General features: G+C 49.3%; 84 protein-coding genes and 1 pseudogene (2 of these 85 only partly in view). 24 read left to right on the top strand and 61 right to left on the bottom strand.

Annotated elements, in window-relative coordinates; translation table 11 throughout:
- On the bottom strand, positions 1 to 633 hold the 5' portion of the coding sequence (gene bioB, locus DX130_RS11350) for a biotin synthase BioB (protein WP_116045241.1). It extends 402 nt beyond the left edge of the window; only the first 633 of its 1035 coding nucleotides appear in the window; the start codon lies at positions 631 to 633; the stop codon falls past the left edge of the window.
- 230 nt (positions 634 to 863) lie between these two features.
- On the opposite strand from bioB, the gene DX130_RS11355 reads away from it, so the two are divergent.
- The 4 genes from DX130_RS11355 to DX130_RS11370 all read left to right on the top strand — a co-directional run bounded on the left by DX130_RS11355 (position 864) and on the right by DX130_RS11370 (position 9698).
- The gene (locus tag DX130_RS11355) at positions 864 to 1832 is read left to right on the top strand and encodes an iron-hydroxamate ABC transporter substrate-binding protein (protein ID WP_116045242.1); all 969 of its coding nucleotides are present in this window, start codon (positions 864 to 866) and stop codon (positions 1830 to 1832) included.
- A 24-nt stretch (positions 1833 to 1856) separates the two neighbouring features.
- Entirely contained in the window at positions 1857 to 2861 is a 1005-nt protein-coding gene (locus tag DX130_RS11360) for a FecCD family ABC transporter permease (RefSeq protein ID WP_116045245.1), read from the top strand.
- Positions 2858 to 3868 (top strand): FecCD family ABC transporter permease, encoded by a 1011-nt coding sequence (locus tag DX130_RS11365; RefSeq protein WP_116045248.1) that lies wholly within the window; start codon positions 2858 to 2860, stop codon positions 3866 to 3868. The genes DX130_RS11360 and DX130_RS11365 overlap by 4 nt, the downstream gene beginning before the upstream one ends.
- Positions 3869 to 4118: 250 nt before the next feature.
- The gene (locus DX130_RS11370; protein ID WP_165861229.1) at positions 4119 to 9698 is read left to right on the top strand and encodes a family 10 glycosylhydrolase; all 5580 of its coding nucleotides are present in this window, start codon (positions 4119 to 4121) and stop codon (positions 9696 to 9698) included.
- A gap of 57 nt (positions 9699 to 9755) precedes the next feature.
- On the opposite strand, the gene DX130_RS11375 is transcribed toward DX130_RS11370, so the two are convergent.
- Genes DX130_RS11375 through DX130_RS11385 form a run of 3 tightly spaced genes read right to left on the bottom strand, consistent with a single transcriptional unit; the run spans position 9756 to position 13481 of the window.
- Positions 9756 to 10910 carry a Ger(x)C family spore germination protein gene (locus DX130_RS11375; protein WP_116045252.1) on the bottom strand — a complete coding sequence of 385 codons (1155 nt, stop codon included), beginning with the start codon at positions 10908 to 10910 and terminating at the stop codon, positions 9756 to 9758.
- A gap of 1 nt (position 10911) precedes the next feature.
- Positions 10912 to 12399, bottom strand: a complete 1488-nt coding sequence (locus DX130_RS11380) for a spore germination protein (protein ID WP_116045254.1) — start codon at positions 12397 to 12399, stop codon at positions 10912 to 10914.
- A complete protein-coding gene (locus tag DX130_RS11385) occupies positions 12396 to 13481 on the bottom strand; it encodes a GerAB/ArcD/ProY family transporter (RefSeq protein WP_116045255.1) in 1086 nt (361 codons plus the stop codon). Before DX130_RS11385 ends, DX130_RS11380 begins: the two co-directional genes overlap by 4 nt.
- 342 nt (positions 13482 to 13823) lie before the next feature.
- On the opposite strand from DX130_RS11385, the gene DX130_RS11390 reads away from it, so the two are divergent.
- Positions 13824 to 15137, top strand: coding sequence for a lytic polysaccharide monooxygenase (locus DX130_RS11390; RefSeq protein WP_116045915.1), 1314 nt, complete (start codon positions 13824 to 13826; stop codon positions 15135 to 15137).
- A 108-nt stretch (positions 15138 to 15245) separates the two neighbouring features.
- Here DX130_RS11390 and DX130_RS11395 read toward each other — a convergent pair whose 3' ends face one another.
- Complete coding sequence (locus tag DX130_RS11395) at positions 15246 to 16307, bottom strand: alpha/beta fold hydrolase (RefSeq protein ID WP_116045257.1); 1062 nt, start codon at positions 16305 to 16307, stop codon at positions 15246 to 15248.
- Positions 16308 to 16555: 248 nt separating this feature from the next.
- On the opposite strand from DX130_RS11395, the gene shc reads away from it, so the two are divergent.
- Positions 16556 to 18445 (top strand): squalene--hopene cyclase, encoded by a 1890-nt coding sequence (shc, locus tag DX130_RS11400; protein ID WP_116045258.1) that lies wholly within the window; start codon positions 16556 to 16558, stop codon positions 18443 to 18445.
- A 2-nt stretch (positions 18446 to 18447) separates the two neighbouring features.
- Here the strand turns inward: shc and DX130_RS11405 are convergent, their stop codons facing one another.
- Positions 18448 to 18843, bottom strand: coding sequence for a MerR family transcriptional regulator (locus DX130_RS11405; protein ID WP_116045260.1), 396 nt, complete (start codon positions 18841 to 18843; stop codon positions 18448 to 18450).
- A 171-nt stretch (positions 18844 to 19014) separates the two neighbouring features.
- On the opposite strand from DX130_RS11405, the gene DX130_RS11410 reads away from it, so the two are divergent.
- Entirely contained in the window at positions 19015 to 19935 is a 921-nt protein-coding gene (locus tag DX130_RS11410) for an aldo/keto reductase (protein WP_116045262.1), read from the top strand.
- A gap of 217 nt (positions 19936 to 20152) precedes the next feature.
- On the opposite strand, the gene DX130_RS11415 is transcribed toward DX130_RS11410, so the two are convergent.
- The 6 genes from DX130_RS11415 to DX130_RS11440 all read right to left on the bottom strand — a co-directional run bounded on the left by DX130_RS11415 (position 20153) and on the right by DX130_RS11440 (position 27985).
- Positions 20153 to 21835 (bottom strand): AraC family transcriptional regulator, encoded by a 1683-nt coding sequence (locus DX130_RS11415; protein WP_116045263.1) that lies wholly within the window; start codon positions 21833 to 21835, stop codon positions 20153 to 20155.
- Positions 21836 to 21933: 98 nt separating this feature from the next.
- Positions 21934 to 22896: an ABC transporter substrate-binding protein gene (locus tag DX130_RS11420; RefSeq protein ID WP_116045265.1), complete on the bottom strand. Its 963-nt coding sequence runs from the start codon at positions 22894 to 22896 to the stop codon at positions 21934 to 21936.
- Positions 22897 to 23107: 211 nt separating this feature from the next.
- A complete protein-coding gene (locus DX130_RS11425) occupies positions 23108 to 24511 on the bottom strand; it encodes an ABC transporter substrate-binding protein (protein WP_116045266.1) in 1404 nt (467 codons plus the stop codon).
- Between the two features lie 172 nt (positions 24512 to 24683).
- Positions 24684 to 25514, bottom strand: coding sequence for a carbohydrate ABC transporter permease (locus tag DX130_RS11430; RefSeq protein ID WP_116045268.1), 831 nt, complete (start codon positions 25512 to 25514; stop codon positions 24684 to 24686).
- Positions 25511 to 26461 (bottom strand): carbohydrate ABC transporter permease, encoded by a 951-nt coding sequence (locus DX130_RS11435; protein WP_116045917.1) that lies wholly within the window; start codon positions 26459 to 26461, stop codon positions 25511 to 25513. The genes DX130_RS11430 and DX130_RS11435 overlap by 4 nt, the downstream gene beginning before the upstream one ends.
- A 384-nt stretch (positions 26462 to 26845) precedes the next feature.
- On the bottom strand, positions 26846 to 27985 hold the full coding sequence (locus DX130_RS11440) for a DUF4825 domain-containing protein (protein WP_116045270.1): 1140 nt from the start codon (positions 27983 to 27985) through the stop codon (positions 26846 to 26848).
- A 127-nt stretch (positions 27986 to 28112) separates the two neighbouring features.
- Between DX130_RS11440 and DX130_RS11445 the strand changes: the two genes are divergently transcribed.
- Positions 28113 to 28643, top strand: a complete 531-nt coding sequence (locus tag DX130_RS11445) for a hypothetical protein (RefSeq protein WP_116045272.1) — start codon at positions 28113 to 28115, stop codon at positions 28641 to 28643.
- Positions 28644 to 28732: 89 nt separating this feature from the next.
- On the opposite strand, the gene DX130_RS11450 is transcribed toward DX130_RS11445, so the two are convergent.
- Entirely contained in the window at positions 28733 to 29803 is a 1071-nt protein-coding gene (locus tag DX130_RS11450; protein ID WP_116045274.1) for an AraC family transcriptional regulator, read from the bottom strand.
- Between the two features lie 123 nt (positions 29804 to 29926).
- Here DX130_RS11450 and DX130_RS11455 point away from each other — a divergent pair, with 123 nt between their 5' ends.
- Positions 29927 to 30508, top strand: a complete 582-nt coding sequence (locus tag DX130_RS11455; RefSeq protein WP_116045276.1) for an NAD(P)H-dependent oxidoreductase — start codon at positions 29927 to 29929, stop codon at positions 30506 to 30508.
- Positions 30509 to 30585: 77 nt separating this feature from the next.
- Here the strand turns inward: DX130_RS11455 and DX130_RS11460 are convergent, their stop codons facing one another.
- From DX130_RS11460 to DX130_RS11470, 4 genes are all read right to left on the bottom strand, one after another.
- The gene (locus DX130_RS11460) at positions 30586 to 31158 is read right to left on the bottom strand and encodes a DUF1697 domain-containing protein (protein ID WP_116045277.1); all 573 of its coding nucleotides are present in this window, start codon (positions 31156 to 31158) and stop codon (positions 30586 to 30588) included.
- A gap of 55 nt (positions 31159 to 31213) precedes the next feature.
- A complete protein-coding gene (gene abc-f, locus DX130_RS11465; protein ID WP_116045279.1) occupies positions 31214 to 33175 on the bottom strand; it encodes a ribosomal protection-like ABC-F family protein in 1962 nt (653 codons plus the stop codon).
- Between the two features lie 104 nt (positions 33176 to 33279).
- Entirely contained in the window at positions 33280 to 33423 is a 144-nt protein-coding gene (locus tag DX130_RS26445) for a hypothetical protein (RefSeq protein WP_165861230.1), read from the bottom strand.
- A gap of 73 nt (positions 33424 to 33496) precedes the next feature.
- Positions 33497 to 34837, bottom strand: a complete 1341-nt coding sequence (locus DX130_RS11470) for an aminotransferase-like domain-containing protein (RefSeq protein ID WP_116045281.1) — start codon at positions 34835 to 34837, stop codon at positions 33497 to 33499.
- A gap of 167 nt (positions 34838 to 35004) precedes the next feature.
- On the opposite strand from DX130_RS11470, the gene DX130_RS11475 reads away from it, so the two are divergent.
- From DX130_RS11475 to DX130_RS11485, 3 genes are all read left to right on the top strand, one after another.
- Positions 35005 to 35958: a DMT family transporter gene (locus tag DX130_RS11475; RefSeq protein ID WP_116045282.1), complete on the top strand. Its 954-nt coding sequence runs from the start codon at positions 35005 to 35007 to the stop codon at positions 35956 to 35958.
- Between the two features lie 160 nt (positions 35959 to 36118).
- A complete protein-coding gene (locus DX130_RS11480) occupies positions 36119 to 36331 on the top strand; it encodes a helix-hairpin-helix domain-containing protein (protein WP_206098793.1) in 213 nt (70 codons plus the stop codon).
- 27 nt (positions 36332 to 36358) lie between these two features.
- Positions 36359 to 37003: a ThuA domain-containing protein gene (locus DX130_RS11485; protein WP_116045286.1), complete on the top strand. Its 645-nt coding sequence runs from the start codon at positions 36359 to 36361 to the stop codon at positions 37001 to 37003.
- Between the two features lie 101 nt (positions 37004 to 37104).
- On the opposite strand, the gene DX130_RS11490 is transcribed toward DX130_RS11485, so the two are convergent.
- The 6 genes from DX130_RS11490 to DX130_RS11515 all read right to left on the bottom strand — a co-directional run bounded on the left by DX130_RS11490 (position 37105) and on the right by DX130_RS11515 (position 42393).
- Positions 37105 to 37716, bottom strand: a complete 612-nt coding sequence (locus DX130_RS11490; RefSeq protein ID WP_116045289.1) for a TetR/AcrR family transcriptional regulator — start codon at positions 37714 to 37716, stop codon at positions 37105 to 37107.
- Positions 37717 to 39066, bottom strand: coding sequence for an MATE family efflux transporter (locus tag DX130_RS11495; RefSeq protein WP_116045290.1), 1350 nt, complete (start codon positions 39064 to 39066; stop codon positions 37717 to 37719).
- A 266-nt stretch (positions 39067 to 39332) separates the two neighbouring features.
- Positions 39333 to 39686: a VOC family protein gene (locus tag DX130_RS11500; protein WP_116045292.1), complete on the bottom strand. Its 354-nt coding sequence runs from the start codon at positions 39684 to 39686 to the stop codon at positions 39333 to 39335.
- A gap of 19 nt (positions 39687 to 39705) precedes the next feature.
- Complete coding sequence (locus DX130_RS11505) at positions 39706 to 40107, bottom strand: hypothetical protein (RefSeq protein WP_116045294.1); 402 nt, start codon at positions 40105 to 40107, stop codon at positions 39706 to 39708.
- Positions 40108 to 40431: 324 nt separating this feature from the next.
- Positions 40432 to 40710: a hypothetical protein gene (locus DX130_RS11510; RefSeq protein ID WP_116045296.1), complete on the bottom strand. Its 279-nt coding sequence runs from the start codon at positions 40708 to 40710 to the stop codon at positions 40432 to 40434.
- A gap of 399 nt (positions 40711 to 41109) precedes the next feature.
- A complete protein-coding gene (locus DX130_RS11515; protein ID WP_116045298.1) occupies positions 41110 to 42393 on the bottom strand; it encodes an adenylosuccinate synthase in 1284 nt (427 codons plus the stop codon).
- Between the two features lie 111 nt (positions 42394 to 42504).
- Between DX130_RS11515 and DX130_RS11520 the strand changes: the two genes are divergently transcribed.
- Positions 42505 to 43383, top strand: a complete 879-nt coding sequence (locus DX130_RS11520) for a LysR family transcriptional regulator (RefSeq protein ID WP_116045300.1) — start codon at positions 42505 to 42507, stop codon at positions 43381 to 43383.
- Between the two features lie 20 nt (positions 43384 to 43403).
- Here the strand turns inward: DX130_RS11520 and DX130_RS11525 are convergent, their stop codons facing one another.
- On the bottom strand, positions 43404 to 44858 hold the full coding sequence (locus tag DX130_RS11525) for an aminotransferase-like domain-containing protein (protein ID WP_116045302.1): 1455 nt from the start codon (positions 44856 to 44858) through the stop codon (positions 43404 to 43406).
- Between the two features lie 127 nt (positions 44859 to 44985).
- Between DX130_RS11525 and DX130_RS11530 the strand changes: the two genes are divergently transcribed.
- A complete protein-coding gene (locus DX130_RS11530; RefSeq protein WP_116045304.1) occupies positions 44986 to 45621 on the top strand; it encodes a LysE/ArgO family amino acid transporter in 636 nt (211 codons plus the stop codon).
- Here DX130_RS11530 and DX130_RS11535 read toward each other — a convergent pair.
- Together DX130_RS11535 and DX130_RS11540 are read right to left on the bottom strand one after the other, a co-directional pair.
- Positions 45618 to 46571, bottom strand: coding sequence for an SDR family NAD(P)-dependent oxidoreductase (locus DX130_RS11535; RefSeq protein WP_116045306.1), 954 nt, complete (start codon positions 46569 to 46571; stop codon positions 45618 to 45620). The two genes, DX130_RS11530 and DX130_RS11535, sit on opposite strands and share 4 nt — an antisense overlap.
- Before the next feature lie 76 nt (positions 46572 to 46647).
- The gene (locus DX130_RS11540; RefSeq protein WP_338068632.1) at positions 46648 to 46851 is read right to left on the bottom strand and encodes a P-loop NTPase family protein; all 204 of its coding nucleotides are present in this window, start codon (positions 46849 to 46851) and stop codon (positions 46648 to 46650) included.
- A gap of 189 nt (positions 46852 to 47040) precedes the next feature.
- Here DX130_RS11540 and DX130_RS11545 point away from each other — a divergent pair, with 189 nt between their 5' ends.
- Entirely contained in the window at positions 47041 to 47307 is a 267-nt protein-coding gene (locus DX130_RS11545; protein ID WP_116045307.1) for a hypothetical protein, read from the top strand.
- Positions 47308 to 47372: 65 nt separating this feature from the next.
- Here DX130_RS11545 and DX130_RS11550 read toward each other — a convergent pair whose 3' ends face one another.
- The 5 genes from DX130_RS11550 to DX130_RS11570 all read right to left on the bottom strand — a co-directional run bounded on the left by DX130_RS11550 (position 47373) and on the right by DX130_RS11570 (position 53363).
- Positions 47373 to 48695 (bottom strand): MATE family efflux transporter, encoded by a 1323-nt coding sequence (locus tag DX130_RS11550; RefSeq protein ID WP_420818519.1) that lies wholly within the window; start codon positions 48693 to 48695, stop codon positions 47373 to 47375.
- A 275-nt stretch (positions 48696 to 48970) separates the two neighbouring features.
- Positions 48971 to 52060, bottom strand: a complete 3090-nt coding sequence (locus DX130_RS11555) for a peptidase domain-containing ABC transporter (RefSeq protein WP_116045311.1) — start codon at positions 52058 to 52060, stop codon at positions 48971 to 48973.
- Positions 52061 to 52075: 15 nt separating this feature from the next.
- Positions 52076 to 52858: a foldase protein PrsA gene (locus DX130_RS11560; protein WP_116045313.1), complete on the bottom strand. Its 783-nt coding sequence runs from the start codon at positions 52856 to 52858 to the stop codon at positions 52076 to 52078.
- A 95-nt stretch (positions 52859 to 52953) separates the two neighbouring features.
- The gene (locus DX130_RS11565) at positions 52954 to 53148 is read right to left on the bottom strand and encodes a hypothetical protein (protein WP_116045315.1); all 195 of its coding nucleotides are present in this window, start codon (positions 53146 to 53148) and stop codon (positions 52954 to 52956) included.
- 14 nt (positions 53149 to 53162) lie between these two features.
- Positions 53163 to 53363 (bottom strand): hypothetical protein, encoded by a 201-nt coding sequence (locus DX130_RS11570; protein ID WP_116045317.1) that lies wholly within the window; start codon positions 53361 to 53363, stop codon positions 53163 to 53165.
- 153 nt (positions 53364 to 53516) lie between these two features.
- Here DX130_RS11570 and DX130_RS11575 point away from each other — a divergent pair, with 153 nt between their 5' ends.
- Positions 53517 to 54062, top strand: a complete 546-nt coding sequence (locus DX130_RS11575; RefSeq protein ID WP_116045319.1) for a GNAT family N-acetyltransferase — start codon at positions 53517 to 53519, stop codon at positions 54060 to 54062.
- 32 nt (positions 54063 to 54094) lie between these two features.
- Here DX130_RS11575 and DX130_RS11580 read toward each other — a convergent pair whose 3' ends face one another.
- The 13 genes from DX130_RS11580 to DX130_RS11640 form a co-directional block, all read right to left on the bottom strand.
- Positions 54095 to 55633, bottom strand: a complete 1539-nt coding sequence (locus tag DX130_RS11580) for an AMP-binding protein (RefSeq protein ID WP_240644405.1) — start codon at positions 55631 to 55633, stop codon at positions 54095 to 54097.
- Positions 55620 to 56483, bottom strand: coding sequence for an SDR family NAD(P)-dependent oxidoreductase (locus tag DX130_RS11585; protein WP_116045321.1), 864 nt, complete (start codon positions 56481 to 56483; stop codon positions 55620 to 55622). The genes DX130_RS11580 and DX130_RS11585 overlap by 14 nt, the downstream gene beginning before the upstream one ends.
- Before the next feature lie 254 nt (positions 56484 to 56737).
- On the bottom strand, positions 56738 to 58165 hold the full coding sequence (locus DX130_RS11590) for a glycosyltransferase family 2 protein (protein ID WP_165861231.1): 1428 nt from the start codon (positions 58163 to 58165) through the stop codon (positions 56738 to 56740).
- Between the two features lie 67 nt (positions 58166 to 58232).
- Positions 58233 to 59360, bottom strand: coding sequence for a hypothetical protein (locus tag DX130_RS11595; RefSeq protein WP_116045324.1), 1128 nt, complete (start codon positions 59358 to 59360; stop codon positions 58233 to 58235).
- A gap of 19 nt (positions 59361 to 59379) precedes the next feature.
- A complete protein-coding gene (locus DX130_RS11600) occupies positions 59380 to 60522 on the bottom strand; it encodes a radical SAM/SPASM domain-containing protein (protein ID WP_116045326.1) in 1143 nt (380 codons plus the stop codon).
- A gap of 24 nt (positions 60523 to 60546) precedes the next feature.
- Positions 60547 to 60810, bottom strand: coding sequence for an acyl carrier protein (locus DX130_RS11605; protein WP_116045327.1), 264 nt, complete (start codon positions 60808 to 60810; stop codon positions 60547 to 60549).
- An 11-nt stretch (positions 60811 to 60821) separates the two neighbouring features.
- Positions 60822 to 64241 (bottom strand): beta-ketoacyl synthase N-terminal-like domain-containing protein, encoded by a 3420-nt coding sequence (locus DX130_RS11610; protein ID WP_165861232.1) that lies wholly within the window; start codon positions 64239 to 64241, stop codon positions 60822 to 60824.
- Entirely contained in the window at positions 64234 to 68139 is a 3906-nt protein-coding gene (locus tag DX130_RS11615; protein ID WP_116045331.1) for a type I polyketide synthase, read from the bottom strand. Before DX130_RS11615 ends, DX130_RS11610 begins: the two co-directional genes overlap by 8 nt.
- Before the next feature lie 37 nt (positions 68140 to 68176).
- Positions 68177 to 69451: an ACP S-malonyltransferase gene (fabD, locus tag DX130_RS11620; protein ID WP_116045332.1), complete on the bottom strand. Its 1275-nt coding sequence runs from the start codon at positions 69449 to 69451 to the stop codon at positions 68177 to 68179.
- Between the two features lie 15 nt (positions 69452 to 69466).
- Positions 69467 to 73201 (bottom strand): non-ribosomal peptide synthetase, encoded by a 3735-nt coding sequence (locus DX130_RS11625; RefSeq protein ID WP_116045334.1) that lies wholly within the window; start codon positions 73199 to 73201, stop codon positions 69467 to 69469.
- 39 nt (positions 73202 to 73240) lie between these two features.
- Positions 73241 to 76339, bottom strand: a complete 3099-nt coding sequence (locus tag DX130_RS11630) for a cyclic peptide export ABC transporter (RefSeq protein WP_116045336.1) — start codon at positions 76337 to 76339, stop codon at positions 73241 to 73243.
- Positions 76326 to 77576: a macrolide family glycosyltransferase gene (locus DX130_RS11635; RefSeq protein WP_116045338.1), complete on the bottom strand. Its 1251-nt coding sequence runs from the start codon at positions 77574 to 77576 to the stop codon at positions 76326 to 76328. The genes DX130_RS11630 and DX130_RS11635 overlap by 14 nt, the downstream gene beginning before the upstream one ends.
- A gap of 27 nt (positions 77577 to 77603) precedes the next feature.
- Complete coding sequence (locus DX130_RS11640; RefSeq protein WP_165861233.1) at positions 77604 to 82115, bottom strand: non-ribosomal peptide synthetase; 4512 nt, start codon at positions 82113 to 82115, stop codon at positions 77604 to 77606.
- 916 nt (positions 82116 to 83031) lie between these two features.
- Here DX130_RS11640 and DX130_RS11645 point away from each other — a divergent pair.
- Entirely contained in the window at positions 83032 to 83541 is a 510-nt protein-coding gene (locus DX130_RS11645; protein ID WP_116045341.1) for a metallophosphoesterase family protein, read from the top strand.
- Positions 83542 to 83625: 84 nt separating this feature from the next.
- Here DX130_RS11645 and DX130_RS11650 read toward each other — a convergent pair whose 3' ends face one another.
- Entirely contained in the window at positions 83626 to 84030 is a 405-nt protein-coding gene (locus DX130_RS11650) for a VOC family protein (protein ID WP_116045343.1), read from the bottom strand.
- Positions 84031 to 84271: 241 nt separating this feature from the next.
- Between DX130_RS11650 and DX130_RS11655 the strand changes: the two genes are divergently transcribed.
- Both DX130_RS11655 and DX130_RS11660 read left to right on the top strand, forming a co-directional pair.
- Positions 84272 to 85192: an ABC transporter ATP-binding protein gene (locus DX130_RS11655; RefSeq protein ID WP_116045345.1), complete on the top strand. Its 921-nt coding sequence runs from the start codon at positions 84272 to 84274 to the stop codon at positions 85190 to 85192.
- The gene (locus DX130_RS11660) at positions 85185 to 86141 is read left to right on the top strand and encodes an ABC transporter permease (RefSeq protein WP_116045346.1); all 957 of its coding nucleotides are present in this window, start codon (positions 85185 to 85187) and stop codon (positions 86139 to 86141) included. Before DX130_RS11655 ends, DX130_RS11660 begins: the two co-directional genes overlap by 8 nt.
- A 101-nt stretch (positions 86142 to 86242) precedes the next feature.
- On the opposite strand, the gene DX130_RS11665 is transcribed toward DX130_RS11660, so the two are convergent.
- Genes DX130_RS11665 through DX130_RS11700 form a run of 8 tightly spaced genes read right to left on the bottom strand, consistent with a single transcriptional unit; the run spans position 86243 to position 100707 of the window.
- On the bottom strand, positions 86243 to 86962 hold the full coding sequence (locus tag DX130_RS11665) for an SDR family NAD(P)-dependent oxidoreductase (protein ID WP_116045348.1): 720 nt from the start codon (positions 86960 to 86962) through the stop codon (positions 86243 to 86245).
- A gap of 20 nt (positions 86963 to 86982) precedes the next feature.
- On the bottom strand, positions 86983 to 89865 hold the full coding sequence (locus DX130_RS11670; protein ID WP_116045349.1) for a GAP1-N2 domain-containing protein: 2883 nt from the start codon (positions 89863 to 89865) through the stop codon (positions 86983 to 86985).
- The gene (locus tag DX130_RS11675) at positions 89865 to 91124 is read right to left on the bottom strand and encodes a TRAFAC clade GTPase domain-containing protein (protein ID WP_116045350.1); all 1260 of its coding nucleotides are present in this window, start codon (positions 91122 to 91124) and stop codon (positions 89865 to 89867) included. The genes DX130_RS11670 and DX130_RS11675 overlap by 1 nt, the downstream gene beginning before the upstream one ends.
- A gap of 38 nt (positions 91125 to 91162) precedes the next feature.
- Positions 91163 to 91804: a beta-mannanase gene (locus DX130_RS11680; RefSeq protein ID WP_116045352.1), complete on the bottom strand. Its 642-nt coding sequence runs from the start codon at positions 91802 to 91804 to the stop codon at positions 91163 to 91165.
- Positions 91805 to 91826: 22 nt separating this feature from the next.
- Positions 91827 to 93086, bottom strand: coding sequence for a vWA domain-containing protein (locus tag DX130_RS11685; protein WP_116045354.1), 1260 nt, complete (start codon positions 93084 to 93086; stop codon positions 91827 to 91829).
- A gap of 49 nt (positions 93087 to 93135) precedes the next feature.
- Positions 93136 to 95499 carry a transcription initiation factor TFIID gene (locus tag DX130_RS11690; protein ID WP_240644406.1) on the bottom strand — a complete coding sequence of 788 codons (2364 nt, stop codon included), beginning with the start codon at positions 95497 to 95499 and terminating at the stop codon, positions 93136 to 93138.
- Between the two features lie 11 nt (positions 95500 to 95510).
- Entirely contained in the window at positions 95511 to 98900 is a 3390-nt protein-coding gene (locus tag DX130_RS11695) for a tubulin-like doman-containing protein (RefSeq protein ID WP_116045359.1), read from the bottom strand.
- Between the two features lie 19 nt (positions 98901 to 98919).
- Positions 98920 to 100707 carry a vWA domain-containing protein gene (locus tag DX130_RS11700; RefSeq protein WP_116045361.1) on the bottom strand — a complete coding sequence of 596 codons (1788 nt, stop codon included), beginning with the start codon at positions 100705 to 100707 and terminating at the stop codon, positions 98920 to 98922.
- Positions 100708 to 100863: 156 nt separating this feature from the next.
- Between DX130_RS11700 and DX130_RS26450 the strand changes: the two genes are divergently transcribed.
- The 3 genes from DX130_RS26450 to DX130_RS11710 all read left to right on the top strand — a co-directional run bounded on the left by DX130_RS26450 (position 100864) and on the right by DX130_RS11710 (position 102428).
- Positions 100864 to 101016 (top strand): hypothetical protein, encoded by a 153-nt coding sequence (locus tag DX130_RS26450; protein ID WP_165861234.1) that lies wholly within the window; start codon positions 100864 to 100866, stop codon positions 101014 to 101016.
- Between the two features lie 113 nt (positions 101017 to 101129).
- Positions 101130 to 101942, top strand: coding sequence for a hypothetical protein (locus tag DX130_RS11705; RefSeq protein ID WP_133297916.1), 813 nt, complete (start codon positions 101130 to 101132; stop codon positions 101940 to 101942).
- Positions 101943 to 102320: 378 nt separating this feature from the next.
- Positions 102321 to 102428 carry a DUF1963 domain-containing protein gene (locus DX130_RS11710; RefSeq protein ID WP_276310885.1) on the top strand — a complete coding sequence of 36 codons (108 nt, stop codon included), beginning with the start codon at positions 102321 to 102323 and terminating at the stop codon, positions 102426 to 102428.
- Between the two features lie 603 nt (positions 102429 to 103031).
- Here DX130_RS11710 and DX130_RS11715 read toward each other — a convergent pair.
- The 5 genes from DX130_RS11715 to DX130_RS11735 form a co-directional block, all read right to left on the bottom strand.
- A complete protein-coding gene (locus tag DX130_RS11715) occupies positions 103032 to 105041 on the bottom strand; it encodes an ABC transporter permease (protein WP_116045366.1) in 2010 nt (669 codons plus the stop codon).
- Entirely contained in the window at positions 105022 to 106257 is a 1236-nt protein-coding gene (locus tag DX130_RS11720) for an ABC transporter permease (protein ID WP_116045368.1), read from the bottom strand. The genes DX130_RS11715 and DX130_RS11720 overlap by 20 nt, the downstream gene beginning before the upstream one ends.
- Before the next feature lie 11 nt (positions 106258 to 106268).
- Positions 106269 to 107114 (bottom strand): ABC transporter ATP-binding protein, encoded by an 846-nt coding sequence (locus tag DX130_RS11725; RefSeq protein ID WP_240644482.1) that lies wholly within the window; start codon positions 107112 to 107114, stop codon positions 106269 to 106271.
- Positions 107115 to 107167: 53 nt separating this feature from the next.
- Positions 107168 to 108229 (bottom strand): beta-glucanase/beta-glucan synthetase, encoded by a 1062-nt coding sequence (locus DX130_RS11730; RefSeq protein WP_116045372.1) that lies wholly within the window; start codon positions 108227 to 108229, stop codon positions 107168 to 107170.
- 126 nt (positions 108230 to 108355) lie between these two features.
- Positions 108356 to 108769 (bottom strand): hypothetical protein, encoded by a 414-nt coding sequence (locus DX130_RS11735; RefSeq protein WP_240644408.1) that lies wholly within the window; start codon positions 108767 to 108769, stop codon positions 108356 to 108358.
- A 314-nt stretch (positions 108770 to 109083) separates the two neighbouring features.
- On the opposite strand from DX130_RS11735, the gene DX130_RS11740 reads away from it, so the two are divergent.
- Both DX130_RS11740 and DX130_RS11745 read left to right on the top strand, forming a co-directional pair.
- Positions 109084 to 110202, top strand: a complete 1119-nt coding sequence (locus tag DX130_RS11740) for an LCP family protein (protein WP_116045373.1) — start codon at positions 109084 to 109086, stop codon at positions 110200 to 110202.
- 41 nt (positions 110203 to 110243) lie between these two features.
- Complete coding sequence (locus DX130_RS11745; protein WP_165861235.1) at positions 110244 to 110876, top strand: winged helix-turn-helix domain-containing protein; 633 nt, start codon at positions 110244 to 110246, stop codon at positions 110874 to 110876.
- 224 nt (positions 110877 to 111100) lie between these two features.
- On the opposite strand, the pseudogene DX130_RS27430 reads toward DX130_RS11745, so the two are convergent.
- The 3 genes and pseudogenes from DX130_RS27430 to DX130_RS11765 all read right to left on the bottom strand — a co-directional run.
- Positions 111101 to 112012: pseudogene (locus DX130_RS27430) on the bottom strand (transposase); the annotation flags it as partial.
- Between the two features lie 215 nt (positions 112013 to 112227).
- Positions 112228 to 114288 (bottom strand): S8 family serine peptidase, encoded by a 2061-nt coding sequence (locus tag DX130_RS26690; RefSeq protein WP_206098794.1) that lies wholly within the window; start codon positions 114286 to 114288, stop codon positions 112228 to 112230.
- Between the two features lie 295 nt (positions 114289 to 114583).
- Positions 114584 to 115343 carry the 3' portion of a hypothetical protein gene (locus DX130_RS11765; protein WP_133297918.1) on the bottom strand. It continues 104 nt past the right edge of the window, so 760 of the gene's 864 nt are visible here — the last part of the coding sequence; its start codon lies beyond the right edge, outside the window — the gene reads right to left on this strand; it ends in the stop codon at positions 114584 to 114586.

Genomic DNA, 115343 nt, shown 5'->3' on the forward strand with positions numbered 1-115343 from the left:
CCCCAATCCGATAATAACGCCCGAGCATGGAGACATGCCGCTTGCCTTGGCATGATGGATCGTGTTCATTCGATCCTCATAAGTATGTGTCGTTGTAATGGATGCATAATGACCGCTGCTTGTATTCAAATTATGGTTGTAGCGATGAACACCGGCTTCGGCAAGACGTTGTGCCTGATGATCCTTCAGCAGGCCTAGGCAGGCGCATATTTTGAGCGGCATCGTCGATCTAATCTCTTCCACCGCTTCGATTACCCCTTTAAGCTCCCTCTCCGTCGGTCCCCGTCCCGCTGCCACGATGCAATAAGTGCCCGCTTGTCGGGCCAGTGCTTCCCTTGCGCCCGCGACCAAAGTCGTCTTGTCCAGCATGACATACTTGTCAATCGATGCAGCCGAGACAATCGATTGCGAGCAATAGCCGCAATCCTCGGGACATAATCCGCTTTTCGCATTAATGATCATATTCAACTTCACTTTTTTTCCATAATAATGCTTTCTCACCTTAAAGGCAGCCTGCATGAGCGGCAGCAGCTCATCATCATCCGCGCGCAGTACCATCAGAGCTTCCTCTGTCGTCAAACAGCCTCCTGTAATAGCCTTGTCGGCCAACTCATCCCATTTCATGTTCAGCATAAACTCCCATCCATCCTCCTGAAACTGTCCATCATTTGTTTTATTGTTAACTTTATTTATTATTTATTGGTTAACAATAGATTTCATTGTATCAAACTCTAGTCTTATTTTCTATACCGTGGGATGAGCAGCATATACAAAATTTTTCATTGACAATCGTTCTCAATACTATTAAACTGTGCAGAGTGATGTTGAGAATCATTATCGATTGGAAAAGGGAGAGAATCATCATGAAAAAAACATTAATGCCCCTCGCTATCATTATGATGCTGCTTGTCAGCGCTTGCGGCGGGAACAATAACACACCAGGCACAGCAGGAAACGCCAGTTCACAGCCATCCCCGTCCCCTACTGTTGATGCAAACGAGAATACAGGCAATGACACGGGTACGATCCGCTATCAATCCGAGAACGGTGAAGTGGAAGTTCCGGCGAACCCGCAGCGCGTTATCGTTCTATCCTCCTTTGCCGGGAACGTGTTAGCGCTTGGTGTCAACCTGGTAGGCGTTGACTCTTGGACAAAGCTCAACCCGCGTTATGACGAATTCCTTAAAGATGTTGCGGAAGTATCTGACGAAAGCTTGGAGAAAATTATCGAGCTGGAGCCGGATCTCATTATTGGCCTATCTACTATTAAAAACGTCGACAAACTGAAAGAAATTGCACCCACCGTTACTTACACCTACGACAAAGTAGATTACTTGACCCAGCACATAGAGATCGGTAAACTTCTGAACAAAGAAAAAGAAGCACAAGCATGGGTTGACGACTTCAAAGCCCGTTCAAGCCAGGCAGGTGTTGACATTAAAGCGAAAATCGGCGAAAATGCTACCGTGTCCGTCGTTGAAATCTACGACAAGCAATTGTATGTATTCGGCGATAACTGGGGTCGTGGAACAGAAATTTTGTATCAGGAAATGAAACTGACCATGCCGGAGAAAGTAAAGGAAGTCGCGTTGAAGGATGGTTATTATGCGATTTCCACCGAAGTATTGCCTGATTACATGGGAGACTACGTCATTCTGAGCAAATTCGCAGGCGCGGACAGCTCGTTCCAGACAACAGAATCATACAAGAATATTCCTGCCGTTAAAAACAATCAAGTATTCGAAGTGGACGGCAATCGATTCTTTTTCAACGACCCGCTGACGCTTGAAGACCAACTAGCCTTCTTCAAACAAAAGTTTCTCGGCGAATAAACCACACATAGAGAGATCGTGACCATGACAAAAAAAACAACGATTCCAATGGCTTACAAATGGGTTGCCGGCATTGTTCTCCTTGCCGGCATGTTTGTTCTATCCATCACATTAGGCGCAGCCAATATTAGTATTCAAGATGTATGGAGTGCGATAACCTTTACCAACACAAATGCGAAAATTCTTGTCATTCAGGAAATCCGGCTGCCGAGAGAAATCGGCGCGGCGCTTGTAGGCGCCGCATTTGGCGTAGCGGGCGCCGTCATGCAAGGCGTAACACGCAATCCGCTCGCCGATCCCGGTCTGCTCGGTCTAACAGCAGGGGCAACAGCCGCGCTCGCTATCTCGCTCGCCTTTTTCCCGCAATTGAACTATGTCGGCATGATGATCGCTTGCTTCATCGGAGCAGCGCTTGGTTCGATCCTCGTCATCATTCTGAGCGCTTCCGGCAGAGGCAAGCTCTCTCCTCTGCGGGTTGTACTTGCCGGTGCAGCGATTTCGATCTTTCTCTCCGCCATTACGGAAGCTGTCGCGCTAAGCTTCAAGCTTTCCAAAAACGTGTCCATGTGGACATCCGGCGGCTTGATCGGCACAAACTGGAAGCAGCTTGCGCTTATTAGCCCCGTCATTGGCGTCGGTATCCTGATCGCTATAATTCTGTCCAAGCAGCTGACGATTCTGAGCTTAAGCGAGGAAGTGGCTGTCGGCTTGGGCCAGAAGCTGACGCAAATTAGGGCGCTCATGTTTTTCGCCGTCATTTTGCTTACCGGCGCCTCTGTCGCACTGGTCGGCAACCTGGCATTTGTTGGACTCATGATTCCGCATATTGTACGTCGTGTTGTTGGTACGGACTACCGCTATATCGTGCCGATGTCCGCCATCTTCGGCGCTTCGTTCATGATGCTGGCCGATACGATCGGACGGTTGATCAACGCACCGTACGAGACATCTATCGTTGCCATCGTGGCTGTGCTCGGACTGCCCTTCTTCTTGTACGTCGTCCATAAAGGAGGGAAATCGATATTATGATCCAGCAAGCTGTTCTTCGAAAAACGCTGATCATTCTTGCGATCACGTTAGCGCTTATTCTAATTACAGGATTTATCGGACTAGGACTCGGTTATTCCTCGGTTTCCTATGACCGAATTATCCCTACCTTGCTTGGCGAAGGCTCATTCAAGGAAAAATTTGTCCTATTCGATATTAGACTTCCGCGAATTTTAATTACAGTGCTTGCAGGTATGGCGCTCGCACTGTCCGGCTCCATCCTGCAATCCATTACTCGAAACGATCTGGCCGATCCGGGCATCATCGGCATCAACTCCGGTGCTGGAGTAGCCGTTGCCATGTTCTTCCTGTTCGTCCCTATCGATCCCGGCACTTTTGTCTATATGCTGCCGGTTGCGGCATTCGTTGGAGCGTTGCTGACCTCAACGCTGATCTACCTGTTCTCCTACCGCAAATCGGAAGGATTAAATCCGGTTCGGCTCATTCTCGTCGGCGTCGGATTCTCCACAGCGCTGTCGGGCTTGATGATCGTGCTCATCTCTTCCGCAGAACGGGAGAAGGTCGACTTCATCGCCAAGTGGCTTGCGGGCAATATATGGGGGACCGACTGGCCGTTCATCATAGCCCTTCTTCCTTGGCTGATCATTCTCATTCCCTTCACGCTGTACAAGGCGTACCGGCTTAACCTGCTTGGTCTCAGCGAGCCGGTATCCATCGGCGTTGGGCTTGAGGTGCAGAAAGAACGCATTGTACTGCTGCTGGCTGCCGTAGCGCTTGCCGCTTCCGCTGTCTCCGTGACAGGCGGCATCGCATTCGTCGGACTCATGGCTCCGCATATCTCCAAGGCGCTAGTCGGGCCGCGCAACCAGTTGTTCATCCCCATCTCTATTCTAATGGGCGGTCTGCTGTTGCTGGTAGCTGACACAGTCGGCAGAAACCTGACCGATCCTGACGGTATTCCAGCCGGTGTCGTCGTATCGCTCATCGGCGTGCCGTACTTCGCTTATTTGCTGCTCAAAAAGAAATAAGACATGAAACCTTCGAAGCCACTAAACTAGTGAAGCTTTGAAGGTTTTTTCATGTTCTCGACATGTCGTCACTCATCGCCCGGTTCACTTCTCCCCTATCTGTCTTCTCGCAAAAGCTTCAAGCTTTCTTCCCACTTTTCAGAAATTTTATACTAAAATTAAAATATATTTTGAAATTTTATTTCGAAAGATGTATTCTATTCCTAGAAAGGGGGCCGCGGTTCATCCTGGTTTTTGTTTGGATAAAGCAATGAGTCTGTCCATTTATGAAAGTGCCTTCATGAAACAGCTTGGTATTATCCACTATGAGAAAGGAAGTGTTGGCTTGAACCTTTATAGGAAATCCAATCGCAACGTAGCCACTCTGATTGTCATGATGATGCTCTGGGGGAGCCTGTTCTCCGGCCTGGCTTATGCTGCCGAGGAACAACTGTCGTCCGAACCGGACATCGCATCCGATACTGTGCCAAATGAATCAGAAAAAGAAGCTTTCGAGGAGACCATGGCTTTTCCGCTCGCGGCATTAGCAGCCGATCATATCGTCCTTGAAGATTTTGAAGATGTATCCGATATGTTCGTAACGGAAGCACGAACGGTACCGCGGTCGACCAAGCTTGAGCTAAGCCCCAGACCAGGACCTGTTATGTACGGTCAAAGCTCGGGGAAATTTGAATACGATTTCACAGGGACGGACGGAACGTCTGCGGCCTACGTAAACTTCACCGGCAATCGAAAAATCGAAGGAAATCCAACCCGGATTGGCATGTGGGTATATGGAGACGCGGGCAAGCACTGGCTTCGTGCCCTTTTTGACAAGGGAAATGGTACAACTGCCACTGCTGATTTCACAACTAGCGGAGGTTTCAATTGGAATGGCTGGCAATATGTAACCGCGCCAGTGCCGCAATGGGAAGCGGGCACCATAGCGCTGCGCCAAATCTATATCGTAGAAACAAGCAACCTGAACAAAAATAAAGGAACCGTCTACTTCGATCAATTATCTGCCATTTATCCGAGCGGCAACCCCGCCTTTATCGAGCTTTCTGGACTTATCGATATGAAACCTGGCGATAGCCTGCAAGGGAGCGTGCTAGCGACAGCCGCGGGAAATAAAACAAGAACGGACGTTACAGGCGCCTCAACATTCAGCAGCAGCTCCCCTGAAGTGGCGACTGTCACTGCGGGCGGCCTCGTCGAGGCACTCTCCCTCGGAACAACGACGATCACAGCAATCAGCGGATCGAATAAAGCTACATATGAGCTGACCGTAACCGATAGCGGCGCGGCGCTGGCAAGCCTTGCGCTTGAAGGTCGAACAGCTCTGCACTCGGGCGATACTGAACAGCTTAAGACATTCGCCTTCTACGACGGCGGGACAGAGCCTATCCGCATAACTGAACATGTGGTCTACACAAGCAGCGATACAGACATTGCCGATGTGTCGAGCGCTGGACTGATCACAGCCAAAAATGAAGGCGCTCTCACGATTAGCGCTGAGCTTGACGGAGTAATGGCAACGATCGATATCGTCATTACAAAAGCTATGCCTGTGTTGCAAAACATTCGCATGGCAGGACTTATTCCTTTGAGCGAAGGCGACAAGATTGATGCGAGCGTGCTGGCTGCCTACTCTCTCTTGACTGAGGAAGTGGACGTAACGGAACACGCCGTGTTTACCAGCAGCGATGCTACTGTTGCCGATGTGAACGCAGACGGCCAGGTAACGGCCAAAAAGGTCGGTACGACCCGAATTCGCGCCGCATTCGAGGGTAAGGTAGCCGAGCACTTGCTTATTGTCCACTCTGCTCAGCAATTGCAAAAGCATGAGATGCGTGCAGCCTGGATTGCATCGGTCGAGAATATCGACTGGCCTACTAAAGGCGTAACAACAGAGGCTCAGCAGAAGAGTGACTTTACTGCCCTGCTGGATGAGCTTGCGGCAACAGGCATCAATGCCGTCATCGTACAGATCAAGCCGACAGCGGACGCCTTCTATCCGTCCAAGTACGCGCCTTGGTCCGAATGGCTGACCGGCCAGCAAGGCAAGGATCCCGGTTACGATCCGCTAGCCTTTATGCTGGAGGAAGCGCATAAGCGGAATATGGAGTTCCATGCGTGGTTCAACCCGTATCGGATCAGCATGCACAATGACCTGAGCAAGCTGGTAGACAGTCATCCTGCCAAGCAAAATCCGGATTGGGTCGTATCGTACGGCGGCAAGCTGTACTTCAATCCGGGTGTACCTGCAGCGAAGCAATTCGTAATCGACAGCGTTATGGAGGTTGTCGATGAGTACGATATTGATGCCGTTCATTTCGACGACTACTTCTATCCTTACCCTGTAACGGGAGTTGACTTCCCTGACGCAGACCAATATGCGGCCTACGGCAAGGATTTCGCAGACAAAGCCGCTTGGCGGAGAAACAATGTCGACACCTTAATCGAAGGGCTCGCAACAGCGATCAAAGAAAGTAAGCCATATGTGAAATTCGGCATCAGCCCGTTTGGGATTTGGCGCAATGTGTCCTCCGACAAGGACGGTTCTGATACGAACGGACTGCAAAGCTATGACGCTCTTCATGCCGATACGAAGGGCTGGGTAGATAAAGGCTGGCTCGACTATATTGCTCCTCAAGATTACTGGCACTTCGGCAACGGACCGGCCGCCTATGAGAAAGTAGTAGAATGGTGGCGCGGCGTCACAGCAACTGCCAACACTCATCTGTATATCGGCCATGCCATGTACCGCGTACCGACTTGGGACGATCCCAATGAAATGATCAACCAAATCAAATTCAACCGCAGTTTTGCAGACGATGTTCATGGCAGCATGTTCTTCAGCGCAAAGGATGTCATTGCCAATCATCTGGGCATGCAGGATGCCATGATGAACGACTTGTACCGTAATCCTGCACTTGTGCCAACCATGCCTTGGCTAGAAGATACTGCTCCGAATGCGCCGACGCTGCATGCCGCGCAATCGGTCAAGAGAGGTCAAGCCGAGCTGCGCTTCGCGCACGCAACAGGGGATCAGGATACGACCTATTATGCTATCTACAGACAAGAGGGGTCTGCCACACCGAACATTCAAGATCCCTCGCAACTGATTGGAACGGTTCGCATGCAAGCGGGATCCGCTGAGCAAGTTTATATCGACAACCATATGGATGAGTTTAAAACCTATACCTATGCCGTCACCGCGCTTGACCGCCTGCACAACGAAAGCAAGTCCAGCAATGCGGCGACACTGGCCTATTCGCCAGGCAACACGCTGTTCGAGAAATTAATGGCCAAAGATGCCAGCAAAGGGACAATCGAGTTGGAACGCTCTGGTGTGCTGAAGCTAGCAGCCAATGTCGTGATTGAACAAAAGCTTTCTGCGCGTACAGTTACGCGCTTGCTCAGCGAAGTATTGATTGGCGCCGAAAATGTCGCGTTCACCCTGAATGACAAGGGCGAAATCAGCAACATTACGTTAAACGGCGAGACACCTAGAGATACGATGCGCGTAGGCATACGCAACAGCATCGCCGATATTACAGATATCACGCAATTGAACCATAACCGTATTGAAATGCTGGCAACAACACCATTCTCTATTGGGGACAAAATCGGGGAAACCAGCGTAAAAGCTGAAGCAAACTCCCCTCTTATTTTCACAATCGCAGACGGTAAGACCATCATCGAGCAGAAGGATAAAGTACTGTTGTCCACAGACAACCGCGTCTATATTCTGCCTCCGGCTGATGGCTCCCTGATCGAGATCACATCTTTGACAAGAGCACAGGGGAAGCCAAAATATCGCGGTGTGCTGGAAGTGTTCCAATCGCCTGAAGGCGATAAACTAAGAATCGTGAATGAATTGAACATGGAGCAATATCTGTACCAGGTCGTCCCAAGCGAAATGCCGGCTTCGTTCGGATTGGAAGCGCTTAAAGCTCAATCCATAGCCGCCAGAACCTATGCGCTGACTGACTATATGGTGAGCCGTTTTGCAGATCATGGCTTCCATATCGACGACAGCACACTGAGCCAGGTATTCAACAACAGCGCCGAAAATGATTTGACGCGCCAAGCGGTTGACGCTACAAAGGGACTGATCATGCTGAGCGACGGCATGTTGGTTGACGCCAGATTCTACTCGACATCAGGCGGATATGGCGCCTCGAAGCATGAGGTATGGGCGGATACGGGCACGAACAAATTCCCAGGCACCGCTATCCCTTACCTGACAGCCAAGAGCTATACGTTCCAACCGGGCACCGATGATATCTTGAACATCGATACGTCCGACGAAGCGGCAATCCATGCTTTCTACAAAGACTTATCACTGAAGGGCTTCGATTCCGACTCGCTATTCTTCCGGTGGAAGGTGTCCCTAAGCGCTGAGGAGCTGGCTAATACCGTTAACAAGAACATTAAGCTTCGTTATGCGGCCGATCCACTTTCCATATTAACGAAGTCAGCAAATGGCTCTTATGCAAGCTTGCCCATTCCTGATGCCGGCATTGGCGAATGGCTGGGCATGTCCGTAGCGCAGCGCGGTGCGGGCGGCAACGTAACGGAGCTGATTATTGAGGGTACAACAGGCACTTATAAAATCATGAAGGAATACAACATTCGCTTCACCATCAGACCGACCAAAGCAGATACAGGCAGCACTAGCGATATATTGGCATACCGAGCCAAAGGCGGCTCAACAGGGTATGACGATAGCGCAACGGTCAAAAATGCCAGCATTTTGTATTCCGCATTTTTCACCTTTGATATCGATTCCGGAGACAACGGAGCCGTCGAATCTGTCACCTTCTATGGCGGCGGCAATGGACATGGCGTTGGCATGAGCCAATACGGTGCGCAAATGCTGGGCAAGGACGGCCAGACGTATTCGCAAATATTGAATACGTATTATGCCAACATGATCATTACTTCCCTGAATGCGCCCATTATCTCGAGCCTGGAAGCGGTCCATCCCGCTAGACTAAGCATAGGCTCCACGGCCAAGCTGACCGTCAGCGGCTTCTTCAGCAATGGGGACAAATCCGTACTGACAGCCGGCATCGACTACCAAAGCAGCGACAGCTCCATCGTGTCGATAGATGCAAACGGCAATCTGAAGGCGATGAAGGCTGGCGAGGCAACCCTAACCATTACAGTAGGCTCATTGTCGACCGCAACGAAAGTTCAGGCATACCGCAGCTCCGTTGATCCAGGTAATCCTGGCGATCCAGGACAACCAGGCGAAGGAGACGGAGGCGGTACGGATCCGAACCCAGAGCCAGGCATCAACCTTAGCGATATCGGCAGCCATTGGGCAAAAGCTTCCATCGAGGAAGCGGTGAAACGCGGTATCGTCATGGGCTACGAGGATGGCACTTTCCGTCCGCAAGCGCAAGTAACGAGAGCTCAATTCGTTACGCTCCTGATGCGTGCTTTTGAAGGCGAAAGCGCAGCTGCCCCAGCAGTATCCTTTAAAGACGAAGGCAGCATTCCAGACTGGGCCAAAGCTTCCGTGAAAAAAGCCGTTGCGTTAGGCCTCCTTACAGGCTACGCTGATGGCACGTTCCGACCGGACAAAGCCATCTCCCGCTCGGAGATGACTGCTCTTATCGTCCGAATCGCAGGACTTGAGCCGATTGAAGACGCGACATTGTCGTTCGCTGACAGCGACAACGTTGCAGATTGGGCGCGCGGCTACATCGCTGCCGCAGTAGAAGCCGGCCTCATGCAGGGCAAAGGCAACAACCGCTTTGCTCCGAATGATAGGACTACTCGTGCAGAAGCAGTCGTTCTGTTGCTCGCATGGCTGAACCAAAACGATAACGAGTAGCAAAACAACGACCCGCCCCGCTTGCGGGCCGGGTCGTTTCTTATCCTCTGATGACAGCTATTCTTTCCTCCGGTTCTTCACTGCACTCGCATGCTTAATGGAAATATCGACAGCAATTCCCCCGATAGCCTCCCCATTTAGCAATCTTGATTCCCAGTTATCAACCGCAGCCCATTCGCTGTGATGATGACGGAAAAGCCTGTATTCCATATTCATAATATCGAGCTTCCGCTTCACACTAACGTCGTACAGCTGCTCGATTTCAGCCCGGATGGCATTCTCCGTTGCTTGGGTCAATTCTGAATCGTCAGACAGCGTATTGTCCACCCGATTGACCACATACCCTTTTGCGCGAATCCTAATATTGAACTTCGGATAGGCCCCGTCATGTACGCGGGTCAGCTTGGATTTGGGATCGTTCACAATGACCTGCACGGATGGCTTCTCAGGACTCGGTACAGACACTCCTGCACGAATGGTCTCCCTTTGAAACCAGCGGAGTCCCATAAGCTCTTGAATAGGCACATATCCCTTCAACTGTCCGTCCTTGTAGAACACGGCCCCGTCGATCGTTAACATGTTTTTCTTCTTTCCGCTTTGGGACCAATGCCGATTATCCAGTGTCAAGGTTGGAATGCATGCCGTATACCCAGGCTCTCTGATCTCCCTGACAAACCGGTGGAGCTTGATGGATTCAATAGTCGAAGTCTGGGCATAGATGCCTTCCGGCACGTGGAGAATCGTATTAAGCGGTGACTGATCGTAGAATCCTTTGGTCTGCAAAATCGCTTTTACCGATCCCCTTGTACTGTAAACCCATGGTGTATATCGAAATTCGGAATACCGGGTAATGCTGTCATATACGGCCTCCACCCCATGCTTTAACAACGACTCGCTGAATATCAGTGCTGTCGTATGCCCCCAATAGACCCTCTCTTGAGCGCTTTGGTACATTTGAAATACCGCTTCTTCAAAGTTTCGTCCAACCCCTTCGCCGATCCAGATTTTTGCCGCTTCCCTTTTTCCTTCCGAGGTTTTCGCTTCTGAATGCATATCGATGAATTGGATATAACAATAGATCTTTCCATCCTTATAATCGACGCCAATAGCCGTTACATAATTCAAATGCTCGATATTTTTCACATCCGTATTGCAGCCAGAAGCAAGAATCAGCACCGTAAACAGAAGACCAATCATCCATAGCCGCCGCATGTTACTCTTCTTCCTTCCTAATATCCTTAATCATATCGGAAGAGAAGTCGCGCCTTTTGAACGGATTAATCGTAAGCGCAAACAGCCACTCTCGAAATCGCAGCGTTGCAATCGGCTCCATGAATGGAAGTCCGAACGAATCCAGCCTGCAGAAGTATATGAGGATCGCAAAGATGGACAAGAAAAACCCATAGATACCCAAATACGCCGATGCAAACAAAATACCGGCCCTGAACAGGCTTACGCTCCCGGAAAGGGACTGATTCACCAGCGAGTAGGTGGCAACGGACGATATGGCAATAACGACAAGCAAGGTTGGTGAGGAAAGTCCTGCCCGAATTAAGGAGTCTCCAATAATCAGACCGCCAACAATGCCTATTGTCTGCCCCACCGCCTTCGGCAGCCGAACTCCCGCTTCCCTCAGTAACTCGAAGAGAAACAACAGCAGGAAGGTTTCCAGAAACATCGGCAGCGGCACGCCTTCCCGGGACGTAACGACCGTGGACACAAGGGAGAACGGCATCTGGTCCACATTGACAGAGGCTATGGCAATCCAGAAGCCCGGCAGGCATATGCTGAGGGCAATGCCGATAATGCGCAGAAACCGTTGTACGACAACGTTGTAGAACGGGAAGTGGACATCCTCCGGCGTTTTTAGCAGCTCGAAAAAATTGGCTGGTCCGATCAGCACCATTGGCGAACCATCCACAATAATAGCTACTCGCCCTCTCAATAACGCTTCTATTACAAAGTCGGGACGCCCAATATAATCGATGAGCGGTACAAGGGAAAATGTGCGATCCGACAGCCATTGCTCCAATTGACCGCTGCTGACGACGCTCTCCGACTTGAAGGTCTTAAGCCGCTTGCGCGCTTCCGCCACTACATTCTGATTGGCTCGATGATCCAGGTAAATCAAGGCTACACGCGTCTTGCTCAGACTGCCGACAATAAATTCTTCCGTGAATAGCAATGGGGTATGCATCCGCTTGCGGACTAGCGATATATTGGTGTACAGTTCTTCCGTGAACGCATCCTTCGGCCCTTTGATCGAAATTTCCGTATTGGATTCCTGCAATTGGCGATGTGGGACATTAGCCAGATGGACAAGCCAGAAGAAGCTCTCTCCCTCCTTGTAGATCGCCAGACTTCCCGTGAACAATCCCTCCGCCATCCTCGTCATGGATTGCTCCTTGCTCATCAGCGGCAATTCTTGCATATCGATAGGGCTCCCTGTATCTTCCTTCGAACCCTGTCTTACGTATTGACATACATGAGAGAAATATTGATTCAGTTGCTGCTTGTCAATCATGCCATCGCAATAAAACGCAATGATGCGATTTCCTTCCCCGTTGCCGGGAACATCAGGAAACTGAATATCCATATAGCAGGCGAATGCCTTCTCGAGCCCGTCCGCATTCAGAGTGCCTTGCTGCAAAGCGGTGTCGTATTCCGTGAACAGCTCCTTCTCCGCCCGTTCGCCGATCATGATTGCCGCCCCGCTTTCTTGCGGGAGATATACGTTAGCAGGAACAATATAATAGTAATCGTCATTCCCCATATCATGGAATAATCATAAAAATAATCATGAATCATTTGCTGCATCCAGATATCGCTAACTTGCAGCAGTGCGGGCAATGACATGAGTACGGTGCCAATCAGAAGAATGATCTGACGGGGCTTTGGCTTGCGAATAACGACTACTTCCGAAAGCACATAAATGCATACTCCTGCCCGGATGAGACTTCCTGCGAGCAGTTGGAAGGCTGCCAGAAAATCGACATGCGAGATGTACTCTCCCAGCGTTACAAGTCTCCATTGTTCAAAGGCCGGAAACCGCAAATTACTCGCCTCAAGCGGCCCAAAAGCTGTAATCGAACCGAGGGTGGGGCCCAGAATCAAACCAAGCAAAATCGTGAGCAAAATGAAAATTGTCAAGTAGTTCACCGGTTTATTCATTCTGTGCTGAAGCAGCAGCAGAATCATCAGGTCGATGCTTCCTCCGACGACAATCGCCCCGCCTCCCATCTGGGCAGACAAGCCCTCTGCCATAAAGGGCCTTAGTATGCCGTAATCCTTGCTGTCCATTGTCATCCAGGAAACCCCCATCCCTAGCAGCCACACGATAGGCAAGAGTGTGGCGGATAGATAAACCAGCGTCCTTAATCCCGTTCTGGCAGCGCTGAACACAATGAACATAAAGCATGCGATGACCACGATGCTTGGTGTGCTGGGAAGGAAATAGATGCTGACGTTTTTGGTCGTGTCGTAAATAATCATCATGCCCGCAATAAGGAAGTAGATCAGCATGCTTCCCCCGATTAATATATACCCGAGCTTGCCGCTCTTTTCTTTCAGCCAATCTGTGAATGAATCTCTCTTCATCGACTTCAAGATGCGATACAGCATTGCGCTCCATAGGAGAAGGACCCCATAGCCTATCGCTATACTGACCCACGCATCGCGTCCCGCCGTCTGAAGCAAATGCGGAATAATGAGGACATGGTTGGAGATGCCGACTGTCAATATCATTAAAAAAACGATTTGTGTTCTGGAGAAGGAAACATCCATCGTACACACCCCCTAAGCTGTCATGAGTCGCACTTGGTATATTTTCCTAATCGCGTTCGCTCTATGCATAAACCTATTAATTGTCATTTCATACATATTAAATTATTTTAGACAAATAAAATGGATTTCTGTGTGAATATTTGGTTTTCATGCACATATGTGACGGTAAGTTGCACATTGGGTTCAAGCTTTTGACTTATTTATTCAAATCGCCCTCATATTCTTTAAAATTCCTCAATAGAATGATTCAGACGAAAGGAGGCCCTAACAAAAAGAAAGAAGCCCACCCATCTAAAGGAGGTAGTTCTATTGGTCAAAACCTTAAGATTGTCCAGCTTCACCATGAAAGGCCTGATTTTGGCTGGCGGCATCATGCTGGCAGCCGTATTAAGCTTTCTGCTGTTCTCACAGCAAGTATCCGCTCACGGGTATATCGATGGTCCCGCAAGCCGTGGATATCTTTGCAAAACCGGGCAAAACTCGGATTGCGGAGCAATTGTGTACGAGCCGCAAAGCTTGGAAGCGCCCAAAGGCTTCCCGGCAGCAGGGCCTGCGGATGGCAAAATAGCAAGTGCAGGCGGAGCATTCCCTAAGCTTGATGAGCAGTCTTCCACGCGCTGGTCGAAAGTGAATATGAGCTCCGGCTCTGTCACCTTCCACTGGACACTGACTGCCGCCCACTCCACTAGCAGCTGGAAATATTATATTACGAAGACAAACTGGAACCCGAATGCCGCATTGTCCCGTGCTCAGTTCGATCTGACTCCGTTCTGCTCTGTACCGTACAGCGGACAACCGCCTTACTCCTATTCCAATACGTGCAACGTACCAGCTCGCACAGGCTACCATGTTATTCTCGCCGTATGGGAAATCGCCGATACGGGCAATGCCTTCTACAATGTCATCGACGCTAACTTCGGCAATACGCCAGGAGACACGCAAGCTCCAACCGCTCCTGGAAGTCTGGCTTCACCGTCAAAAACTGCAACAAGCGTGTCCCTCTCCTGGAGCGCATCCACCGATAATGTAGGTGTAACCGGCTACCGCATCTATCGCGGTTCCACGCTTGTCGACACCGTATCGGGTTCGACCCTTAGCTACAATGCAACCGGCTTGTCGGCGAATACCGCCTATACCTTCACCGTCAAAGCCTTTGATGCGGCGGGCAATGAATCGGGCGCCAGCAATGCGATTACCGTAACGACCAACACGAATACAGGTCCTGATACGCAGGCGCCAACAGCACCGTCCGGTCTTCATGTCATGGGCAGCTCCACCTCCACTACAGTTCCTCTCATGTGGAGCGCTTCATCGGATAATGTAGGCGTAACGGGCTATCAAGTATTCCGCGGCTCGACGCTGGTGACGACGGTACCCGGATCTACCTTGGCCTACACGGTAACAGGTCTGAGCGCCAATACGTCCTATACCTTTACCATTAAAGCCATTGATGCGGCCGGCAACGTATCAGCTGCCAGCAATGCTGTAACCGTGACGACACCAACCGCTCCAACCACTTATCCGGCATGGAGCGCAACAACCGTCTACTGGGGCGGCGACAAAGTTACGCATAATGGCATTAACTACGAAGCTAGATGGTGGACGTTAGGCCAGACGCCAAACACAGCTACGGATGTCTGGAAGGTCATTCCTTAGCTCAAGAGACTTAACTCCACCCTTCAAGCCATTCAATGAAAGCCCTTACGGGCAAACCAAACAAAGACCAGCAGGGTGCCATTCACCCCTGCTGGTCTTTATCAGCACTTATAAGCTTTCTATACGATCCGACTCTATAAAAGTATCCGTCATCCACTTGGCAAACCGTTCTTCTTCCTCAAATTGAGGGTAATGGGCGGAATTCTCGTATAGAATGAATTCTTTCTTGGGGGCAGCAAGCAGCTCGAAGTAAGCCTGAGCCGAATCTACTGAAGTCATATAATCATGTTCGCCCATGACAAAGTAACAAGGGATGGCAAGCTCCTGCACCAGTTCTGGCAGAGGATGTGCCGACTCCTCCGCCAGCAAGCCGTTCTGTGTTCGGGCAATTCCTCTCACATAACGAAGCATATCAAGCCCGTTATATTCCGGGTTCAGCAGGAACCCTTCATAATAGTCCCCATTGTCGTCAATCAGTCTGGCCGCTCCTCCGTACTTTCGGATCAGACTGCGCGGCGTCATTTGCTCTCCGCTCTCAACAAATGGCCGCAATTGCTCCAGCTTACTAATATCTGCTCCAGCATTAGCAGCCTTCGCCCTTTCAAGCACATAGGCGAAGCTGTCCTGTTCGCTGGCATGGTTGTCTCCGACCTGACCGATCCCAATGTAGGCAGAGAAGGACTCTGGCGATTGCGCAGCCGCCTTCATCCCAATGTAAGTACCGAAGGAATGGCCCGCCAGTATAACTCTCTCTTGCCCAAGCCGTGCCTTTACTTGCTCCGTCAATTCCAGCAAGTCGCTCACCAGGAGATCACTCGTCAGTTCCGAGTAATCCTCAAAAAACCGATAAGACTTACCGCTTCCACGCTGGTCGTAATGGACAATAGTGAAATGCTTCTCCAATAAGTCTTGATACTTTCGAACATAAGGAATCTCCGAGCTGCCAGGCCCTCCATGCACGAACAACAGAATCGGATTGTCCCGATTCTCTCCTCGGATCATCACCGTGTGCTCAGCCTCATTAACGGTCAGACTCTCCAATACGGAAATACTGTTAACGCCTTTTAATGAAGGCGTCCAAGTGGGATGGAACAGGATCGCCGCAACAATAGTGAGAGCAATCACCGTCCATACCCAGCGTTTCTTTACTTTTATGCTCTTCCCTATCATCCTCAAGTGCTCTCCCCGTCAAGGTATAAGTGATCATAAATGCTATACATTCCACGTTATACCAATAGTCACAGAGCGTCAATGCAACTATGCCGCACTGCCATTACGACTTCGCTCCGCTGCCCGGGCTGGCTGAGATCCGCTGAATCTTACGGCTTGATCCGAATGGAGTCAGATAGAGCATTCGATTGCTACATTTCCGCCTTCCGCCGCTCATAGAATGATAAAAACAGCAGGAGGTACGGACATTGAGCAATCTTCGCCATAGGGTCGATCATAGCATCGGCCAGCTTGTTGATTGGTTGATCGAAGAGCAGAAGGAGGATGGCTCTTGGCGGTTCTGCTTTGAGAACGGCATCATCATCGATGCATACGTACTTATTCTCTTTCGGCTGCTTGAGCATGAGGATGAGCCATTCATGCGAGCGCTCCATGACCGGATTGCCGCATGTCAGCAATCCGACGGCGGCTGGCGCTTATACCGCGACGAAGAGGAAGGCAGTCTTTCCGCTTCGGTAGAAGCTTATTATGCAATGCTTCTTTCCGGTTACAGCCATGCGGATGACGAGCATATGCAGCGGGCGAAAGCCTATATTCTATCTCGCGGCGGCATAGGCATGGTCAAAAGCACGCTCACGAAGACGATACTCGCAGCGACAGGCCAGCGCGATTGGCCGCTCTCTATTTCTTCTATTCCGATGGAAGTGCTCCTTGTGCCAAGCGAGCTTCCGCTCAGTCTCTTCTCCTTCTCGGGCTACGCTCGGGTCCATCTCGTGCCCATGCTCGTTATGGGCTCACGCAAGTTCTCGCTTCGCACCGCTCGCACGCCTGACCTGTCGCCGCTCTATGCCCATCGGGATGCGCTTGATGATGCCTGCTTGCCCTCCCATATCGCGATGCGGACACAAATTGGGATAGGCATAGACCGATTAATCGGATCGCCTCGCTCCTTGCGCGATGCCGCTACCGACAAGGCGGAGGCCTTCATGCTGGAGCGAATAGAGGATGACGGCACGCTGTATAGCTACGCGACCAGCACCGTCTTTATGATCTTCGCCCTGCTGGCTCTAGGATACGGCAAGGAGCATCCGGTTGTACGAAGGGCATGTCAAGGGTTGTCCGATATGCGCTTTAATACCGGAGGCTACACGACAATTCAAAATTCCCCATCTGAAATATGGGACACCGCATTGCTGACCTATGCGCTGCAGGAAGCCGGCGTATCTTCTCATGAAGCTGTCATTCGGAAGGCGGGCGCCTATCTACTGTCCAAGCAGCATACGCGCAGGGGAGATTGGAGCAAGCATAATCCCAATACGCCTCCCGGCGGCTGGGGCTTCTCGGAGACCAACACGATGAATCCCGATGTAGACGACACGACGGCCTCACTTCGGGCCATCCGTCAGCTGGCCTCTGACGATCCCGTGTACGCTGAAGCTTGGAATCGTGGCTTGCAATGGGTCACTTCTATGCAGAACAGAGATGGAGGCTGGCCGGCTTTCGAGAAGGAGACCAACAATCAGATGCTGACGTGGCTTGCCATTGAAGGGGCCAAGTCAGCAGCGATCGATCCCTCCGAGGCCGATTTGACCGGACGCACGCTGGAGTATTTGGGGCATTTTGCACCTCAGCAAACAAATGAAAAATATATGAAACGAGGCATAGAGTGGCTGATCCGCAATCAGCAGAAAAACGGGTCCTGGTACGGACGATGGGGAGTATGTTATCTGTACGGCACATGGGCTGCGCTTACCGGGCTGGTCGCAGCCGGGCTGCCCGCGAGTCACCATTCCATAAAAAATGGAGCCGAATGGCTCCTGCGCATGCAACAATCCGATGGCGGCTGGGGTGAATCGTGCCGCAGCGACTCCAAGTCGCATTATGTTTCTATCGGCGCCAGCACGCCATCCCAGACCGCTTGGGCGCTGGATGCGCTGATCGCCATATCGCCGGAGGCGACTCCCGCGATCCATCGCGGCATCGAGCGGCTCATCGCCTTTTTGCCGGAAAGCAACTGGACAACGGACTATCCTACTGGCTCCGGCCTGCCGGGTTACTTCTACATCCATTACCATAGCTACCGGTACATATGGCCGTTAGTTGCACTGGCGCATTATAAGCAAAAGTTCGGATCTTAACGCTATTCATTGTGCGATTCCGATGCTTCACTAGAGAACTTCTCCCGAAACATCTGGGGCAGATGCTTGATTTTATAATCAATGGTATCCAGGCTGCGCTGCATCTCCTTTAGCTGAGCCTCTACGTTATGCCGATGACGAACCAGGATGGCCACTCCCTTCTCCAGCACCGCATCATTATCCATACAATGCTGAATAAGGGTGCGGATATCCTTAATGGGCATACCCGTATTTTTCAGGCAGCAAAGCAGGTCGAGCCAGTCGATATCCTGTTCGTGGAATACTCTCGTACCGTTCTCACGATACACAAATGGAAGCAAACCTTCTTTGTCGTAATAACGTATCGTATGGATGGACAAATTCGTTTTTTGTGCGGCTTGCGAGATGGTATAGTTCATATCCGTCCTCCCCGTTTCATTGGTCATCGTTTTAATACTTAATTGCAACATATGCGGTTTCTTTCCCTAAATTTGAGACATCCTATTAGCAGACTGTTGACATAGAGTCCACTCTAGCGTTTATCGTAGATATGTATCCTAATTATACTCAAATTCGGGAGGAATCAAGACATGAAATATATAGACATCGCCGGGACGGATCTACATGCATCCAACATTGTTATGGGCAATATGCGCCTAAAGCAGCTATCTCTGACGGAAGCGGAGAAGCTCATACGCACGGCTATCGAGCAAGATGTCAACTTCTTCGACCATGCCGACATCTATGGCGCGGGATCCTGCGAGGAACACTTTTCCCAAGCCATCGGCATGAATGCAACCTTGCGCGAGAGTATGATCCTGCAGAGCAAATGCGGAATACGAAAAGGCTTCTTCGACTTCTCCAAGGAGCATATTATCGCTTCGACCGACGGTATTCTCAAAAGACTAAATACCGAATATCTGGACGTCTTGCTGCTGCATCGCCCTGATACGCTCGTCGAGCCTGAAGAAGTAGCGGAAGCATTCAACGAGCTTCACGCCAGCGGCAAAGTTCGCTACTTCGGCGTATCGAATCATACGCCCATGCAGATTGAGCTGCTGCAGAAGCATTTGTCCCACAAGCTCATTGTGAACCAAATGCAGCTTAGCGCAACGCATACGCCGATGATCGATTCCGGCATTGCCTTGAATATGAATATCGATCAATCGATTAATCGCGACAGCGGCGTGCTGGATTATTGTCGTCTGAACGACATTACCATCCAAGCATGGTCGCCATTCCAAAAACGGTTCTTCGATGGTCCGTTCCTGGGCGATCTGGAAAACTATCCAGAGCTGAACACGCTGATCGACAGCCTCGCAGCCAAATACGACGTATCCAGTACGGCGATTGCCGTTGCTTGGATCACTAGACATCCGGCCAACATTCAAGTCGTGCTGGGCACCACTAACGTCGAACGCCTGAAAGACGGATGCCAAGGCTCCGACATCAAGTTGACGCGCGAGGAATGGTACGGCATCTATACAGCGGCTGGACATATCCTGCCGTAATCTATCAAAATTATAACCTCTACTCACACACGATCACAAGGAATACAGTTGTTGTCTACGCAAAACGCCCTCTTCCGCTCGATGCAGAAGAGGGCGTTTTTTACACAGGCAGGTGAGTGCCATCTTTTACCCCTCAACTGGAGTTTACAAGAATAGCCCTTGGCGACTTCGGATTTCGTCATGTAGTCGTGGCTCATCAAACAGTGCGGGGGGCCTGCTAAACACATCCAGCCAGCGTGACCTGATCTGCCGAATGAAATCGCAAAATCGTTGGCAGGACAGACAACAGCCGATCACGTGTCACAGGATCATCGTAGTTCCAAGAACTTTCAACCATATGAACACAACCTCTCTTCACTGCATCCATCGCTTGCCAGCCTTGCGTATTCATCAGCCACTCTACGTTCTGGTTGTCGATCTCACCAAAGTCGGTCAACAGGAACAACCGATCCCCATCCAGATGGGACAGCGTATCCACCGACACCTTACGGAAGGCTTCTCCTTGCGTCATCAGCTTCATGACACAATCGGGAGGCAAAAATCCGTTCGCATGATAAAGGGAAACAGCAAATCCCGAATTGCCCATCAAATAAAGCTGTCCTTGAAAGAGAAGCAGGACAACTGCCGTTTCATGCAACTTCTTATCGGCATGGAGGGATTCCCACATCATTCCCCAACGTTTTTCGTAGCCGGTAATCCACGCCTCGGCTTCCTCTTGCTTACCCACAAGTTCGGCAACCGAAAGCAGCCGCTCCCAAGTCTGCAAATTGTTGTCGAGTATGACGGTCGGGGCGATGGAAAGCAGCTGATTATAATACCGATTCAGCTTGCAGCTCAGCACGATTAAATCGGGACACAAGGCTGCTATTCGCGACGGTTCGCCCAGCGTTCCGACATCCGTCACTTCCTGCAACAAGTCCCGATAGACGACCTGGCTCTTTATAATCGTCAATTCAGCGCCTACCGGCTTAATGCCCAGCGCCAATAATTCGCCAAGCATAGAACCCGTAATGACAATGCGCCGGGCTTCATAAGAAGGATTCGTCTCGTTAGCTGGCAGAAGTTCCTCAGCAGCGCTTCGACTAATGTTGGCATACATCCTTGGAGGAAGGCCGACGTATTGAGTAAAACGTTTGCTGAAATAGTATTCGTCACTAAAGCCGACCTGTCTGGCAATGACTCGGAGCGGCTGCTCGAACTCGTCAAGAAGCTTCATCGCTTTTTCGATTCTCAGACTATTTACATATTCCAAAGGCTTTTTTCCCATATACAATTGAAACGCAGCACTATACTTCGCACGTTCCATTCCAGCCATGTTGGCTAGTCGATTGACGGATATATTCTCGGTGTAGTGTTCAGCAAGGTAACGGATGGTCATGCGAATGTTGTCTGTCTCTCTGAAGACCGATCGTCCAACCGACTGCTCATACTGTTCCAGCAGCAGGCAGATCCATTCTTGCAATGCGATTGCTTGGCGCATTCGCCAGGAACTTCCTTGCTGCGTCTGCGTCGATTGAAGTCGCTGGATCGCATCAAGCAAGAGGGTGGTATCCGTTACTGTAATGGGTCTAGTATAGGGCCAACCCTCATCTACGACAGCCAGCGGTTCTTCCTCCCCCCAGCCCCACACATCAAAGGAAATCCGATGACATTGAACTTCCTCCGCAGACCCTATCAATTCAATCTCGCAGCCAGGCGGAAGCAACAAACATAATCCAGAATCAATCTGCCGTTCAGTATTGGATATTCGATACCTTCCCGAGCTGGCAAAGAAAACGATAATATGATGCCGACTGGTCCGATAAAGCAGACGGTCTTCTCTGCGGCATACGAGCAAGCTTACATCGTCAAGGACAAAGCACATCGCTTTATCCTGAATATTGTGGGAATCTGTTGACATAAACCAACCGCCTTAAGTGAGAATCATTATCATCATTGTAAATAAAAAAGACAAACGATTCAACTATTACGTTGAGATCGTTTGTCAGGAAGGTTGTACTATTTCCCTAGCCATTTAGGCAGCTCATCCAGAATTCGTTCCATCGTAATGGGGTCGCTGGCATTCCAGCTAATGTCGGCGACCGTAACGCGACCCTCTTTGACAGCCGGAATCGTATTCCAAATCGGACTTTCCATCAGTTCCTTCGCAGCCTTCTCATCTTCGGTTCCTGGCAAACTCAATAGGAAAATGTAATCTCCGGCATAATCAGGCAGTACTTCCTCGGAGATTTCCATGAAATATTCATTCTTGTCGATGAGCTCCTGTACCTTCGCCGTCGGGCGGAAGCCTCGCGGTTCATACAAGAACAGCGTTATACTGTAGCTGCCCATGACGTAATATCGACCTGCCAGTCTAAGATAAACGGTTGCCGTCTCCCCTTCTTTTAAATCGAGCCTGTCCCACATCTTCTGAGATTTGCTCTCGTAACGAGTAATCCAATCCTCTGCCGATTGCTTGACACCGAGAATGTCGGCAATTTCTCGAATACGTTCGTAAGTGCCAGCACCTCGATTATACAGGGCGGTCGGAGCGATTTTACTCATCTTCTCGTAAACCTCGATATCTGCAGCATCGTTATCGAACGTTTGCAGAATAAGATCCGGCTCCAACGAAATAATTTTCTCCAGGTTATGCGGGTACCCGATATCTTCAATACCGTCGAGTTCACTCTTGTAGACAAAAGGTTCGCCGAGAACATCATTGCCGATCGGCTTGACGCCAAGCGCAAGCATATCGCCGGGATTGTCGCTAATCATAATCACCCTCTGTGGACGGACGGGAATGACTGCCTCACGACCGCTAAAATCCTTATATAGGCGCGTCTCATTCTCAACTGCAGCAGATGACGAGTGCGGCGATTGCGATGTAGGAAGCTTTGAATCAGAGCCGCAAGCGGACAAAATACTTCCGATAATGAGCAGAAGACTTAAAAGCAGCAAACGGTACTTCATGTTGAACATGTGATTGACCTCTCTCTTGAATAGTTTTTGAGAACTATTATCAATATAAGATCAACCTTATTATAAAACAATAGAGAAAACATTAGCGAAGCTTTGTACAAAAAAGCTGACCCCTGTTGTGAACAGGAATCAGCTTGTAGTCTAGTTTTTATACAATGTCTACTACATGAGAGCTTATCCTCGATGAGGAAGAGGATGCTTGTTACAGAGATTACTTTAAGGTTTTATTGTAGGTTCCGATTTTGTCGGAGATGGCTTTGGCTGCGTCATCCAGCGCTTTTTGCGGGTCCTTGACACCCGTCAGCGCCTCTTCGATCGCGCCTTCTACGATTTGCCTTGCTTCAGGGAACACGCCCATAACTGCGCCTGTCGATGCGGTGCTTGGCTTGGAGTTATGCAGCTGATCCACCGCTGTCTGGAACTGCGGATACTTCGCCAAATTGTCGGCGACAAGCTTCTCGTCATACGCTTTTTTCGTAATCGGGAAGTAGCCCGTGTTGACATGCCAGTACGCTTGAGTAGCCGGCTGCCCCAAATATTTAATAAACTCCCATGCCGCCTTCTGCTCTTCTTCAGGTTTGTTGTTCAGAACCCATAGGCTCGCTCCTCCAACAATTACGCCGCCGTCCTTCGCACCGGCAGCCTTCGGCAAATAACCCGTTCCAACTTCAAATTTGCCCTCAGCTGCGTCTACAATTCCGCGCAGCGATGCTGTAGAATCAAGCGTCATAGCCACTTGTCCAGCGAGAAATGCCTTTTTGGTATCCGCTGTAGAACGACCCAGATTAAGCGCTGCTTTGCTGTCGATAAGGTCCTTCCACCAAGCCAGCGTCGCTGCTCCGGTCTCGTTGTTCAACTGCGATTCTGTTGCAGCTGCAGTACGTCCGTTGCCATTATTCACATAATCCGCGCCTTGGTTCGCGAAGAACTGCTCCATGAACCAGCCATAGATGGCAAACGAAGCGCCTGCTTGTCCATCCTTCGTCAGCTTGGCTGCCGCTTCCTTCACCTCTTCGAAGGTTGCCGGTGCCTTATCCGGGTCAAGACCCGCTGCTTTAAACAAGTCCTTGTTGTAATAAAGAATCGGGTTGGAGGTATTGAATGGCATGGAGTGAAGCTTGCCGTCAAACGTATAGTAATTTGTAATATTCTCTTCCAGTTGGGACAGATCATAGCCTTCCGCATCCACGAACGTCTGAATTGGAGTGATCGCCTTGGAGTCGATCATGAATCTGGAGCCGATCTCGTATACTTGAATCAACGACGGCCCGGACTTAGAGTCCATGGAAGCTTTCATTTTGTTCAAGCTTTCGTCGTATGTACCTTGAAATACTTCTTCAACTACGATACCACTTTGCGATTGATTGAAATCCACTACCAGTTGCTTTACAGCTTCGCCGAGTTCCCCACCCATGGAATGCCACCATGTTACTTTAATCGGGTTGGCTGGCGATGGTTGCGATGATTGAGTCGCAGGGGGGGTATTGCCCTTTTCATTGCCCGACTGGTTCGACTGCTTCCCATTGCTTCCTGCATTGCTGCCACCGCATGCCGTCAGTACCATCAGCACAACGGACATCAGGATAGCGAATCCTACTCGTAATGATCTCTTCATGAATCTCTCCCTCTCTGTCACTTCGTAGATTGATCGACCGACAAGCTTACGATAGATAAGCCCATCGATCTTCTATGGAAACACCCGCAAGCGGATGACGCCAACACCTTTGGCAATCCCAATTCCGATCATATTTCCAGCTTGGTTATATCCCTGTCACTCATACCGGAAACTAACCTTTTACCGCCCCTGCCGTTATGCCTCTCACCAACTGCTTCAACCCAAGCACAAGCAATAGGAGAGACGGAAGCAAGACGACAGCTACACCTGCAAGGACGTTGTTCCAGGACACCATCTCTTCAAATTGAAGCATGCTGATCCCGATCTGCACCGTTCGCATACCGTCGCTGTTCGTAATGAGAAGCGGCCACAAATACATGTTCCATGATTGGAGAAATACATATACAGACAACGATGCAAGGGCTGGACGCGACAGCGGCAGCACAATCGTCAAATAATGGCGGACATGGCCGGCTCCATCTATTTTTGCGGCTTCGAACAGCTCGCGCGGCAGCTGCAAGAAAAACTGTCTGAGCAGAAACACGCCGAACGCGGAAGCCAGAAACGGAACGGTCAATCCTTGATACGAATCGATCCAATCCCATGACTTCACCGTCAAATAATTGGGGATAATCGTCACTTCCCATGGGATCATCATGGTGGTCAGAAACAAGGTGAACCAAAACTTTTTGCCAGGAAACGCTACATAAACGAAAGCATACGCCGCCATTGAAGCAATGCATACCTGGCCGATCATAATCGTCGTGGCGATCATAAAGCTGTTGCCGATAAAGGTTCCAATCGGGATCAGGCTGAATACTTTCTCCAAATTACCGAAGTAGACTTGATCCGGCCAGAGCACTGGCGGATATTGACTGGATTGCTCCGGTGTCAGCAGCGCTTGCAGCACGGTATATAATATCGGGAAGATCACCGCAACAGCGAGCAAGGCCAGGGCAGCGTATAAGGCCGTGCGTTGCAACAAAACAACCGGATTTCTCATTGGTAATGCACCTTCTTCTCCACAAAGGCGAACTGGACAATCGTCAAAGCGAGAATGATAGCGAATAACACAAGCGCGAAGGCACTGCCCGTACCGTATTGATAATTTACGAACGCTTCCTTATAAATCGAATAAACGAATACTTCCGTCGAGCCGGCCGGCCCGCCTTTCGTCATCAGGTGAATCTGACCGAATGCCTGGAACGAACCGATAATCGAGATAACGGTCAGGAAAAACAGTGTGGGTGAGAGCAACGGAAGTACGATTTGGACAAATGCTCGAAACGGACCGGCCCCGTCAATCTTGGCGCTGTCGATATAATCCTCGGATATGCCCTGAAGCCCGCTGAGCACCATAATGAAATTAAAACCGGATTGCATCCAGATCGTCATCATGGAGATGGACAATAGAGCCATCGAAGGGTCTGTCAGCCATTGGATCGGGGATAATCCGGCTTGCTGAAGGATATAGTTCAGTATGCCGAGCGACGGATGGAACAGAATCATCCAGATAACTGCCGATGTGCTGACCGACATCGCAAGCGGCAGCGAGAATACAAATTGAAACCCTCTCATTCCCGGCAGCTTGATATGTGTCAATGCCGCCGTCACAATACCAATGACGATGCCAGCGGGTACAGTAAGCAGCGTAAAGAGCGCCGTAACCGACAAGCTGTTCCAGAACATGCTGGAGGAGAGCAGCTGGGCAAAATTATCGAAACCGACATACTCCGCGATTCTGCCTCTCGGATCTGTCAGATGCAGACTGAGATAGAGCGACTTTACGAGCGGATAAAATAGAAACACGGCAAAAAGCACAAGCGACGGGGCCAAAAATAAGTAGCCGAGCGATACTTCCTTCCATCTTCTTACACGAGCTGACGATTTTCTGGCCACGCGATGAGCGCGGACAGCCTGTGCCGGCAGCGCCAGCTTCCCTTCCTGCATGCTAGCCAATACCATACATCCTCTCTTGTTGGTCTTAAGCCTAACTCTAGACAAGTTTTGTCATTGGAATGTTATGGTAGATTTAAGGTTTTGTAGACGAGGAGTAAGGATCCAGGAGGAGTCTCCTAGCCTCCTTACTCTCACGCCACCATGCGGGTACGCATGCGAAGGTTCCAAAGCTAACAAAGCTCCAATTAACGTGGAGATAGGTTGCTCACTGAAAAACCATATGCGAAACAAAAAAATAGCGGTGCGGGATGGTTATCCCTGCATCGCTATTTCTGCATTTCGATTGATTGCCGCCTTAATGGCGTGTGGCGCAACTATTCCCTTGCCTTCAGCTCAGACAAAGGAATCACCTTTCAAAGCCTTCTCTAGCTCCGCCTATATCCCTGATTCTCTCAAGTTCAGTTCCACAATTTTCTGGTTCGACATGCTGTAGACCAGCTCCCCCTCATACCTCGCATCTTCGCCTTCCCACTGTATACGCAGACGCAAGCGATCCGAATCCACCCATTCCAGAGCTTCCAAGTAAGGATCAGGACGCTGATCATCTACCGTGGTCTGTCCGTCCCAAAAATCGCGGATCGCCTCCACATCCGGTACGGCAAGCTCCGCACCCCCCTCTGTATCGACGATAACCGTACCACCTCCGGTTCTCGCTTGGTAAGATACCGCGGCATACCGGTTATCCGGCGACCATAGGAACGACTGCTGATAGTAGCCCGGGGATAGCTCCCACAGCACTTCTCCATTGCCAGCCCTCAGAAGTCTGATGCCTTCCGCAGCCATCATGCCTCCCGACGTGACATGCTCCACCTGGCCGTACACTTCGAAGAAATACTCCCCATCCGGCGATTCGGACACATAGGATACTGGATTCACTTCCCCTGGCAAGGCGGCAGCAACGTTCGCTTCTGATTGCGATTGCTCCAAATACTGACCCAGCCGCTCAACATGGTTTTGCTTATCCGCAAAATCGGCTTCAAAGGAGAAATCCGAGCGATTGTATGCAAGCAGTGGTACATAATCGGACGTTATCAACTCATCAGGCGCTCCCGTATTGCGGTATGCGAACGTGAGTCGGTCTACATTGCCGATCATCGCGAACAAAACAATTGCATTGTTGCGGCTTTGCTCCGCAAACTCCAAATCCCTCGCTGCCTCCGGCAGCTCTCCGTAGCCAGCCGCGTCCAGAGGCTCGTAAAACAGCGTCAAACCATAGGGCTGCTCCGAGCTGGCAATCGCTATATATCTCTGCATGTAGCGGGAATCCGGGGACGGCAGCCAGCTGGCAATTCGAGATACCTTGGAGTTATCGCCGACGTACTGCGTCATATCCTCGGCGATTTGCTCCAAATCATATCCCGCATACAACACCGAAGGCTCTGTTATCTGCGTTGGCGTTTTGCCCAGCGGCTCGGCAGCCCATACGAACAGCGCTCCCCATAAAAGCGCAGCCGCACCTCCAAGCGCTGCAATCATCATGATTTTTTTGGGCTTACTGCTTTTATTCACGATCATGACTTCACGTCCTCCGTTTCTGCTGCATCACCATATTTGGGGCCCACTATCGTATATTCTTTTCTATCCATGATATAGTAAAAACGCACCTGTTTCAAAAGTCTGGTTATGACATAGGAGGAGTTCCATGGACTACATACGGGATTATGCTATGTACGCATCCATCTTCGGCATGTTCAGCTTTGTCTGGTTCGGATGGGCGCAGGAGCGTCCACGCCGCGGCTGGCGTCCCTATCTCGGTATTGCATCCGGTATTGCTCTGCTGGTCTGCTTGTTTGGCGTATATTTGAGCATTACCAACTGGGGAGAAGCGTCTGCTCTAAAGGAAAGTTCATCATTCACAACTTATTTGATCACCGTCTATATGGAGTTTTTCCTGGCTGGACTCGGGGCTTTTCTATTGATTCGCAAAAAACGAAGCGACTTCGTTGCGCCTTGGATCGCCTTTATCGTCGGCATTCATTTTATCGCTCTTGTAGGGGTGTTCGATGATCCTAGCTTATACGTGCTTGCGGCTCTCTTAGTTGCCATATCCCTTATCTCCCTATTCCTTGCCCCGAAGCTTCAGGTCGCCAGAAGCGCCATTACGGGTGTCGGCTCCGGTACCGTACTGTTTGGCTTTGCGATTCTAGGACTCATTCGATTTTTTTCCGTGTAAAGCTTGATGCAAGCCTATATGCCCCAGAGAAGCCTGTTGAGATCGCTCAACAGGCTTCTCTATTCCCCTTATTCGATTCTGTGACTATTCTAGGAGGCCGGATTGCTGCCCGCCGCTCTCGAAGCTGAGGTATAGGCTCCGCTTTCCTCATTCGCTTGCTCCGGATTCGCCCGGTATTGGCCGGGCGTCATTCCCGTCCACTTCTTGAATGCGCTCTGGAACGCACTTGGCTCGGAGAAATGCAGGGCATATGCAATATCGCCGACAGAAGCGTTGCGATTGCGCAAATACCTCATTGCCGTCTCCTTGCGAACTTGCACAGATAGATCATTAAAGGTCGTGCTTTCGGACTTCAACTTATGCTGAAGCGTCCTGACGCTCATGCCGAACTGCTCCGCGGCCTGCTGCAGGGTGGGAAAGCGGGTCGGCAGAGTCTTTCTCATCCAACGCATCATTTGTTCCTGCAACCCTGCAGACTCCGACATCCCATCCCTTGTTTCCTGAGCGATCGTCTCGAAGACGGACAACAGCCTGGGATCGGAATAAATAGCGGGGTAATCCAGTGTTTCCCTGCTCATGCGCAAGCTATTGCTCTCGCAGCCAAAGGATGGTACCCGGCCAAATACAGGCAAGTACGGTTCTATATCGGATGGTGCCTCATGCGAAAATTGAACCTCATACAGCGGGATAATCCGGTTACTTAGCTTGCCGATCATACGGAAGAGCGAACTGGCCATCTCCTCCATACAATGACGGGAATCCTCGCTGCCCTCCTGCAGCCTCATCGTCAACAGAAAGTCGTCATCCACGACATCCCACGCCAGATTAAACCCGCTGCACAGAATCAGATTGTACCGTTGGTATGCGTCTAAGGCATCGCCAATTGTAGGGGAATGCATCATGACATAACCGAGCAAGCCCATATCGGCAAATTCCATAATGAGTCCTTGATGCAGACCAAAATGATCATCATTGGTATAGATCGCCGCCTCAATCATAAGCCGCTTTAGCTCCGAGCCTGGAATACGCGCCTCCACATCCTGCAATAAAGCAGAGTCGAAGGACGCATAACGGCAGAAGTCCTCCGCATTATATCCTTTATGCACAATCGTCTTCATGACGGGAAATACCATCGAGATGGCTACGCTTGGCTCGTTCATATCCTTCACCTCCAACTGCGCAAATAAACAATTCCAATTGCGCATTAGATCATAGTGTTGCAATCAGAATCCTTATATGCTTGACATAGTCCTACACCACTATCATATAGGAGGAACATCTCGATGAAAACGAATATTCTGGTCATTAACGGTCATCCCGATCCCAAAAGCTTTTGCTCCGCGTTGTCTGAAGCTTATATAGCAGGCGCCGAAGGAAATGGAGCTCAAGTGCGTTACCTCGATCTGAACAAGCTCAGCTTTGATCCGATACTCCAGTACGGTTATCGCCAGAGGACAGAGCTGGAACCGGAGCTCGCAGAAGCACAGGAGCTCATCCGTTGGGCGCATCATCTCGTCTTCGTCTACCCGACATGGTGGGGCGCCATGCCAGCGCTTCTCAAAGGATTTATCGACCGCGTCTTCCTGCCCGGCTTCGCCTTCAAATACCGCCAAAACTCCCCGTTATGGGATAAGCTGCTGGTCGGGCGCACGGCGCATCTGATCGTCACAATGGACACTCCGTCCTTATTTAATCGGTTGATTTATCGGCGGGCGGGCCATAACGTCATGAAGCGCAACATCTTGCAGTTCTGCGGCATTAAGCCTGTGCGCATCACTGAGATTACACCTGTTAAGCCTTCCACTCCCGAGCAGCGGGACAAGTGGCTGAATCAGGTGAAGCAGCTTGGAGCAAAGCGCGCATAATGGGCAGGAGGAAAAATAATCCGGTACAAGGACTGTTGCCTCGGACCTGATTTCTGCCTGCACTGTATTGTTCCGCTCTAGGAGAGCGCAGCAGCTTCCATCTCACTGCCCAACTCGATCAGCTTGTTGATCGTATTCCAGTTCCGCACGGTAGATGGGACGCCCAGCTTCTCCACATGGGCAGACAACTTGGAATTGCGAACGCTGAGGCTATACAGCAGATACAAATTGATCCCGTCAAGCACATAGCGGTCCTCTCCGGTGTCGATGCTCCCAAGCTTCTCCAGCTTATCCGGCAGCGGCCGCTCCAGCAGCATCGACACATACAGTACTTCCCCTTCTGCGGAAGCTTTGGCTTCCGCAACTTGCTGTTCCGAGAAAGGCAGGTTCCCCTTTATGCTTCTTAGCTCATCAAGCGTCCTCATGACGACTTTGATCGCCAGTCCGAAGTCGGCCTCGATCGTCTGTTCAATGCGCTCCCGGAGCGGCTGCTCTTCTTCATTCGATTCGAACAAAATGTTGCCGCTCTGGATATAGGTTTGCACACGCTGCAAGCCGATTGTGCCAAGCGACTCCCGCAGCTCCGCCATTTTGATTTTATTTTTCCCGCCTACATTAATGCCTCGAAGCAATGCGATATAGATGGACATCTGAGGGATCACCGCTTTCGATAAAATAGTCTACTGCTATAGTAGCACATCCCGCTTAACTGGAATGTTCCATCCACTTCTCCATCAGAGCAGACAGCTTCGCCTCCAGCGCTTCACGCTCACTCCAGCCTTGCTCAAGCAGCTCCATATTGCCGCTCTCGGATCGCTCCATGAGTTCGCCGTCTATCGCCTTTAGTTGCTGCTCCAGATTGGCTATCTCGCTCTCCAGTTGCTCTCGCAGTTGCTCGCCGTTCTTCGTCCGGCCGTCTTGACCGACAGACTTCTGCGGTTGCCTCTCCGCTGCCGATCGCGATGCAGCTCCAATCTGCTTGCCCGACGAAGCTGTTCCTCCCTCTTTATTCCCTAAAGGGAGTTCCACTGTCGTTCGTTCCATTCGCTTCTCCTTGAAGCGATTGTAATCACCAAGATAAGAGACAATTCGGCCCTGTTCCAGCTCCCAGATCCGCTTGGCAAGCCGGTTCATAAAGTAGCGGTCATGAGAGATAGCCAGAATCGTACCGGGGAATTCCTCCAGCGCTTCCTCCAGTGCTTCCCGCGAATCGATATCAAGATGATTGGTCGGCTCGTCCAGGAGCAGAAGATTGGGCTTGCGCCTCACGAGCAACGCGAGCCTCAGCCGGGACCATTCTCCTCCAGACAGCGATGACAGCGGCTTGAATACATCATTGCCGTAGAACAAGTAATGCGCCAGTACATTGCGGGCCTCTCCTTCCTCAAGGCCATCCTCGATGCGGAAGTACTCCAGCACTGTCTGCTTCGGATTCACCCTCGCCTCCTGCTGGGCCAGATAGCCAATATCTACACGCGAGCCGATGGTCATGTCGCCCGCATCCGGGCTTTCTGTACCAAGCACAAGCTTCAGGAGCGTCGTCTTCCCGGCGCCATTGTCGCCCAGAAGAGCGACTTTCTCCCCGTAGAGCAGACTGCCCTCAGCCTCGCTTAAAATGACCCGGTCGCCATACTGCTTGCGTACGCCGGAGAACTCCAATACTCTTCGCGCGGAGCGATCCTGCGGAGAAAGCTCAAACTCAGCCGTCTTCCGCTCCAGTACCGGCCGTTTGATCTTCTCCATGCGTTCAAGCGCCTTGCGGATGGAAGCGGCTCGCTTGAAGAACTTCCCGTTATCGCCGATTCTGCCCCACTCCTCAAGCTGGCGAATCGTCTCCTTCATTTTTTTGATCACCTTCTGCTGCTCCTGGAATTGTGCGAATTGCTGAAGCAATCGTGCTTCCTTCTCTTTCACATACCCGCTGTAAGAGGCCAAATACAATTGGGATTCTCCGTCCTCCACCTCGATCGTCTCGGTTGTGACGGCATCCAGGAAGTAACGGTCATGCGATACAATGACGTACGCCCCTTCATATCGGTTAAGAAATTGCTCCAACCACTCGATTCCTTTGAGGTCCAGGTGATTCGTCGGTTCATCAAGCAGCAGCAGCTCCGGCCTAACGACCAACTGCGAGGCTAACACAATACGCGTCTTCTCTCCACCGGACAGACTGCCGAAGATACGACTATCCTGACTTCGGTCAATCTGCAAGCCCGCTGCAACCTGATCAATATTTGTCTCCATCTCATAGCCGCCGCCCTGCTCGAATTTCTCCTGCAGCTTCGCATAGGCTGCCAGCAGATGCTCCAGCTTCCCGGGCTGCGCCAACGCCTCGGACGAGGACATGGCCTTCTCCAGCTCCGCCATCTCTTCCCGAATGGCCAGCAATTCCCTATAGCCGAATGCAAGCACCTCATAAACCGTCAACCGCTCAAACTCCGCTGGTATTTGCGGCAGGTAGCCAATCCGAAGTCCCTTCTTGATCGTCAATACGCCTTCGTCAGCCCCATCATGCCCTGCGATTAGGCGCAGCAGCGTTGATTTACCGCTGCCATTGCGGCCAATCAAAGCCACTTTGCCACCTTCTTTTAATTGAAAGGTTATATTCTCCAGCACCAGATTGGCTGCATGATATTTTTTCACGTTCTGCACTTGTACAATAATCATCTAAAGTTCCTCCTATAGATGAAGACCCTGACCTGCGCGCATACAAAAAGAGGGCCGCGACAACAAGCCCGCGACCCTCTGGATGGTATAGCTATCCGTAGTGGTTAAGGTAGGCGTCTTCTCGCGAATGGTGTAATCGTATGGTTGAAATTAGACAGACTGCTCCCGTTAACGAAAACAGTATGAACAATGCCAGACATTGCCACAGGCAGCTGGCTAATACGATTGTTGGCCATCTCAAGATTCACCTACCTCACCTCCTTCGTCATAATGAAACCAATATACCATGATTCATCAGATGTTGGCAATTACGTTCTCGCATTACCCCCTGGCTTTCTTCACTTCCTCCAAAATCGCTTTGACACCCGCTTCGATCTTCTCCGGCTTTGTGCGCGAGATGCTGATTCGCAAAAATTTCTCCCGATCCAGCCAATTTGACAAATAGAAGTCTTTGCCGGACATGACACTGACTCCTCTCGCGGCAAGACTATGAATGAGTCGTTCCAGATTGACGGTCTTCGGCAGCTTGAATTGCACATAGATGCCTGCGCCCTTATGGGAGATCTCCATAATGCCCTCATGATCCCAACGGCTCAGCGCCTCATTCAGCATACGGATTCTTGTCGTATACTGACTGCCAATCCGGCTCTTGTGGCGCGCATACATGCCATTATTCATATAGACCTCAAGCGCAGCCTGTGAGAGAAGAGAGGGACCGGAATATCGCCCGCTAGCGTAGAAGGTATATGTCAGCTTCTCCGGCAATACCACTGCCCCGAGCCTCAAGCCCGGAAATATGATTTTCGAAAAACTTTTCACATAGATGACATGGGAGGTGCGATTATACGAATAAATCGGATCAAAGCCGCTTTCGAGACCCAGATCTGCCATATAATCATCTTCCACGATATAGACGTCATACTTGCTGGCGAGATCGGCAATACGCCTTCTATCTTGCGTGCTAAAGGATGTACCGATCGGATTGTGAAATCTTGGCATCGTGTAGAAGAACTTGATGCTGTCGTTTTTGAACCTTTGTTCGAGTTCGTTCATATCCATGCCCGCGGCTGAACGAGCAATTCCGCTTACTGGAATGCCCTCCGCCTCCAGATATTTAATATATAGATCATAGCTTGGCTGCTCGATCAGAATTGTTTTCTTACCATTCGGAAACGGCATCCTTGCCAATTCCTCCAGGACCGGACTAGCTCCTGAAGTGACCAAGATCCTCCTCACATCGGTGAACACCTGATCTTCCGCCAAGTGGGACACCAGTGTCTGTCTAAGCTTCTCCAGCCCCTTTGGATCGCCATAAGTGAAAAGTTCATGCTTATACGTATCGATTGCTTTATTCAAGCAATGCTGGAAGTCAAGATAAGGAAATACATCCACATCAGGGAGTGCCGAGGAGAAATCAATAAGATTCGTGTCCTTGTCACCAGGCGACCTGCCCGGACGTTCCACTACATAATAACCGCTTTGGGGAATGGCATAAATGGCATGCCGACTCTCCAGCTCCGCATACGCTCTAGTGATGGTGCCGATTCCGCAGCCGTAAGCTTCTGCAGCTGCCCGTACTGACGGCAGTTGATCTCCTGGGCGATACGTTCCATCATCTATTTTCCCTTCAATATCTTCCATGACGCTCGTATATTTCTTCATCCCGCTGCACCCCGTTTCCCCTTCTATTATACATGGAGCATTCAACTGTATCGATACAGTTCTGTATATTGGCCATTGTTGGCTATTTCAATACGCCCTATCATTTTTATTAGAGGACATGAGTGCTGCACACTCGTTCCAAAACTGAATGCAAGGAGACACCTGTTATGAATCAACTTCATGGAATGAAACTTGCTTATGCAGCCATCACGCTGAATGCGGTTATCGTCGGATTTTCATTTCTGTTTACCAAAATGGCGCTGCAACAAGCGACACCTCTCGATACGCTGGTGTACCGATTCGCGATTTCTTTCGCAGTCATGACCATCCCCGTGCTGTTCGGACAAGTAAAACTGAACTTCCGAGGGAAACGGCTTCTCGCCGCGCTGCCGCTAGCTGCTCTGTATCCGCTTGGCTTCTTCACGCTTCAAACATTCGGGCTCCAGCATGCCACTTCTTCTGAAGGCGGTATTCTCTACGCGTTTACGCCTGTACTTACGATGATCATTGCTTCGCTGTTTTTGAGGGAAAGGACCACAGCTTTTCAGAAACTGTCCATCTTCCTATCGGCCTTCGGCGTGGTATTCATCTTTGCGATGAAAGGGAGCGGCATCGATTGGTCGAATATGACAGGAATCCTCCTGTTATTCCTATCCTGCCTGACATCGGCCGGATACAGCGTATTAGCCCGTTCGCTTCTGAAAACGTTCAAGCCGGCAGAAGTGACTTACCTGATGCTTGGCATCGGGTTTATGATCTTCTTGATCGCATCCGTGACGAATCATACGGCTTCGGGCACGCTTCATACGATCTTTGAGCCGCTTTTAAGCGGGACCTTTATCATTTCGGTTCTATATTTAGGCATTTTCTCTTCTCTCCTCACTGCACTTACAGCCAACTATGCTTTATCCAAGCTGGAAGCATCCAAGGTAGGCGTATTCTCCAATTTGTCTACGATTGTCTCCATCGTCGCCGGTGCCGCTTTCCTGAAAGAGGAAATCACCATCTATGCTCTGATCGGATCCATCATGATTATTGCGGGGGTAATGGGGACGAATCGTATGGGAAGACGATCGAAAACGATAAATTATGAGGCTAAGAAAAAGAACGTGAAGGCCTGACCCTTCCTATTCACAGACGTAAAAAAGCATCTCCGCTGCGGCTAACGGTTAGATACGAAAAAACACGCTCATCGGGCGTGTTTTTGTATATTCGATAATAACGCAACAGGCTATACTTAGAGTGAATGTACATGGATCTACTGAAAGGAGCTATATGATCATGTCCGCTAATTCCAGACCTGAAAAAGAACTGCCCATAATCAGCAAGCCTGCTAATCAGGCCCTTGATCTAGCCGGGTATTATAAGCTTGAGCAATTTACCGAGGTGACGGAAGCAGAGTTATTAAAGCTGCATGGCATGGGCCCCAAAGGTATACGCATGCTGAAAGCGGCACTCCAAGAAAGAGGATTGTCTTTTGCCAAAAAATCATAAGCGCATATAGGAAAAGGAGCTATTCCAATGAAAACTCCATCCAAGCTATTGTTAATTGGGGACAATGTCCATAGCACTTGGCATCCGCTGGAGCCTGCGCTCCAGCAGCTGCAAGCAATTGCAGCGGACGGCTTCGAGCTGTTCCCGACTGAAGATTACGATACATTGAAGACTCTAGAACAGGACGGCTTCACTGCCGTGATCTCTTATACGGATTGCTGGGACAGGCCTCTGGAAGCCGGGCAAGTTGCGGGGCTGCTCCGGTTCATTGCGGGTGGCGGCGGGCTGCTCGTTATCCATAACGGCATCTCGCTTCAGGCGAGTCATGAGCTTGCAGGGCTGATCGGGGCGCGCTTCACGGGCCATCCTCCCTATCAGCCGTTGACTTACCTACCTGCGCAAGAGGATCATCCATTGCTTGAAGGCGTCCAAGCCTTCACGCTTGACGAAGAACCGTACATGTTCGAATTCGATGCGTTTTCTCCTCGAAATGTATTCCTGGAATATGAGTTTGAGGGTAGCCGTTATCCCGCTGGCTGGGAGCATCGCTACGGCTTGGGCAGGCTTGTCTATCTACAGCCGGGGCATTGCTCGCCATCCTTTCTGCAGGATTCGTATCGGCAACTAATCTTGAACAGCATACGGTGGGTAACTGGGCCGCCACCGCTATAATGCCAAGAAACTCGGTATACATGGAGTTGTACGCTTCTATCTGCATGAAATAAGAGAAGGGCAGTAACGGTTAAGAATAACCGACTGCCCTTCTCTTTCATTTATCTTTTTTCGGAAGAACCGACGGTCGTACCATTCAGAAACACGTTCATCGCATTGCGATAAATATCGATGGTAGCCTCACGATCCGGCATGCGCTTGGACACTTCCGCCAGTCCCATAAACAACGCCTCAAGCACGTAAGCCATTGTTGCCGCATCTCCTTGCGCCAGCTCTCCCTTGTCCATCGCCTGTTGCAGCAGCTGCTTGTTGAATTCGACATGCTGGTTCATATGGCTGGACAAATCGTCCTGAACGTCGCTCCGCTCCCACTCGCTCGTCAGAAATTCATCCGTCGCCCTGGTGAGCGGATGATTCAGATCATTAACGACAAGATGCTCGGCAAGTCCTTGCAGCTTGTCGCTGACTGTGGCATAGTCCCGCTCCAGCTCGGACCATTGTTCCTTCCATTCATTGTCCCACTCGTTAAGCAAATACTGGAACAAGCCCTCCTTGCTTTGAAAATGGTAATAGATATTCCCTTTGCTGCTGCCAGTTGCGGCAACGATATCCTCAATCGAAGTCGCCTTATATCCCTTTTGAGCAAATAACGCCCGAGCCGCTTCGGCTACCTTCTTTTTGGTTTGTTCGCTTTGCAGCTTCTTTTTGTTCATTCAACCGGTCCCCTTATCGCGGATTAATCCATACCTCTTATAATAGAAATAAATCGTGATAAGTACAATACATTCCGACAAAGGTACGGCCAGCCACACCCCTGTAATACCGATCAGTTTCGGCAACACCGCAATAAAGATCAGCATCAATATAATTTCTCTAGCTGCTGTAATCCATGTCGCCAGCTTCAGCCGTCCCGTCGTCTGACTGAATGTCATCATAACAAAGTTGACGCCCATGAACAGATAGGCCAGGACAAACAGGTGGAGACCCTTCGTTGCAAGCTCTACGATCTCTACCGAGAAGTCGCCAAAAATTCCGATAATGCCGGAAGTCATCCACAGCATGAGCAGCATGAGTACCGTACCCGCCCCAAGGGCTGTCCAGATGGCGATTCGTACGGTCTGTCGTATCTTCTCCGTGTAGTTCCCTCCATGATAATAACTGATCATAGGTTGTATAGCCGCTCCTAACCCGAGGAACGTCAGCAATACAATGCTGTGAATATAGTTAAGGATAGAGAACGCCGCTACGCCACTTGTTCCTGCAACTCCCTCCAGCACAACATTATGGGAGATCGTGAATACCGATAAACCCACTTCCGCCAAAAAGCTCGGGAAGCCGATGACGATGACGGAGAGGAGCAAGGCCTTGTTCCAGCGGAATTTTCCCAGCTTGAGCCGATTGTCAGCCCTCAGGAAGTGCAAGAACAACACAAGCATGCCCAGAGACGCTGCAATAATCGATCCGTAGGCGACCGCCTGAACACCTAACTCCAGCACGTAGAGTACCGTATAGTTAATGACAATATTCGATAGCGCAAATGTTATCTGTGCTGCCATAGACAAGTTCGGATTGCCGTCATTGCGGACGAAGATGCTAAGCGCGTTTTCCACCGTGAATACAAAACCGAACAGCAGCATCACGTTCAAATAATCCGAGGCATGCGGGTATGTCTCCGCATTGGCGCCAAGCGCGTACACAAGCGGTTCGCGGAAGAAGAACGCTGTTATGCCAATAACCAGTGTGGCAGCAGCAATAAGAACAACGGACTGGGTGAATATTCGCTGCGCTTTATCCGGATCCTTCGCTCCCATAGCTTGAGAATACATCGTTGCACCGCCAATGCCAATCCATAGCGACATCGCGACAAACAAGGTATAGACAGGACTTGCGATGCCCACCCCTGCCAGCGCCTCCGCGCCCAGCTTATTACCAACCATCACGCCGTCTACGACAATATTGACTGCGATAAGCAGCATGCCGAGCAGGGATGGAATCAAATAACGAAAAAAAGTGCGACTGACCGATTGAGACTCCAATAGCTGTAGGTTTTTTTGTTTACTCATAAATAGTGACCTGCCTTATTCTTTTTATACTGAACGTTCATTCTGTATTGTGGCGGAAGTGATATTTATACTGAACGTTCGTTCTGTATTCTATCACATTCTGAATTTGATATGCAATGCACCCCATTAAAGGCTTCCTCAGTTGATTGTCGTCACCAACCAAAAAAACTGACCGAATAAAGCCCTTTGTTGCTGCCTTACGCAGCCCTGGCTTATCCGATCAGTCAGATTGAAAACATTTCATTCTAGAAGCCCTTCCCATCATACTATTGGCATATCATCAGCACATTGCCGTCCGGATCTTTAATATTGAACCAATGTCCGTTCTCGATATTGCTCAGAAGCTCCACATTGTGCTCTTTCATATAGGCATAGGAGGCTTCGATATCCGCTGTCACAAGCTGGATGAACGGAACCTGAATGACCTTCTCCGGCGAATAAATCTTGCTGTCCAATACGATATTGGGAGTGCCTTGCATGGGCAGTATATAGAGATGCCCATGGTAAATCTCTCCGTCTGTTGGCAAATCGAGCAGATTGCAATACCAGTCTCTTGCCTTCTCCAAGTTGCTCACCGGAATAAAAGTACAACCAATCTTGTTTTGAACCGGACTATTCATAGCTTGCACTCTCCTATTCCTAAAAAGGATTCTCAATAACAAGACTAATTACGCTTTGAACAACCGCACTACTCACGACAATCAAAGTCGTTTTGGATACAAACCTTTCTTCATCTTCCCGGCTTGCGTTTTCTGTGATCAATTTCTTGTAGTTCATCACATTGGCAATGGGAAAAAGAATCAGGTTAATAAATATCATTACTCCGCATATAAACATATGGCCCATCCCAGGCAATAACCCTTTAGATTCATTATAATAATCGAAGAAGATGAATTGAAAGATATAATATACGGCTATTGGAATCGCTACAGCGCCCAACAGAGAGAATAGAATGACTGATTTTACTTTTCCGCTTTTCGATTCCACAGAATCACTCTCTTCATCATCAACTCTTTGATAAATAGTGAAACTTCTCTTCATTTCGCTTCCACCTGCTTAAGGCAAACGTCAAACCCAACAAGAGATAACAAACAAACCAAATGATACATCTCATCCAAAAGTCGAACCCACGTCCATACAAGGCTTGTTGAGATTCTGATATGTTAATATCAATCCATGTTAAAGTAAGCCATAAACCAAATAGTAATAGGGTATAGACAAGCCCTCTTGTAACGACAAATTTGAATCTCCCCATTTGCCGGGAAACCGTCCATTTGCCTAGGAATGATTCTTCTTCTGCCGACCTTACGCCTTGTTGTTCGATCGTCATCACTCCTTTTCGTACTTCATCTATTTGTGAACAGTCTATTGCTCAGATGTCTCTACTTGCTTCCCATTCTGCTTACGACGAATATCGTCCAGAAAGCATCCCCACAATAACAAACAGGCTCCGACTGCCATCATGATTGCAGCATATACCATTGGCGTCGTTCCGCCCGTTTGACTCAGAGCGGTTCCGAGACGTCCCGGAGGAGTTGTCCAACTGCCTAACTTGAAAGCAATTTGGGAGGCCGGGATATAGACGCCCAAATATAGAATGATTCCACAAAACAACAAAATGCCTCCGGCTATTACTTTTTTCATCTACTCAACCCTTTCTAGAAATATACTTGCCACTATTCATCCATAGATTGTCACAACTTATTCATTTCGTAGCACAAATAAGAGACCTCATCCAGAAGCAGCTCCACCAGCTTCATGTTTAACGTTCCCACGATGATAAGCGTGATACCGCTAATCGGAATGATTGGCCAAATGAACTGTTAAATTAATTACACGACCAATACATTCATCCGTTTCTAGTTTACCCCAATTCACTTCGTTCTTGAAGACAGTGAGTCCAATCAATCCTAAAAAAAACGGCAGACCGTACCAACAGGTACCGCATTGCCGCCTCTGTGAAACTATTATAAGCAAATAAAACAATCGCTATTGCTTGTTTATTGACACTTCATCAAGCTTAAAAACAGAATCATAATCTGTTTATCCTAATTTCATCAGCTGCTCGCGCCTCGGACCTATGGACAAGTAAGAGATTTTCACGCCAATCTCCGTTTCAATAAATGATACATACTGCTGCGCTTCTGCGGGAAGCTCGTCGAATGCTCTTGCCCCTGAAATATCGCATTTCCAGCCCGGAAGCTCTCGAAGGACTGGCGTGGCCCCCTCCAGTTTTGCATTGACAGGAAACTGCTCCGTAACCGTCCCGTCTTTCAACTGGTAGCCTACGCATACCGGAATTGAATCCAGGTAACTAAGTACATCCAAATTCGTTAGCGCTATTTCCGTCGCGCCTTGCACCATGCAGCCGTACCTTGTAGCGACAGCGTCAAACCACCCCACGCGTCTCGGTCTGCCCGTCACTACTCCGAATTCGCCCGCATCGCCGCCCCGAAGCCGCAATTGCTCCGCTTCCACGCCCTCGATCTCCGAGATGAATGGACCCGCTCCTACACAACTGGAATAAGCTTTCACTACAACCAGCACATCAGTCAACGCATATGCGGGGAGCCCACCTCCAACGGGGGCATAACCAGCCAAGGTGGAAGAAGATATCGAATACGGATAAATACCGTGATCGGGATCGCGAAGCGCCCCTAGCTGGCCCTCCAGCAAGATCGATTGTTGCTCCTTATATGCTTGCTGAAGCATTGTCGTCGTATCACATACATACGGCAGAAATCTCTCTCCCAGCTCCAGCAATTCCTCCACAATTGGCATAACTTCCAGTGGCTGATGTCCGTATAGATGAGTCAACAGCACATTTTTGACTTCCAGCAGTTGCCCCACTCTCTCTAGCAAGCGGTTTCGATCATACAAATCCGCTACCTGTACCCCGAGCTTCGCATATTTATCCGCATAAAAAGGGGCGATTCCCCGTTTAGTTGAGCCATAGCTGCGATTGCCTAGTCTCTCTTCCTCCAGCGCGTCCAATAATCGATGAACGGGCAACACTACCTGAGCCCGATCCGACACCTTCAAGGTTGGCTGTGGTACTCCTCTTGCCATTAATTGCTCCAACTCGTGCAACAATGAATCGCCGTCCAGCGCTGCACCAGGACCAATGACATTTGTGACCTCGGGATAAAACACCCCAGAGGGAAGCATGGACAGCGCAAACTTCCCGTAATCGTTAATAATCGTATGACCCGCGTTGCTTCCGCCTTGAAATCGAACCACATAGGACGATTGGGCAGCAAGCACATCCGTCATCTTGCCTTTGCCTTCATCACCCCAATTCGCTCCAACAATCGCTGTTACCGCCACTTGCGAATCGCCTCCTGTATTTGTAATCTCTTATAGGAACGATTATAATGTGCAAGGACACATTAATAAAATTGATATTACTAATATCAGATATAAATAGGAGTAATGACTATGGATTTTAATATGGAATGGTACCGCGTCTTCTATTGGACTGCCCAATTAGGGAGTTTAACCAAAGCGGCACAAAAACTGCATATTACGCAGCCTGCTGTCAGCCATACGCTTAAGCAACTGGAGAGCGGACTAGGAGGACAGCTGTTTTTCCGAACCGCGCGGGGCGTTACACTTACTGCCGAAGGAGAAGTGCTGCTTCAACATGTCGAGCAAGCCTTCCGGGCCATCGACAGCGGCGAGAAGAAGATTGCGGAAATGCACAATTTGGAGTACGGGGAAATCAATATCGGAGCAAGCGACTCATTGTGCAAACATTATTTGCTGCCTTACCTGGAGTCGTTTCATAGGCAATTCCCTAACATTCGCATACGCGTCACGAACCGGACCACGCCGGAAACAATCGCGCTTCTAAAAGAAGGGCGAATCGACTTCGGCATCCTCAATCTGCCTGTGGCAGACAGCAGCTTACAGATCAGGAGAAGCTCCCCGTTGCAAGACTGTCTTGTCGGTGGTCCGGCTTACTCTTCATTGGCTCAAGCGCCCTTCAAATTGGCAAGCCTCCAGCAATATCCATTGCTACTGCTGGAGCCTGGCGGCAGTACGAGAGCATATTTGGACCAATATGCAGCTTCGCACAACATCCTGCTGACGCCAGAGTTCGAGCTGGGCAGTCTCGATCTGCTCGTTCAATTCGCGCAGAGAGGATTTGGACTAACATTTATCGTGAAAGAGTATGTTGCAGAGGAACTGGCTGCCGGTCAGTTGATTGAGATTCCGCTAACACCGCCCGTTCCCGAACGATCGATCGGCATTGCTACGCTGAAAGGCGTGCCTCTCTCCGCTGCATCGAAGAGCTTTGTCGAAAGATTGCCATGAATTACAGCCCCTTGGCCATCCTACTGTTTGCCGCCCAGTTGAAAAATGAGCGCCGCAAGCCGGCTTATCCCATGCTCCATCCCTTCGAAAGATGCATAGGCGTAGGATAACCGCAAATAGGGTTCGCCCAGTCCGGGATCATATACGCTCCCGGGATGTAGAAGAATGCCTTCCTTCAAGGCAAGCTCGAATAACTTTCGCACCGATAACGGAAGGAGAATTCGCAGCCAAATATAGAACCCTCCCTGCGGCAGACTCCACTCCGCATAGCTTTGCATATAACGGTCCAGCAGGGTGGACATATGATTCCTTCTGCGACGCAACTCCTCTCGCAATCCGGCAAGATGCTTGTCATAAAGCCCCGTCTCCAGCCACTCAGCAACAGCATACTGCGACAGCGCGCTTGTCCCGTAGTCGGTCTGCATCTTGATGTCGGACAAACGATCAATAACCGGTTCAGGCGCAACTACCCATCCAAGCCTAAGTCCCGGCCCCAGTGACTTGGACATGCTTCCGATATACAGCACAAGCCCTTCGCGGTCCAACGACTTCAATGGAGCCGGAGGAGAAGCGTCCAGCCAGAGATCCCCATAGACATCGTCCTCCACAACAGGCAACCGCTCATGCATACATACCCGCATTAGCTCTTCCCTTCGAGATGCGGACATGAGACAGCCCGTAGGATTATGAAAAGTAGGTATTGTATATAACATAGCAGCATCCGTCTGCCGCTTCATCGGCCCGATTCGCCCCGCGATCAGCCCCTCCTTGTCCATTGGCATGCCGCATGGGCGAACACCCGTGGACTGAACGACATGAATGGAATTAAGGTAGCTGGGGCTCTCCGTTAGAATCGTCGAGCCTTCACGCAGCAGCCCAAGCGATATGAGCTGCAAGGCTTGCAGGGCGCCGGATACAATCAGAATTGAAGACGGCGCCGCCTTGATTCCTTTCGACAGCAAGTATCTGCTCAAGGCTTCTCTCAGTCGAAGGCTTCCACGCGGCTCTGAATAACTCAGCGAGAGAACATCTCCGCGGCTCTGCAAGGAATGCAGCATGGTGTGTGCAGGCAGCAAATCCGGGGAGGGCTCGCCTGTTCCGAGCCGCAGAATGGCTTTGTCCTCTTCCGCTTTATTAATGATTTGAATCCATTGATGATTAGGCTGATGTGCCCCCGCTGCCACATAACGTCCCCAATCATGTGATCGCGAGGAAGCGATCACGTTCCACGTATTGTTAACCACCACTGTTCCATGACCCACCCTGGACTGAATAAGTCCATCCGCAGTCAGTTCATCCAGTGCGTACACAATTGTACTTCGATTGACTCCGAACCTGCGTGCGAGTTCTCTTTGCGTCGGAATTTTAGTTCCAACGGGCCATTCGCCATTTCGTATTTTCTCTACTATGCGATCACAAATTTGCTGAAACAACGGGATAGTTGAACTTCGATCGAGAAGCCATTCTTCAGTCATAACATCCATCTTTCTTTCGTAACGTTTTTCTTATTTTATCAGATTGGTTGGGCCAAATGACAATCCTTTGGTTGTCGACTCCGTTCTGCCCTCCCTCTAGAATGGGTAAAAAAGAGGAGGCAACATCATGATCGGAGCAGCAATTCACGGTTTTATTCTGGCGCTGGGACTTATTCTGCCGCTCGGCGCACAGAACACATTTGTTTTTACGCAAGGAACGGTTCACAAAAGGTTTATCAAGGTGCTGCCTGTCATCGTCACCGCCGCCTTGTGCGATACGATTCTGATTGCTCTTGCTGTGCTAGGCGTTTCTGTCATCGTATTGGAAAATGATTGGATCAAAGCATTGCTTTATTTGCTGGGATGCGGCTTCTTGCTGTATACGGGATGGGTCACATGGAGGAATCGAAATCGTGTGCATACGCATAGTGGGGGCAGCAATGGCTTCTCCGCCAGAAAACAAGTGGGCTTCGCGTTCACTGTATCCTTGCTGAACCCTCATGCCATATTAGATACGGTTGGCGTGATCGGTACCAGCTCCATCCAATACGCCGGCCTGGCAAAGCTCGTATTTGCGATCCTATGTATCTTGACATCTTGGCTGTGGTTCATCAGTCTGGGAGCAGCCGGTCAATTCATTGGCCAGCGAGTCGGGTCATCTCGAATTCTCTCCCTTATCCCAGCCATATCCGCCGTTATCATGTGGGGCACGGCCCTATATCTAGGCTTTCATCTCATCCTGCTCCTGCAAGAACGGATCTAGTATCGGCTCGAATGGGCGGCTATTAACGCTTGCCCCATTCCCCATACTTTCTCTACATTGGCGTGGTCGATTGCATAGCGGGGATAATGGGAGGAGCCGAATATATTTTTAAGCTGATCCAAGCCTTGTTCGCTGACCGACGGCTGAACAATCTCACATTTATGATTGATAAGCTGGCCGGTTGCGTCTTGGAATACATCCGATGTGCAGATGTGATAATAATTGTCCGCCATACCGGACGGATGCGGATTCGTCAGGTTTTGCGCCCAAGCCAGCGCCTTCCAGTACGACTTCATCTTGGCAATCGTTTCCTTGGATAGCTTCACGCGATTAATTTGAATAGCATTTACTTTAATGCCCCGCTCTCTCCATTGCTCTGCCATCTTGATGGTCAAAATCAGGAAGGCCATCTTGGAGTCGCCATACATTTTGTAAGAGCTGTACCTTCTCGTTGACCGATGCTCCCCGCGCAGGTTATCGAACTCAATCGATCGTTTGGGGTCAAAAAAGTTTTTAATATTCGTCGTGCAGGCATTCAGCACCCTAGCGTCGTCGGATCTTGCCAGCCACTCAACCAGCAATTCGATCATATAGAGCGGACCATACGCATTGGTGGCGAAGGATAACTCGACATGCTCCGAGCTCAGCCTGTACTCCGTCTCGCCATGACTCAGATAAGCGGCATTATGAATGAGAATATCAAGCTTACTGTATGTGGCCTTGAACACTGCGCAAAATGCACGAATGGAATCGAAAGAGGATACGTCAAGCTCCAGCAGATCGACGGTTTGATTACCTGAAATGGACATTATCTCTTGCTGGACAGGCTTACTAATTGCTAAATTGCGGCACGCCATCACTACCCTGTATCCCTCTGCTGCGAATTTATGGGCCGCTGCTTTGCCTATTCCTGAATTAGCGCCTGTAATGACTACGATGCTGTCTTTCATCTTCGTCACACCTCCATTTATCGATCATATCATAGAATCCAGAAGGACCTCTACACGAAGTCCTTCTGATCTAGACTTATCCGTCTGGAGCCACTCGATCCCGATAATACAGCCTGACATATACGCCATTGCGTTCCAGCAGCTCAGCATGAGTACCTTGCTCTTCAATTCCGTTATCTGTGAGCACCACAATGCGCTGCGCATTGCGAACAGTCGATAGACGATGTGCAATCACAATCGTAGTTCGCTCCTCCGTCAACTTCTCCAGAGCGTCTTGCACTGCGCGTTCACTTTCAAGATCCCTCCTATTTGATCTTCCTCTCGACATCGCAAAGGCGGATCATGAAGAAGCAGAGGCCTATGTGGAAGCACTGCTGAATCCATCGCTGCCCAAACTTCGCGGAGCCACGAGGAAACCTCCAACGGGGAAACTGAATGGGCAGCTTGGATTAATGGATTACGACTGAAATTGTGCAGCGGCGAGTCGCTCGGACAGATCATTCCGGAATCGGTAAAAGAAGTGACCTATGATGATTCGGGGAACTTTCATTATGAGCATGAGGATTGGAGCATAACGTCGTCTCCCGAAAAGTTTTTCAGAGAAGGTCAGGCTGGCGATTCGGATCGTTTCTCCGTCAGCGGGAAGGACGATCTCTATTGGGCGCTGCAATTTCACCGAGACGAAGAAGGTGTCATCACGGGCAGAATCATTGTACTTGATCCTCAAAAGCATTAATGGTTTTCTGTTCATTAAAGAAGGCCATCCTCAAAGCCACAAGTGACTTTGGGGACGGCCTCTTCCTATATGAGCTTATGTCTGTACCACTTGTCTCCTCTGAACCGCCAAGCGAATATGATGCCGCGGACGCCCCATTCGGCCACCATCGCCACCCATACGCCCATCAGGCCAAAGCCCAGCGTAATGCCAAGAATGTAGCCTAAAATAATACGGAACAGCCACATCGAAAGCAGCGATGCGATCGACGTAAATTTGGAATCGCCTGCCGCGCGCAAGGCCGACGGCATAATGAAGCTGAACGACCATACAATCGGCTGCGCGATTGCAATCAGCAGAATCAGCGCAAAGATAGAAGGTACAATCTCCTTCGGCGGAGCGTACAGCTTCACCAGCATAGGGAACATGAGCAGTAAGATGACGGTAATAATGACAAAGAAAATCGTCGATAGTCCGATAAAGGACTTGATAAACTTCCTCGCATCCTCGATATCTCTTCGCCCCATACATTGGCCCACTACCGTAACGATCGCTACGCTAAGCGCCGTACCCCCGATCTGGAACAGCATCGTCAGCGAGTTGCTGATCGCATTGACTGTAATAGCCAGCGTGCCCAGATGCACGATAAACGTCTGGGTCAACAGCTTGCCCCCATTGAAGAACATTTGCTCCATGGCGAAAGGAATGCCGATATACAAGATTTTTTTCAAAATAGACCAATGGATAAGAAAAGTATCTCTAAGTTTAATCCGAATCGTTTGATTATATTTAAACAAATAAATCATCGACACAACCATACCTAACACACGTGCCAGTATTAACGAGATTGATAATCCAATTACGCCCATATCGAACATTTTAATCAGAATAACATTTAGCAGAAAATAAGATACGTTCAGAATCAGCGACAGCACGAGACACGCTTTTGTCTCCGCTACGCCTCTGAGCACGCCTGTGACGGCCTGATAGATCGCAATGAACGGATAAGAGATGCAGCTGCCGATCAGAAATATTTTCGCATGATGCAGGACATCCGCATCCGCGTTTCCGAATAGCGCATTTAAAGTAGAGGCATGGAACACGATGATCAATGCCGCGATGACTACAGATACGATAGCCACCGATGATATCGCCTGTGAAGCTGACTTCGCCACCATTTCTCCATTGCCTCTGCCTTTATATTGAGCCACGATTACCGTCCCGCCTGTTGCAATTGCGACAAACAGGTTCACCAGAAACATATTGATTGAATCGACCATGCTGACTGCGCTGACGGCCGCAACCCCGGAGGAGCTGACCATGGCTGTGTTCATAATCGCCATTAATACAATAAACGCCGAATCTACAAAAATGGGAATAATGATTGCGAAAATTTGCTTGTAATCCATGGAGCTGCCCGTAAAATACTTCGTTAATAACGAGTCGCTCTTCCGTTGAATGCTGGATCGTATGCCGCCGTCCACAGCCTCATCACTTCTTTTCCTATTATTCTGACTGATTTCGCTGTCCATAAAGAAAGCCCGATCTATTCATCATGAATAGAATCGGACGCCAACTTTCCTATTAGCTTCTACCTCAGTATAACAAAAAAACGGCGGATGTGCCGTTTTTCCGAAATTTCATCTTAACTCCCCTTAGGTGGATCGCATAAGTGTTCGAATGGCTACGCCAGCTGCTGATGGATCAAATAGGAGTAAAGCCCGCCCGACTCCATCAGCTCATCATGCGTTCCGCTTTCGACCACACAGCCTTTATCCAGCACGAGGATACGGTCCGCATGCTTCACCGTACTAAGCCGATGAGCGATAATGAGCGTCGTTCGGTGCTTCAGCATTTCCTTCATATTGTGCTGAATCAGCCTCTCCGATTCCGTATCGAGAGCGCTTGTCGCCTCGTCGAACAGCAGCAACGGGGGATTGCCTAGCAATGCTCTTGCAATCGCAATCCGTTGGCTCTGGCCTCCGGATAACCTCATTCCTCCCTCGCCTATCATCGTCTCGTAGCCTAACGCCGTATTTCGAATGAAATCATGGGCGCCAGCTAGAACGGCAGCCGCCTCAATATCCTGATGGGACGCATCCGGTTGCCGGAACGCTATATTGTCTCGAATGGACCCCCGGAATATGGCCGTTTCTTGCTGTACAACTCCGATATGGGATCGCAAGGATTCTACATCGATGCTTTGCAAATCATAGCCATCCAGCGTAATCCGGCCGCTCGCAGGAAGATATAGCCTCGTGATCAGATTAGCCATCGTCGACTTGCCGGAGCCGCTTCTGCCGACTAATGCGACCGTCTGTCCGGGAAACATCTCGAAGGAAACGTTTTGCAGCGCATTAGTCCCGTCTTCCTCATAGCGGAACGTCACATTATCCCAAACCAGATGTCCACTGGTGCGAGCAAGCTTGCGGAGATGCTGATCTTCCTTCTGCTCTGGCGACGCTTGGAACACATCGTCCAGCCGCTCCACCGAGATGCGCGCTTCCATAAGATCATCCATCATTTGAATCAAATACGAAAATGATTGTGTAACTGTCGCCAGCAGTACGGTGAAGGCGACCAGCTCGCCAGCCGTCATTTCATTAGCCAGTACATAGCGGGAACCAAAAAACAACACAATGATGGTGCCGAGCGTCCGAATCCACTCGCTGCCAGCTTCTGCAGATACCCACAGGAACATGCCTTTGAGCCGCAAATCCATGGCCTTCTTAAACTTAAGCTTGAGCCCGTCAAATACTTTCTGCTCCGCTGTCAAGCTTTTCACCGCAGCGATATGCTGCACAGCCTCCACCATCGTCGAATCCGAGTCGGCCTCCGCCAGAAATTGCTTGCGGCTATTCCGCCGCATACGCGGACTGATGACATAAATCAATAAGGCGTACAGAGGAAAAATAACAGCAGCCAGCAAAAACAGCTTCGCATTGTAATACAGCATTAAAGAGCCGTACACTATGATCGTAACCAGGTCCAAAATAAAGCTGGATGCGCTGTTCGTCAGTATTTTACGCAGCTTCTCGTTTTCATTCACCCGCGCCAGCATATCGCCTACCGTTCGTTCATTGAAAAACGACAGCGGAAGTCTAAGCACATGCTTATAGAAGGCATGAATCATATTCATATCAATCTGCAGCGCTGTCTTGGACGCAATCCATTGCCTAATGAAGATAAAGCAGGTATTCGCAAGCGAGATCGCCAGCATGCCCAGCAGCAGGAGAAGAAGAAGTCCTTCGTCCCTGTCGACCAGTACGGTGTCGATAACCTTCTGGGTGAAAACAGGAAGAGAGAGCGACAACAACTGGATGACGACGGATAGCGTCAGCACAAGAGCCAGCATGCGGCTATGCGGCTTTAGGAACGAGACATATCTGCGTAGGGTGGATGAATGGCCGCTGTATGCTTTCATATCCTCTGTGGGCGCCAATTGAAGCAGCATACCGTTCCAGCCGTCGGCGAATTGCTCCAGAGTCAGCTTCTCGATCCCAATTGCCGGGTCGCCTACAATGACATGCTCATTCGTAATCGCATAGACCACAACATAGTGATTGCCTCTCCAATGGGCAATAGCAGGCAAATGAAGTTCAGCCAGCTCTAGTATACCTGTGCGGTAGCCCTGTGCAAGGAAACCAAGCGATTGTGCCGTAATCCGCAATTGCTGGAGAGTCGTTCCCGAACGGGAAGTCCCGGCGATCGCCTTAATGGTATGAATAGGCATTCTAATGCCATAATACTGGCTGATCATGCTGAGGCAGGTCGGACCGCAGTCCATCTCGCTCTGCTGGAGCACAATGGGATATCTGCGCCTGAACCGCTTGCTTGCTCTCGCTTCATAGGAAAGCGGCAAGTTATGGTTCATGGCCGTGCTGTTATCCTGTTCATCTTCCATTTCGAGCGCAGACTCCAACGGTTTCTCTGCCTGCTCCGCTCTCTCTTGCTCCTTCCTCCAACCATATACTCCGCCGGCAAGTCCGCCTGATCCATAAATTTGGGTTGCATTGCTGACAAGCTGTTCCCGCATACCCGGATACATTCGGATTAGCACGTCCATCACTTCTTTGGACAGGCGAAGAAGAGTCGATTCCTCCGTCATCCTGACCGTTCGATCCAGTGGTTCGCCGCCCAGCAGCGATAAGCCGCCGAAGTAATCTCCCTCTATCAATTCACAATGCCATTGTCCTGTGCTTTCGGACACCACTTCCGCACGTCCAGAGCGCAGTATATATAAGGAATCCCCTACTTCTCCTTCTGTGACCACAATCGTGCCCGCTTCAAACCGGCAAAGGGCCATTTTATCCTGCAGGGAATGCAGCACGTTCGTTTCTATCCGAGAGAATAAAGCGGAGGTCTGCAAAAACGTCAGCGTGGAATCAGAGGCAATATACATGTTCAAATAACCTTCAAGCTCCGGCTGAAGGTGCAGCAGCTCTACAAAATCATCCTTGGCAAGCTTCCAGACCCATAGCTCAGTCGAAGCCCGAACGGTTATATCGGAAATTTCACGGCCTAGCAGCCCGCTTTCGCCAAAATGCTCGCCAGGTTGCAAGAGGCCCAGATTTGTTTCACTACCGTCCGTCTGTTCTTTCATTCTTCTCGCTTGCCCTGTTGCTATAATATAGAACGCTTCAATCGGCTTGCCCGTCTGAATGATGGTTTGTCCCATCAGGTATTGTTCAGGAACAAGCCTTTGCGATAAGAGGGCTCTCTCCTGCTCATTCATGACATCAAAGAGAGAGACTCGATTCAACAGCGATTCCAACTTGCTTCACACCCATCAATGATCTGGTTTATCGTGTTTATTCCATAGCGCATAATGAATCTCCATCTCATTCATCTGCTCGCGAATCCATTCCTCGAATATAATCATTCCAATACGGCTTCTAAGCGGCTCTTCAAGTCGGGCACTCTTCATTTCCTCTACTTTGAGCAATAGATATCCATGACTCGTCTTAAGCGGACCCAGAATTTCACCGGGCTGCGCGCCGAAGACAGCTGCTGCTTCAACTGAGGTTAAGCTGTCGCGGCCAACCTCGCCGACGAACCCGCCAGCTCTCCTTGTCTCGACATCTTCTGAATATTCACGGGCAAGGCTATGAAAGTCACCGCCTTCCTCCATGCGAAACAACAGCTCGCGAGCTGCTCCGTATTCCTTCAACACGATTCTGGATATGATTGCGATATCGAACAATAGGCGGTTTTCATAAAAATATGGCTCAACTTTAGGAGTGGCGAGGTTCTCAGCTACTTTCGATTCCAGCAATCCATCACGTACCCGGTCCCCCAAATCCTCCAATGTCAGGCCATTCTGATCAAGCCATTCCATAGCTGCAGCGACCTGCAGCAGCCCGTTCTGTCGACGGAAATCATCGATACCCGTCTGCAATTCGTCATCTGTAACCGTTATGCCCGATTTCCCCGCGTATTGATGAACGATCACTTGTCTCGCCTTTCGTTGAAGGAGATCCGTAATTTGATGATTTCGGGCGTAGCAGAGCAGTTCATGGAACGTAATGTCCTGACCTTTTATGGTCATTAATACTGCATCATATAAGGACATGTCTATCCCTCATTTATGTTCATTAATAGGAAGAAAAGAAAGAATCACCCCAATGAAGAGGTGATTAGTAAGGCGAGATACTTGTGTTGATTAGATCATGAGTAATAGATCGTTCTACCTTGCGAAATACCCTGCTGTGAAGAGCCTAGAAAGTTAATTCTATTGGGTCCTACTCCACCCGCAACTTGCTTCATTTCTTGCTCAGTCAGCCTCTTTCCTTCTTCCTTCAAATCCTCAAGACGAAGCTTTGCTTTGGAATCAATTGGTGCTTGTTGATTGTTCTCTGACATGTTTTCACCACCTCTTAAAATTTATGTTGTTTATTAGTGGGGATCGTTTTTCCATTCATATGAATGGCCGATGTATTTTGAAGCTTCCCGGCTCCAGCACCACCTGCAACTTGCTTCATTTCTTGCTCAGTGAGCGTTTTGCCTTCTTCCCTCAATTCATCCAGTTGCAGCTTTGCTTTGGACTCGGACGATACTTGTTGATGATTCTCTGGCATTTCTAATCACCTCTTCATCGTAGTTTGGTATAGTCTACAAGAAACGACATCCTTCATAAAGCAACCAAAGTTGTCATTTTCATAGAGGAATGATAGGATCGTATAACCTAATTTTGTTTGCAGGACAATTTCATAGGAATAGGAGAGAGAATAATGATAGTGAAGCAGCAGTCCTTCGAGGTACGAGGCTTGAGGTATTCGATTAGATCTGCTAATGAAGAAGATGCAGCAGCATTATCACAGCTGCGGGTGAAGATCGATGGAGAGACCGAACATATGGACCGGGAGGCGGGGGAGGCTTTCATCAGTGCCGAGGGTTTCAAAGAGCTTATTCAAAGTGACAGCGAGCGAGAACGCAATTTATTTTTGGTCGCAGTTGCAGACAGCCGACTCATCGGCTATTCAAGATGCGAGGGTATCTATTTAAAGCGTTTTGCCCATAAGGCCGAATTTGGCGTTTGTATTCTGAAGGAGTTTTGGGGATATGGCATCGGGAAGGAGCTGCTAAGGACTTCCTTAGCATGGGCAGACTCTATCGGCATAACTAAAATGACCTTACATGTACTGGAGTCAAATAAGAGCGCCATCCAACTGTACGAACGCTTCGGATTTCAGATTGAAGGTATCTTAAAGAATGACAAGGTACTGTCCGATGGTCGGTATTACAATACGGTTGTCATGGGGCGCTTCACTGGCTAAACGCCTCCATGGCATGGTCATACCCGATTGGTTCAAATGAGTCTCTTCTTATCCCGCTTACCCAGATGAGTATAGGGAATCTCCTCCGCCAGTACGATCTCCTTTGGCATCTGATAACGAGCAGTCCGCGATCGAAGCCACTCCATGAGCTGTCCAGTATTCACTTCCGCATGTGGGATTAGCTGGACATAAGCCATCAGCCGCTGCCCGAATGTCTCATCCGAGATGCCAATTACGGCAACATCCTCAACTAACGGATGATGAATCAAAATATGCTCCAACTCGATGGGGTACACATTTTCGCCGCCTGATACGATTCGGTCATCCACTCTTCCGCACAAGTAATAGAGGCCGTCGCTATCCATATACCCCATATCGCCTGTCGCAATCCACTTCCTGTTGCGGCTTGCACGCCATGAACGATTCCGGATGCAAAACTGTCCGATTACTCCTGGTTCTGTCTCATTTAAATCCTCATCCAATACAAATAGAGGCACGCCCTCAATTCTCCGTCCCAGCGTATGCGCCGACTGCCTTAGATCCGGTGGAGCAGCTACAATATTCAGCCCTGACTCTGACGTACCGTACAAATTGCACAGTACATCCCCTAGCTTGGCGAATACGCCTGCCACCAGCTTCGGATTAAGCTCGGCTCCTCCTGAAGCGATACAGGCCAGTGATCGCAAATCCTCGGCATTATGCTTCATCATCTTGTCCAGCATAAGCGGGACAACGGTCGCCACTTGCACCTGATGCGCACGGATAAGCGCGCATGCTCTGGACGCGTCGAAGCCCGATGTCAGGACAATCTTTTTGCCCAAAGCGACGAATAATAGCAGGATCGCAATACCGTAGCCATGGTAGATAGGCGTCGCGATATATCCGGTATGGTAACGCACGAGATGAAGCCGCTCAAGCAAAGTGTGAAACGGGTTCAAATAGTGGAATAAGGACGGCTTATGCGGCACTTTCTTCGCCTTGCCAGTCGTGCCGCCTGTCAGAAGCATAATCGTGCCCGATGAAGTTCGATGCCAGCTGTGCCTGGCGTTGGAGGGATCGCTTGGCCGCAGATTGTTGACAGCAGGCTTCTCATCATGGTAGCTAAGCAGCTTTCCCTTGTTGTAAGAGGACTGCTCGATGAAGAAAATAAGCTCCTCGTCGTAGATCAGCAAATCAAAGTCATATGCAGTCAGCAAGTCTTGCCATTGGTCCTGGCTCATCTCGGCGTTTAACAGATAGATATCTGCTCCAGCCCAAGATAAAGCAAATACGGATTTCACCAGAGATGCATGGTTGCGGCACAGAAGTGCGGCCCTGCTGCCAGGCTTGATTCCATACAATGTCTTCAGCGTCAGTGACAGCTCTTCGCTATGGACCAGCAACTGTCGATAAGAGATCGTCTCGCGGTCATCAGCAAGAGCTGCCGCTTCTCCGTACGTCCGCTCAGCTATTCGGAGTAGCGCCATGACATTGATTCCGTAGCGGCAGATAGCAGCAAACAGGCGATAGAGGCCAAGCGGACTAAGCATCCCCATCTTCCGCATCACTTGCGCCAATTTAAGCATCCCCATGGCTATCCCTCCTCTTTCTCAGCTTACGCGGCATCCAGCTCTCCCATAGCCCTCTGAACATGAGCGAAGCGGCCTGTCCCGTGAACAGCCACCAAGGCCTCCATGTTCTCCCCTTCGTATACATCGACTTGGCGATGATACGGGCTACATGCTCCGGACTCATGGCGGGCGCTGTCCGGTAAGCAGCGGTTGGTTCAATCATCGGTGTACGAACCAGCGGCAGATAAATAGATGTCATAGCGATTCCAGCCGCATTCAGCTCCGGGGCAGCGGAGCGAAACCAGGTGTCAAATGCGGCCTTGGACGCTTGATAAGCCGCCCAGTGTGGAAGCGGAATAAGAGATGTATTTATAGTAGACACATGGATGATTTGCCCTTGACGGCGTTCCAGTACAGGGATAACGGATAGCAGCAGCTTGACCGGAGCCAGATAGTTGATCGACATCGTTCTGGCATAGTCATGAAATCGATCCAGAGAATCATAGATGGATCGCCGAATGGAGAGCCCCGCGTTGCTCACCACAATATCCGGTGCATTCCGCTCCTCGCGAAGAATGTCAAGCAGCGCCTCCATATCCTCGTCCCGCCTCAGATCCGCAGTTACAACAGTTATCTGCGTCTTCTCGTTGGACTCAATCTGCCCCTTAACGGCCAGCAGCTTGTCTTCTCTTCTCGCCACCAACACAAGATGAACCGGATATTTTCCTAGCAACAACGCGATCTGCTCGCCAATTCCGGAGCTTGCTCCTGTTACGAGTATGGTCTTCCCGCTTATCGCCTTTATCAGCTTATCCTCATTCAGCCCGGAGGACGGAAAGAGCAGCCGTTCTAGCATGCTATATCTTCGCATCGTCATAATCCTTTTTTGGAAAGTAATGTGCAGTACCTCTATTGTCTACTACTCTAGCAGTCGAGACAAGAGCAGATGCGCGTTAACTAGTTATAAATCGGAGTATGTTCAGGTATAGAACTCACGACTTGTAGCATACCTCTCAGCACTAACAAAAAAATGGCGGTGCCAGGAATAACATCCTGGTCACCACCATCTCTATTAACTTCTTCATTTAAAGTAAGTAAGCCATTGAATGAATATAACAGCTTCGCCTATCCTTTTAACACTGGCTCCTTAACGGGAGCCGGCTCGGTCTTCAAAGGCGTTGCAACCTTCGCAATGTCCAACAGCAGTGATTCTCCAACCTTGGCGGATACGGAGTAGCCCAGCTGCTTCTGGCTCAGAATGGACTGCAGCTCGTCGAGACTATGCCATGTCCATCCGGCTACCGTAGCCAGGTAGGATACGTAGGTTTCATTATGGATAAATACCAGCTTCTTCGAAATCCGTTGAAGCTCCTTTAACCATATGCCTGCAATTGGCTCGCTGATCATCCGATAGAAGTCGGTGACAACGAGGACGTCAAAATATCCCGACGCATAAGGCGTATCCGCGCCCAGCATATAGACAACCTCTTTATCCCTCAGCTTGCTTTTCAAATCCTGATAGATATGCTTGTTCTGCAAGAAAACATGCGAAACATCCAGCTCTTTCAACAGGGCGTAACTATCGGCCCCAACGATAGCGGAGCGCTCAGCCCCCGCCAAATAATCTTCATGCAGTCTGCCGATCAATTCTGCCGAATACAAAGGCGTATAATACTTGATAACTAAACGATTGAACTTCGACATAATCCCGTCATAATGCATATCGGCCGAATACGGGTACAGCTCTGTATCGAATGTGTAATGCTTAAAATGCATTTTTTTGCGATTCATAAAGCTTGTCTTGATCTTCATATCGATTTTGTCATCAGCCGCATGAGGGAGGTGCAGAACGCATATCTCTTCCGTCGCATACATAGCCGCACCGTGCAGATGCAAATGATACGAGAAGTCGGTATCCTCCGCCCCCCAGCCCTTGAACGATTCGTCGAACCCGCCGGACTTCAACACAATATCCCTCGATGCGCTGACGGCGCCGCTCCAGCCCATCGTCCATGGCACATCCATCCGGTTCAAATCGCCGCCAACCAGCTCGAAGTGTGACGTCCGCATATCCTCCCAACCAGGATGGAACTTCAGTCGCTCGCATGTCTCTGCCAGGTTCTGTGGCGTGATGCCTTCGATAACCGTCATATCCTCGATATCCGGGTCCGTGAAGGCTCCTAATATATAATGGTACAGCACCGTATTCGTGCTGTTCCCGATTCGTCCGACCGATTGTTGGATCATCATATCCGGGATAACGATTCCGCTGTCCAAGAAGACCAGTATGCGCCCCTTGCTTTCCGCAATACCGGTATTGCGCGCTCTGGACCGACAGGAATGTTTGTCTCTCGGGATAAAGATATAGTTCAGAGAAGGAAGCTTGTCCCGATACGAATCGACGACAGCGCAAACTGGCTCAGTAGAGCCATCGTCTACAATAACCACTTCCAGCCCGATATGGTCCAAACCCTGTTGCTCGCTTATAAAATACAACGTTTTCTCCAATTGCTCTGGCTTGTTATGCACCGGAATAACAATTGAAATATCCATACGATTCATTCCCTCCATCCACTGCTGGTCTTAAAGAGGGCTTCCATAAGAAACCCTCCCTCTCTAATTAAACTTCCAGCTCCACTGCTTCCTCAAATTGATAAGGGACCAGATGATTGCGCCTTCCAAGCTCCTCAACAAGTGCAGTCAATACCTGCTTCTCCGCTGCCTGCATGGGTTCTAGTCGATTCGCGATATCTCTCAGCGTCTGATTATTGCGTGAATAGAAATACTTCAAGAGCATATTGCGAAGCACCATCGCCTCGCCTTCCAAGCGTGTATAACCTTCCAGAGCAACGCTATCTTCCCCAAGCGCCCCCTGCTCCTGCAAATAGCGAATACGGGCCGTCATCATTTTTTTGTGCTCCCATAAAATATGAAGCGGCCTTACGTCGAGATTGAGGCTGCCCTCAGCCAGCAATCGGAAGTATTCCTGCAGCCCCGTATATATTTCGAGGCCGTAATACCCTTTTATACTTTCATAATGGAATCTTAACCGCTTGGATGTGTTGACGCTATGCAAATAATCACTCATGCTGTCCAGCAGCGTCTGCAGTTCCAGATCGTATCTCCCCAGCTGTGCTCCAAATCGCGAACCGCCGTACTCACGCGGCTCAACCTTGCGGCATAAGCTAATTCCCTTTTGTCCTGTATCGTTGTAGTAAGCTAGGCTAAAATTCTCGAACGTGACTTCCTGGAAGGAAAACTGCCGGTTTTTATCAAAAATCGCAATGTTATAGATTTGACGGTTCCGATCATAGCCGAACACCATCAGATCATGGCTGAAGTGATGCACCCCGTTGCTGATCGAGTTCGGGATATAATACTCGTCCACATAGGTTGAGCAATAATAACCCTCGTCGAGATGAAGCTGCAGAAACCTATGAATATCAATCTCAAGATTGGCAAGAGTATCTTTGTTCGTCTGCCGATATTGAAGCCATGGCACATTGCCGAACAGAACCATGAGATTGGGAAAGAAGTCGAGCCGATACTCCCCGGTCTCCATATAGTCTTTGGAGATGTAGAGCTGATTGTAATGGGTGTAAATCCACGGCTTGCACTCCTCGTAATTTTGGAGAATGCCCAGCACATAAGCATGACCGAGAAAACCGTATACGTCAGGAATGGTAAAAGGAAGTCTCTGCACTCCGTCGAACTCCCTGTTTTCTGTACGCGCAGCATCGTTGCTCATCGATTGTCTCCTTCCTCCGTTAGTACGATTCTTTATCGGCGAACATCCTCGTGCAGCGATTGCACATCATCAGATTGGTCGTTTTCAAATATTCGCGGAAGCTCGTCGCACGCTCGCCCTCCCACATCTCCTGGAACGTATTTTCATAGATATTGCCGTACTTGTAGTCCGGCAGATCGACACATGGATAGACCTCGCCCGTTCTGCGGATGACCATCTCATGCCATGGCGCCACGCACTTCGTGCGGCCGAACACGTTGTCGATATCCGTGAAATATTCATGAATATCCACAAAGCTGGACGTGTCAACTCCTTCGGAGTCCCAGATTTCCTCCAAATCCTTCTTGAGCGCCAATGTATCAATGCCGATATCTTCTTCTACAAAGCCTTGCCAACCTGCCGACACATCGCAGTTCAGATGCTCCTTCATCTGCTCGGCGTAAGCCAGTCCACGCTCCTGTGTCGTAAACAAGAGTGGAGCAAAGTTGACCGACAAATCGCGGCGCTTCAGCCAAGGGTTTTTGGAATCATGAAGCACGACATTCGCATCCTTGAATCGTTCGCGCAGCGCGCCGAGGAAATCCTTGATGCTGTGATAGTTGTATTTGGAGAGAACCATTGTAATATTAATGAACGGAAACATTTTTTTCCGTCTGCGTTTCTCTTCGATAAGAGCGTCGATGTTTTCGCAAATGGTCTTGAAGCTGCCTTTCCCCCGGATGGAATCATGGAATTCCTCCGGCCCGTCAATCGATATATTCATCGCTACGATGTTTTCCATAATGAACTGAACCTGCTTCTTAATGAGCGAGCCGTTCGTGAGCAAATAAATATTCGCCTTGCGGCTGCGCAAATACTCGACCAGCTCCGTGAAATGCTTGTAAAGCATCGGCTCTCCGCCGGTCACGATAACGCTAAGGTTTTTGTTCTCCTCGGTTACGTCATGAAGAAATCTCTTTAAGACATCAATATCCAGCTGTTCGCGAATCGCGCGTTGAGGCTCCTTAAGCGCCCAGCCGGTCTCGCCCCAGATATGGCAGAAGCTGCAGCGGTAGTTGCACATTTCCGATGGAAACAGCGTAAGCTGCTTAATTTCCGGCTTTAAATTTTGAACATGCTCGACTAGAGCCGTTCCACCAAAACTGCCTGCTTTTGTCAACATAAAAGAAATCCCTCCTCGTATTGGCTATTCTTCACTCGATGTAGCGATATACTGCATGATGGCATTGATGCTGCTGAAATTGCGGAAATCCAGATCCTCGTCCTTCCAGGCGACGCCAAACTCCATCTCCGTGGCGATAACGAGCTTAATGAACGTAAGCGAATTTATACCAAGCGAAGACAGTTCTTCATCCGGGCCTAGCTGATCTAGTGCAGATGGATCGTCCACGTTGTCTCTTAATAGATTGATTACCTTTTCTTTCAATTCTTCCTCTGTATTGATCACCATATCTGTTCCTCCTATAAGTTGAAGTTGACTTTATCGAGCACCGTACGAAGCCTAGCAAACAAACGTAACTGAAAGTCTCTCTCGCTGCCGGCAAGATCGGTCAGCTTGTCCGCAATAGACTCTGCTAGTGCAGTGTCATACTTGCGCATGTACATATACCGGGCGGCACTCTTGCGCACCGTCTCCCAACTGCTTACGACACTTGAGAAGGCCAGGGTCAGCTCATCGCTCTCTCCAAAGATTTGATTGAGCCGGTATCGCTCAACCTGCTTTGCGTTAATAATTTCATTCAGCAAATTGACCAGGCTCTCTGCTTCCCTATGAAAAAACTCCTCAGTCGATACGATCATCCGTATCCACTCGGCCATTTCCTCCATGATGCGCTGGCTGTTCTCCAGCCGCTCGCCTCCCTCAAGCTGGCTCTTTGCAAAAAAAGCGTTGAAATCAGCGGTAAGGTTGTCCTTGGCTTCGGCATCCTGCAGCTGGTCGAGAATATAATGACTGGGCCGGTTCTGTCCGTCTTTGAAGTTCTTGGCAAATCCCATCGAGGAGCGGACCAGATCCTCATACTCGATCGTACGGGCTGCATACGACAGATTTTCTTGCCGGTCATGCTCCATAATATGAAACTGACGAAGCTCGTCATCGAATCCGAATACGAGCAGCGTATGATCGACATGTCGCTTCCCGTACGTATCCTTCCGAATCGGCTCATAATAACTATCCACCCACACGATGACAGGCTTCTCTGCCCGAAGAGCCTCCATGGTCTCTGACAGAATGTGCTCGTGGTCATTACGCATGCTGATGTGCAGACCTTGCTGGCGGAACAGCTCTTCTATCGGCAGGATGGAAACATAGTCGATCCCGAACGGACGACCGCTGCTGCCAGGATGACTAAATACGATGAGATCGTTAAGCAGGAATGGCAGTATGCTTCTGCCGAAATGGCGGACAGCCGGAAACAGCGAGTTGTAGAAGCAATTCCGATAATACAAATCGTTGAACGGCTCCATATGCGGAAGGATAACGCGCTTCCCGGATACGTTCCATTTGTCCCCGTACACTTGCTCCGCAGTACTCGCTGCCGCCAGCATCGCTTCTTCCTGATGACTCCCATCAAGGGATGACGGCTGTGCGGTTCCCTGCTCCAGCCATTGGGCGGCACCCCGAATGGTCGGATATCGGTAAAGATCGTCTGATTGAAGCGGAATTCCGGCCTTCTCCAGCTCCACCTCAAGCTGAATCGCCAGGATGGAGTTGCCGCCAAGGGCAAAAAACGTATCGTCTACGTCCATCTCCTCCACTCCAAGCAGACTGCTCCAGGCTTGCGCCAGCTTCAGCTCCAGAATAGAGTACTCACCACCGGTTTTCCCCGTGAGACTCACAGCAGCCAGCTGCTTTCGCATCGGCTCGGCCAATGGCTTCTCTTGCGAGATTGCCAACGTATCTTCGGCTGCAGTCTGCGCAAGCGGTTCGACCCAGCACCTAGCCTCCTGGAACGGATAGGTAGGCAGCCTGGCCTTCATCCGAATATCATCGCTGTATACCCGGTTCCAGTCCACATGTGCACCAAGACAATAATATTGGCCCAGCCGCTGCAGCTCATCCATGCCAGACGATTGTCGTTCGGTTAGCCTAGTGACGCATGCCATAGCTTCATCGGACAATCGCTGCAGTCCCTCAGCCGTTAATTCAACCGAAGTTCGCGCCTCGCGGTGAGCGCTCGCCAGCTTATGCTCGCCATAATAAACGCCACTTCGCTCATCGCTCCCCAAACCGTGATCAACCAGCCTAATCAGCTTGTCACGCAACTCTGGCAGGTCTCGCGCGATGATTGCGAGCCGGCTGCTGTAATGTCCTCTGCCCGTTGCAGCCGTATAGCAAATATCGCTAAGGACTGGATGTTGCTTTTGCAGCGATGCCGCATATGCGGCAGTCAATTGCTCCAGCGCCGTCTTGCTTTTGGCCGACAGCAACAGCAGTTGGGGAGAGTCATTCTCGTATCCAGCGTTGCCGTCCTTTGCCGCTGTCACTGCCGGAGCCTCCTCCAGCACCATATGGCAATTCGTGCCGCTAAAGCCAAAGGAGCTGACACCGCATCTTCTGGGATATGGCTCCCTATCCCACTCAAGCGCTCGATCGTTCACATAGAGCGGCGATTGCTGGAACGGAATATTCCGATTCGGCTTAGCGAAGTGGAGCGTAGGCGGAAGCGTCTTATACTTCAAGGCTGCGATCGCCTTCGCTAGTCCGGCAACTCCCGCAGCCGCATCCAGATGGCCGACATTGGTCTTTACGGAGCCAATAGCGCAGAATTGGCTCTTGTCGGTGAAAGCACGGAAGGCACGACGAATACCATCCGCTTCAATAGGATCGCCCAGTCTGGTGCCCGTTCCATGGGCTTCCATGTACGCAATCGTCCCCGGATCAATATCCGCGTCCCGCCATGCCTGAATGAGCAGCTTCTCCTGTGCTGCCGCATTCGGTGCCGTAAGCCCCGCTGATGCGCCATCCTGATTCATCGCGCTTCCCTTAATGACCGCATGAATAGGATCGCCGTCACGAAAAGCTGCGGCCAGCGGCTTCAGCAGGAAGACTACGGTTCCTTCCCCCCATACGGTGCCATCGGAATCATCGTCGAAGGCGCTTGTCCGCCTTGCGGACGATTCGATGCCGATCTCGTACAGCCCCTCCACCGGAAGCAGACATACTTTAACTCCCCCAGCAATCGCCATTTCGCACTCTTCGTTGCGAAGTGCCGTACAGGCCAGATGAACCGCAACAAGCGATGACGAGCAAGCGGTATCCACAAGCAATGCGGGGCCCTTCAGGTCCAGCATATGCGCGATTCTTCCAGCCATAATGGAGGGAGTATTGCCCGCGCTGGCGGTCCCAATCTGAGCCGGAAAGTTTTTGGATACATATTGTCCGTAGACAGGCCAATCCGCAAATCCAATATAGATGCCGGTATTGCTGCCTTTAATCCGCTCCCCCCCATAGCCCGCATCCTCCATCGCTTCCCAAGCAGTCTGCAGAAACAATCGCTGATTGGGATCCATAAGTGACGCTTCCTTCGGCGACAGGTTGAAAAAGCTGTAGTCGAAGCCGTCGATTCGATTCAGATATCCACCGTAGCTGTACCGTATATCGTCTTTTCTTAAAGGAGTGAACGTCTGGATAAAACCTTCCGTATCCGACTGTCTAGCCGCCGGATACGGTTGAATCAAATCTCTCCCCTCGACAATGTGACTCCAAAATTGCTCCAAATTGTCTGCACCGGGCATCTTCAGCGCCAATCCGATTACCGCAATGTCCTTGGAAGGCTTTGGACGCTGCTTCTTCACGGATTTCAGCAGTTTCAGACCGGTTGAGGCATCCAGCTTGCCTGCCCCGACGCTTTCGAATATGGTGCGTATGACGTTATCCATTGGCCACCTCCAGCGCATGATACTCCCTTACCGCGTCTTCAATGGACAGCTCGCCTCTTTCAATCTGCTGGAACACATGCATCATTTGCCGGTCAAACTCATCTTCCCCGACGCTGGCCTCTAGCTTTGCCTGGCTTTCACTTGCCCTCATACCGCCAAGGTATTCGGAAATACGGGCAATGGTAGGATAAGAAAACATATCTGCAATGGTGGTCCGGTTCGGATATTTCTCCTCAATCAGCGCATGTATCTTCGTAATGAGGATGGAATCCCCGCCGATCTCGAAAAAATTGGCATGGACATCAAGCTCGTCATAGCCAAGCACTTGCTTCCATGTCCCGGCGATATGCTGCTCAATCTCGCTATAGCCGCCTGCAGACTTCCCCTTCAGTCGAATCGGAACGGTGCTGAGCGCTGGCCTTCTGTTCCTTGGCGCTTCGGGCTGGCTTGTGCGGGCCTCTGACTGGACAGCCTCCGCTCGGCGGAATGGCAGCAACTCGCCCAACGCGAACATGCCGGATTGTTCATTCCATTCGCCTACATAGACCTGCCTAATATCGCGGGCCAACAACTGCCCGAACGCCTTGACTCCTTCATGCGGGGGGAGCAAACGGAACATCTCTTTGTCCTCATCCGTCTCGGTGCCTGCAGCCATCCCTGTTCCTTCCCAAGTCGGCCAGTTGATGACGAGCGTTCTTCCATATCGACTACGATAAGCCGCATAGGCATCCAGATAAGCATTGCCCGCCGTATACGGCCCTGAGCCCACACCGCCTACCAGCGTAATGGCGGAGGAGAAGAGAACGAAGAAATCAGGAGCATCCTGCCTCGTCAGCCTGTCCAACAACCATGTGCCCTGAATTTTTGAGGCGGTAATCGGTTTGAACTCATCCAGCGTGAGTTTCCCTATCAGGTTGCCAGCCGATATCCCCGCCGCATGAACAATGCCCGCAATACGGCCATACTGTCTACGCATGCTCTCTATAGCCGAAGCTAACTGATCATGATTGGCGACGTCAGCCGCAATCGTTACCACATGTGAGCCCGCCTGCTCGATCTCGCGAATGGTCTCTATGCACGCCGCAAGATTAGCATCCGCTCGAACTCGCAGAATCTCATCCCATGCCTTGCGCGGCGGCAAGTCGCTGCGCCCGATGAGTCCGATCCGAGCCGCTCCTTCGGCAGCGAGCTGTCTGGCAATCCGAAGACCGATACCGCCCATGCCCCCGGTGATCAAATAAATGCCTTCCTTCGACAGCCTAATATCGGATAGCGTCAGCTCTTCCAGTTCGATCGGATGAATCCGATCCGTATATCGCACTCCGTTTCGATAAGCCACCGTATAGCTATCATTCTTTTGGAGCATCGTTTCCTTCCATATCGACTCCGCTGCATCCGTCGCTTCATCCAGATCGACGCAACGCAGACGCACTTGTCGGCTTTCCCAGCCGATTACTTTACCAAGCCCGATCATCGCTTGGGATTGGGGAAGCACCCGCCCCTCCTCCCCGCGATGAATCGCATTCGCTTGCAGGGTAGCCGCCATGATTTCAACGGGATAGCCAAGCGCTGCACGACCGAGTGCCTTCGCCAAGAAGAATAAGCCATATGCGCTCCTATTCAACTGATCTTCCAATTCAACCAGCGATTCCGCATTCGTTCGATCTCCGAAGGAACGGAGATACAGGATTCGATCCATCCGCTCTTCCCTCAGATTCTCAAGCAGCCGGACATAGTCCGCATCATCGTCACGTATGAGGAAGGACGTATCGTTAATCTCTGTGTAACTCTCCCCTATGCCGACTTCAATGACGCGGCACCCAGCCGCTCTACCAAGCTCAACGATTCGCTCGCCGGTATCGCCTGCATCCTTGAACACCAGAATCGTCCGTGCCAAGACAGTTTCATGGACTGCCGTGATCGGCTGCTGGGTCCATACACGTTGGTGGAACAGCTTACGTCTGCTCGTCTCAACAGCTGCTTCGGTCGGCTCCAATTTCGGAATATCAAGCCAGCAGCGTTCCCGGTCAAAAGCATAAGCAGGCAGGTGGACGCGCCTTCTCTTCTTTCCTGCATACAGGGCATCCCATGGGATGGAGGCTCCTTCGACATAGGCCATTCCGAGTTCTCGCAGCAGGCTTTCATCAGGCTGTCCGGCCGATGAATGATACTGTTGCAGCAGTTCTTCCAACGAACCGCCCTTCACGCTACTCTTCTCCTGCGTACAAAGTTCAACTTTCGCATCAGCAGATGGCATGACCTTAGAGGTTAATCCATCATGCGCCATCAGCCCATTCCATTCGCCCTCTCGCAGATGCCCCGCTGCTTCTTCGATGCTGGAAGCGACAATCGCTACGCGATGCTTGTCATGCACTCTTCCGACACTCAGCGTATAAGCGACATCCTCCAAATCCAGCTGCCGGTTGCGATCAAAATAGTCCAGGTAGCGGCTCATAAGACCCCTCAAAGAAGTCTCCGTCTGGGCAGACCAGACGAATAAGCTTGGCGGACGGCTTGCTGACGCGGATGGAGGAATGCTGTTATCCGGCGCCTCCTCCAGTACGACATGGCAGTTGGTGCCGCTCATACCAAAGGAGCTGACCCCGCATCGACGCGGGCTGTCTCCCCGCTCCCATTCGATTGCGCGGTCATTGACATATACGGGTGATTGCGAAAAATCGATCTCGCGGTTTGGTCTCTCAAAATGTAATGAGGGATAGATTCTCTTCTTGTGAAGCGACAGCGCCGCCTTGACAAGTCCTGCGATTCCGGCTGTATTGTCGAGATGGCCAACATTGCTCTTGAGCGACGCAACAGCGCAGAACTGGCGTTTGTCCGTATATCTGCGGAACGCCCGCTGGATCGCCTCAATCTCGATTGGATCGCCCAGCTTTGTCCCGGTGCCATGCGTCTCGATATAGGCAATCGTTGCGGGATCGATCCCCCCCTTCTTCCATGCCTCGACAATAACGGCCTCTTGCGCTTGAACATTGGGCGCCGTAATGCCAATCGAGCTGCCGTCCTGATTCATAGCGCTCGACTTGATGACGGCATAGATCGCATCCCGATCCTCCCTTGCCTTCTCCAGCGGCTTCAATACAATCGCCACAACTCCTTCGCCTGTCCCTGTACCGTCGGAGCTGTCGTCGAACGTTCTGGCGCGCGAGGTTGTCGATTCAATACCGACCTCCGCCTCCCGCAACGGAATAAGATGAAGCTGAATGCCTCCGGCAATGACCATATCGCACTCCCCGTTGCGAATCGCTTGACAAGCCAGATGCACCGCGACCAGCGACGACGAGCAGGTCGTATCGACCAGCAAGCTCGGCCCTCGTAAATCTAGCAAATAAGACAAGCGGCTTGCGATTATGGATCGTACGTTGCCGGTCATCGCGAGCGACATATTTTCCGGCTCAACAGCTTGAATCATTTTTTTATAATCCGAATCCGAGCCATACCCGACATAGACACCGGTGCGGCTTTCCCTCAGCCTCTCGCTGCTATAACCCGCATCTTCTATCGCGTTCCAAGCCGTTTGGAGAAACAATCGCTGGTTAGGGTCAAGCAAGCTTGCTTCCTTGGGCGACAGCTTGAAGAAACGGTAGTCAAACTTGTCCACCTCGTCCAGAAGGGCCGCTTCGCCGTATGGAACATCGTTCTCCGTCTTTCCGATCCAACGGAAATAACGGTCCATATCCTCCCGGCGTGAGGCTGGGATCGGCCGGACACAATCCACCCCGGCGTGCAGATTGTCCGCGAACTCCTCAGCCGTGTCTGCCAGAGGAAGCTTCAGCGCAATGCCGATAATCGCAATGTCCGATTGCGATACGTCCTCGAAGGTGACATCGCCGGATGATTGCAAAGGGGTGTTGTTTAGCTTGATTGAACCAAAATCCATTTCCCTTCACCTCCGCATGTTGCAGCTATTTTACGAATCAGACGAATGTATATTGGGAATATTGCGACTCTGTCGCCGACTTCTCTAGAATCATTCGGAACCTGTCCCTCCGCTCGGCCTCGGGCACTCTCTTCGTCTCCAGCATTCCTTTCAGTAGAGTTAAGGCTTCCTCCGATTGCTGAGGAGAAGGCATCACGCCTTCTCCCGCTTCATCCAGCTGCTCCTGAAGCTGCTGCAGGCGGCGGTAAGGTTCGATAAAGCCTTGCTGATATTCGGTCAGGCTCGTATTGCGATTGCGGGTGCATACTGCCGCAGCCACGCATAGGGTAATCACATTATGTCTAGCGTTCGTACGCAGCTGCAGCGCTATCTCCGAAGACAGCTGCTCCCTTACTGTCCCGATATCGCCGTCGTTATCCAGCGTATAGCACGTAATTGTCGGAACATTGGGCTTCATGAGCCGGGTCAGCACATTTTTGGCCCCAAGCTCCACTGCCGCCGAGACGCCCATCCGGGAAAAATACTGTATCGATTCCGCCCATCTGACAGGGGCTGTCAGTTGGGCGGCCAGATGGCCGGCAATTTCTTCTGGAGACTCATAAGGCTTAGCCGTCACGTTGGAGATGACAGGCCACTTGAAGCGGCCGAATCGATAAGCGCGCAATTCCTGCTCGAATCGGGCGGCCGCCGGTTTCATGAGCGCGCTGTGGAACGGTGCGCTTACGTTCAGGTACGCGATTCTCCCGCCCTCCTGCTCCAATCGATTCGCAGCTCGCTCGACGGCGGTGCGGTGACCGGATATGACAAGCTGCTCCGGCGAATTCAGATTGGATATCGCTACGATTTCATTCGTATCTGCCGATTCCTCCAGACATATCGCTTTCACCGCCGCAGCGCTTAAACCGATGATCGCACACATCGTGCCGGTGCCCTCGGCTGCCGCCTCCTGCATGAGCTGACCCCGTCGTCTGACCAAGCGCAGCGCATCGGCATAGCTTATCGCGCCTGCGCACGCCAGCGCCGAGAGTTCGCCAAGGCTATGGCCTGCTGTATAGAGAGGCGTAACGCCGATTTCCTCCATATAGACTCGGAATGACGCGACGCTTGCAGCCAGCAAAGCGGGCTGTGCATTCTCCGTGCGGGTAAGCTCATCGGGATCGCCTTCGACCATCAGCTTGCGCAAATCCAACCCGAGCACATCGCTGCCTTCCTCGATGGCTGCTCTGGCGGACGGATAGCGGTCGGACAGTGATTTCCCCATGCCGACATATTGGGAGCCCTGACCCGGAAAAACCAATGCCAGCTTTCTCATCCTGCATTCCTCCCTCTATGATAAAATGCGGCTTTCCGTTAATTGCCGAAGCACGTCTACACTTTGGCCCGCAAGCTCTTGAACAGCTTCCTTTCTTAAACGTCTATCATTAAATTTCATATGAACGGTCAACTGACTGGCAGCCTCCACATCCTCCAAGGTAACGATAAGTTCGTACGTATCCAACAACTCCGCATCGACCTGAAGCTCTCCCCAACCGATGAGCGGCAATATCTCTTGTTCGCCCTTCGCAGTCGGAATCTCTCCCACCCCGTTAAGAGGATAGCTTGCTGAATCGCTATCGGCTCTTAGCTTGCCGATAGCCGCAAACAGATCTGGAAATCCAGATATGGTTTCCAACAGGACTTGCCATGGCGATACACGCTTCCCATCTTCCAATATCATTTGTATAACGGCAGCATTCTGGCCGCTTCTGACGGCGAGCAGATAAGCAAATACAGAAGCGATCACATTAGCTGTGGAAACATTATGCTCCTTGCCGACAGACTGCATATTTCCGTAGAGCTCGCCCTGAACATGATAGCGAATGGAACCAAGTCCACTTGCCTGCGGACTGCGGGTAAAAAACTGCTCCGGCAATGTCTGATAACCCCCAAATACCGATTCGTCATAGGCGGTATTTCGGCTTTCGATCCACCGGGCTAGCTTGTAAATGGTAGAGTAGGTGAACAAATCAACAATGCCGAGTCCCCATCCAAACTCCTTCTCCAGCTTGCCGTGCAGCTGCATAAGCAGAATAGAATTGCCGCCGAGGTCGAAGAAATGATCATGCGGTCCTACGTCTTCCAGCTTCAACACTTCTTGCCACACTCTCCGAATATTCAACTCTATCTCGCTCAACGGCACATCATCCCGCGAGCGGCGAGCCAGAGGACTAGCCATACCTGCCAGCGCCCTCTTATCTGTCTTGCCGTTGCCCGTTCGCGGAACCTCCGTTATGGAATAGAAGTACGACGGCACCATATAGCCGGGCAATCTGGTCTCCACATAATCTCGAAGTTCTTCGATGTACAGCTTGATCTCGTCTGTCTTGATATAAGCAGCTAGCGCCTTCTGTCCATCCGCATCGTCTACAGTCAGCACGATGGCATCTTCAATAGCTGGATGAGTCAGCAGATGATGCTCGATATCACCGGGCTCTACGCGGTAGCCACGTATTTTGATCTGCTCGTCCGCTCTGCCGAGAAATTGGATACTGCCGTCCGGGAACCACTTGCCGACATCGCCAGTCCTGTACAAACGTCCTCCATCGAGGAACGGATCATCAACGAAGCTTCCCGCGGTCAGCTCCGGCTGATTCAAGTACCCCCGTGCAACACCTTTGCCGCCAATACAAATTTCACCTGGAATGCCGACCGGCTGCAGCTTGCCGACACCATTCAGCACATACACCCTGTAGTTCCAAATCGGTTGGCCGATTGGAACAGAGCCTCCTGCCTGGAATGAGCAGCGATGATACGTCGCGCATACGGTCGCCTCAGTCGGTCCATAGGTGTTGTACACCGCAGCACTCTTGATCAGATTGGCGTAATATTCCGGCTTAAGCACGTCACCGCCGCTAATAAAAATCCGGACGCCTTCCCAATGCTTCTGCTTGTTCCATTCATTGAGCAGCAACGGCGAGCAGGAGACGACCGTTACCCCTCCATCTCGAATGAGTCTCCCTAGTCTCGACTGATCCAGCAGCTCCATCTTGTCCGCCATGACCAGCCTCCCACCCGTCAGCAAAACGGGGTACATCTCTTCAACAAATTGATCGAAGGAGCAGGACGCTTGCTGGAGGAAGCCGTCCGCTTGCGTCAGCTTAAATTCAAGCTGAAAAGCCTGCACATAAGCCAGAAGATTGTCATGCCCCACCACCACACCCTTCGGACGACCGGTGGAGCCTGATGTATATAGAATATAAGCTGCATCGCTTGATGCCTCTGCGGAGTTGCTGAATTGGCCCTCGTCCCCGTGGAGAGAGGCTTCTATGGAATCCAGATATTTATCGTGATAACCGTACTGCTCCGCCACCTCCGGCGCAGCAAGCAAGACCCCTGCGCCGCTATCCTCCAAGATTTGTGCAATGCGCTCTGGCGCATAGGCGATATCAATGGGCACATAGGCCGCTCCGGACTTCAATACCCCCAGAATCGCTGCAATCAGATGCTCGTCACGCTCCATTAGGATCGCTACATGCTCCCCGTCAGCCACTCGTCCCTTCAACTTCAATGCAATGCGATTAGCCCGCTCATTCAGCTCTCTGTATGTCAGCTCTCTACCGCTGCTTAGAACCGCCAACCGATCGGGAGTCTCGTAAACTTGCTTTTCAAACAAGCGATGGACTGGTTCTGTTGAAGCAGGCATAATCTCTCGATTGAAATGATGCAGGATCTCATTACGTTCTATGTCTGTGGTCATATCGATCAAGCCTATTGCTTGCCCAGGCTCCTTAGTCAGCTCCAAAATGATCTGACTATAATGGCTGGCCATTCGCTCAATGAAAGCTTTGGAGTAGCGACTTGCATCATAGCCGATTTCCAGTTCTAAGCCGCCAAAGGTCTGTATGCCGATCGTTATGCCATAGTGAGTCGTCTCGCTCATTTCATAATGCTTAATCTTCAGCAGCTCGTCCTGCAAAAGCGTCATATCCAGCGGATAATTTTCCAATACGACGATGGTGTCAAACAGAGGCTCCCTCTGGTTAACCCCGATATACGTCCCAATATCGATCAACGCCGTGTGCTCAAAGTCTTCTCTGCGCTTCAGCCCATCATTGATAAGTCCGATATACTGGTGCCCTGACATGTCCGAGCCGCATCGTACACGAAGCGGAATCGTGTTGATGAACAGACCTACCATCTCTTCTATTCCGCGAATCTGGGGCACACGACCGGATACTGTCGTACCGAATACGACGTCATCCGTCCGACTGTAGCGGGAAAGCAGCAATCCCCACGCGCCATACAGCAGTGCTGCAAGAGTGATCTCTCGACTTTGTGCAAACTGTACTATCGTCTCCATTTCTGTTAGAGGAAGCTTACACTTGTATGGAATTCCTCCTGCGTGATCTACAGCAACGTCAACCAGCTCCGGAATAGCTGTTCGCTCCGCCCAATCGGCGAGCTCACGCTGCCAATACAATCGCTGCGCCTCCCGATCGCGAGACTGATGCCATTTCACAAACTCCTTGAATCTCGTTTTGCCAGTCGACTGTGAGCCTTGCCCCAGACATAACGCCCGATAGGCTTGAAGTAATTCCTTCAACAAAATGCCGTTACTCCAGCCGTCGAACAGAATATGATGCCAAGTGACGATCATTTCGCCTTCCCCGTCTGCCAGCTTGCACAAAGTCACTCGCAGTGGCGCTATCTCCAGATCCGGCACATTCCTCCGTTCGCGATCGCGCTCTTCCCGAATCCGCTGGTCTCTCTCTACAGGCAGCAGCTGATCAGACAAATCAACTGACCGAATTGGCGTTTGAGCCTGCTTTAATACAATTTGCACGGGTCTCTCCAGCTTCTCGAACCGAAATACGGTGCGAAGCATTTCATTGCGCCGAATTACCTCTTCCCAGGCGGCATGCAGTAGGTCCATCCGACATTCGCCGGTGAACCTGACTGTTAGCTGCTGGACATACTCCTCCTGATGGCGGTCGCTCACATAATGAAACAGCAGCCCTTCCTGCGAAGGCGTCAGCGCCAGCATATCTTCAACATTCGCTCGATCCAGCCGTTTCTCCGTCATGCTTCCTCACCCTCCTTGCTATAGCTAAGAAACTTTCGTCTAGGATAAGACCACGTCGCCTGTTAGCCCCCGAGACTTCACCTCAACGACCTGTCCCATCTCCATCTTGATGGTCTGGTCCGCCAAGTCGAAGTAGCGGTCGTCATGTGTAATGGCAATGACGCACTTGCCTCGATTTTTCAAATCTGGGAGCAATTTATGATAGAAATAAGCGCGATACTCAGGATCTTGATCGGCAGCCCATTCGTCGAACAGGCAGAACGGCCGGTCATCCAGGTAGCTGATCAGCAGCGCAAGCCGCTTCCGCTGTCCGGTGGATAGCTTGGTCGTATTAAACGATCCGTTCTCGATTTGCACCTTGTCTATTAGCTGAAGCTCTCTAAGATGCCGCTCAATCTCCAGCCCTTTGGTGGAATAATCGATTCCGTACATCTTCTGGAACAAATAAAAGTCACTGAATATCGCTGAGAATTGCTCCCCGAGCCTACTGGAATCCGCCTGCTGGCCGTCCAGCCGCACTTCTCCCTCTGCAGGAACGTACAAGCCGGTAATCAGCTTCGCCAAGGTCGATTTCCCGCTTCCGTTCCCACCTGTAATGAATGTAATTTCACCCGGACGGAAGGCGCAATTAATCGGACCCACCGAAAACGTCTCACCCTCTTTGTTGCTGTAATGGAACGCTACCGAGCGAAGCTCCAACTGAGCAGGGCCCGGCAGTTCCTCCGCTTTCTTCCTCTCATTCTCTGCGTGTACGGTGTCCAGCTCTGCTGACAGCTGCTTAATGCGGTTCCAGCTGATTCGAATCTGAATCGCGTTAGGAATGGTATTCAAGATGCCGTGGATGGGACCCGTCATGTAGAGCAGAACAAATACATAATTGCGAAGCGTATGCTCCTTCAACTCGCTGAACAGCAGCGGGAACAGGAACACGACCGAACCGATAACAAAAGTGAACAGCAGCTCGCCAATTACGTTGACATTGGCATATTGGAGATCGCCCTTGATACGTTTGTCCCGATACGTATTGCAGCTATCCTCCATGTCACTCTGGAAGCCCGCGCGCTTGCGCCCATTCAGGCTAAGCTCCTTGAAGCCATTCATTAAATCATTAATAAAGCGGAAAAACACGTTTTGAATATCGCGAGTCTCTCCCCAAATTCGGTTCGCCTTAATACCCGTTACATAATGCAAGCCCGCCGCCAATACGATAAAGACCATGGCGATCAGCAATCCCTGCAGGCTGATAATGCCCATGTATACAAAGCAGCAGATGAGCGTGACCAAGGCGGTCGCTCCCGTAATAACCACATTAGAGAAGCCGCTAATTCGCTCGGTATCGTTGTTGAGCGAGGCTTGAATTTTGCCGTCCTCTACATTTTCGATTCGCTGGTAAGAGGTTTTCAAAATTTTCCCCAGCAGCTCCATTCGCGTCTCGTAGACCATATCGTTGGCAATTTTCACAAGTCTCGTCCGCACCAGCTTCTGACCTACGACGTAGACGGCAATGCCAAACGCAAAATAAAGGAACAAGCCGCCCTGAAAATCATCTACGCCGCGGTTAAGCGTCTCATTGACGATAAATATAATCATCGCGTTGCCGAAGCCGCTTGCAATGCTGAGCAGCACCAAGGCGAACATGGAACGGTCACCTGACTTCGGGAACATACTCGAAAACATCATATACAAGCCGAATAGGACAACCGTCGTCAGCAGCATAATGACTGCATACAGGAGAGTATCAGGCGCCCATACGAGCACGAAATCCCAATTCAATCCCCAGAACATAATGTCTGGAATCCGGTACAGGCAATAAGCCATGACACCAATAAAGGCAGCGAGTGTCAGGAGCCGTAAGACAGCCGACATCGGCTTGCCCTGGAAACGGCGCGTCCCGCGTACCGCTTGCGCGACAACCGTCCCCGTCTTCCATAACACAAGCAGCGCTACCGGAATGAGAACGAATAGGATAAAGGTCGCCATATTGTCGATACCCTTATATTGGTCGCTCACGGGATCGGGCGTTTCTTTCCCGACAATGAGATTCATAATGCCCTGGGCAATCGTTCCTGAATACGGCGAGTTCAAGTTCGCGAGCACCGCAACGCCCACACCGTCCTCTGGACGAAACACGAAGTAAGATGAATAGTTCGGATTGCCGCCGGCATGCGAGATTTCGCCCGTGCCATCCTGATAGACGCTCCAGCCTGCCGCATAGGAAGAGCCGTCGCCTCCGGGCGGCACCGTTCGGTCAGGAAGATGCGACTTCTCCAGAAGTTCGGCGAAGGGTTGAGAAATGGACTCCACGCCGAGCTGGATTTTCAGCCATCTGGCCATATCTGTCGCATTCGAAATGATGTAGCCTGCCGGAGTATTGCCTCGGTACATCGGTGCATCATATTCAGCGGTACGCAGCATTTTGACCTTATAGCCTTTGGAGAATTGATGCTCCGCTGCTTCCCCTCGGAACATGAACGTCGATGCCAAACTCATTGGCTCCAATATCCGCTCCTTAACAAATTGCTCATAAGTTCCGCCGGACAGGTTCTGAATAATTAATCCAAGCACGTCATAGTTGATCGTTGCATATTCATATTGCTCACCGGGCTGACGATCTAGCTCCAGTCCAACGAGCGTTCGCACCGTCTTCTCAAGCGCACCCTCGTCATCTGCAACCGGAATTTCACCAATTGTCTTGAACGGTACGCCGCTTGTATGATGGAGAAATTGCCTAAGCGTAATCTCGGCAGGCTGTCCTTTGTAAGTCAGCTCCAGCCAAGGAAGATACGCCGACACCTTCTCGTCCAGATTCAGCTTGCCTTCTTCCTCCAGTTGCAGGACTGCCAGCGCCGTAAAAGCCTTGCTTGTCGAACCAAGCTCGAACAGCGTCTCTGGCGTAACGGGAATGCTGCGGCTCACATCCGCGTGGCCGAATCCCTTCTGGTATACCGTATGTTCACCGTTAACAATGACAACGGACATGCCCGGAATTTTAGATTTCTCCCAGCTTTTTTCGATAAACTGCTCGATCTCTGCTTCTTTGCCTGATAAGTCGGCAGCGGAAGCATATCCCGGTTGACCGGTGGACAAGAGAATAACAATACTGGCAACAAGCAACAACCAACGTCTAATAGGCATCATCGTACACCTTCTGCTTCGCAAATTTGAGAATTTCATCTACAGCGCGGTCCAGGCCGCCCGTTCGTTCGAACGAATCACTGACTTTCGCACAGCTCTCCTTGTATTCGGGCAGGGAAGCCACCCGGTCTACCGCCTCCCTTAATTCTTCTGCGCCGACTTTCTCTTCTCGCATATAAATCCCCGTACCCGCGCGCTCCACCATAAGCGCTCCCATATACTCGTCGAAGACCTGCGGTAGGACAACCATGGGAACACCGCTGCATAACGATTCATAGATGCTATTGGCGCCTCCGTGGGTAATAAAGACGTCCGCGCGGCTTAAGATGTCGAGCTGGGGCACATAAGAGCGGACGATAAAGTTAGCCGGAATGGACACTCGCATAGGGGCAAGATCAGTTTGGCCGATCGACATAACAACCTGGTAGCGACTATCACCCAACGCAGAAAAACAAGTCTCGTAAGCATCGTTTAATTCATTCAGAATGGTGCCGAATGCAATATAGACTAACGGTCTGCCGTCCAGCAGCTCATAAGGAAAATCCACAGGCTCCCTGCGCGGATACAATGCGTAGCCCACGAACAGATGCGTGTCGTCGAAAGCATCTTCATGAATTTGAAATTCACGGGAAGTGAATACCAAATTCAGCGGCTGCTTGCTGCAAAACACATCATTGATGACATTCATTGGCGGCAAGCGGTATCTGAGCGCAATCATTCCGGAGAGACGGTCCAGCAGCTTCCGGTATATATCATGCCTGCCCCTGTTGCGCTCATAGAGCGGATCGCCTTGAGCCCGCAGGACATATTCCATAAAAAACTCGGGATCGCGGTCCGCCATCTCGTCAATAAACGGGAAGTTGGCAAAAAAAGCAATGCCCGGTATATCCAATCTTGCAGCTATTTCCTTCCCCCATAATCCAAAGGCGTCATGAATGACATAATCGGGGTTCAACTGGGCTACTTCATCGTATAGGGCGGACGTCAGCGTACGGCTTCGGTCCATCAAGAAGTCGGCGAATACAAGGAAGGTATCAATGCCGCTTCCCTTATGCGTGCTGAAGCCAAGTAAGCCCCTGTAGCTGCGGAATGACGCGCCGACTTGTTCGATCTTTTCACGAAAGGAATCGCTGCAATAATAGACAACCTCCTCCCCGCGTTCGATCAGCTTGGAGACCAGACCTAGCGTCGGATTGACGTGACCGTGCAGATCCACACCAAATAACACGACTTTTGACATCAGCTGCCTCCTTTACTTATTCATTGGTTACATCAGCAAACTGTCCAGCTCATCCTGCGACAGCTTGATCGTATCGAAGTCTGACGGAGTATATTCCGCGAGTTCCCGCTCGCAGCAATGTGCGACGATGGCTGCCAGCTTGTTCTTGTAAGCTTGCATCCATGAGTCTACTGTTGAACTTAGGAATCGGTTGACGCTATAGGTTGCGGATACCCGCAGCTTCCTGCGGACAACGATGGCATGGATATCGATGAGAGCAGTAAGAGCATTGGCTCTTCCCGACTCCGCACCACTGGGCTCATCGGCCAAATCGAACCATTCATTGCGAAACTCGCTATCAAAGTCGCCCATGAAATTAAAGCGAACGAGCTTATCCGCAGCATATTCGGCCGATATATCTCCCCGCTGCTGCAGCAAGCCAAAACCAATGCCATTGCCGGGCACTTGCCTCAGTTGCTCCTTCACAGCCTTGATCCATGACGCCAGGCCATCTGGCGTATGCATTAGCTTTAACGGGTACAACGAGGTAAACCACCCCGCCGTTCGGGTAATATCGATAGAATCGCCAAACGACTCTCTCCCGTGGCCTTCCAGCTCAATCCCTATTTGATTCAGCCCAAATTGGTCAAACAATGATTGTCCAAGCGCCGCAATAAACAGATCCATTGGTCTCGTTCCATATGCGGAATGGGCATCCCGCAACAATCGGTCGGTCTCTTCCTCCGACCATTCGAATGAGTCCGTTCTCGCACTTTCTATATCGTCCCGGCCGTCTTCGATATCGACTAGAATTGTCCGTAAGCCGCTTGTAACGGACTGCCAATACATACGCTCCTCATCCGGTAGCCTGTACTGATGCAGTTGCTCGGACCATGCTTGCACGGATGCGGTCTTACTCTGAAAATTCACGGGCATTCCTGTGCGGAGCTGCTGCAAGCCTGTAGCCAGGTCCTCCAGAAGTATGCGCCACGTAACGCCATCTACAGCTAGATGATGCGCGGCAAGCAGCAATCGCTTGCCGTTCGCGCCCAGATCGAACATGGTTGCCTGCAACAGCCGTCCTTCCCGCAAGTCGAAGGCACCTTTTACGGCTTCGCCGATATGCATGATGCCAACTGCTTGCTCTTCAGCTGAATAGTCCGCTAAGGAATGGACATTAATCTGCACCTTATGGGCCGGATCGTTCACATAAACGATCGTATCGTGATCAGGTTCAAGTCCGATTCTGAGCGCATCGTGATGCTCCATCAGCTTCTGAAGGACATGCTCCAGCTCGGAGATCGTTGCGTCTTGCTTAAGTTCAAGCAGGACGGATTGATGATAATGCCCCCGCTCCTGGAGGTTCTGGCGGAGAAACCAGGAAGCGATCGGCCAGGGACGAATCGTGCCCTCTGCACGGCTTTGCGAATACTGCGTCCCTTCGTCTAAAGGCCGTAATAATGAAGCCATATCCTCTATAACAGGAGAACCCAATATCTCCTTTACTTTAACGCCGTAATTAAGCCCATTCAGTCTTGATGAGACTTGAATAGCCTTGATAGAATCGCCTCCGAGATGATAGAAGTTATCCCGAATCCCGATAGGACGAACGCCAAGCAGCTCTTCCAGTACTTGAAGCAGCACATGTTCCGCGTCATTCCGTCCCTCCTGGAACGGTATATGACTGTCTGAAGCCGCATTCGGTTCTGGCAGCAGCTTGCGATTTACTTTCCCGTTTACGCTGAGCGGTATCTCGTCCATGGTTACGAAATGAGACGGAACCATGTAAGACGGCAGCTGAGCCGTTAGGCTCTGCCGAAGCTCTGCATGATGAAGCAGTCCAGTGCTTACGATATATGCGCACAGATACTTGCTTTGATCATCATGCACACGATCGATGACCACCGCATCACGGACACGGACATCTTGCAGCAGCGTCTTCTCGATTTCTGCCAATTCTATTCGATGTCCACGAATCTTGACTTGATGATCCGTGCGACCAGCATATTCAATCTTGCCATTCCGAAGCCTCTTCGCAAGATCGCCTGTACGGTACATGCGCTTGCCCGGAAGGAATGGATTGTCTACAAACCGTTCACTTGTCAGGTCGGTCCGATTACGGTAGCCTCTTGCCACCCCGTCCCCTGAAATATACATCTCGCCCAGCGTGCCGTCTGGCACAGGATTCAAATACGGATCAAGCAAATAAATCATCACATTATGTGCAGGTATGCCGATCGGCACTGAAGCCCGCGTATCTTCATATGGATCAAACCGATGGATCATGCATCCGACGACCGTCTCCGTCGGACCGTATTCATTCAAGACGTCAATTTGTCCTCCCCAATGGTCATTAATGTTGCGAGCCAGGCTCGTTTTAAGATCTTCACCTCCAACGATAAACCGCCTAACAGACGAATGGCGGTAATCTATATTTTGCAGCAGGGATAAATGCGCCGGCGTCAGCTTGACCACTGTAGACCGATTGTCTTTTAAGATGCGATAGAGTATAAATTCGTCGCCCGTATCCCGATACACCAGAATCATGCCTCCGCAAATTAGCGGCGTAAAAATAGAAGTGACTGTCAAATCGAACGCCAGCGAAGAGTAGAGCGGGAATACCACCGGATCTTCCTTCGCGTACATCAGCTTCGCCCACCAAATGTAGTTGGTCAGCCCGCGATGCTCAATCATCGCACCCTTCGGCTGGCCAGTAGAGCCGGAGGTGTATATGATATAAGCCAATTCGTCAGGCTCAGAGTGAATCTCCGGATCGAAGCTCTTCTCATCAAAGCTGGAAGCGGATCTTAAATCCAACATTGGTATCGGGTATTGCCCCTCTATCCCGTCTACATTCGTCAAAACAAGCTTTGCTCCGGAATCCTCCAGCATGTACCGGATTCGTTCCTCTGGATAAGCGGGATCAATCGGCACGTAAGCGCCGCCTGCCTTCAGCACGCCCCAAATCGCGATTACCGTCTCTGCGGAATGATGGGTCCATATGGCGACCGTCGTTTCTTTGCCGACTCCGTCGCCGATCAGTCGATGGGCAAGCCGATTGGCCGCTTCGTTCAGCTCGCGATAGGTCAAAGCTCCTTCGTCATGATCGAGGGCAATCCGCTCCGGCGTTAATCGAACCTGCTCCTCGAATAACTGCCTTACCGACTTCTCGCTTGGATATTCAACTGCTGTATCGTTCAGCTCCATGATTTGGCGATATTGTTCCTGCACAGTCAGCAGCGAGAGGCTGCTGATGTTGGTATCCGGCGTGGCTAACATCCCGTCCATTAATGCGAGTAAGCCTTCCGCCATGTCGTGGATCTGCTCTTCTGAGTACAGGTCCCTCCTGTAATCCAGATCGAGTGTCAATGCGCCGGTATCGGACCAATCCTTAATGATCCACTGAAGCTCATAAGCCTGCTGACCGTTGTAAAACTCTACATTTTCGAGGGGCGCACCGTTCATGCTGGTCGTGAGCCTGGTATTGTAATAATTGATGCTGACGTGAAATAACTGGTCGTACCCCTTCTTCTTGAGCTCCAGGTTCCTGACGAGCAGATCATAGGGATACCGCTGATGGAAGTAGTTCTCCATAAGCTCCCTCTGCAGTTGAACTAGCGATTCCGCCACTGACGCATCCGGGTTCAGGACGAAGCGGAACGGCATCGTGCTGGTAAACATGCCGAACATCGCTTTTTCCTTTTTGCCGGACCGATTCAATACGGGGGTGCCTACGACCAGATCGTGCTGGCCTGTCCACTTATACTTGTACGAAAAGTAAACCAGTATAAAAAACGTATTGAGTGACACGCCAGCTCGGTCCACTACTTCGCGAATGCGTGAGGACAGCTTGTGATCCAGCTCGATCGTCGTTCGTCGTCCATCTGTCTGGAAAGAATCCGTTACAGCCAGTCCGTCCGGCAGTGTGTCAAATTTCTGGGACCAATAAAGCTTGTTTTTCTCGAATCGCTTCGATTGCAGGTAGGACTGCTCGTCGCTCAAATATTGGAGATAGGACGGCGCCTGTTCAACTGTACCAGTCGTACCGCCTTGCGCTAGTAAGGTATAGTAATCCGCAATATGCGAGGTCATGATCTGAGTGGACCAGCCGTCGCAAATGATATGGTGACACTTGAACAGATAGCCGCAATCGTCCCCGTTTATTCGGAACAAAGCGAAATAATAGAGCGGCGAATGCTCCAGCTTGAATGGAATGCCCGCTTCCTTATGGATCCAATCCCAGAACGACGCTTCCGGGTCCGACTCCATCGAAAAATCAAATTTCTCAAGCGGCCGATGGCTATCTTCCGATACATATTGCCTTGCCTCACCCTCGGTCTCATGGAGCTGCAGGCGAATGCCTTCATGGCTAGCAATAAAATGTCCGATTGCCTTCTCTAGCAAATGAAAATCTACTTGACCCTTGATTCTTACAGGTCCGCCGATATTGGATAGGGACGTGTCAGGGAAAATCTTCTCTAAATACCAGATTCGCTTCTGCGGATGAGAAAGCGATAGAGTTTCATAGACGTCGCGGGGAACGTCTGATGGCAAAGACATCCGAATCACCTCCGGGTTGATGTGTAACGGAACGTGAAGGCGGGCCGATTCATGCTGCCTGTCTATTAGCTCGCAAACGCCAAATGGATGACGAATGAGGGAGCTTGTCCAAAGTGCGTATCCCATTCTCGTTGCTGTAAGAGGCAGTCTTTGCGGGATGCGGGCTTATTCTGGTTCAATGCGGGTCGATTCAAGGTGGGTGTAGGTAGTGGTCATGAAGTAGATGGGCTTCATTCTTAGTGTTGCAGATAGTTGTCGTGGTGGATTGCGGGCTATTCTTGGTGAGGCGGGTAATGGCCGTGGTGGCATGCATGCGACGGGCAGAACAGTAAAGCAAGAGGATACAACGCCTTCTCCACTCCGTCATAATAGGTGTCCGTTCGACTTCTTAAGTCTATCAAAAGCATTCCGTTAAAAGTAAATTTAGTATATTCATGCGAATTTAGAAATAATATAACAGAGTTTTTCTCCATGCGTCAACAAATGCTATTCTTCTATCGACATTTTTACAATAATCCCATAATCCAAAATAAAAATCTATAACCTATATCATACTCGGTAAATTCCCTTTCATCTTGTGAATCGCCGGTCTCGAACCAGCTTGCCGCTATAGCCCTTAACCGAGCATCACTCTTGCATGACTATTATCCGAATACATACCTTCATTGCCCAGATAAAAAGGTTGATTATATGCAAATTTTCCAGTTCGTGTATAATCTCTTGCTCTGAGATAACGCCTCACTGAATGAACGCTATGATGCGCTTCCAACCTGTTCCTAGTATCAAATTAACCTGCCTTCAAAAGCTTCTCTCCCTTCTGGAAAAGAGTGGGCGTTCTTATAAATTCTTTGCAAGCAGGGTTTCTTCCCAGTTGTTATAATAAAAGATAGATGTTCAGCGAAAGGGGCTGCTACGAATGAAAATCGTCGTCCTGGCCGATACGCATATGCCCAGAATGGCCAAAAAACTGCCAGCGCGATTGCTGTCTGAGCTTGCGAATGCAGATGCCATTATTCATGCAGGAGACTGGACAAGCTTGTCCGTGTACGAGCAATTGGCAGCGTTCGCTCCGACTTATGGCGTGGCTGGAAATAATGACGGAGAAGAGATCCAAGCCAAATTCGGCTTAAGGCGGCTGCTACAATTCGGACCGTGGCGAATTGGAATCGTCCACGGTCACGGCGCAGCAAGACGAGCCTCGACGGAGTCTCATGCCATTGCTGCCTTTAAGGATACGCCTGTGAACCTCATCATCTATGGCCATTCTCACATCCCTGTACTGAAACGGGTAGACGACCTCATCGTCTTCAACCCCGGTTCTCCGACAGATAAGCGGAGACAGCCGCTCTATTCGTTCGGCATCATCGACTTTCAAGATACGGAGCAGCAACCGATCAGACATATATTTTACTCTGACAAATCGTAAGTTTGAACACCGAATACCCTGGGCTGCTAGGCCCGGGGTATTCACGATTTCTATAGAGAATAAACCCATCTTCGGAGATTGCTTCTAACTCTCATAATTGAACTGCCAGCCTATACCGTACTTATCCGTCAAGTAACCATAATATGGACTCCATGTCGTCTCCTGCAGCTCTATCTCGACTTTGCCATCTCGCTTCAGCTTATCGAATGCCTCTTTGATGGCATTCTTGTCGGAGCTTACATAGGCCAATGAGATATTGTTGCCTTGTTGGAATGGCCGTCCTGGGAAGTTATCCGAAAACATAAGCGTTCCGCCTGCTATTTTCAATTGAGCATGCATAACCAAATTTTCCGTGCCCGGCGGTATTTCTGACTCCGAATTGGACCCGAATGTCAGAATGGTAGGCTCCTCCAGTCCGAATACGCTGGCGTAATACAACACCACTTCTCTCGTATTTCCGTCGAAATTCAGATAAGGATTTAATGACACCTTATTCACCTCCTGATTGGTAATTTGATCAATTGGAACAATAAACATACATCCAAAATATTTAAAAAAGTAAAGAAGCTGATTTTCTCGAATGCTGCAATTAATGTTCTAAGACATCCCACCTAAAAAACGAATACCTCGACCTAAGCAGGGGGAAAACCTAATCAAAGGTCTATTACGCAAAAGGACCCGTATCCGGTATAGTGAACTACGGAAGAACATTATTAGGGGGTTTACACGTATGTCTGAAGCCGTACTGCAGCTTCGCAACTTAACAAAAACCATCGGCATGCGAAAAATAGTCGATAATCTTACATTTGATGTTCCCGCTGGGGAAATATTCGGATTTCTAGGGCCTAACGGCGCCGGTAAAACAACAACCATCCGTATGATCGTCGGGCTAATTTCAATGTCCAAGGGCGAAGCCATCATTAAGGGCGTATCTGTACGTTCGCACTTTGAACTCGCGATGACGCATGTAGGCGCGATTGTCGAGAACCCGGAAATGTATAAATTTCTTACAGGCTACCAGAATCTGATTCATTACGCGCGACGCCATAACGGCATCACAAAGGAAAGAATTAAGGAAGTCGTCTCACTGCTCGGACTGCAAAACCGAATTCATGAAAAAGTAAAGCGTTATTCGCTTGGCATGCGCCAGCGATTGGGCGTTGCTCAAGCGATTCTGCATCGTCCATCTCTGCTCATTCTGGATGAACCGACGAATGGACTTGATCCTGCCGGTATTCGCGAGCTTCGCGATTACTTGCGCAAGCTGACGAAAGAAGAAGGCATATCTGTCATTGTCTCATCCCATCTTCTATCCGAGATGGAGCTAATGTGCGATCGGGTCGCTATCATCCAAGCGGGCAAGCTCGTTGACATTCGTTCGCTTCAGGAAGCCAGAAGTCAAGCTCAAACCAAAATCGTCATTGAAGTTGGTGATCCGGCAGCCGCTGAGCAGCTGCTCTCTGCAGCCATGGATGGCTCCGGCATGACCGTCTCTGGCAATCAACTGGAGTTGACTGCTGACAAATCAGCCATTCCGCATATTACAAAGCTGCTAGTAGCATCGGAGATTGAGGTGTTCGGCATTCATGCCGTGCAGAAATCGCTTGAGGATCAATTCCTTGAAATTACGGGAGGTGAGATGATTGTCTAGCCGCCTGTCCAAACTCATCCGCAACGAAAATATGAAAATTTATCGCCGTTCCCGTACGTGGATTATGATCGGCATCCTCCTGCTGGCTGTCGGCCTGCTTAGCGGCATTATGAAGTGGGACGAGTCCAGAATCGATCATTCCAACTGGGAACAGCAGCTGGAACAACAGAACTTGCATATGAAACAAGAACTTACCGACAATCCAGATTCAGGAGAGGAATACAGCTCCTATCTGACTAAGCAGATCAAAATGAACGACTATTATTTAGAGCACGATATAAATCCGCAACAGTTGTCGTTATGGAGCTATGTTAGTCAATCATCTAACCTGATTATGCTGGTTACCATTTTGACTGTTGTAATTGCGGCGGACATGATCGCCGCTGAATTCTCGTGGGGCACGATCAAGCTGCTGCTAGTAGGTCCTGCTTCCCGATCGAAAATCATGATTAGCAAATATATCGCTACGCTTGGATTTGCTGTGATGCTGCTGCTTCTCTGTTTTGCCGCTTCATTCGCAGCGGGCGGAATACTGGCAGGCTTTGACGGACTCAATCAACCGTTGTTGACTGTTTCAAATGGCATGGTCCACGAAAGCTCCATGATTATAGACACTTTGCAGACGTATGGCTTCTCCGTGGTGTCGCTAATTATGTACGTGACGATGGCCTTTATGATCTCGTCCGCATTCCGCAGCTCGTCCATGGCAATTGCATTTTCGTTGCTGTTCATGCTGCTCGGAAATACGCTTTCGGCGCTCTTAAGTCAATACAGCTGGTCTAAGTACCTGCTCTTCTCCAATATCGACTTGACGCGATACTTGGACAGCGGAACGCCGCTTCGTCCGGAGATGACGATGACCTTCTCCATTCTGATACTGGTCGCCTATTACGTCGTGTTCCAATTCATCGCCTGGCTTCTGTTCACCAAGCGTGATGTGGCGGCTTAACTTTTCTAACTCAAAGTGTGAAAAAGGACCTCTTCCCCATCGTGGGTTAAGAGGTCCTTCCTTTCATTTACGTGTCTTATTGAATGTTGGGATCCTATCCATTAAGCATTCGTATCCATCATGGCGGGGATATGAATTTCTTTCACTACGGATGCTTTTGATAGGCTGATAACACACTTGACAAGTGCAATGATATCTTGGACTGGAATCCGCGTGCCATTGTACTCGGAGATAGCCCTATCAGCCCCTTCCTCATACGGGATTTCGGCTGCCAGTTCACCAGGGTTGATGCAAGTTACCGCGATTCGATCTTTCCGCACATGCTCTCTCAAAGCATTCGTAATGCCTCGCAATCCGAATTTGGAAGCGACAAAGGACACCTGATTATTGTTGGTGTGATCCAATCCCGCTGTAGATCCTATAAAAATGATCTTCCCCGCTTCAGACCTGCGAACATGGGGAAGCAATGCCTGAACGCATGTAATCGTAGCCGTCATATTCACTTGCATGATGCCGGCAATATCTAGAGGATCATCATGATCAAAGTTATAATGCTCTTCGAAACCTTCCTTCTCCCATATGCCAACATTATAGATAAGGACATCAATCGTCTCTTGTTCCAGTCTATCCCTTATGCTTTTGGCAGCTTGCTGTTGCGACAGATCAGCCTCAATCCAAATCCGCTGAATACCGTCAACCAAATCCAGGCTGTCTGGCCTGCTTCTAGACACGACCCATACCCGGTCTCCAGACTCCGGAAGACCTTTGACAAAAGCATCGCCTAAACCTTTGCTCGCCCCAAATATAATATAATTTTTCATATGATCTCCTTTATTAACTTCTAGCGGTCCTTCACAACCAACGCCACTTCAGAGTCATCGAACCAGATGAGAGTATTAGCCGGAATATCAACTTGCTTTCCTAATGAGACAGCGACATGATAAGAATACTCTTCATCAGTTGCAGAATCTGCCGCCCCCTCCAGCGTACCTCCTCCTTCGGAGGAAACCTCTGAATCAGGATTGGATGTCGAAGTCGATGCATTCGATGGATCTATTGTATCCGGTAAAGATGAAGGGATGTTGGTACAAGATGGAATTCGCTCTAAATCGGAATACGTAACGGCATCTTCAAAGGGAACTTGAATCTTCAAGGACTGCGGTGCAAATTGAGTGCATGCCGCGGAATCCTTAAACAAGAACTTTACCCATGTTGTCGCCGGTCGCCCCTCTGCGGCTGCTGCCTGCTCAATATAAATTTTCGTATCCAGCTTGTCCACCAGATCTGGTTCAAGCGTAACATCGGGAGTCGGTGTCGATGACACCTCGGGCAGCTCTGCCTTTTCTGGATCGTTACTTCCTTTGCCTCCCGTCGATAGCAGAATTCCAGATATAATCAGAACAAATCCAAGTCCAACGATAGAGAGAATCAGCGTTCCCTTCCGATTGCGGCGAAACAAACGTGCAAGTGGCGAAGACACCTCAAGCTGCGCTTGTTTGAATATGGTATTCAGTTTGTCTCCGCACTGATCGAAGTAGTCCTTCCAGTTGCTGCGTGACTTCAGAGCTGCCGGATCATATTCCTTGAAATAACGTATGATAGCTGTCTTATAAGCAGCTACAAAACCTCTTCCTCCAAGGAAATGCGGGATCGTCTCCGTCCATAGGAAAAACCGATAGATGGTCTCCTTTTGTGCACAATGCTCATGCAAATAATCGATCAATCCATCGTAATCGACCATATCGAAATGGGAGCCGCGCAGGAAGGCTGTGACAAGCTCCGGAAAGTCTGTTTCCTTCAACCCTTCTGCCAACAAGCTGCGCCCGATTCCTTGCACCCGATTCAGCTCCTGGGCAGACAAGCTATCCCATACGTCCTCGTTCGCATCTCTTAAAATCAACCATTGAAAGAGCACATGAATGATTCGCGCTGTAGTGGATTGATTAGAATCGCTAAGCTCATGATTCCACCGTTGCATCTTTCGTGTGTCGCTTAGAAACTTGGCTTGCATGAGCTCCTCTCGGGTCAGCCTCTCAGGTTCAAGCTTTTTCAGCACCGTCTGATAGATATCCTGCACAAGCTCTCTTCCAAGCCTTTGCGCTCCAATCCCTGCTCGTTCATGCTCCGACCCTGCTGTTAGCTGATTGACTTGCTCGAATACCGCATTGACCGCTCCCAGCGAGTACCGTTCTCTGGACAGCTTCTCTTGCACAAGTTCCAAAACGATTGCGTACAGTCGATCATATTCGTAAACTTTGGGATATGCCTCTGCCCACACTGCAATCGTAGGAATAATATTACGGAGCGGAACTGATTTTAATTTGGTTTGCAAGTATGGGAAAAACAGACTTTCTGCAAATCGGGGACCTGCAATAATTTTATGAAAAAAAGCTTCCCCGAGAACAGCATCGCGTTCAACTCTATCATAGAGAGAAGCCGTGGCATCCTGATCTCCGCTTTTATTGGCGTTGGAAATGGCATAGATTAAATAGCCGACGAGCTTATTTTCGATAAGCTTGCCAACCAATCTGTAATATTCGATGAAGATTGATAGAATTGCTTCTTCAGGAACCGCGCCTTGACTCACCTTATCGTATTCAAGATCGAATCGCGATAATAGCAGATCGCTTAGCTCAACCTTCGTATCCAGTGCGTCCGGCGTAGTCAAATACTGCAGAGCGCCCTTTAATACCATCATTTGATGCTGCTCCAGTAATGCTTCATTGCCTTCAATGGCTTCATGCATCACCCATAATTCATGATAGCTGGCGGCAGCAAGCGCTCTGCCTGTGTCCATATTCTTCAGCATAACGTCCGCGAACCGGAAAAACCGCTCCAGCGCCTCGCGATCGTCCAGATGGGACCATGCCGCATTCAAGTACGGCTGATCCAGTCCATCCAGATCAACGTTCATAATTCGCCCGTTCGGCAAATCAAATACAAACTCCTTCTCAATCTCCCGGTCACCCGGACGGAGACTGCCAGACTCTACAAAAGTGAGATGGATGCCTTTGCGGCTTATCGGCTCCTTCGAATAGGTCAAAAATCCGAGAGTTTTGCGATAGCCATAAGGCAAGCAGCTATAGAGTACAGCAAGCAGTTGCTTGGCTCGATCAGCTAGCTGCCCGATCGGTACGGAAAGCGCAATATACACTTTCTTCTTGCTCCCTAGAGACACCATGACCGCATGCAGCAGCGCCTTGAAATCCCGCTCTTCCATCCCTAGCTCAGACAGAAGCTGACTTACGGATAGCTTGGGGGCTGCTGGGGCGGAAAGGGGAAGTCTGGAAAGCTCGTTCAGCTCCGTTGCGTTATCCAGTGAATAGCTCTCCTCGAAGGAAGCAGACAGCCAGCTTCTGTAATCCTGCTCCGGATCAGCCTTATAGCCGGTTGGAATCACATAATGATGGGTGAAAAAGGTGCTTCTCAGCCCCGTAAAGTCAGCCTCACGAAACACACTTCTGCCAATGACGGTCTCGCCTTGCTCCAGATGCAGCAGATGCATCGCTTCGGGATATGCGTCGCTGTTCTTTTCACCGGTTGCGGTCAGCTCTGCGGGAGAGTCGTATACGCACAAGGGATGCAGTGTTTTTTTCACAAAAGAAGGGTCTAAGCCACCTGACTTCGCGATCGTGTCATACCCCTCTGTCGTGCGGAATATGCCGCGCCGCTCCCGGGTGTACATTTGCTGCTGAATCGATAAGCGGGGCGTTTGATCTGTCACTATTCTCTTCTCCCCTCAATATAATTCAGCTTGTACAGGAGCCAAATAAACGGCTCGTCGACCCGAATCGGGCTTACGACGGTCTGCAGCTTCTGGTCGACCGGATTGCTGCCAAGCGCAGATACGGCGTAGTAGGCCGTTTCTTTGAAATATACATCCATCGTTCCCTTGAACGGACGGTCAACCTTCTCGATAAAGCGGCGAATCTCGCCATCGATATTTTCGAATTCGGTCAGGTTAAAATAGTTGCGATGAACCATATTGTTGAAGATGTTGCTATTCGTCTTAATATATTCGCCGTCCTCATCCTTGAGGGAATGAAGCATATCGCTTTTGGTCAATACAACGGCTGTCGGAATATCCGTCTTGCCATTATCCTGATATGCAATAAAGTCGCCGAACATCGTCAGAACCACATCACGCGGCTCATCGTACTGGGATACCCATTCACCTGGCTTATCGCCGTGCTTGATGCGAATTTTTTCCCGAATGGAGCGGATCTGCAGCGGATCGACCATAAATAGGATGCCGGCTGAATTTTTAATATGCTGACCGTGCAAACCGAGATAATCCTGCTCTACCATGCCCTCACCAGCTACATCGAAGAAAACAAGCGTGAGCGGCGGCTTCTCATCATCCTTGAATACAAACTGAAATATAAACGGCTCCTGCATCTTTTCCTTCTGGGTGGACGCAAGCAGATCGCCCCGCTCGAACAGGGGCTCTTCGTAATTCGTACGGAATTTGCGGCTAATCTCCGCATTCAGCGGCATGCACGCCGCATTGAAATGATCGGCCGTCGTATGCTGCAACGTATGAATAAGCGCCGTCATATAGACGGATTTCCCGACCTGTGAGGCGCCAATAATGGATATAATGTTGCTCGGCACCTTGCCTGCCGTTACCGGCAGCTCATTATGGCACTTGGGGCAGAGCCTTCTGCGCGTCAATTCTCCATACCGGTCATGGAGACCGATCAGGACATGATCAGAATAGACCTGGGATTCGGCAGGCACGTCCACAGGATGAATAACTGCTTCGATATCGTAGACGGAGTCCAAGCCGAAGCGCTCCCGATATTTGTTCAGCTCTTCATCCTCGCCCAGCGCATAGTCCTCGTCATCTTCACGGAAGTGGGTTGCACGGAATACAACCTGGTCCGGAGAAAACTTGCTGAAGCAAAAAGGACAGACAATATCATAAAATAACGGCTTCGGCTTGCTTTCTGACTTTTTCTTAAATAGATCCAATAGACCCATGACGGTTCCCTCCTAAACAGCTTTCCTACAAAGCTTCCTTATGTTGTCGCTATCAGCTCGTACAATTGTCCATGCCTTCGGACATCGGCCAGAAACAGCCGGATACGATCCCCTTTGTCGACTTCGATAGAGGGCAATACGTTCCTTCCCGCTGAGAACGCCGCAACAAACGGGTACATGAGTCCGTCTTCGCGATTGGCGGGAAACCCGCCTTGCTTCTTCACATAGCAGAGGACATCACTGTCCAGAGCTACCTCCGTCCTCACTTGGATCTGAATGCTCTTGTTCTTGCGGAACAAACCGGTTTTCTCCGAAACGGAATAATAAATCTTCGCCCTGTTAGCGCTCAATTCAATCCGATTCTCTCTATCCTGCTGCTCCAGCAGAGCAGCCCCCTCATCTCGCTCTATTAGAATATAGATCGTAAACCGGTACATTCGAGCACGATCCAGCCTGCATATATAGCCATTGTTAGCCTTATATTCTGATTTGGTATACAACCGGAGACTTCCAGTTTCCTCTTCTTCCCATACAATCCCATCATCCATCAGCCGCTGGCTGATATAGACCGCCTCTACGCCTGCCGGCCATATCCAGCGTAGTGTACAGCGGTCTTCCTCGATCATTTTTGCAAGTCCCGTGATGAGGGGCGAGCCTTCTTCTGCGACGATATACTGCAATGTTCTCATCCCCTCGAATTATTTAAAACCCGCTGCTGCGGCTATTTCGGCTTCTGCCGCTTCCCTCTCTTGGGTTTGCCGCCGCTCTATCCCGGCCTCGGCGAGCATTCGTCTTCTCTCCGATCGGAATGACGAGCGTGAACAAGGCAATGACCGCGGCAAGCGCAAGCAGCGCCAGAAGTCGGAACAAACCATCCGTAAAACCTTCCCCAGACAGACCGGCATTCAGAATTAAACCTGCCGCCAGCCCGCCAACAACTCCGCCTGCTCCGAAGCTAAGCGCGAGGAAACGATTGTCGAACATGATACCTAGCGCGATACCCAGCGCCAAACCGATTAGCACAAGCGACAACAAGCGAATGCCTTTGTAGATCGTCGGCTCCTCTGACGCATTAGGATTAATCGAAAGCAGCGAACGATTATCGATCGTCAAGTAGATCGACCGGAATGCCGTAGACAGCCCGTCTGATTGCTCTACATCATAATAGGTGCCTCCAGTGGATTCCGCCATGTCTCTGAGGAGCAGCGTTCCCTGGTCGTAGCCAATCTTGAGGCCAACCGTATGAAGCGCAATACCTTTGCTTTTCAATTGGTCCATTTGTTCCGTTATGTTGGAATCGCTGAAGCCATCGGACATGAAGATCACCATCGTTCCACGATCGGCTTGAATGACCCGCAGCGCCTCCGTCAGCGCACTGTGGAAATTCGTCCCGTCTTCCGTCGGCTCAATCCCATCGATCACATCATAGACGGCCGTTTTCTGCGAGTTGGCTCCGACATTCACCATCGGCTGAATCAACTCTGCCGTGTTTGCAAATGAGACGATCGCCACCCGCTTGTCCTTATCCATCTCGGCAATTAAACCTTTGGCAGCCTTATAGCGGTCGTTATTGGGATCGGTTTCCTTCATGCTGCCTGAATTATCGATGACCAGTACGATATCCCGTATCTTCTTCGTACCACCAAATTCAAGGCCGTACACAAACTGAAGCGCTCCGCCGACTGCGAATAACAGCACAAGAGTAGCCGGTACAAGCAGCTTCCATGACAAATCAGTGTAACGCTGCCTCCAGGAATGCCCGTTCAAGCTTGGCGACATCAGCTCCGCAATAAGGCAGAATAAACCGACACTTAACGCCAGAATACCAAAATACAGGCCGATTACGACATAGCTAGGCCATGTCTCAGGCAGTACCCGAAGCACAATCTCGCCAATTGCAAAACCAACCGCCGCACCGATCAAGCTGAACAGCAAAAGCAGCATATTTATTTTTCGTTGCATACGGACAGCACCCTCTCACCTTAGCAATACAACTATATTTCTTACCCGGTTAATGAAGATCAGGCAGCTCGGATTCATCAGTGGAATGAAATTTATAACCGTCCTGCACATACGCGTCATAAAACGCCTTCGCATTCCGGTAATACATCATGTCCTCCATATGGAAACCGCCCATCAAATGAAGCTTCTCTACACCACTGCTTCGATTCTCATGCAGACATCCAAGCTTATGGATACGCGACGACTCATCCAAGCCGAAGGCATAGCGGATGAACTCGCTGCTCCGATCACCGAAGATATACTTCTCCTCATAGCGATGCTTGTGCGTGTAATCGAACAGCCGGATATGGATGGCCGCATTCTCCTCCAGCATCCGGTATAGTTGTTGGAACAGCTCCTCCTTGGGCAAGGCTTGCCGGTTCGTATAGGAGACCGATACGTTGGCGCGATGCAGCAATTCCTCCTCGAACGATAGGACAAACCGGCTGGTCGTCAGAATATCCCTTCGGCAGACAACGATAAGCCGTTCGATGAACACCGACTCCTCTTGCTCCAGCAGATCCCCCACATTGCCGATGTACCTCTCTTCGAACAAGATAGACGCACCGCGCTTCTCCTCCAGCTCGTGAAGCGCATCAGCAGTAACCCGCTCGTAATAATCAAATACATTTTGCCCGATATAATCGTCGCCAAGCGAGATACTCTGCTTTGCTTTCGTCTTGAGCTGTGCCCGAAGATCGTGCAGGCGCTCAATCCGAACCCTGTACCATTGGTTCAATTGTTCCAACTCCGCGGCATAACGCCGATAGATGACAAGCTCTGTCTCCAGCTTCAGCCTCTCGTAGCGCAAACCGTATACCTGATCCAAAAACGTATGGATAAGGGACCGCACATTGCGTTTGTCCATGAACGGCACTCGCTGAAACTTCAAGTCTTCTACCCGACTGTCGTAGAGCTGCACAAGCTCCTCTTGTATATCTTCAATCGCTCGGGATAGCTCGCGGATCTTCTCTTGCACCGAACCAATAACTTCTCCTCTGCCATGACTCTCGTCCGTCCATTTATATAAATGATAGAAAGAGATTCGAGGCTCCTCTGACATGCTGCGAGAGAGTGTGCGCTTTATCGCTCCGGCTACATCCATTCCATCCAGCTGTTGCTTGGCAGTCTGTACAAAATGTTGATTAAAGAAAGCCTCGCAGCTGCTGCCGTATAACGCATGCTCCGCTTGGGACAAGGTCATGCCGCGCAGTTCGTCGTAGCGTACGCCGCTAGTAATAAGACCTTTCATATCCGCTAACCGGTCAGGCTGCGGAACCCTCTCTTTGCTTCGAGCCGACAGCGTATGGGCATCCACTCCGAAAAATCGCAGTTTATCCGCCGCGCTCAGCTCCGCCCCGGATTGCAGACGTACGATTACCTGATCGAACAGATGGTACAGCACTGTCAGCGCGATCGCATAAGACGGCCGGTGCACCTTCGCCAGGCCAGCCGAGACTAGCCCCAGTCTGCCGGATTCTGCCATGAGGCTATGCTTGAAGGAAGTATTATTGTAGCTTTCGCCGTTGAATTGCAAATTCATTTCACGCTGACTCCGATTTTTGAGCAGCAGGATGCGGCATATGATCTCATAGTTTTGTTCCATACCGTTATAGGGAGACATCCCTTTTTCATTCCGGTCCGATAGCAGGTAGACCAAGTCGAAGAGCGGCGCCGACTGATGCTCGACAGGGATCGTCAGGCCATCGCCTGCCTGCAGAAGCGGCGCGCGATAGGAAAATGCCGAGCTCTGGAATCGCTCAATCTCGCGAAGGAAGCTGATGCCTGTAGCAGCGGCATAACCGTATGAATCGGACTGCTCCCGCTCCTGAAGAAGAACGAACAAATCCATCTGAACAGACTTGAACAATGTTCCGAAGATCGATTGCGCTAGCAGCGTAATATCCGGCACCAAAACGTTCATGGGATCGTCAGCCCGTGTAATGACCGCCAAGTGCAGACGGTCGAACGAAGCGTACATGCGCCCGTAATCGCCAATTGTGTCATTCATTTGACGCAAGGTGCGGTTCAGCAAACCCAGTCCATCCGCAGCTTGGTGAAAGCCACTTCCGATTCGGGCCCGAATCAACCGCTTATCCTCTCCTTGCGGTGCAAGTCCCGACAGCGGGATGGTAAAGAGATTCGCAACTGTTGCCTCGCGGGCACTTGATCCGCTGGATACGTGACCGTACACCACGCCGGCATGATTGGCCCATCTCAGCGTGTTGGACTTCATCATCGGTTCTATGGCTTGCTCTGTCTCATCCCCAATAAATAGAAACACGGTCGGGAAATGAATGCTGCTCTGATCGTCTTCCGTCCCTTTCAAGCTTTGCTCGGCTGCCGAATAGTCGGCTGCGAATTGCTCTACCATTTCCCTCATCCTTACTTCAGCTTTCTGCGAATATCATGTAGTTTGGAAGCCATTCCTTTATAGAACTGATGCAGTTCCTCGCCGTTCGCCAGCTCAATCTTCTCGTATTCCAGACGCTCGCGGGCGTCCAGGTATACGTTGAACAGCTCATCCAGCTTGGCCACCAGCGCAGATGTATCTTCATTAGACGTTAGCTCGTTCACCCGGCGTCCCGCTTTGCGCAGCAAGGTCGCGAGGTTCTTCTCATCCAGACTGCGGAAATGCTCGAACACTTCGTATTCGATATAATTGCTGCCCTTCATCAGATTGGCGAACGGTGCCCACGCTTCTTCCTCGGCATCGCGATCGTATACATACAAAGCGCCGCGCTTGCAGATCGTATCGGTATACAGCGCATCAATAAATTGCTGCAGCCACTTGTCTTCGCTCTCCTGCTGAAGCAGCACTTCATCCAGCTTCTGGACAGCGGACACGATTGATTCCATCTTCGCCAGTTCCTCGCGCACACGGCGCAGCTGCAATGGCGAGCGGATCAAATTCTCTTGAGCCAGCTCTTCCGAGTAGCTGCCGAATATATCCTTGGTGGATTCCAACTCCAAGCCGCCAGCCAGCAGCCGCTTCAGCTCCTGAGAAGCTCGCTTCACTTCGCCCATATTCGGCTTTGCGCTATCCAGTTGCATCGCATAGGCGTTCAGTACGTCCGATACTTGGAACGGCTTCGTAAATCGAACGCTGTACCGGTTGCTAAGCGGGTTATCGATGCCTTTTTCCACGATGATGCCGAAGCTAACAGCCTTGGCAAACTCCTCGCGAATTCTGGCGTTGTAGTCCTGTACACGACGATTGATATACGTCTCGCCCCATGACTTCTCCGGGATCGGCGAAGGCAGATAGGTCCAATTGTCCTTGTCGCTCTGCACAAGATGGCGTCCGATGCCTTCTTTGTCCAGAATCGTGCGCTCGTAGCTTTCCTCATATACCTTAAGCGGGGTATAGACGAACAATGGCACGCCGTTGCGCGTATTCAGCCAGAAGATCCGGTTACGCACTTCGCTTTCCTTAATCGTGAAGTGAGATTTGCCAATCGAGCTGTTCTGATAATTGCGGATGCCCCGCAAAATGCTTGGGGCCTGAACAGGTACGGAGACGAAGCCCCATGAAGGAACATGCAAATTACCCGAGCTGTTGCTCAGATGGAAGACCGGAATGGCTTCTTCGTCCAGCTTGCTGGCGATATGACGCTCCACAAATTTCTCGATCGCTTCATCGTCGCCATACTTCATAACGAGGAACTCTTCCATCGATTTTGTAATCAAATCGCCGAACTTATCGGTCAAAAAGTCCGAAATAGAGCCGACGATATCAATATCCTGCTCCTTCACCCACTGATTCGAATGCTCCAGCAGCTCACGGGTAAAGTCACGGATCAGATCGTCTCCGTCCTTGCTTTCCATCACACGGCCGATAACATTGGAGATATCCGGCACGCTAACGATGTTCCAATAGTAGGTTTTGTTGCCTTTATGATCGCCGTGCTCGTCACCGCTTGTCAGAATCTCGCCGTTTTTGGCAAAAATCGTATTCAGCACATTTAATATTTCGGTATATACATTATAAATCCGGTTGTTTTCAGCGTTTAGTAGCTCATGCAGATCCTCATAGAATTCGATGAGCTGCTCCATCCGCTCGATATCTGCGCGGAGCCAATACTCATTGATTTTTGCTTCTATATAATTGTTTTTCTTCTTGTCCTTGGATACGAATGCACTCTTCGCGTCGCCCATCCGCTCGTCCGCCTGCTCACGCGCCGATTCGATCTCCCGCGGCAGCCTCTGCAGATTCTCACGCAACGATTCAATATAAGACAGCAGCATCTTCAGCAAGCAGAACCCTTTATCGGTAAAGAGCAAACGCGACACGTAGAATGGTCCTTGCTCCGGATGGAGGAAGATACGACGAATTTGCTCATTGAAGTTGCTCACAACCTCGCCGGGCAGCTGCTTCTTCGCTTTAATATATTCCTCCCGCGCTCTTGCCAGGAAGTTCTGCTCCAGCTCCGTATCCATATTGACGGCTTGCATCTTGATGACATTGTTATAGTTCAGTCGTTCACTATGCTCGAAGCCCGGCAGCGGCTCAGGCACGCGGGAATCGAAGTTTCTCATCATTGAATCCAGATCAATGCCGAGCTTATGTACGAACTTCTCGACATCTTCCTGAGAAGGCGCCTTGCGGAACATGCCCTCCATCTTCTGAAACAGGCGGTACGCGAGGTAAGTGGTCATCTCCTCAATCGGCAATACTGCCGAGGAAGCCCCGATAATGTTGTAATCGTAATTCGCCGGATAAATCTTGTTCATCTGCGCAATATTCGTCCGGATGTTGCTGATATAATCATGAATCGCGAATTCCTCGCCAGATTGCTTCTCTTCGCTAGAGATAAAGTTGGTGATATTCTCCGCTGTCACGTTCATGCAATAATCATAAGCATTGTCGAGCAGCTTGCCTTCCGTATTCGTCGCCGAGATTAGATGACATAGATTAAACGGCGGCAACGGGGAATTAACGGATAAAATATTGCCGTACTGCTGCTTGAAGCGCTCGCCTCTGGCATCGACATTCATCCAGTAGTCCAATTCCTTCAGAGCGGCATAGCCGTTCTTCTTAATATATTCCCGCGTATGGTCGCTCAGGCTCTTGTTCGCCAGATTAATATCCGGCGTGAACAAATAGCCTAGCGTATTGACACGGTCTACGCCCGCCGAGCCATGGTCACGCTCAATAATCCCTCTCACAATATAAGAGATATCGAGGAAGGTGCCGCTGCCCGTACCGCCAGACAAACCTGTCAGCAGAAAGACCATCAGCTTTTTGTTCGTGCCGACAGAGAGTGTCTTGATCTTCTTATCGATGCTCTGTACGACTTGATTGATCTTGGTGAACAGCAGCAGGCGGCCAGCCTGGCGCACGCCTGCCGCGCCATTCATGCCATCTGTAATGCTGAGTTCCGGAGACAGCCAATCTGTAATGTATGGCTCCAATATGCTGCGATTCTGCAGCAGTCCGCCTACCTCGGCATTGGACAACAGCACGAACTCGTTGATCGGATCGAGACCGATGCCTTTATATTTTTTGTTGCGGTCCTGTTCATTGGTCTCGAATGCAAGAAACTCCACATTGTCCGGCTTGTCGCGCTTGCGCTTGGAAATCGGGTCCTCAGGAAGCTTGAAGCGCCGGTTAATCTGATATTTTAGACGCAGCAGAGCATCGATGCCCGTGCCGCCAAGACCGATAATGAGAATTGGGTTGTCGATTGTATCTACTCTTATCTTCTCGCTGACGATCCCTCCGCCGAGCGAAACGTCGAGTTGCTGAATATGTTCTCTTACGATTGGTTTCATAGTGATCCTCCTCGATTGATTATACGAGATATTCGATATAGATCGTTTTATCCACTTGTGTCAACGAAACAGTAATGCGGTCGCCGCTCTGAAGCTCCAGCTGACGCCCGTCTCCTACTGCCCGGCCTGACTTCTCCACTCGGCATAAGGAACTGTTCAGCAGCATAACCCGATCCTTATTCGCCGGTTTGAACACTATCTTCTCTGTCTCCTTCAGCTCTGGAGCCAGCTGAAGCAATTGATGCAATTGGAATTTGCCTTTGAAATGGCTCAATCGCTTGTATTGCGGCGAGGATTTGTCCCCTGTATTCTCATCGCGAATTTCAATGATCATCTGTCCTACAAATCCGCGGCTGCGCTCCTTCATCATCCTCCAGATCCAGTATGCCGCCCCAAGCAGCACAAGGAATGCGATCGCTGCGATGACCACCGTCCATATCGGGAAGGGCTTATCATTCGCCTCTTCCACCGGATTAGCCGTTCCTCCGGAACCGCCAGCTGAAGCTGTAATCTTAATCGGAGCACTCTCCCGGAAGAAGCTCTGCTCCTCAGCCCTGACGATAATCTCATAGTCCCGGGACTCCGGTATCTTGTATTCGCCGGCAAAATGATCGCCATCCAGCTTCATGGCTATTTCTTCCGTATTGCCGGTCGTTAATTCTTTGACGAACATAACCGCGTTCATGTTGCGGTATTGCTCCGCATCGCTCAATCGTTGACCCTTGCTGGCCAAAAAGGCGTTAAGCTTAACCTTGTCACCCTTGGAATAAGAAGTTGTCGCGAGTGGCTCAAGCTCCAGCGTCAAATCATAATTGAAAATCAGGTTGATATCGATCTTATCCTGATTTACGCCTTTAACCTTCAACGTCCAATCCCCTTGAACCGGCTTGATCAGCTTAAGTAAAGTGTAGCTCTTGGACGTAGCCAGCACAACTTTGTCCGACGGAATCGCAACGGCATTGCCCGATGGATCAACAAGCTTCGCCTCCACCGACTTGGAAGACATGATGGAAATATTCGCCTCAAGCACATTGCTGTTCGGTACGGTGATCTTCACATCCTGGAAGTTCCCGTTCGCGGTGAACGAGTTGACCGGGACAATATTCAGCTCCAGATGGCTGGCGAAGATTTCACTAAGAATCTGCGGCAGATCATCCGCGGTATCGGTTGCGAATGACTTGCCGCCTGTTGCCTTCGACAACTCCTCCAGCGCAGCTTTGTTCAGCTTCCCGTCCGCATTCAAGCCGATCGTGTAGATCGGAATGCCATTGTCTTTCGCGTTGCGCACCGCTTGCTCTCTCTCTTCGTTCGACTGCGCTTCGGTACGGCCGGACTTCGGATCAAGCTCATCGTTCCCGTCAGCAAGCAGAATGATAATCGGCTCGCGCTTGGCGCTGGAGGACTCTCCGTCCTTCAAGATCTGGACCGCTTCCTTGAGACCGACGGATACATCCGTATAGGAGCCGCGATTCAGTTGGTCGATAAATGACTTTAAATTTTGTTTGTCCTCAGGAGAGCGGATCTCAAGCAGCGCCTTCTCGCGCTGAATCTTATCCGTATACGCCACGACTCCGACGCGATCGCCCTTCTCGGACAGCATATCGATGAACATCTTCATCGCTTCGTTGCCGATCTTCTCCTTGTCGCTGCTGTCCATTGAATAGCTCACATCAAGCACCAGTACCGCGTCAATCGGTCCAGCCCCGCCAGCAGCCGCTGTCGCGCTCGGCAAACTTAATCCGAGCAGAAGCGAAAGAAGCAGCGTAAATAAAATTGTATATTGAAATCCTTTTTTTAGTAGATTCATGATAGTCCTCCTTGACCCTATTGCCGAATAAGTTGTCTCTATTAGTTCAAAAGTCATCGTTAGTCACGACCGCCACTATGATGCTATACTAAAAACAAGTATAACTGAAGGACATCCATAAATCACTTTTTTTGTCATATGCGGGAGGCGCTCTATATGGTTACATACGTAGTTACTATACTATTGGTTGTATTTGCAGGTATAAAAGTATTTCACTATCGTTATCAAATGAAACAAGCCCCTTCGCCGAAGCAGCTAAGCAGGCTTGTGTTGTCCACACTAAAACGCGGGCAGAGTGATCACGAATGATGAAAAAAATAGCGGTAACTCTAAGGCCCTATAATCGTGTACCCTTTGCCTATCAAAAGCTCAAAATATGTCGCAACTGCCGTCATTTCACCGTTCTGGGCGAACGGGATTGTATGTCCTGCGGGAAGGCAAGCGCCTTGCAGTCTGTCGAAAAGAAAGCGGCCGGAATCGTGCGGAGAGACCACTGGCTCACCGGACTAGTATGGCTGCTGCTCTCACTGATCGGCCTGCTATTCAGCTCTTCTTCTCTGCAAACCGTGTTGGTGATTGCAGCTGGAGCGGCGGTAGCCGCTCTATTATGGACGCTGCAGAAGAGGCTCACCCCTGCACTTAGACGCATGCAACTGCAAAAAATGTTTCAGCAATACAGATATGAGCTTGCTTCCGGACTCGCCATCGACCATCAAGCGGCCATTCGCGTATTCCAGGAAGGCGACAAGCCGCGCACCTATGAAATGCTGCGGGAGATCGGATCGCTGGTGCACAACGATCAACTCAAGCTGGAACAAATCATGCTGCTGCAAACCTTTCAATTGCGCAAGGATATGGATCTGATGATCGAGCCCCTGCTGATGGACAGCTTCAATACCGATCTGGTCTCCTATATTGGCGAGATTGCCAAGATTAGGCGCGATCTGATCAAGGAGAACACATTCCGGTACGTGCTGCTGCATGAGATGCGCATTCTGAGCATGCCAAGCGGCGAAGCCATACTGGCAGCAGTCGCCGGAGCGGCCGTGCGCAAGGACCGATATATGACGATGTACCCGTATTTGCTGACCCGGTACGCGCGTTTTCTTCCAAAGGACCGATTCCTGCGACTATTCAAATACGCCAAATCCGCGAGATCGGGACCGCTATACGATGAGGTTATGCGTATTTACGAAGAAAAGTATAAATGGGAACCGGATTTTCAAAATACTTAATGGGTCGCTTCCTCTCATTATTTATTCAGCATAGCGCAAGAGGGCTTGATCGAAACCTAGCTGCGGTCGCAATTCAGGCTAGACTTAAGTCTAGCTCTAGCGGAAATAATTGCTAGATGTAAAAAAGCTTCTGGACTCCGATTAAACAAGCTTTCGTTCATCCCTTATGATGGTTAGCCTAAGGAAGGGATGCTCTATTTCGTCCTAGGCTTGGATAAGCCCGCATACAACATTAAGCACCGGTATTACTGTGGCGGGGGCCTTATCTGTATTGGAGAAAAGTGAACCGCCGGCTGGGCGGGATGAGATTTCGGGCAGGCGTTATACCGTTAGATGCTTATCTTTGCCCCAACGGAATGGAGGTTCTCACACGACGACATGGGAATGCACTGGAGGGATGCCGGCTATAGCGAGTTTCTGATCGACAAGGAAGATCTGAAGCGGATTGACTTCAGCCGGACATACGTCAATTTGACAAAAAGGTAAGAGCGCTCATTACGCCGGAAAGATGTCCTGAATATGGAGCTGTCCCAAGAGCAAATTTGCGATTTTCTATGATTGCTTTGGACAGGATTTCAAGTAATGAAGAAGCCTTCAAAACCCTCTTTAGTGGTGGTTTTGAAGGCTTTTACGTTCAATGTCTGGAATTCGTTTATCCGGTGACACCCTTTTGGAACAGCCGCGTAGATTACATCGTCACTCTTGTCAGTTAACGGAGACCAACTGCAGCCCATCTGATCGGATATCGCTACGGTTATGCGGGGTTATTGTGATTACCGGCTCCCGATGTTCGATAGTCGCAGCACTTCAATGACGAAGCCAGGTCGTTCCTTGACATAATCTTCATCTGCTTATCCAGAAGTTCCGTCTCGCAAACTGCGTCAGCTGTTATCGGCATTGTCCGTTCGGACATGACCCAGCATTCATGCCGTTCAGAAACGCCATTAGATAGCAGTCGCTCGGCTTAATGGTCCGGTGATTTGAGACAGATAGAAGACGTCATAATCGTACACTTCCTTAAATAAACTAAACTAATATCTCATAAATCCAACTTCCACATTTAACAGAGTTGTATTACGAAGCGAGTTCCTAAGCCCAATCCAGCCGATATTGTTTAAGATCGTCTTTACTCACGTAGAAGATTGATTGCTCATCAAAATAAAATTCGAGTACGGGCACATCCGTAATTCTTCGAAATGTCGAATCACTTACATTCATAGCATAGATTTTTTGCTTATCCTTACGGTTTAAAAAAATAATTTCGTTATTAGTCAATATAAAGTATTGTGTAACCAAATCAGGGATGACTTCCTCTATATCCGTCCTTGTATCATACTTGACCACTTGTGACTTCTCATCAATGTAGTAGATCGTTTGGCCGTCGAATGCGAGATGTCTTAGTACCGAGAATCGAATAATGACGCTCATCTTCCCTGTGGATTGATGGACTCGGCGAATCTCGTCATGTCCTACTAAATAAATGTTTTCTTCATCTAGAAAAAAGCCGCTTACACTATGAAAGAATGCCATCTCTTTGTTATTACTTTTGAATAAATTAATTGAAGTCTTTACCGTGTTTAAGTTCTTTTCGAAAACAATTTTTTCGTCAAAGGTGTCCGTATTTACTTCGATAATCGAGAGGCGGTTCATTTGCTCACGAATTTCCGACTTATCCGAGTTATACTTCATATAGTAGACATATGATCCGTTCCCGAAAACCGTCTTTTCCACTCTCGTCAAAGAAGTCATAGGGTTTCGGACAAAGTGTTGTTTGTCTCCTGTTTGTTTAACCTCAAACACAATCCGAGTTTCATTCCCTTCGGATTCTTCCACATAAAAATGATAGTATTCATTTTCATATGATTGTCTAAAGGAATAGTTGTAAATATTACTTTCTCCAGCTCTAGTATTCGGAGTGCAAGCGGAAAGAAAGAATACACAAATAACGAGCATCAAATGTAACGGCCTTAGCCTAAATCTTGGTCTTATTTCGCACCATTTATTTGTACTCCTGATTAAAATAGCGAGGGACATACCGATACAAAGGCAGAGCGTGATAACAAACAGATAAAGCCATAACATGGTTGAGACTTCCTTAAACACAAATATCATTTGACCATTAACCATGTTGCGGACATATTCATTTCCTCTAAAATAACCTGACGAAACCATAAAACCGAGGGGGCCCGGCAAAAAATATTTCGATGACTCCAAACGGAATCCATAATAAGGGAGAAGAATGAGTGCAGTACAGGTAAATAGAGTAAATGCATATTTTTTAAATAGGACGGATACAAACATGATCAAAATCGCAAGACATAAGCTCCCAAAAAGCTTACAGGCAGTTAACCACAAAAAGGTTTCTAACAAAGTGCTGCTCTTTGTTGACGTTGCAAAATAGGATAGGCTTTGCAGCGGATAGTTTCCATTCTCCAACCCGTATTTAAGCCAATAGAATCCAAATTTTAATCCAGCATGGAGTAAACAGAGCATAACAACGGTTATACAAATCAAGCCAATTTTATAAAGAGCCTGATTTCTGCCTCCCTTTTTTACGGTAAGGTTCAGGGAGTTCATCTTGCTTTCAAACTCGAAACAAAACACTGGGGTAACAAGGACCAGCAACAATAATATATACAAAAAATCCAAATTGTCATTTGATATCAAACCGTCCCAGCCATTGGTATACAAAAAGTATCGCTGCTCCGGTTCTTCTCGAATATATATAAATTGATCATAAATAATCTTATAGCCTTTTTCATATTGCAAAATTTCCTCGAGTGGAGTTGAAATCAAAATATATTCCGATTCATTAATATTTCCATCGTAAAAATCATCACTCGCTTCTTTTAGTTTGACTTTAGTTTCGGAAATTTTTGCAGATTCATTCGCAAAGAAATGTTCCGATTCCTCAGAATATGCGCCTTTTACTTGATTGAGGTAAAAAGCATACTGCGAAGCATTCAATTCAATATCCAGGTTCGCAGGTTTATCAAATAGGATCATAGACGAAAGGCTGAAGATAAAAAACAGACCAATATAGACCAAACCCTTTTGGTATAAGTGCATTTTTTTCATTTCACAGATCCATAATGGCATGCCTTTTTACCCCCTTACGCAAAGTATTCTTCTTTACGAACACGGTAATGCCAAGTGTAAGTAGCAATCCCCACACCACCGCCAGCAATATTGCAGCCATATAGTGAAGCATTGGATATCCAAATGAATCAACAAACTCCGTTTTACGAAACAATTCCCGATTTACAATAAGTACAAACGGATTAATAATTTTTTGCAACGTACGTCCGGACCCCATATACACTTCATTCATAAATATTAAGCTAATCATAATGGATAGGCTGATAATAAAAGGGACTAAAGCATTTTTAAAAAAACAGGATACAACTAAGAACAGCAAGCTAAGCACAAATATCCCAAATGTTTTAATTAGGCCGGATATAATCGCATATTGACTTAAGCTAACACCGATCGAGGAATTCACAAAATCCTCAAGCGCGTACAACGGGGTAGAAGCAGACTCAAAAGATCCGAATAGTAAGGAAAATGCAACAAAGTCAACGGTCCAGAACCAAGAACAGAGCATGCAGACAAATATAGCAGAGGCCATGAGTTTGGCAAAAATCGTCTTATTATTTCCAGATTTCGTTGTTAACAGCAACATTTCCATATCTGTTTCTTTTTCGGATATAAATACATGCATTAAGCTGTATAAACAAATCAATAACACCAAAAACGCAGAAAAATCGTACTGAACATAGTAATGATACATTTCCTTATAAGAGAAAATAGATATCGATCTTTCTTGAAATAGCTCTTTAATAACAGCATTCTTCTTGTATTCAAAGGTATTGCCAATCGATTCAAAGAAATCCATATTTCTCTCTGCCGCGGATACGACTTGATTAGCATACATTTTATACTCGTAAGCATATTTCATAGGATTCACATAATTCCACATGAAAAAGTTGCGATCCATATATATGTTCCCACCGGTATAGGAATCCGGGTTATGGTCTGAACTTGCGGTACGATCGGCTGTTTGATATTCAAGCGGGCGATAAATGGCCATCAACTTCTCGATTTTTTCGTTTGTAATCGCGCCTCCGAATTCCTCATATAGATTCCAATAAAGCCCCTTCCAAGCCGGGCTGGTATTGCTGCCCGAAAACAAAGAATTCGTATTCTGAATGCTGTGTATTTTAGCTATGCTCAATAAGGAGAAGAGCAGCACAGCCACAATGATTGACGGTTTAAGAAAGTGTTTTTGAAATTCAAAAACAATTAGCTTAATCACTGTTCTCCTCCTCAGAAATAATACAAAAATACATCTTCTAAGTTCGCTTGTACATTAACAGCGTGCGCATCAGGTTTTTCTTCATGAATGACTCTTATATGAATCTTGTCATGATCCCGCATCATATTGCTTATTTTAAACTGCTGTAACGTTTCAACCATTTTTTCATTTGTGGCGGTGACCATCCACACCTTATCTTTCAAACCGTCAATGAGAACTTGGGGCGAACCCTGTTTCATGAGCCTGCCTTCTTTTAGCAATAAGACCTGGTTAGCAATATATTCAATATCCGAAACAATATGTGTGGCTAATAATACGATACGATTTTCAGAAAATTGGGCTATTAAATTACGAAAACGGATTCGTTCTTGCGGATCAAGTCCGGCTGTCGGTTCATCCAAAATAAGGATGCTCGGATCATTGAGCATTGCTTGTACAATGCCGACGCGCTGGCGCATTCCTCCCGATAGCGCACCAATCTTTTTGTTGCATGCATCGCTCAAATTTACGATTTCCAATAATTCTTTCGCCCTTTTTTCGCCTTGCTTTTTGGGTATATCCTTAAGGACGCACATATATCTTAAAAAATCTATCACTTCAAAGTTTTTATAGAATTGCGGGTATTGGGGCAAGTAACCAATGTGGGATAAAAAATGATTTCCCATACTCTTGGTATCCTTTTCATTTATATAGACATGTCCATAATCGCTTTTCAAAATGCCTACAAAGATATTAATTAATGTTGTTTTCCCCGCGCCGTTCGCCCCCAAAAGTCCACAAACGCCGTTCTCTAGTTTTGCAGAAAAGTCTTTTAATGCATACTTCCCTTTATATTGCTTTGAAATATTGTTAAACATTACTTTCACAATCAGCTTCCTCTCTCTTCGTGAAGTTTATCAAATGATTCCTATCATTTATAAAGCAAGAGAGAGGGTGTTTTGCTCAACAGGATAGCATCATTCGGAAAATCGTCCGCATTCATTGGGACAGAAACAACATAAAACGTACTGAAATCCTCCAGGTTATCTAGTTTAATTTCTGCTTTGACTACAGACACGTTTCCTTCAGCTATTGCGGTTTCAAAGGAAGAACTATCACTACTGGTCAATGCATTATGGTTTATATAGAACGTATTTTTGTACCGGACACCAGGATGGCCGAACATTTTAAATGCTACATGGAGAACACCATTTTTATTCACCTGAAAATATTGATTTCTTACTTCATTCTCAACATGCAGCTCGGTAAATATTCTTTTCCCTATAGCAGCCATATCCAGCCCCTTTGAGGAACTATACTTCTCCAATAACTCTTTCGTGACCGGCTCTGTAGATAGTTCTGCCTTACTTATAACTTCCTGTGATACGATCGATGTAAAATCGGTTTCCTCTACATCTTGGTTAAAGACCAACGATATTCCAGATTCTAAGGTCTCATGGTAACCGCCATACGAGCTTGTTTCTTTCATATCCGGTCTAAAGCCTGGATTGTAAATACTTGATACGCTTACGTGCAATGTCTCTCCTTTTTTTCCCGCTACAGGAGTAAACACAAATGTAAAAGGCATTTCTTTATCATCCTCTATTAATTCAAAGATATGCATATATTCATAGGGAGCGTCGGTTGTATTTATTTTGTAAGGCTGCGGGATTCCGTCAACAAAAATAAAGAAACCAACGTTCTTTGCTTTTCCTGAAGCAGTGACGGAATAATCGACGCTTAATTCGCCGCCGTTGTACTGTAAAGGCAGTGCCTGTCCTTTTTCATTGAAATTAAGATTTTCAAAACTATGGCTCATGGTGCCCATTACTACTGTATTCTTTTCATCTGTATTAAATGGATTATGATCAGTATCTGTTGTAATTTCGGTAGAATCATCTACATTAATAGAATGATTCGTAACGGAGCAGCCTGCCGCCAATGCAACTACGATTATAAACGCAAGTAATTTATGAACCCAAAATTTCCCCACACTGCTATCCCCTTTTTTTAAAATAACAAAACAATTTATACCCAAACAGAAAGAGCTGGTGCAAAGCCCTATCTGTTGGGTATAGATGTGTTTAAGCACTAGTATTGGTATAACTATTGTTCCGTCTTAAAGGTTTGTGAAAGTAAAAGCTGCAGCTGATTGATGTGTGTTCCCGCCTTGTACGCCATGTGTCCCAAACGCTTGGTGGGGTAAAGAACCACCAAAAAACGTCCAAAAATCAAATAGTGATGTCGCCCCTCTTTGACTAGGCACAGCACTTCCAGTACCTGTGGTTTGTCCGAGTTTGTTTTGCCATTCAACTTTTCCTGTTAAATACGCATTATCATTATTTTTTTGTACATTGGTAGTAAGATAAAAGTCCCCAAGATTATAGTTCATTGATATAGCTCCAGTCAGTGTTCCATAGCCAGTTGTAGGTGTGCTGGAGGAAGCTGCAAATGCGCCTGTAGCTACCATCGAAACAGAAAGGGCAGCCACTACTAAGGAACCATAGAGTCTCTTACCAAACTTCTTTGTCACAAAAACCACTCCTTAAATAATTTGATGTGAGTTTAAGAATAAAAACTTAGCGTTGCACCAACTCTTTACTATTATCCTTAAAGTCATTTCCAACTATATACCAATCAATCCATTCTTTTAAATAAACAGAACATAAATTTTCCATAAAGAGAGATTGATAGAGGTATTTAGAAAACACCTTAGATTTCTAGTAAAAAGTTCAAAAACTCTTATCTCTAGACCTAGAAATTATTTCTGGAGTTTATTGCAACAAATCCCTCAATTTGTGCGTTTAGTCTTATATAAGCATAAGTGAGATAGGAGAGGTATTGATTATGATGCAACAAAGAAAGAGAAATAAAACAATGGGTAAAAAGAAAAAGATGATCATACGCTTAATGATCATCTTGATGAGTGTTATAGCACTTTCAACAGCCGTGTTTATTTATCAACTAAAATCGAACCTTGATAACATGATTTTACCTGGCACAAACAGCACCACAGCCCATCAATCAGGAGACGGCACCGAAATTGATGAAGCGCATTCAAAAACTAATGAAGATTTCTATACTTTGGTGATTGGTTTGGATTATCGAGGGAACCATAATGCTCTTCTTACTGATACACTTATGGTGTTGCATGTTATCCCTAAAGAATCAATCGTTAAAATGCTTTCGATACCTAGGGACTTGCTAGTCGAAAATAAACGGGGGAACACGGTCAAAATTAATTCCTTATTTAGTGAAGGGTATTCACTCTACCGGCAAAAAGCTAAAGAAGATCCATCGATTTTAACGGGAGATATCGTACAAATGGGATCAATAAAGCTGGATAAAGCCGTACTTAGCGGATCAATGGCCACCACTCGAAATAAAATTGAGGAAATATTGGAGATTGATATCGATCACATGGTTTTAGCCAATTTCACTACTGTAACATCCTTGGTAGATGAGATCGGCGGTATAGAAATCGATGTTAAAAGATCCATGAAATACAGACCAACGAATCTCTATTTAAATCCAGGATTGCAAGTATTAAACGGAGAGGATGCCTTGGGATACGCCCGTTTCCGAGAGGACGACCGCGGAAATCGATATTACGCCAGCGATTTTGAACGAGGCCAGCACCAACAGGAAGTCGTAAAAGCGTTGGCTGAAAAGATTCTATCTTGGGGAAATATCACAAAAGCCCATAAACTGCTAAATATCGTTTCGGACAATGTGAAGACAGATATTAATTACACGGACATGTTTGCGATGATTACAAAATACTATGACAAATTTAATGGTGATTCCTTTAAAACGCTTTCATTTCCGGAGTATTATTCGCCAGAGGGAGATGTCATCATTCCTGAAGAAGCACTAAAAAAATTACAAACTGATTTTCATGCTATAAAGGATGTGGAGGTGATTGAATCAGAAATAGATACTGATCAGAGCGTCGACATGAATTGATATGCAATGTTAGTGAATTATTATGGAAAATGGAGGTAAGAATGAATATATTATTACTCTCTCAATGTTTGACCTCATCATGTAATTTACTATCAGAATTATTACATAGAAAAAATCATGTCATCACAATAACGGATAATAGTTGTTTACAACATATCTCCACAGAGTTAATCGACCTCGTCTTATTGTATTATCCCAGATTTGGAGAAAAGGAACTAGAAACCAGCTTATCAATCCGCGAAAAGTGTCAGGCACCCATTCATATTATTAATAAATATTGCGACAACGTTAATGTATCTTTTTTAACTCAGAAAAATATTACAATAAATCTTGATCCAATCGCTTACCTTATGCAATTTCTCCCTTTGCAAAAATCTAAATCCGAAGAATCCGTCATCCATTTTCAATTAGATCCTCCTAAAAGAATTGTAATCGTTAATAATAGAGAAATTGAATTAAGCCATAGAGAATTTCAAGTCTTACATTTTTTGTATAATTTCAAAGGTGAAATCGTTGTACGAGAAGATCTGATTAATTCGATTTGGGGAGGGATTTGCTCTGATGCCAACGTATATATCACGATTCAAAAATTACGAGAGAAGATTGAAGATAATCCGCAAAAACCAAAATACATAATAACAAAAAGAGGCGGGGGTTACTTGCTGTCAATTTAGAGGCTGTGGAGATTTGGAGGGCGTTGACTAGTAACTCTACTTAATTGCAACTCACTAGTGTATAAATGGGATCGCGGGAGGGAAGCGCCGACTGGGGCGACGGTTGCTTCGCGGATTTAAGTCGATTCTATCGACTTATTCGAAACGGACGAAGTTGCTTCAGGTAAAGTCCATAATTATGTGTAAAATCCCTTCTACGTTGTCTGAGAAAAATTAGCGGTTTTTGCACCAATCATACGCACGACCGCCTCTCGGTTTGGAAAAATGTGAATAACACGCTTAATGCCATTAGAAGTCCGCAGTCGTACGCGGTATTCATCTGGTTATACAAGTACAAGGATGGCCGCAGCATCGTCAAAACCATTTTCGAACGTGTCCATCGCCTTAGGGCGCTTCTAAGTTGTCATTAAGACATTTTCTCGCAATGTACATATTGGGTGATTCAAGATGGAACGAAGCATCCCTTCATACTCGTTTGCAGCGCCTTTGGTGCAGCATTTAGAATATTGCGCATAAAGTCGGGTTGGCACCGCTGCCAGGTTACGCTTTGAAAATGCTAACGAATGGCTTTGACCAAGCCACCGTGAGTATCACTGGTGATGCAGTCTACACCGTTTAGTCCACGGCTTTATGTTTGCTAAAGAAGGTATCCCAGCTGGCCTTAGATTCGGTATCGCCAACCGCAAGCCCTAGAATCTCTCGGTTGCCATCCGTGTTGACGCCATAACCAATAAAGATCCCTCTAGAGCGTATTCGGCCATTCACGCACCTTTACATTCATGGCATCCACCGTCATGAACGGATACGCCACTTCATGTAGTGAGAACCAAGGCTTGCTCGCTTCGCTGGTACCATTTAAAGAGTTCATTTGAAAAAAAACCATCACGAAAACGGAGAATTTGCAGCGTAATGCTCCCTACTCGCGTCGTTAATCCTTGGGTGTAGCTGCCATTACACTGCCCATGTCGCCCAGGCGCTCGCTCATATTCTGCAGCGGCTACTTGTTCGGTGGCTTGCGCCTTTAACTCTTGGTTTAAAACGGCCTCTAATAATGCGGCTACGCCAGCATCTCGATTTTCTCCGATAAATAGTTGGTTTAGTAATTGATGATCTAGTGTAAGCTGATAATGAGCCATGAATAAATACTCTCCTCGGAAATGGTCTAGGCAACTTTTCTAGAGAGTATTTACTTCATGGCTTACTTTTTATGAAGTTCATCATTTTACACAATGATATGGACGGGCGAATTAGCGGTGCGTGGCAGCACTAAATCACCCTTTGGCGCGATAACACACTTTCAACGTTGCTCAGCAACAGTATTTCAAAATTCAACCTATTCTGCCCCTAGCTCCTACAGGTCACCCCAGCGCGCAACGGTTACTTGCGTTAGCTGTGTGCCGCTTGTAACGGTATGAGCACGCGGCCCCACATATCCGCCCCCGCTTGATGTCTCCATCGACCCCCATGTGCCTCTGGAGAAGTTGAAATGGAACGTAGTTCCGATCGGGACATTAAGCGTAATGCTGTAAGTTCCGTTCACGTTTTTCGTCAACTTATAGACCGGGTCGTTGATCGACCAGCTGTTATTCAGGCCATGAGCATACATATAGATATCCGCATTAACGGGCGTGTTGGCCGGAACGGTCAGCACAAAGGTCTGCCCTTGAAGAGGCGGGGCGTTCGTCGTCACGGCAAGCGCTGTGCTTGCCGAGGAGACATGTCCTGCCGCATCCTTTGCTTTTACGGTAAAGGAGTACGCCGTAGAAGCAGCCAATCCAGTAACCGTATACGATGTGCCCGCAGATACACCGATCTTCACGCCATCCTGATAGATGTCATATCCGATGACACCGACATTGTCCACTGATGCCGACCAGGACAATTCAACGCTGGAAGACGTGACATTCGCTGCTGTAAGCAGGGTGGGAACGCTCGGCACTTCAGTATCTGACACAGCAGCCGGTGCCGGCATATGATCGATGATATTTTTGAGATTGGGCAAATGTCCAATCTGGTCTGCAGCAGGATCCGCCGAGGCTGTATTGTAGGCCGGATTTCTAAGCAGCTCCCGAACCTCATGCGGCGAAAACGTAACGCCGTATTTCGCTTTCGCAATGCCCTGCAACGATATCACAGCTGCGGTGACGATTGGCGAAGCGGAGGATGTGCCGCTGAAAAAAGTGGTGTAGCCCGTCGTGGAAGACAGGTCTGTTGCACTTAGCGTATGCACGTTATGCCCGAAGCCAAAGCTGTCGATTCGGCTGCCGTAACTGGAGAAATACAGGCGCTCATGCGGAACTGACGACGACGAAGCGCCGACCAGAATAGCTCCGGAATCTTTGAAATCGGGACTGTTCTTGTTCAAAATATATTTGCCGTTCCAATCCTGATAGGTGTCCAGATTGACAGAGCCGTTCGCCCCGGCTTCGACTACGACAATGCCTTGATCCGTCGCATAGCGAATGGCATCGAATTCCGCAGGAAACACTTCCATCGGCACATAAGCCCCATTGGACGTGCTGGATGTAGATTGCACCTCTATCAAAATCACGTCACCCCGGTGCAGTGCCGGAACCGACGTGAGAATCGCCTCGGCGATATTGCTGGAGCCGTCGAGCCGTCTCCAAGAATTGATAAGCGGCTTCGCTTTATTGGCTAGCCCGACATGACCAATCGTATTGTCGACCGCAGAGATGACGCCAAGCACCGCTGTCCCGTGAGAAGCGGATGTCGGCATCAGAATGCCCGGCAATGCTGTAATGTTGTGAGCCGCCAAATCTTCATGATTGAGCGCCCAGCCCTGCTCGACATCGACGTATGAGATGCCTTTGCCGTCTCCGCCTTCAAACTGCCAGGCATATGGAGCATCAATGCCGAGCGGCGCGGCTTGTCCATAAGTCTGGTTTGGATACAGCGGATCATCATTCGGCTGTACCGGCGTTGAATTCGGCGCGTACGGCAACGACGGGTCCGAAATGTTCGTTGGCGCCTCATAAGCCGCCTCTACAAGCGGGGATTTGTTCAACTTTGCCAGAAGTGCCGCCACGTCCGTTCCCTTCGGAACAGCTGCAGTAAAATACTGATGGAAAACGGAAGTCTGACTGCTGCTTGACAGCTGCGACTTTGCGTTAAGCGAAGTGAACAAACGGTTAAGCTCCAGACCGTTCAGATCAGCCAGCACACTGGCATAAGCGGCATTCCTCGATGCCTTAAGCGCCTTTTCAGCTCCATCCTGATAAGGCAGCTGTACCTCTTCCTTGAACTTAATTACGATTTCCCCTGACGGCTGCTGCGCCGCCTTCCCGATGTTTGCCGATTGATCATCCACTGCGTGGACAGGAGTGAAGCCAACTGTCAAAGATAAAATTAAAAATACAGATAACATTAAACTCATTATTTTTCTGCTAATCATGTTCATCTCTCCTACTCTCTATTTATCTGCTTGCTATCAAGTCCAAAAATCGAAGTCAGTCCTCCCCTCCGCGGAATCCTATCATTCTCAAAAATGGAAATATACCGCCAATAAAATATACAGCTAGTCCCGTGTGAAGACTGTCGAAAAAAGGTGGAAATTTCCTAAAAGTTATCCGATGCGTTTAATCGTCATAAAGTTGTCAAATCTTTTCGTCCTTTTCTGCATAAAAAAAGAAGACCGCCACGCTGTCTCAACGACAAGCGGACAATCTTCTTTAGCCTTTTCTTACATCTCATTCACCGGGCGGTATAAACCGGAAATCCGTCAAGCGGAAAGCGCCCGACTCATACTTAACCTCAGCTTCTATATTGCCAATATAGACCGGTATCACGAATTTCTCGAACGAAATACCTGCGCCGAAGCTAGCTATGATCCGGTCCTCATCAAACCAAAAATTTGCTATATCGCCAATGACAAGCCTCTCTTCTACCTGACCGCTTTCTTCACTGTCATACTCCTTCAGACTGACGGTGTACGAATCATCGCCCAGCGTCAGCTTCCCAAACAACTCCTCTTTCTGTCTAAGCGAGGAAAACTTCGCCACATTCTTGACTTGCCCGATATAATTTTCCGGCTCAAAGTAATAGTCGCGAAATCCGTCAGTATCGTTATGCACGATGCGCAAGTCACTGACAGACACTCCCGTTCCGGATCCTATATAAAGAATAATCGCAAGCTCGTCTGCACCGTCGCCGTCCAAATCCCCTAGCGTCATGCTTGGCTTGATGCCGCGCGGAGTCATATAGGGCCAATCATAGGCCTGCTCCCGCTCCCCTATTCGGAGAATAACCCCGCTATCCCCTCCCGTTATAGAAATAGCATGCTCGGGCAATTCAGCCAGCATCGCTTCATCAGAAAGCAGTTCCGAATTAGACTCATCCTGTGTGTGCTCCGCTGCTTGAGGAAGAGCAGTCAAAGAGGCATATTCCTTCCCTTCCATGCCAGCTCCGTCCTTGGTTTCATCGCTGCACGTAACAGTAGAGGTCATGCAT

Source organism: Paenibacillus paeoniae (assembly GCF_003388735.1).
In the GTDB taxonomy this organism is placed as follows: Bacteria; Bacillota; Bacilli; order Paenibacillales; family Paenibacillaceae; genus Pristimantibacillus; species Pristimantibacillus paeoniae.

Bases quoted from the DNA above. Each gene is read 5' to 3' on its own strand.
- DX130_RS11355 (WP_116045242.1), top strand. From the start codon at position 864: ATGAAAAAAACATTAATGCCCCTCGCTATCATTATGATGCTGCTTGTC.
- DX130_RS11360 (WP_116045245.1), top strand. From the start codon at position 1,857: ATGACAAAAAAAACAACGATTCCAATGGCTTACAAATGGGTTGCCGGC.
- DX130_RS11365 (WP_116045248.1), top strand. From the start codon at position 2,858: ATGATCCAGCAAGCTGTTCTTCGAAAAACGCTGATCATTCTTGCGATC.
- DX130_RS11370 (WP_165861229.1), top strand. From the start codon at position 4,119: ATGAGTCTGTCCATTTATGAAAGTGCCTTCATGAAACAGCTTGGTATT.
- DX130_RS11375 (WP_116045252.1), bottom strand. From the start codon at position 10,910: ATGCGGCGGCTATGGATGATTGGTCTTCTGTTTACGGTGCTGATTCTT.
- DX130_RS11380 (WP_116045254.1), bottom strand. From the start codon at position 12,399: ATGATCGGCGAACGGGCGGAGAAGGAGCTGTTCACGGAATACGACACC.
- DX130_RS11385 (WP_116045255.1), bottom strand. From the start codon at position 13,481: ATGGATGTTTCCTTCTCCAGAACACAAATCGTTTTTTTAATGATATTG.
- DX130_RS11390 (WP_116045915.1), top strand. From the start codon at position 13,824: ATGAAAGGCCTGATTTTGGCTGGCGGCATCATGCTGGCAGCCGTATTA.
- DX130_RS11395 (WP_116045257.1), bottom strand. From the start codon at position 16,307: ATGATAGGGAAGAGCATAAAAGTAAAGAAACGCTGGGTATGGACGGTG.
- DX130_RS11405 (WP_116045260.1), bottom strand. From the start codon at position 18,843: ATGAACTATACCATCTCGCAAGCCGCACAAAAAACGAATTTGTCCATC.
- DX130_RS11410 (WP_116045262.1), top strand. From the start codon at position 19,015: ATGAAATATATAGACATCGCCGGGACGGATCTACATGCATCCAACATT.
- DX130_RS11415 (WP_116045263.1), bottom strand. From the start codon at position 21,835: ATGTCAACAGATTCCCACAATATTCAGGATAAAGCGATGTGCTTTGTC.
- DX130_RS11420 (WP_116045265.1), bottom strand. From the start codon at position 22,896: ATGTTCAACATGAAGTACCGTTTGCTGCTTTTAAGTCTTCTGCTCATT.
- DX130_RS11425 (WP_116045266.1), bottom strand. From the start codon at position 24,511: ATGAAGAGATCATTACGAGTAGGATTCGCTATCCTGATGTCCGTTGTG.
- DX130_RS11430 (WP_116045268.1), bottom strand. From the start codon at position 25,514: ATGAGAAATCCGGTTGTTTTGTTGCAACGCACGGCCTTATACGCTGCC.
- DX130_RS11435 (WP_116045917.1), bottom strand. From the start codon at position 26,461: ATGCAGGAAGGGAAGCTGGCGCTGCCGGCACAGGCTGTCCGCGCTCAT.
- DX130_RS11440 (WP_116045270.1), bottom strand. From the start codon at position 27,985: ATGATCGTGAATAAAAGCAGTAAGCCCAAAAAAATCATGATGATTGCA.
- DX130_RS11445 (WP_116045272.1), top strand. From the start codon at position 28,113: ATGGACTACATACGGGATTATGCTATGTACGCATCCATCTTCGGCATG.
- DX130_RS11450 (WP_116045274.1), bottom strand. From the start codon at position 29,803: ATGAACGAGCCAAGCGTAGCCATCTCGATGGTATTTCCCGTCATGAAG.
- DX130_RS11455 (WP_116045276.1), top strand. From the start codon at position 29,927: ATGAAAACGAATATTCTGGTCATTAACGGTCATCCCGATCCCAAAAGC.
- DX130_RS11460 (WP_116045277.1), bottom strand. From the start codon at position 31,158: ATGTCCATCTATATCGCATTGCTTCGAGGCATTAATGTAGGCGGGAAA.
- abc-f (WP_116045279.1), bottom strand. From the start codon at position 33,175: ATGATTATTGTACAAGTGCAGAACGTGAAAAAATATCATGCAGCCAAT.
- DX130_RS11470 (WP_116045281.1), bottom strand. From the start codon at position 34,837: ATGAAGAAATATACGAGCGTCATGGAAGATATTGAAGGGAAAATAGAT.
- DX130_RS11475 (WP_116045282.1), top strand. From the start codon at position 35,005: ATGAATCAACTTCATGGAATGAAACTTGCTTATGCAGCCATCACGCTG.
- DX130_RS11480 (WP_206098793.1), top strand. From the start codon at position 36,119: ATGTCCGCTAATTCCAGACCTGAAAAAGAACTGCCCATAATCAGCAAG.
- DX130_RS11485 (WP_116045286.1), top strand. From the start codon at position 36,359: ATGAAAACTCCATCCAAGCTATTGTTAATTGGGGACAATGTCCATAGC.
- DX130_RS11490 (WP_116045289.1), bottom strand. From the start codon at position 37,716: ATGAACAAAAAGAAGCTGCAAAGCGAACAAACCAAAAAGAAGGTAGCC.
- DX130_RS11495 (WP_116045290.1), bottom strand. From the start codon at position 39,066: ATGAGTAAACAAAAAAACCTACAGCTATTGGAGTCTCAATCGGTCAGT.
- DX130_RS11500 (WP_116045292.1), bottom strand. From the start codon at position 39,686: ATGAATAGTCCGGTTCAAAACAAGATTGGTTGTACTTTTATTCCGGTG.
- DX130_RS11505 (WP_116045294.1), bottom strand. From the start codon at position 40,107: ATGAAGAGAAGTTTCACTATTTATCAAAGAGTTGATGATGAAGAGAGT.
- DX130_RS11510 (WP_116045296.1), bottom strand. From the start codon at position 40,710: ATGAAAAAAGTAATAGCCGGAGGCATTTTGTTGTTTTGTGGAATCATT.
- DX130_RS11520 (WP_116045300.1), top strand. From the start codon at position 42,505: ATGGATTTTAATATGGAATGGTACCGCGTCTTCTATTGGACTGCCCAA.
- DX130_RS11525 (WP_116045302.1), bottom strand. From the start codon at position 44,858: ATGACTGAAGAATGGCTTCTCGATCGAAGTTCAACTATCCCGTTGTTT.
- DX130_RS11530 (WP_116045304.1), top strand. From the start codon at position 44,986: ATGATCGGAGCAGCAATTCACGGTTTTATTCTGGCGCTGGGACTTATT.
- DX130_RS11535 (WP_116045306.1), bottom strand. From the start codon at position 46,571: ATGAAAGACAGCATCGTAGTCATTACAGGCGCTAATTCAGGAATAGGC.
- DX130_RS11550 (WP_420818519.1), bottom strand. From the start codon at position 48,695: ATGGATTACAAGCAAATTTTCGCAATCATTATTCCCATTTTTGTAGAT.
- DX130_RS11560 (WP_116045313.1), bottom strand. From the start codon at position 52,858: ATGTCCTTATATGATGCAGTATTAATGACCATAAAAGGTCAGGACATT.
- DX130_RS11565 (WP_116045315.1), bottom strand. From the start codon at position 53,148: ATGTCAGAGAACAATCAACAAGCACCAATTGATTCCAAAGCAAAGCTT.
- DX130_RS11570 (WP_116045317.1), bottom strand. From the start codon at position 53,363: ATGCCAGAGAATCATCAACAAGTATCGTCCGAGTCCAAAGCAAAGCTG.
- DX130_RS11575 (WP_116045319.1), top strand. From the start codon at position 53,517: ATGATAGTGAAGCAGCAGTCCTTCGAGGTACGAGGCTTGAGGTATTCG.
- DX130_RS11580 (WP_240644405.1), bottom strand. From the start codon at position 55,633: ATGGGGATGCTTAAATTGGCGCAAGTGATGCGGAAGATGGGGATGCTT.
- DX130_RS11585 (WP_116045321.1), bottom strand. From the start codon at position 56,483: ATGCGAAGATATAGCATGCTAGAACGGCTGCTCTTTCCGTCCTCCGGG.
- DX130_RS11590 (WP_165861231.1), bottom strand. From the start codon at position 58,165: ATGGATATTTCAATTGTTATTCCGGTGCATAACAAGCCAGAGCAATTG.
- DX130_RS11595 (WP_116045324.1), bottom strand. From the start codon at position 59,360: ATGAGCAACGATGCTGCGCGTACAGAAAACAGGGAGTTCGACGGAGTG.
- DX130_RS11600 (WP_116045326.1), bottom strand. From the start codon at position 60,522: ATGTTGACAAAAGCAGGCAGTTTTGGTGGAACGGCTCTAGTCGAGCAT.
- DX130_RS11605 (WP_116045327.1), bottom strand. From the start codon at position 60,810: ATGGTGATCAATACAGAGGAAGAATTGAAAGAAAAGGTAATCAATCTA.
- DX130_RS11610 (WP_165861232.1), bottom strand. From the start codon at position 64,241: ATGGATAACGTCATACGCACCATATTCGAAAGCGTCGGGGCAGGCAAG.
- DX130_RS11615 (WP_116045331.1), bottom strand. From the start codon at position 68,139: ATGGATTTTGGTTCAATCAAGCTAAACAACACCCCTTTGCAATCATCC.
- fabD (WP_116045332.1), bottom strand. From the start codon at position 69,451: ATGAGAAAGCTGGCATTGGTTTTTCCGGGTCAGGGCTCCCAATATGTC.
- DX130_RS11625 (WP_116045334.1), bottom strand. From the start codon at position 73,201: ATGACGGAGAAACGGCTGGATCGAGCGAATGTTGAAGATATGCTGGCG.
- DX130_RS11630 (WP_116045336.1), bottom strand. From the start codon at position 76,339: ATGATGCCTATTAGACGTTGGTTGTTGCTTGTTGCCAGTATTGTTATT.
- DX130_RS11635 (WP_116045338.1), bottom strand. From the start codon at position 77,576: ATGTCAAAAGTCGTGTTATTTGGTGTGGATCTGCACGGTCACGTCAAT.
- DX130_RS11640 (WP_165861233.1), bottom strand. From the start codon at position 82,115: ATGTCTTTGCCATCAGACGTTCCCCGCGACGTCTATGAAACTCTATCG.
- DX130_RS11645 (WP_116045341.1), top strand. From the start codon at position 83,032: ATGAAAATCGTCGTCCTGGCCGATACGCATATGCCCAGAATGGCCAAA.
- DX130_RS11655 (WP_116045345.1), top strand. From the start codon at position 84,272: ATGTCTGAAGCCGTACTGCAGCTTCGCAACTTAACAAAAACCATCGGC.
- DX130_RS11665 (WP_116045348.1), bottom strand. From the start codon at position 86,962: ATGAAAAATTATATTATATTTGGGGCGAGCAAAGGTTTAGGCGATGCT.
- DX130_RS11675 (WP_116045350.1), bottom strand. From the start codon at position 91,124: ATGGGTCTATTGGATCTATTTAAGAAAAAGTCAGAAAGCAAGCCGAAG.
- DX130_RS11685 (WP_116045354.1), bottom strand. From the start codon at position 93,086: ATGCAACGAAAAATAAATATGCTGCTTTTGCTGTTCAGCTTGATCGGT.
- DX130_RS11690 (WP_240644406.1), bottom strand. From the start codon at position 95,499: ATGGTAGAGCAATTCGCAGCCGACTATTCGGCAGCCGAGCAAAGCTTG.
- DX130_RS11695 (WP_116045359.1), bottom strand. From the start codon at position 98,900: ATGAAACCAATCGTAAGAGAACATATTCAGCAACTCGACGTTTCGCTC.
- DX130_RS11700 (WP_116045361.1), bottom strand. From the start codon at position 100,707: ATGAATCTACTAAAAAAAGGATTTCAATATACAATTTTATTTACGCTG.
- DX130_RS26450 (WP_165861234.1), top strand. From the start codon at position 100,864: ATGGTTACATACGTAGTTACTATACTATTGGTTGTATTTGCAGGTATA.
- DX130_RS11705 (WP_133297916.1), top strand. From the start codon at position 101,130: ATGTCCTGCGGGAAGGCAAGCGCCTTGCAGTCTGTCGAAAAGAAAGCG.
- DX130_RS11710 (WP_276310885.1), top strand. From the start codon at position 102,321: ATGGGAATGCACTGGAGGGATGCCGGCTATAGCGAGTTTCTGATCGAC.
- DX130_RS11715 (WP_116045366.1), bottom strand. From the start codon at position 105,041: ATGCCATTATGGATCTGTGAAATGAAAAAAATGCACTTATACCAAAAG.
- DX130_RS11725 (WP_240644482.1), bottom strand. From the start codon at position 107,114: ATGTTTAACAATATTTCAAAGCAATATAAAGGGAAGTATGCATTAAAA.
- DX130_RS11740 (WP_116045373.1), top strand. From the start codon at position 109,084: ATGATGCAACAAAGAAAGAGAAATAAAACAATGGGTAAAAAGAAAAAG.
- DX130_RS11745 (WP_165861235.1), top strand. From the start codon at position 110,244: ATGAATATATTATTACTCTCTCAATGTTTGACCTCATCATGTAATTTA.
- DX130_RS26690 (WP_206098794.1), bottom strand. From the start codon at position 114,288: ATGATTAGCAGAAAAATAATGAGTTTAATGTTATCTGTATTTTTAATT.